This window comes from Paenibacillus motobuensis (genome assembly GCF_039521865.1).
GTDB classification, from domain to species: domain Bacteria; phylum Bacillota; class Bacilli; order Paenibacillales; family Paenibacillaceae; genus Fontibacillus; species Fontibacillus motobuensis.
Genome location: NZ_BAAACX010000006.1, coordinates 1 through 115,343, shown reverse-complemented (window position 1 = coordinate 115,343; position 115,343 = coordinate 1). Strand labels below are relative to the sequence as shown.

Genomic DNA, 115,343 nt, shown 5'->3' with positions numbered 1-115,343 from the left:
TGGCGGTGGGATCAAAGTCACCGTCTTTGCGATTCTGCTCGGGGCGGTATATTCCATGATCCGCGGCAAGCAGGACATCGTCTTCTTCAAAAAGCGATTGCCCCAAGAGTCTATTCTGCGTGCTATTACGCAGACGTTCATGGCCCTGTCTCTGGTCATTTCCGTATCGATGGTATTGTCTGCACTGGAGGATAGGGAACTTCTTCCCCTTCTATTCGAGACGACCTCCGCCTTCGCAACGACGGGCCTTAGTCTCGATCTGACGCCAAAGCTAACCATGATTAGCAAAATTATACTCTGCTTCGTTATGTTCATCGGACGGATTGGACCTTTGACACTAGCCTACGCGATAAGGCCGAAGCCTAAGAAAGATCTCTTGCGCTATCCGGAAGGGAAAATTACCATTGGTTAAATAAATTGCGTTTCTTGTTGGATAGTAACGGTAATTCGTAGTATGATAATAGAATAACCCTTTTTTAATTGGAGGAGTAACTATGGCTATTGAGAATTTTCAAGAGAAACTGCAGAAGTATGCCGAGCTAGCTGTAAAAATCGGTGTAAATGTGCAGAAGGGCCAGGCCCTGGTCGTCAATGCTACTATTGATTCTGCAGAACTTGTGCGTATTATCGTGAAACAGGCCTATGAAGCAGGGGCCAGAACAGTCAAAGTGAACTGGAGCGATGATACGATTACCCGCCTTCGTTACGACATGGCTGCTGAAGAATCGTTCCTGGACGAGCCTAAATGGTACGCCGGTGAAATGCTTGAACTCGTAGAGAACGGCGCTGCTGTGCTTCACGTCATCTCCTCTGATCCGGACCTTCTTAACGGCGTATCGACAACACGGATAACAAACCATCAGAAGACATACGGAGCTGCAATGAGCAAGTACCGTGCATTACAAATGGCGGATAAATTCAGCTGGTCCATCGTTGCTGTACCTTCCCAAGCTTGGGCCGCTAAGGTATTCCCGGACTTGCCTGAGGACAAGCAGGTTGAAGCGCTGTGGGAAGCCATCTTCCGTACGGTTCGCCTCGATCAGGCTGACCCTGTCGCAGCATGGCGCGAACATATCAAGACATTGTCAGAGAAAGCTGACTATTTGAACAACAAGAAATACAAGAAATTGCATTATATCGCACCAGGGACCGATCTGACGATCGAACTGCCAAAAGGACATCTATGGGTTGCTGCCGAGAGCATCAATGCTCAGGGCAATACGTTCCTGGCCAATATGCCAACGGAGGAAGTGTTCACCGCTCCGCAAAGAGATGGTGTTAACGGCATCGTATCAAGTACGAAGCCGCTAAGCTACAATGGCAACATTATCGACGGCTTCAAATTAACATTTGAGAACGGCCGGATCATCGACAGCTCTGCTGAGGTTGGCGAATCCGTTCTGAAGCATCTGATTGAACTGGACGAAGGCTCCCACTATCTGGGTGAAGTGGCGCTGGTCCCTCATGGTTCGCCGATCTCCCAATCGGGTATCCTGTTCTACAACACGCTGTTCGACGAGAACGCCTCGAACCATCTGGCGATCGGCAACGCTTATGCCTTCAACCTGGAAGGCGGCAAAGCAATGAGCAAGGATGAGCTATTTGAAGCCGGATTGAATTCCAGCTTCGCCCATGAAGACTTCATGGTCGGCTCCGGCGAGATGGACATCTTCGGAGTAACCGAAGACGGCCAAGAGGAACCGATCTTCAAGCAAGGCGCTTGGGCGTTTTAATAGTGATCCTTAGCCGTGTACATCACATGGTGCGCAGCAGAAAGGGGTTGTCTCCAAAGTCGATTGTCCGACTTGGAGACAACCCCTTTTTCGCGTCAAAGGCGGGGACAAAACGGGGACATCCCCGTGTTACGCCGGATCACCCGGACATTTTTGACCGCTTGGTACGCTTGATAGGTGCGATAAGTCCGATGAGTGCGATGGGTGTGATGGGTGCGATAAGTCGGTAAGTGCGGTAACTGCGGTAACGGTAATTCCAAGTTTCCTACGCATAAACTTGCTTAATTTCATTATGCTGCTGCAGAAATCACAACCCTTATTTCGGATAAATAAGGCCATTTGATTTCTAACGGAACTAAATTCTAAATTCTGATAGAAACTTCTAGTTTTTTGTTGTACACGTTTTCTATAAACGAAGGACACGATGAAATGATCACCGTGCCCTTCATTTATCTATGGTCTAAGCGCCTGCTTCTTCCAATGGAATAAATTCCTGCTTCAGCAATTTGACGCGTGAAATTCTCTTGTTGTCAGTTTCCTCTACGATGTATATACAACCATCATATTCCACAGTTTGACCGACCTGAGGCGGCAATACTTCAATTCTTGAATAGAGCCATCCACCAATCGTATCATAATCATCAGAGTCCAGTTCTAATCCGAAGCGATCATTTATGGAATCGATCAGCATCAGACCGTCAATGGAGAACACATCCTCCTCGATTTGTTCAATACCTGGTCGCTCCTCATCAAATTCATCCTGGATTTCCCCAATGATCTCCTCAATGATGTCTTCCAGTGTCACAAGACCGGAGGTTCCGCCGTATTCATCAATCAGAATCGCAATCTGACATTTGCCGCGCTGCATCTGCTTCATCAAATTGCTAATCGGCATGGACTCAGGAACAGCCATAATCGGACGAATCAAATGATGATAGTCATCCGAACTAGAGCGTATCAGATCTTTAATATGAATGAAACCAATAATATGGTCTTTATCTTGATTACATACAGGATAACGAGTGCGAGTACCCTCCAGAGCAATCTGTAAATTCTCATCCATCGAATTTTGGGTGTAGAGACAGATCATCTCGGTACGTGGAATCATAATCTCTCTTGCCGTTGTATCGGCAAATTCAAAAATATTGTCAACCAGCGACATTTCCGTGCTATCAATCAGTCCACTCTCGCTGCTCTCCTTCATCATTACACGGATCTCCTCCTCCGTATGCAATGATTCCTGTCCGGAGACTGGCGTAATACCGAATAGTCTCAGCAGACCCGCGGACATCGAGTTAAGCAACCACACGGCCGGATACATAATTTTATAAAATATCTTCATCGGCGGAGCAGACAATAAAGTTACTGCTTCGGCCTTGCGCACCGCGATTGTCTTCGGAGCAAGCTCCCCGAGCACAATATGAAATATAGCGATAAGCACAAAAGCCAGCGTTAATGAAGCCGCATGAACCGAGCTCTCGCCCATTCCTGCCCATACGAATACGGGCGTTAGAATCCGGGCCACAACCGGTTCACCAAGGAATCCAAGCCCCAGTGAGCATAATGTAATTCCGAGCTGGCAGGCAGATAAATAGCCTTCCAGATGATTTAACAAGTGCTTGGCAGTTATAGCACTCTTGCGTCCTTCTTCGACCAAAGCGTCAATCCGGCCGCTCCTAATTTTGACGATCGCAAATTCGGCCGACACGAAAAAACCGTTAAGCAAGACCAATAACAACATTAGTCCTAATGAAAAAAGACTCGGTAAAGGGTCAGTCAAGACGTATCCTATTCCCGCTTATTACGGAGAATAGGTGCACCTCCTTCGCGGTATAAAATAATATTGTTGTTTATTACGGTTATATATCGTCAACTCCCCAATGAACTCATCTCCTTTTAAGTCGTTACATCAATTAAATGAGTGTTCAAAAAGGTCGGTTTTCAGCACCGAGAAGGTTGGATAAAGCTAGGGACGAAAGGAGCGGAGCGTAGGCAAAACCTACGTGAGCACCTGCGATGTTTCCGGAGGAAACATAACTTCGTAAGCATCCGCTTAGGCCCAGCTGAATTCAAGATTCGATGTCGAGTAAGCTCTTATTGATACATCGTATCAAAAGTGAACTTTTTGAACTACATCTATAATTATATTATTATACACTACACAGTCAAACCATAGTGTATGACTGGAGTACAGGCGTTTTTTATGAAAAATATCCACCCTATTCTCACGATTCCACAATGTGTAACTCCATAGGAAAAAGGAGCATATCAAAGTCGATTTACCGACTTAGAGATGCCCCTTTCATGTTTAAGCTGATCACTCGGACATTATTGACCGTTAGCGTTAATGCTTTGGTACTCTCCCCTTGTAACGGACGATTATGTCCATTACAAGAGTGAAATGTGGCGAAAATCCACATTTTGTGCTTCTAATGGTCAAAAGTGTCCGTTAGAAGAACGCAGTTGTTCTTTCTTGCTCTAACGGTCATTTTTGACCGTTTGATAAGTGCGTTCACGCTGGTTTTCTAGACAGCTCCTTGCATATTTCACTTATTGCCTCTAGCAGCAGCCTCTTGTAGGAGGTACACTGCCTGAAGCATATGGATATGAATATTTCAGCGGCTCGTCAAAGGTAGCATAATCGAAGTTCACCATCAGGAGCATCGTTCTTACGCCAGTTTGCGGATCGCTAATAATAATATGGTCTCGACCGGCTGCTTCGAGCACGCCCTTGAAGATTTTGGCGTTCCATTCCGAGTTGTTCTCATAAGTCATATAGAATGTGCCGACCTTCCCTAGATTAAGGCGCAATATATTTTCGATAAAGGACTGCTCGAAGGCTGGCGTCTGGGTAGGCACAACGGTTCCCGTTGAAGTCATCGGACTGCCTACTGGAACCTGCGGCGGCATTGTAGAAGTCTGGGTAGTTCCTGTAGACATCGACGAATAGTTCCCTCCTGACGAATAACTACGAGGAACCGCATATCCGGCATTATAACCGGCTGGGCGATAAGGTTGTGTGAACATGAATCATTTTCCTCCTTAAAATGAAATTACAGCAAAGCACTAATATACACTTGGACAATCTTCGCCAGAAGGAGCAAAGAAGCAGTGGGCTTTGAATCTTCCGGTATTCTGCTGGTTATACCAGGTAGCCGGACAATCTCCGGCTGGTCTGAAGAACCATAATGCGTTGCTGGCTGGCCAAGTCCTCTCACCGTTAATCGCCCTCTGGGCCAGACGGATATCGCGATCGCGTGCTCTTTGATAGAAGTAGCCTTTTTGCGTTGCTTCGAAGCCGCCAGGAGACTGAAACACCATATCATCCATACTGCGGATATTCTTGAAATCAAGGCAATCGCCAAGAATCCGATTCACGCCTACGTTCCCTACCATGAGCATTCCGAGCTCGCCTTCGCCTTCAGCCTCAGCGCGCATCAACCTTGCCAGCGTTCTGACATCTGAGGAGTTCGTTTTTATAACCGCCACGTACCGCTCCCCTTTCCTCACTTCTCAACGCTATATCGTATGTGCAATCGCCTATATTGGTGCAACAATAACGAAGAATAATATAATGGTGAAGACATAGATCGGCCAAAAACCTCATCAGTTCTGTATCCGATTTCAATTTTGAATATTTAGTGTCTATTTCTATGGACGCGCTTACATGAATAGCATATACTGTAAATGAATATGGATAAAATACAGCACTTCATATGCGTACTCACCCAGAGCTCCTTCCATAACACCTTTTAGGAGGTTCTCACATGAAAATCGCGATCATTGGCGGTGGACTTGCCGGCTTAACTGCCGCCGCTTACTTATCCAACAGTCCAGACACCGAAGGTACGGTGTTCGAACGCAGCCCGCAAATCGGCGGACGAGCGTTCACTTATGAGAAATCGGGTTTTACATTGAATTTTGGGGCACATGCGGTTTACGGAATCGACAGACACACGCTGCATAATATGGAGAACGAGCTGGGTCTTCAGTTCCAGAGCAAACAGGTCGATAAGCGCAAAGTAGTGTATGCCAAGCATGAGGCTCTCACGCCGGCTCCACTCGACTTTGTTAATATTATGAAGACTGATGTACTCAGCAAGAGGGAAAAGGTCAGATTCATTACTGAAATTGCTGCCGTAATCGGGCATCTCCATCAACTGAAGAACCACCGCACATTGGGAGAGTATCTGGATCATACGAACGCATCCCAGGACGTCAAGGAACTATGGGAGCATCTAGTCTGCTCCAACTTCTTCATCAGTCCAGAGGATGCCCGCCAAGTATCCGGCGAAGTCATCGCTGATTATTATCACAATTTGTTCCTCTCCGGCAGGCCGGTAAGCTATATCCTCGGCAGTTGGTCCACCATCACTAATCAGCTTCGCGGTAAAGTTGAAGCGAATGAGAAGTGGGATATCGCTCTCAAGGAGCCTGTTGAATCCATTCGGATGGAGAATGGCAAGTACATTCTGAACACCAAGAGCCGCGAAGCACTTGAGTTCGACCGAGTCGTCATGGCGATGCCGGTTCAGCAAATAGCCAAGCTGCTCGAAACAACGTCCTGGAATCAGGCGTTCGAGCCGTATAAGAACAATACAGCAAATGAGGTACTCGTATATGATATAGGCCTCTCCAAAGTGGTATCGCGACCGTTCCATTATATAAGTGATATGGACAACAAGCTGTTCATCAGTGATGTGTCGGCTACAGACCATACCGTGGCTCCATCCGGTGGACAGTTGCTGCAGGGCATTGCTTATCTAAATGACGATTCCTTAAGCGAGGACGAGAAGAAGCAGTACCTGGATAACAAGGTTCAGCAGATGGAGAAGTTGTTCGATACGTATTATCCGGGCTGGCGTGAAGTCACCGAAGTCAAACGGATGTCGAAGAAAGCCATGGTATCGAGCGTCAAGAATATCGTTACGAATCGAATGCTACCGCTTCAGCTTCCGGATGTTCCTTTCTTCTTCTGCGGCGACGGTTGCGAGGGCAAGGGAGAATTGGCGGAACGTGCCTTCTCCAGCGGCAGGACGGTAGCCAAGCTGCTCTTATCCCGAACCGAATCTTTAGCGCACTAATCAACTCACATCTATTTTATATAAGTATACAAAAAAGAGCTGTCCGCCCTGGACAGCTCTTAATTTTCTTGTACTATGGAGCCTTAATACTCATGCAGTCCGCGATAAGTTCGACTAAGACGTTCAAATCCATAGTAACGGCTGCCTTGGAACGTCAGCTTCCCTTCGTCTCCCTCTGAGCATTGACCATATTCCTGCCCGCTTACTACAAATTCAAGGCGGTCCCCGCTCTCAACCTCAAAAGTAACGAAGTATTTCGTATCCGAGCGATTCACGGACGTCTCAGTATCATGCCTGTGCGATACCTCGGTCCGCTTGCCTACGATCACTGAAGTCACACTTAGTACAGGCTGTCGGTTATTAGCAAAATAACGTCTAATTCCACTCGCCGAAGTCAGGAGAATCACCCCAAAGATGACGACGAGAAAGATCGGAAAAGCGGTATTCATTACCCCTAGCATTTCAGCCCATGATTCCATTCTTCTCCCTCCTAAGATCAACTCGAGCGGTGCGTTCGCGAGCCCATTGAAGCCCTGTCTTTTCTTATGTATATGCCGTCTTATTTAAAACTTGATATTCGCAAATGTAGGAAAATATGAGATCTTGTCCTAAAATAACAGTAAAAGCCCCCGATCCCTTATTGGAATCGAAGGCTATATTTCTATCGTTCGGCTTATTGAGTTATGCATAGTACATTTGCAGTAATTGACGTGTTTCTTCGGCACCGTCATGTTCTGCTTCCAACATCCCTTTCTGAGCCCAGCAATCTTGGCAAGCTTCTTCAGTAGTACACAGATGAGCGTCTTCACAAGTATAACAGAATTGCAGATATTTACGGGTAGTTTGCTCTTGGTTCATTGTTTTCATGATTACTCACTCCTAAGTTTAATTTTCGTTAGATTCTCTCTTGTTATTTCTTTTCCTCTTTACAAGTTAAATATATCACAAAGCTTTGCACATACATGTGATTATTTTCACAATATTAGATATATCACAAATTTTTTTTATTAAATTTCTTTTCTACTCTACTAACCTCTCTTCCATATAAAAAAGCCAGCACGTACTATAGCACGCGCCAGCTTCTTCCTCCATCCGTCGTCTGCATGAGCAGAGAGCGTTTTCCGTCACTCTTAGCCACAAGCAGCCAGCCGAACTTCGCTGTGAAAAATTGCAACTTTACCACTTGATTGTAAGCTAAATCCGTCATCACATCATGCAGCTTCCCGTTGACCGGTAATGCTGTCCATGTCTTCCCTTGGTTCGTTGTGTGGTATACCGCACCGTTACGGATATTCCAGCCTTCCAAGCTATTGATGAAGAATGGGGCAGCTCCCTTGTTCGTCTCAGTAATCCAATCGATATCAAATGGAGCGTAGGCCCAGGTCTTCCCTCCATCATGTGTAAAATATCCATTATACTTCACAGCATCATCCCGCGAGCATCCAACCGGAATCCAGCCGATATCCGAATTATTGAAGAAAGTAGGTGTCCCCGTTAAAAAGCTGGAACAATTCTTATATTTACTCATATCGAAGAATTGATCGCTCTTATTCCAGGATACCCCCCCGTTCCTCGTCACATAGAACTCTGGGTGTCCGAACTCAATCGCACTAATATATCCCAACTTCTCGCTTGAGAATGTCATGGATACTGAATTGCTCTGAATTGGTGTTGCATTTGTTGCCTCGGGTCCTGTCGGGAATAATGGAGAACTCATCACCTTTATCCAGCTGGCTCCGCCATTATTTGTTAAATACAGCGTTTTCGTTGTATCGTTCTTTTGACTGTTATCAATCGTTAAGATCCAGCCCCGGTCCTCATTAATAAAGAATACAGAAGCAACCTCATTTGCCTTCGGCAAAGAGGTCATCTTCCAGGTAACTCCTCCATCGATCGTCCGAAGTACAATGGCCTCGCCGGACTCGCTAAAATTACGAATAATCCAGCCGTGGGTCGGACTCACAAAATAAATGTCTTTCCCATATTGAGGATTGCTGGAGAATAGTACCGATGTCGCTGGAGATATGTTGGCCCAAGTCTCGCCACTGTCATTCGTCATATACAGACGAAGCTCACTGCGGGTCGTTCCCCAGGCAAGACCTGTGGAATCCCCCAGCAGTTGAAAATCCGTCAACCTAGTCTGAATCTCATATTTTTGTGTCTCATTAGCTGGACTATTCGCAGCTGGTTTACTTCCCACGGAATCCGGGTTAATAACAGTCAAGGTTTGTCCTTCTTCAGAAAGCTCACCCGCTTGATCCTTAGGATCAACTGCAGGCGAATTTGAAGAACAGGCAGTCAGCAGCATACCCGCTACTGTCACAATCACGATTAACGTATACCACCTTCTCAAGAACTAAAACCTCGCTTTCAAATACTCGTCCATTCCTATCATTCTACTACATGATGTCTCTCTATGACTCTTCTATTTCTCACAAAAGCTATATTAAAGAGCTGTCACGGCTTTACAATCTATCATCTTTGGCAAAGTTCAACGAGAAATGTTGGTCAGGCTTGTAGACGGCAAAGGTATAACCTTTACTCTTTAAATAGGAGATCACATCCGGCAAAATCTTGACGGTCTGAGATCTTTCATGCATGAGAATTACTTCTCTATCGCGATGAACCTGCTTCTTCACCTGTTGCAGAATTTTCTCAGGATGCTTCGAATAACTCCAGTCCATTGAGTCAACCGTCCAGTCCCACATCTTGAAGCCAGCATCAACGATATCATCACGGAATTTCTTATCAATCATTGGGGCACTCCCATACGGAGCACGGATTAGCCATGGCGGTGTTCCAATGATATCCTCCATCATTCCTTGTTCCTTCTGGAACTCCTTAATGAATGGACCGCTACCATGATCATACAACTTCTCCTTATCATGAGTCATACTGTGCATACCAATATAGTTGCCTGCCTCATACGCCTTCTTTACTGCCTTCTCGTTGCCCGACAAATTACCGCCAACCATGAAGAAAGTAGCATGGATCCCGTTATCATTAAGTATTTTGACAATCTGTGATGTAAACTTGCCGGGACCATCATCAAATGTTAGATAGACCACTTTCTTGGCGTTATTTTGATCATCTTTCTGGACAGGCTTCTTTGAGGGATCGTTGTTCTTATCCACTGGAGCCTGGTTCTTATCCTTATCTACCTGAGAGTTGTCCTTATCGGAATCTTTAGGGTCTTGGGCCTCTTGATCTTGTTCCGCTTGCTTATCTTTATCATCAGAATTTGTGTCAGAGGAAGGTTTGTCAGAATTTCCATCCATATTTGAAGAATCATCAGGAGGGTTATTACCTTCTTGAACGGCTTCAGGTCCTGAGGAAGTAGAATTGTCCTTCTGACTTTCCAATTGAGGAGATACGACCGTAGCCGATGAACCTGTCTTATCATTCATTAAACTCTTCGATGCAACTACAGATAAAATAATTGCAGCCGACGCCAAAATTATCGCGATAGTAACAATGGGCTTAATTCGACGTTTTCTTTTGTTTCTCGATTTTCTTGATCTCATGATGACTGGATCTTCCGTGTTTCTTGATTTAGACATTCATATCACCGCTGTTCCTATCTTAATTTATATTTATATTAATAGAATAATATATTTAGACTACGCCGTCCTTACAGAATGGTTACAATCTATTACGGCTAAGTAAGTATATCTAAATCACTAGTGAGTAGCCCGCATAAAAAGAGTCGTAATATGACATAATTAAACCATCACCAAGGGTAACGAATCCATGCCGACATCATTTCATTCGACAATATATATTAAAATTTTGTAGTTTAAATCATAACTTTTTGCTTCAAATTTAATCCATTTCATGTACAATGAATGAAGTACGATTTACCGGGTACATACATATATGTACTACTTTTCGAGCCAATAAGGAGTGAAGCAAATGGAACCTAAAGTTTCTTCAAGTAAAGTCGTAATTATCGGTACCGGTGCCGTTGGAGCAACCACTGCCTATACTTTATTGCTTCGGGAACGAGTATCTGAGCTGGTTCTGATCGACGCGAACAAAGAGAGAGCATTAGGTGAAGCTCTTGATATGAACCACGGTCTGCCATTTACAGGCGGTATGAAAATCTGGGCGGGCGATTACAGTGATTGCGCTGGCGCCGACATTATCGTTATCGCAGCCGGAGCGTCTCAGCAACCTGGTGAGACAAGAATCGATCTGCTGAAGCGCAATGCCCGTATTTTTGACAGCATCATCCAGAACATTGTGAAGTACAATACCCATGGTATCATCCTTGTCGCTACGAACCCAGTGGATATTTTATCCTATGTATCCTTGAAGAAGAGCGGTTTCCCTTCCAACCGGGTCATTGGCTCTGGTACTCTGCTTGACAGCGCACGCTTCCGCTATCTGATCGGTGAAGCGAAGGAGATTAATCCGCGCAGTATCCATGCTCATATTATCGGGGAGCACGGAGATTCCGAAGTGCCGTTATGGAGCCTGGCTAATGTGGCCGGAATCGATGTGGAGTTCACAGATGAAGAGCGCGAGCGTATTTTCGAGAGCACCAAGAATGCTGCTTATGAGATCATTAATGCAAAAGGTGCAACCTTCTATGCAATTGCTTTGGCACTCGACCGTATCATCGTCTCCATTCTGAAGAATGAAGCTTCCGTCTTGAATGTCTCTACCCTGTTGAGCGACTACAATGGAGTATCGGATGTATATCTTGGAGTACCTTGTATTGTAGACAGTACAGGCGTACGTGAAGTGCTCAATCTTGAGCTTAACGATGAAGAACTCGCGAAATTTCAAGCTTCTGCGAACAAGCTGAAGGCCGCTATTGCCGAACTCGAACTGTAAATTAAGAAAAGCAGCCAACATGCGGGTTAACCTGCGAATTGGCTGCTTTTATTAATAAAATCTCATAATTTAATTTTTGGTTGCTTCGACGGATCGAAGATACATCTTCTGCGATTCACCATAGCTCTGGACCCAGGCGCGGTAATCCTCTTCCGCTCTGGCCCGGTCCTGCTCTGAGATATAACCATCCTGGGTCATCTGCTTGCCTTTGAAATCGGCGACTTCAGCCCAGATCAGTACTTTATGGATGAATCCCGGCTCTTGGCGTTGAGTGATTTCAAGCTGAGGCAGAGATACGATATCGGCCAGTTCCCCCGTCTTCTCCATCAGTTCTGCCAAATGGTCGGCTATTTCATTATTCATTCCGGCATCAGAGCGCCACCTTAGGAACGCATCGTAGAAGCCTTGCATCGACGGTGGAATAGGTGGACTCCATTCTATTCTATGATGGTTATAATCAAGTATGAGCAATTTCCCTCCGATTCTAACCCTTTTGACCATCTGTTCAATTGCCGTGTAGGGCCGACTCAACCATTGTAATACCCTGGCAGAAGTCACGATATCGAATTGCTGTTCAAGCTTAAGATCATAGATGTCCCCGACTTCAAAGGAGATCCCCGGGATTCCTTGCGTCTCTGCCCTCGCTTTGGCAATCCAGTCTGGATTGTTATCAATTCCGATGACCCAACCTTCCGGGCCCGTAATCTCTGCGATTCCTCGCGTAATTGCTCCGGTTCCACAACCTACATCCAGTACATGCATCCCAGGTTTGATCAGCTCGGCCAGCCGCCTGTGTGAATCCGCTAGCGTGCGTGCGTCAATCACACCGGAATGATTCAGTACCGCTCTTCTCTTTGCCGCTTCATCACTCATGCATTCACCCCAATTTTTAGTAAATCACAATATTTCCTTCACGACGCTTTTCACGGTCCTGACGGCTGATGAGACGGTTCATCGCTTCAAGATAAGCCTTCGCACTCGCCTCTATGACATCTGTGCTCACGCCGCGACCGCTAGCAGATGTCTCTCCCTGCCTCAGCACCACATGAACCTCGCCCTGCGCATCCGTTCCATGTGTCACCGAATGAATCGTGTAGTCTTCCAGTTCGGCAATGATGCCGGTGGCCTTAGCAATCGCTTGATATACAGCATCCACCGAGCCGTTGCCCACTGCGGCCTCTTCCACCATATCCCCGTTCTCTTTCATAATACGAACTGCTGCAGTAGGCATCGTCTTGTTCCCATAAGACACTTGAATATTGTCCAGCGTAAGCGGCTTAGGTCCTTCTGCCATATTCTCGTCCAGCAAGGCCCGGATATCTTCGGACAGAATATTCTTCTTACGATCAGCTAATACCTTGAATTTGGCAAAAGCGATATTAAGCTGTTCCTCGTTAAGCTCATAGCCCAGATCAATTAATTTCTCCTTGAACGCATGGCGGCCTGAATGTTTGCCGAGCACGAGCTTGCTCGAGCTTGCGCCAATCGTCTCCGGCGTAATGATCTCATAAGTGCTGCGATTCTTCAGCATACCGTCCTGATGGATGCCTGACTCATGAGCAAATGCGTTCGCACCTACAATCGCCTTATTGCCAGGCACGCTCATCCCGGTCAATTTGCTAACCATACGGCTGGTGCGGTAGATCTCGCTCAAGTTCAAGGATGTTTTCGCTCCGTAAAAATCACTTCTAGTCTCCAGTGCCAGGGCGACTTCCTCCACGCATGTATTGCCCGCTCTCTCGCCAATACCGTTAATGGTTCCCTCGAACTGATCAACACCGTTCGCGATCGCGGCCAGTGTATTGGCCGTTGCCATTCCCAGATCATCATGGCAGTGCGTGCTTAACTGAATCTTCTCAATACCCGGTACACTGGATTTGATCGTCTTGAACATATTGCCGAACTGCTCGGGAGTTGCGAAGCCCACGGTATCCGGCAGATTAACAACGCATGCCCCTGCATCAATCGCCATCTTGGTTACTTCGCACAGGAAGTCGATCTCCGTCCGGCTGGCATCCTCTGCGGAGAATTCAACCTTGCTGAAGAACTTCCGGCCGTAGCGAATTGCTGATGCAGCCGTCTCCAGAATTTTCGCCTTATCCATATGAAGCTTATGCTCCCGGTGGATCGGGGATGTGGCCAGCACAAGATGAAGGCAAGGATCCTCGGCTTCACGAAGTGCTTCTACAACCGCATCAATATCCTTCATATGACAACGGGCCAGACTCAGCAGCGTTGCATTCTTGACTTGTCTCGAGACAGCGCGAATGCTCTCGATTTCCCCCGGAGAGGCTGCTGCGAAGCCCGCTTCAATCCGGTCGATCCCCAGCTTCTGAAGCTGAATCGCAATCTCCACCTTTTCCTCCGTCGTCAGGCTTACTCCCGGTGATTGTTCCCCGTCACGCAGTGTCGTATCAAACACATAAATTTTTCTCATCTTCCATTCCATCCCTTCAAAAATGATATTAAAAAAACCTCTCACGCCTCTGCTACAGGTCAAAGAACCTGTGCAGGGGCGAAAGAGGTTCACTTCCGCGGTACCACCCTTGTTTTGCCGTCCGCTTCGGGCAGGATTCCAGGGATACCCTGAAACTGCCAAATTGCAATGTACGGCCTCAGAAGAATCATAACCACTTAATGGTCAGATCCTAATGCAATAACGGGCAAAACCCGGCATCTCTTAATGACTTTCATCTGCTATATGCAGCAGCGTTCGGAGATACGGCTCCAAGGCGAGTTGATACGCTGATTAAGGCGGCGATTTCAGCTTGCTCGCCGTTCTCTGGGCATAATCCGTCGTATCTGATCCTTATCTTAGCCATTCCATATATTCAATATGAACCAAAAAAACCCTCTCATCCCGCGCATGAAATGCGCCATGGGACGAAAGGGGTTAACTTCCGTGGTACCACCCAGCTTCACTGCACATCTCTCAATGTACAGTCTTAGGCAGAGCGAAAAATATTCGCTATCTGCGCACGTTAACGGGTGCAGACCGGCCATCCCTATCGCTGATCAGCGGTTCAAGACAGCAGCTCAGAGGCGAGTCGGTACTCGGGATTATGACGGTGATTTCAGCAACTACACCGCTCTCTGGACATAAGCGCCCGTATGACCTGCTCCTCTTCATAGCCAATCTTTTCAAAAACTTGATCATATTATATTCACAAATTTAAATTTTAGTCAACCATTATTTTATTTTTTTATTTCATCTGTCCCTACTTTATAGAAAATTATTTGACGGAAGAGCCTGTATCTTCAATAATCAAATCTACGGTATACGTCACTTCTGACTTACTAAAGACATTGTCCCAATCCTGTTCAACCTTCCTCCAAACCTTGGGATGCTGGATACGAAGATGATCCCCGAACTTTCCAACATCGACCTGATATACATCACGCATTTTATGGATCAGTTCCGATATCATTTTGTTCAGCTCCTGCTCGAAGTAACCTTCCGCTTCTTTAATGAATTCTTCATTACCGGCTGGCTCCTTCGTATCCCAGTTCTCAATAAGTCTTCCTTTCGTCCTGATATTTACATGGAAAGAGATGTCGTCCCCGTTAACCCTGGACTTAACACTTGACTTGGCGGAGATGACTTCGTAAGTAAGAACATTCCCATGCTTATCATAGGTTTTAATCACCCCGCCTTTAACCGTTCCTCGAATCCAGGACAATGCTAGAACCTCTCGAATGGATAAGGACCCGATCCATTTCTTGCTCTTCCCCTTAATGATGGATGCCCCGGCAACAGCTACCTCATCGCTTGAGCTGGAGAGATTTTGCAGGGTGAAGCTATGCCCGGAATTAATAATTCCGTCCAGCTTGGTGAGACTTTTAGGAGGCAGTACATTGCTGGCTTTGCTCGCATTCTCAGCCAGGCCCGTAAGCTCCAAGGACGGGATTTCTCCAGAGTTGTTACTGACGAGGGTGTCGCTCGCTTTGCTCTCACTCATTAATACAAGGCAGCTCGGTCTAATATCGTTATCCCTAAGTACGAACTTCAACAGCTTGTCAATTTCAACACGCTTTGCAAGCTCTTGTGATATGACAATCACTTTGACATGATGGCCCATTATCGGCTTGGATCTCCGGGTTGCCATCTTACGAAGCATCTGGAACATGGAGTCTCCGGTTTCCTGAATGTTCGAATACAGCTCACTACTTGATTTATCCCCTTTTCCAGAACTTTGCCTCATTTCAAAAGGGATGATTTGAAATGTAAGTGTAACCCGATTCTTCTTTGGATAGTAATTTCCATTTTCAGCCAGTTGTTTCTCCTCACTTGATGGATTGCCCACATCCATTCCAATCCCCACAAGCACCGTCTGGTCCTCGATTTCTTTGATTCCCCAGCAACCAGTGAGGTTCAACAGCATCAGAATCAAGAAAATAACCAATACACACCGCTTCATTCGACTCATATTACCTTACACCGCCCTTTTTGAAGATAACGGCATACAACAGCATTATAGGAGGCAGAATCATGAACAATGAAACCCCGATATCTCCAAACAGATGACTAAAACTGAAGAGCTCATTCACGTCTCGGGGAACCGAAGCGATAATAAATATAAGAGGCATCGAGAAGTATAGGATCGGCTTATTACTGATTCTAAACGTCTGCGCAAACCCGAGAGAAGATGTATATTGCATAATAGAGAAGGTTGTTAGAATTTGCATGATCCAGATCACAAGCAGAAAAAAATCAAATCTCTCAAAGAAAAGCCCCTTAATCTCGAAGCTACGTAGTAAATCCACGGTTGGCCAGGTACTGCTGGTAGCCCCATACACACTCATTCCACCGATCACCATAATAAACGCGATCAGATTCAGGAATAAAGGGACCGTGATCCCCATAACAACCGCCTTCCCAGCCTTCTCAGGTTGCTGCATTGCTGGTGTAAGGATGAACATGAGCTCATGTCCTAGGAAGACGAGCACGGTTGAACCCACGCCCTTCAGTACTGGGAAAACTCCGTCACCTAGCACAGGGAGCAAATTATCTATTTCAAAAATTTTACTGCTCAGCAGCAAAGAAAAAACAAATACCACGATCGTAATGGGTAATATAATCTCGAACAATCGGGCTATCGCCCCAAGCCCTCCCAGGACTAAGTATAATCCAACCCAAATAAAAGCCATCAGGATCGTCCACCTGGGAACCTCCTCAAGCAGATAGAGTGTCGTCACTTCAAACATCACTCTCAATTCAAATGCTGCTATGAAGATATAAAAAACGGCAATTACAACATTGAACACGCTCCCCAGCCACTTCCCCAAAAGATCAACAGAAAATTGGAAGATTGTCCTTCCGGGAAATCGTCGGCATAATTTAACAATAGACAATCCGGCCAGCGTAACCAAAAAACTACCTATAATCAATGACATCCAGCCATCAGAATTTTTCATACTATCAGCAAGTACTCTAGGTAAGGTGAGAATTCCAGAGCCAAGCATGCAATTGCTGATGATAACTGCAGTCTGTGAAGTCGTGATTTTCTTATCTTCGGTTAACATAGAATCCTCCTCGATCACGCCCTCATTTATTTCTACGGCTGGAATCCTTCGTCTTCATCAGAATGGGGCGCCGGTTCATCAGCTTGAATGGCACGCGGACAATGAAGTCCTTCCAATCATTCCATCGGTAAGGAGACAACGGACTAATAAATGCTACGCCGAAGCTCTTCAGCTTCGCCAGATGGCTGCAGACCAGTATGAAGAACATTACAGTTCCAAATAGACCAAGGATAGCAGCGAAGAACATCGCAAGAAACCGCAGCATCCGTAATGTAATTCCCGCACTGTAGGACGGTATAGCGAATGATGAAATGGCAGTTACCGCCACAACAATAACCAGGAAAGGACTGATAATTCCTGCATTTACCGCAGCATCACCGATAATCAGACCTCCAACGATGCCCATAGCGGGACCGATAGGCTTAGGAAGACGAATACCGGCTTCTCTAAGAATTTCAATCGAGATTTCCATAAGAAGCGCTTCGATAATCGAAGGGAACGGAACGCTCAGTCTGGACTCTATAATTGTAACCACTAATTCGGTAGGAATTAGCCCCTGATTAAATGAAATGAACGAGATGTATATAGCAGGAGTAAATACAGCCAAAAAGGCGGTAAAGAACCGCAGTATCCGCAGCAATGAAGCCGGTATCCATCGCTCATAATAATCTTCCGGAGACTGGAGCAGCATACTGAAGGTAACAGGGACAATAAGCACAAATGGGGTCCCGTCAAGTAAAATGGCCACTCGACCCTCCATTAAAGCACCGATGACCCGGTCCGGACGTTCGGTACTCTGGACTTGTTGGAACGGGCTCATGCTATTGTCCTCGATCAATTGCTCCACATAACCTGACTCCGCCAAATAATCCATGTCAATTGCTTCAATACGGCGGATAACCTCATTGACCAGCTCGGGATTAGCGATATCTCTCATATAGGCGATGATCAGGTCCTTTTGGGCACGTGCTCCAACCTTGAACTTGGTCATCTGCAGGCTCTCGTCTCTGCCGTGACGCCTCAGCAAGGCAGTATTCTCACTTAGGGTTTCTGTAAATCCAGTGCGCGGACCACGTAATAGACCTTCGGATACCGGTTCCTCAATAGCCCTGCTTTTTCCAGCAGATCCGTTCATAAACACAACATCCTTCATGCCTTCAACCAATAGCGCCACAGAACCGGTTAATATACTTGGAATGATTTGATTCAGCTGTTGGGTATTGCTGACTTGGCTGATCGAAAGGATCTGGTTCAACAGAATATCCTTCGTAATAGGGACATGGTTTCCATCGACAAGATCATTCATCAAAATCTCCAGTACCTGTTTATCCACTAGATCTTTATCATAAAGACCATCTACATATAGAAGAGCGGCCTTATTCTTTTCTCTGAAGGTGAACTCTCTGATATGAATATCGCAATGATTGGCGGATTGCTGCTTAAGCACCGAGAGATCATGGTCATAGTTCCCCGTCATCGGCTGTTCGTCGGCAAACTCTTCATCGTCGCTGTTACTCATGGCTCCCGACGTACTAGCCCCCCTGCTCTTTGCAGAGCTCCGACTGCTCAATCTGGATTTCACCCAATTAGACAGAAAATAGAAGACCACAGGCAGAACTAATAATATGATCGCTTGAAAAATAACGTCCCAGCCCGGAAAATGAGATACTATAAATTTCCACATATTCATCATCCTAACGGCTCCAAAGCCATGAGATTACCGAAATCCGACGTAACATTCGCAACATGTAGTCTTTCCAGAACTGTCCAAATCATGCAAAAGGGCTATCCATAAGAAAAAGCGCTTATCTGGCGGGTAAATATCCGCAGCAAATAAGCGCTTGTTGTATTACCATGAACTTCATGTATATAGACCATATAGACCAGGATCTTGTGTCGAGAAGGTGCTGTGCTATAAAATGAAAATACCCTGGAACGGATCCAGTCGGTGATCCATCGTTCCAGAGTATTGATTAGATAGGATGCAAAATTTAATCCCGCAGAAGCAGCTATATCTATTAATGTCCGCTTGGAGCATCATCTACATGCTTAACATGGTGCTGATTCATGAATACGAACAAGACAGCAATGAGTACAAATGCAGCTCCCACGAAAAATGGCACATGCGAATTGAAGTTCTCGCCTAATTTCCCCGCCAAATATGGAGCAATCGCGCCGCCGATAAAACGCAGGAAGCTATAAGCAGCCGAAGCTGTAGAGCGCTCAACCGGAGCTGCATTCATTACAGCAGCTGTAATCAGTGTGTTATTGTTCCCCAACAACGCACCAGCAACAACTACGGAGATAATGATAGCTAGCTTGGAATCTGTCCATATCCCCATTGCAAGCAGGCAGAGAGAGAACAAGAACAGCATCGCACTCATCGACTTAACGGTACCGAATTTTTCCTTCAAAATGGGGGCCACGAACACGGATGTGATCGCCAGCAGAATTCCCCAGCCTAGAAAGATATAGCCGAGGCCATGCTCATCAACTCCCATCTCACCTAGCACTAGAGGCGCATAAGCCATAAGTGTGAAAAATCCAAAATTGTAGAAGCAGGCAGTCAAGCCGAGGACAAGCAAAGATCGATGCTTCAAAGCACGGAAGGGTGCTGAAATTGAGGTTTTAGACGGTGTTCCAGACTTTCCGGCTTCAGAAGCGGGAGCCTTAGACCGAGGCATAAGTACACTAAGGCCGATAAACGCTACAACCATTAGTGAAGCTACGCCGAAGAAAGGTCCTTTCCAACTGATCGCTCCCAGCCATCCGCCCAGCAGTGGACCGACAGAAATCCCTAATCCGACCGCAGCTTCATACAAAATGACCGCTTGCGTTGTTCCGCTGCCGGAGAGAGTAACAATCGCTGACAATGCGGTAGCTACGAACAGCGCGTTACCGAGGCCCCAGCCTCCACGCATACCGATAATCACCCATATATTATCGAAATAGCCGCCTAAAAATGAGAATATCGCAATAATAACGATGCCGAGCAACAAAGTTCTTTTAATTCCTAGTCTTGAAGAAATTACACCGGTAATCAGCATGGCAATCGCCATTACCGCGTTATAGCTAGTGAACAGCAAGGATACCTCACTGCTGCTGGCATGTAAATTTCTTGCAATCGCAGGCAGAATCGGATCGACCAGACCCAGACCCATGAAGGCAACGATACTGGCGAAGAATACGGCCCATACCGCTCTCGGCTGCTTAAGCAAACTCGTTGCTGTCTGTTCCGGCTCCAATAGACTTGATTCGGCAGGTAGTGCCGCTGGTTTTGAAGACATGCATCATTTCCCTCCTACTGTTTCCCATAAAATATAATTGCATTATACAACTACATCATTGTATTATACAACTACCTGGGTTGTTGTCAATACAATTTCGATCAACTTGCTTTGAATTTATATTGCACTGCTCAATGTGTTAGTATTAATTGGTGGACATACTACAGCTTGTATAATTATTTGAGGTGAGTCGAAGTGAACAATCATAATCTCGATAAGATTGAGCTTGAGCTTGCAATCCTATATCGCAGAATTACTAACCGTAAGCACGAGGTGCTTGACCGTTCAGCCTATATCTTAATTCATCAAATTATGGCCCATGGCAAGGCCGGGGTGAAGACTTTGGCAGATGAGTTCCATCTCGATATATCGACCGTCAGCAGACAGGTATCTTCGTTAGAGGAAAAAGGCTATGTATTACGCACTCCTGATCCGTCAGATGGTAGAGCTTATTTTCTGGAGGTCACCGAATTAGGGCAGCAGAAATTTCAAGAAGCAAGAACTGCGCGGCAGGAACGGATCGGTAATCTACTGAAGGATTGGAGCAATGAAGAAGCAGAGCAATTCGGCGCTCTTTTGCAAAAGCTCAACCGAACCTTTAATTGAAAGAGCTTTTTCTCTTCTGGATTTGCAACTGCATTTTTTTACGATTGGTATTAGAGCTAAACTTATATAAAATTTGCATTATTGCTAGAAGGAACAAGGTTCGTTTTTAGGTCTTTCTATTATGAATTTTTCATATAATGTAATTTTATAATAAATGAGATTTGTTGATATTTTCGAGCCGCAATCGTGTACAATAGTATATAGGCTCTAAAGAGCTATAACGGCTGATTCTGATCACCATCACCATACTTTTTAGCAAAGGAGATGCGCTCTTATGAACTATAGCGACTATCCTGCGGAGATTATCGAGCGGGCCATGACACCCCGAGGCGAAATCCAGCTTCAACGTAGGGGAAATGATTACGAAATCATCAGCAATGGCACATTTCTCATGGCAACCTACAATGGAGAATCAGAACGCCTGCTTGTGCGCAGTGCTTTACAATATGTCTCACAGCCTCATCATGTATTGATTGGCGGACTTGGCGTCGGGTTCTCCCTACAGGAGGCCCTGCTTGACCCTCGTGTAGAACAAGTTACCGTCGTAGAAATCGAGCAGAAGATTATTGCGTGGAATGAGATGGAACTGGCGAATGTGTCTGATCGGGCATTGGAGCACCCCAAGACCAGAATCATTCACACAGACCTCATCGAGTGGATTGAAGCGATAGATGAGCAATTCGATCTGATCTGTCTAGACATTGACAACGGCCCGGATTGGAAAGTGTTCGAGCAGAATCATTCCCTTTACCACGAGAATAGCTTCTGTAAACTGCATAAGCTGCTTCAGCCCGGTGGCTGCATCACCTTCTGGAGCGCCACTGCTTCTCCTGAATTTGCGGAGCGAATGAAGCAATATTTTGGCAATGTCGAGGTGCTTCCGGTTGAGCAGTCCCGCGGGGAACCGGATTACATATTTCTCTCACGCAAGCTGGAGGTGTAATTACAAATGAATGTACAAAAAGTGATCGATCGCAAGAAGTTGGACGAACGGGTAGTTTACATGCCTTGGTTCGTACAGCAATTCATCGATTATAAGCTGCCGGATCTCTCCCCCTCCACTCTGCTGGAGTATATAAGAGATTACGAACAATTTTTTGGCTGGCTTCGTGCCGAAGGATTATCTGCAGCTGAAAATAACGCCGGGGTCACTCTGCTGGAGCTAGAAACCTTGCGAATGGAGAGCGTCGTTGGGTATCGTCTTCATTTAACGACTCGAACAGAGGGTACGAACTCCAAGATCACAGTCTCGCGCAAAATGTCCTCCCTCCGCTCTCTATTTCATTATCTAAGTCAAATCGCCGAGGATGAGGACTTCTACCCGTTACTAAAGCGTAATATTATGGCCAAGGTAGAGATAAAACGAATCCATAAACCGAAGGATACCGCTGCCAAGCTGAAGGGTAAAATTCTTGAAGAGGATGAGCTCATCGAATTCATTAGCTACATTGCGGAAGGATATGGACATGACATCGAAAATAATAAACAGGCGCTCTATGCCCATGAGCATAATAAAGAACGTGATGCCTGTATTGCCAGCCTCATTCTAAATTCCGGACTTCGGGTGTCCGAGGTCGTTAATCTGAATGTGAATGATCTTGATCTGAACAATAAATTGCTCTATGTATACCGCAAAGGGAATAATGACGAGACCTTCAAGACCCCGGTCTATTTCCGTGAGCAGTCTAAAGACGACCTCGTCCATTACTTGACGTTACGAGAGACAAGATATCGGACCCCGAAACGGGAAAAAGCCCTCTTCGTCGCTCTGCCCAACGGTCAAACCGAAGGCAAGCGAATGACGAAGAGAGCCATTCAAGCGATGATTATCAAGTATGCCAAACGCTTTGGCAAGCCTTATCTGACTGTACATAAGCTTCGCCATTCGTTTGCTACCGATTACTATTTGCAAAATGACATATATAAGACGAAGGAGCAGCTTGGCCACGCCTCGACCGAGACGACCGAGGTATATGCACACTTGACCGACAAGACGATGTCCGAGGCGATCGAGCGACGTGCAGAGTAGTTCACCGTCTTATTTAGCAAGGGGCGATAGCCCCGCTTCGCTTAGAATCCAGGCAGCTATCTTCTCGATCTCATCTGCTCTAAAATGAACGACAGGTGCGGCGGTGAAATCTCCTTCTAACAAGGCTTGTCCAGCCCCTGCCGATTGCGCAGGACTGTGCTCCGCTCTTTCGGTCTGGAGGATTTCATTCGCCGCTTTTCCATTCTCTACCGTCTCTGTTTCCCTCACAACACAGGCCTTCACCTGATTCAGTTCCTGCAGCAGTATCCGATCCTCTCCGCTGCGAAGCATCACAATCTTAGGATATGCTTCTTGCTTATACCCCTCCACCAGGATTAGATCGTAACCACCGAAGCGCTCGATTAATTCCTTTAATGGTGTCTCCTGTTCTTCTATCAACGCCGTCCGGTAAGGAGAAGTGATCGCGATTGCCACTGCACCATGTTGGCGATAAGCGTACGTATCCGTCCCGCTATGATCGATCTCAAAGCCATGAGCATCATGCTTAATCATCGCTACTCGCAAATTCATACCGCTGAACAAGGGCAGCAGTCTGCCGATCAGCGTCGTCTTCCCACTGTCCTTATAACCGACGATTTGGATGACGGGCGGCTTATTCATGCTTCACCATCCCCCGCCAGGCAGCTTCAGTACCTTAACCGGCTGTCCAGCCTGAATCCCGGTTGTCGTTGGCGGTATAACAATCAGCACATCGCTGTCCTTGATCGTGACCATTACAGACGATTCATCAAGTACGGCCGGATAAGCGATAACCTTCCCGTTGGAAAGATCCAACCGTCCTCTTACGAACCGAGTGAAGTTGTTAATTTTCATATAATCGCTACCCAGCTCAGCGCGGATCTCCGCAAGAAATGGCTTCTCTCGGCCAAGCATCCCGCCAAGTAACGGGCGTACAAATAGCTCAAAGCCGACGAAGCAAGCGCCTGGATTACCAGAAAGCGCGAATAGCAGCTTCCCGTTCTTAACTGCCGCTGTCGTCACACTGCCCGGACGCATCGTCACTTTGTTGAACAGCATTTCTACATCCGGCCCTTTAACCAGATCAGCCATAATGTCATAATCGCCGACGGACACTCCACCGGTCGTTATCACAACATCATAGTCGGTCAAAGCCTGCTCGATGATCCACCGGGCCTTGTCCAAATGATCGGGAATCGCTTCAAGCAGATGAGGGTCCCCTCCCGCTTCAATGATCTGACTCGCCAGCATATAGGTATTGCTATTGCGGATCTTGCCATCCTGTAGCGGCTCATCCACCTCTAGCAGCTCAGAACCGGTAGAGAGAACAGCAACCCGTGGACGCTTCATCACAGGAACCGAGGCCAGACCGAAGGTAGCTAGTACAGAGATCTCCCCAGCCGAGAGCTTGCGTCCTTTTTCTAGAAGCCTGTCCCCTGCGGAAATTTCGTAGCCGACCGGAGTAATATTTAGACCTGACGAAATCGGCCGTTTTAGCTTAATATAAGTTCGTCCATCCTGAATCTCAGGCTCTGTCATCTCTAGCATAACAACCGCATCAGCTTCATCAGGTACCTTCGCACCAGTCATAATCCGCGCCGCTGTGCCAGGAACAATCGGAACGGAAGGGAGACTGCCGCAAGGGATGTTATCCACCACTTGCAGCAGAACTGGCTCTTCCGCATGACAATACTCTGTGTCGCTGCTCTTGACCGCATAGCCGTCCATGCCTGAACGGCGGAAGAACGGATATGGATGCGGTGCAACTACATCCTCTGCCAGAATCCTTCCCATCGATTCAGCAAGCTTCACTTGCTCTGTTCCGCTCGGAACGACGAATGGCATAATACGGGCTTGGGCCGCTTCGACGGCTACGGCCTGGCGACGGAATTTATCTTCGTTTGTTAATGCTGTGTTATTCATGTCTCTTCTCCCCTTCCTTCCTATTCGGAACAGGAGCTGAGATATTCGCCCAACACAGCTTCCGTGCGATCCGACACTTCGGCAATTTCAGCCTTGCTTAAGTGATCATAATGAATGCCCATGACGACGGTCACGGTACATTTCAGTCTCCGGGCTGCCTCTCGGGCCATATTGACAGTCAAGACATGTTCCTTATGCCCCGGCACTGCGGAGGTCTCAACCTCTATATTTTCACCATTCCAATAAGCCGTTGAAGCAGCCCCTATATGTTCGACTCCACCGGTAACCAAGATCGCTAAATCCCGCCCCATGGGAACAGCCTGCAATTTAATATCTTCAAACGCCATTCTTCCAGCCTCCTATGAACATCCTTCCCCCATTTTATAGGATGCCGCGGATTTCGTCCAAGGTGGAAATGTTCTCAGCGATCATGAATTGCTCCACTTGATCAAGCAAATCCTCTCCAGCCCGCAAATTCATGAAGTTATAGGTTCCAACCTGCGTAACCGCCGCACCGGCCATAATAAATTCGATAATATCTGTTCCGTTGCAAATTCCGCCCATTCCCATCACTGGGATCGATACAGCCTTGCTCACCTGATGCACCATGCGCAGAGCGATCGGCTTGATCGCAGGACCGGATAAGCCGGCATAGAGATTGTTGAACACGCTGCGGCGTTTGTATATATCGATCTTCATCGCCGAGAAAGTATTCACGAGTGATACACCATCGGCCCCTTCCTGCTCACACATGACTGCCATGCCGACAATGTCCTCCGCGTTCGGGGACAATTTGATGACGAGCGGCAGCGAGGTCGCAGCACGTACCTTCCTGACAACCTCACGTGCCGTCTCTGTCTGGATGCCATAAGCCATCCCACCCGCTTTAACATTTGGACAGGAAATGTTGAGTTCGATCATGTCGACAGCCGGATTACCCGCAAACTCCCTTCGCTTCGCATCCGCTTCGATCAGTTCAGCTCCCTCCACATAATCCTGGATCGTATTCCCGCCCAGATTCACGATGCGGACCAGATCGAGCTGCTCCCAGCGCTGACACTCTTCACGTAGGAAGGCTTCGACTCCCGGATTCTCCAGGCCGACACTGTTCAACAATCCGGACGGTGTCTCATAGACTCTTATTCCGTCATTGCCGGCCTTCGGATGCAGAGTCAGCCCTTTCCCGGAAATTCCCCCAAGGCGATTAATATCATAAATAGCTCCATATTCCTGTCCAAATCCGAAAGTACCGGAGGCCATGACAATGGGATTCTTAAAAGTAAGCTTACCGAAAGAACATGACAAATCGATCATTCGAATACGACCTCCTCTGCCGGAAATACAGGACCATCCGTACATGCCTTCTTCCGTTTGTCTTTACATTTCACACTGCATACCAGACAGGCGCCAACCCCGCAAGCCATCCGGTTCTCAAGCGATACATATACTTTAGCGCGTCCGGATGATGCTTGTTGCTTGCGCTGTACAGCGTGCAGCATCGGATGCGGTCCGCAGGCAATGATCGTATCATAGTCTTCAAAATCGAGATCATCGAGAATCACACCGCCCACATTGACATGTGTCTGTCCAGCCGAAGCCGCGCGGAATTCTTCTACCATGTAAGGCTCGCGGCTAAAGCCGAGATACACATCGGCATTCGGAACCTGGCGCAGGGCATAATAAAACGGGGCAATCCCGATTCCCCCGCCAACAAATGCCGTCTTGCCTTCCGGAGCTTCAAATCCATTTCCGAATGGACCTTCCAGCTTCACTTGATCTCCTTGCTTCAACTTTGAGAACACGGTCGTTCCCTCACCGACGACTAAATAAAGAAATTCAATCCGTTCAGGCGTAATATCGAAAATACTCAGCGGCCTGGACAGCAGCGGATAATTGTCCCATGCGCGTATCATATAGAACTGGCCCATTATCCCGGCGAATTGACCGGCAACGGCCAGACGAAAAACTCCTGGTGCTACTTCCTCATTGGATATGACTTCCGTCAAATTGTTCAGTCCCCTTTCTTATAGACGCCTGCTTGATTTTATGCACTTCATCTAAAGATGCAATTTTTCTTATCAATCAGTCTGTGACAAACATCACTTCAATGCTCTTTGTAACCTGAGTGAAGCGCTTACCCTGAAAATTAACCATTTCCTCATATTTTTCAATGATTATGGGCATACCAGATCATGACATATATTTTGGAGAAGAGGTAATGCTATGTCCACAAAACTCAAACACTTGATGATCGTCTGTACCATCCTGCTCATGTTGTTTCCAAGCTCTGGGAGCATTGAAGCCAAACGGTCGTCACCGGGTGCACCGGGTACGGAGGACACGGCACCTACATCTACTGAGTCCAGTGAAAAGCCGCTTAATCTAGCCGAGCTGCAGCGTAAGTATTCCGAGACTTTTGTATTCCGTGGTCCCCGGGTGAAGCAGGTCGCCCTTACGTTCGACGATGTGCCAGACCCCCGATTCACGCCACAAGTGCTGAAAATCCTGAAGCGTGAAGGTATCAAAGCTACATTTTTCGTCGTTGGCAGCCGGGCCAAGAAACATCCTGATCTCGTGCGGCAAATTCACCTTGATGGCCACATCATCGGCAACCATTCCTATACTCACAATCAATTCAAGAAGCACTCCATGCAAGAATTCCAGTCCGAAATATTGCGGACCGAGAAGGTGATTCAGAATATCGTCGGCTATCGTCCGAAGCTGATTCGGCCTCCATACGGTGATATTAATGAAGCCCAGGTTCGTTGGGCAAAGCGGCATAGCTATAGAGTCGTGAATTGGAACGTTGATTCTCTTGATTGGAAGGGTCTCGACAAAGACAAGGTCAAGAAGAATGTGCTTGAGACGGTTGGTCCCGGATCGATCGTTCTCCAGCATGCCGGAGGCGGCTCGGGCTCCAACCTGAGCGGTACGATTGAAGCTCTTCCCGAGATAATCGAGCAACTTAAATCCAAAGGCTATCAATTCGTCAATGTAGCCGATATGCTTCAAACTAAGAAAAATAAAATGTAAATCGTAACAGGGCCGCACCGGAACAACTTCTGTCCGGTACGGCCCTATACAATTCGTGAACTATTCATCTATTTGTCTACTATTTCAGTACAAATAACTTAACATCCTGATAACCAAATTGATTCACAAAGGAAGTGCTGCCCGGGATGAAAATATCAATCCGGTTACCCTTGATCGCGCCACCGATATCCGTCGCTGTCGCTACAAATGCTTTCTTAGGTAGACCTCCATGATCATGTCCAGTTACAAGCACCTTGGTACCAAGAGGAATGACTTTCGGGTCAACTGCAATCGTTCCAAGTTTAAGTGGGTCGCCATAATAATCTACCGCTCCATATCCACCATTCTCGCTTGGAGCTGAAGAATAAGCTGTCGCTTTGACATTAATCGTCTTGGAGTAATTAAAGCTCTTGCCCCAAGCTTCTACCACCTTTTGATCGGCAAATACGCTAAGCCTTGGCAAAATAGCAGCGTTGCCCGTAGAAGAAGCCTTAACTTCCGGAGCAGACATCGTATTGCTCTTATTATCAGGGATTGTGATGCTAAGACCTTCATATATATTTAATGCTTTGATGGTCGGATTCGCTGTCATCAGCTTGTCCATCGGCACTCCATACTGTTTCGAAAGTGTATAGAATGTATCTCCTTCCTTCGCTGTATGTAACGAGTCAGCCAGCGCAGGAACGGATTGCATCGCTCCAAATAATCCAGCGGTAATAAATGCCGTCTTCATAATACGCTTGAATGTCCAAGTATGTTGTTTCTTCATGTTGTCCTCCTTTTATTGCGCCTGCGGAGTTAGTTGTCGGATTCGGGAAAAGGAAGTTTCCCTATGCGAGAATCGTAACAATTGATAGATTAATGTTTTGTTACTTTTCGAGTCGCGCTTCACCCCAAGATAGCCAATCTGCTAAGACTCAATTTCAAATTGGCCTTTCGTTAATTCGTCCCCCGCACTTGTTCTAGTAAGTTTCGGCTCATTGAATATATCACAACTTTGTAACCAATAGCTCATGCAATTGTTACCATTTACGTACAAAGCCTGATATAACACAGTTTTTTTGAGATTAATAATGACAAATCGAGTAATGTATTTGCGATAAAGGTTGAGTTGGTGGCACCTTAAAGTAACAATTTTCACGAAAAAGACAAAGAAAATAGGGCCGCCCTATAAGTAGTAATTACTACTCGGAAAAGCCCCTTTATATTCTCGGCATGTCCTGTTTATTTGTCCTCCTCGTCAGCTGATGGTCCGTACATACCCGGAACCATAATATCAAGCAGTCGCAAATATACCGTGAGTTGTGCGCGGTGGTGGATCATATGGCTTAATCCGAAGGTGCGGAGTGCACTTGCTCGTGGCTGGCGCAGAATAATCTTGTCACCGCTACGAAGTGTCCATTCCTCGCTTAGCATGTTCTCATCGCACTCATCTAACAACTTTTCAAGCTTGGCAACATTCGCATCGAATTCTTCCAGCAGGTCAGTACGGTTGGTCATTGCCTCGCGCCGATTCGGCACAGTCGATAGATCGAATTCCGGGTAAAGAAAAATCGCTACTTGCCAGTTCAGCAGATTGATCATATGTGTAGCAAGACCGCCTAATGTCATTGATTTTACATGTGGCTTCCATGTCATATGTTCCTCAGGCAAGCACGCCAGGATACGGCGTGTAGAGGCCAGCTCATGCAGGGCGTCTCCGATAATCAGTTGTTTCACTAATGCCACTCCCCTCCCTATTATATGGAAATCATACTATAAATAATATCGCATGGAAAGCTTGTCTCACCTCAACAATTCGGCTTAAATGATGAAAAATAACGAAAATGGTTCATAGCAAAAACACCGCGCGCTGGAAACAGCGTGCGGTGTTCAAACAAATCGATATGGTTATAAGAAAGTTAGAGTACTTTGCTCAGGAACTCCTTCGTCCGCGGCTCCTTTGGCGAACCAAATACCTGCTGTGGTGAGCCTTGCTCCAGTACTTGACCTTGATCCATGAAGATGATGCGATCGCCGACTTCACGGGCAAAGCCCATTTCATGCGTAACGATCACCATCGTCATTCCTTTGTCGGCCAGCTTCTTCATGACATCGAGCACCTCTCCGACCATTTCGGGGTCAAGCGCGGAGGTCGGTTCATCGAACAGCATCACATGCGGCTCCATGGCCAACGCTCTGGCAATCGCAATCCGCTGCTTCTGCCCGCCAGACAATTGAGAAGGATAGGCATCCCGCTTATCCTGCAGACCGACCGTCTGCAACAGATCCATCCCCACGGCTTCTGCCTTGTTCTTCTCCATCTTCTTCACGCGTATAGGCGCAAGTGTGATGTTGTCGAGTACCGTCTTATGCGGAAACAGGTTGAACTGCTGGAACACCATCCCCATTTTCTGACGAGTCAAATTAATGTTATGCCCACGTGCGGTAATCGATTCGCCTTCGAACAGAATCTCTCCTTCAGATGGGGTCTCCAGCATGTTAAGACAACGGAGGAACGTACTTTTCCCCGATCCGCTCGGACCGATTACAACGACAACCTCCCCTTGCGAGATTTCAAGGTCAATCCCCTTCAAAATGTGGAGATGGCCGAATTTTTTATGCAAATTTTTAACAGTTATCACTGGCCTTCAACTTCCTTTCGAACACACCTAAAACCCGAGATAGTGTGAATGTCAGAATAAAGTAAATCACTGCGACGATCAGATAAGGTGTCATCCCGTTATACGTAATGCCAACGACAGAGCCGGATTGGAAGATCAGCTCGGTCACACCGATAATGGAGACAATAGAGGACTCTTTTATAATCGTTATGAATTCATTGCCGATTGCCGGAAGCACTGATTTAATGGCCTGCGGAATAATGATGAAGCGCAGCGACATTCCCTGCGACATCCCGAGTGATCGCGCCGCCTCCCCTTGTCCGCGGTCTACGCCTTGAATACCTGCACGGAAGATTTCCGCCAAATAAGCCGAGCTATTGATGGACAATGTAATCGCACCCGATTGAATCGGAGTAAAGTTAACGCCGAATAATTGCGAGAAGCCATAATGAATAATCAACAGTTGTACCATCATTGGCGTTCCGCGCAGGAACTCCACCCAAGCGTGGCCGATAAACCGGACGATTTTCAAGGGCGACATTCTCACCAAGGCTACCACAAGCCCGAGAATAAAGCCGCAAATGACACCGATCGCAGCCAATAAGAGCGTATACTGCACACCGGTGAAGAAGTAATCGCGGTACTCCCAAAACATCGTAAAAAACTTCATAACCAGATCATTCCTCCCAATTTCATCAGAAAACTTGCTAAAAAGCAGAAAATAGCGAAGCTTCTCCGCTATTTTCTAGAGCAATTCCTTAAAGATACAACGCCTATTTCTCAGCCAATTCACTGGCCTCAACAATAAACTTATCGATACTTCCATCTTCCATAAGACGAGTCAAAGTAGCATTAACCTTATCAAGAAGCTCCTTGTTGCCCTTCTTTACAGCGACGATGTATCCGTCATCCTCTGCCTCCGGCTGAGCTTCAGCTATGGTCAGACCATCGATATTACTTACATATGCTTCAGCCACAGGTCCTTCGATAATAGCTACGTCTATACGACCTGTTTTTAACTGCATCATAATATCTTGTGTTTTCGCTAGAGAAGTAATCTTGGCATCCTCGATCGTCCGGGCGATCCCCTCCTGAATCGATCCCTTCTGCACACCAATCTTCTTGCCTACTAATGTATCCAGTGTCTTGTAGCTGCCTTCTTCTCCGGCACGAGTGACAACAGCCTGCGTAGCCGTAAAGTAAATCTTCGACATATCTACTTCCTTCTGACGATCAGCGGTTGGACTCAAACCGGAAATAGCGAAATCAATCCGTCCACTATTCAATTCATTCATCAGAGAATCGAATTGTAAATCCTTGATTTGCAACTCAGCGCCCAGATCCTTGGCAATTTCCTTAGCGATTTCAATGTCAAAGCCAACGATTTCATCCTGTCCTTGATCATTCTTAATATGGAACTCATATGGAGCGAAGTCTGCGCTAGTGCCGAGTGTTATTACCTTCTTGCCAGAATTTCCGGCATTGCTCCCTGCCCCTTGCGCGCTCCCGTCATTGTTTTTATTTTGTCCGCATGCTGCAAGCAAGCTGGTTACCATCAATAAAGCTATAACTAATGTTCCCCACTTTTTCATTTCTCTCTCTCCTGTCATGTGCTTTCTTTGATTCTTGGCCAATTATAAAACAAAATGCATATATATGCAAAGGTAAAATATGATACTTCATCATTTATTCACAGATTCTTATCTAAGTTTTGATATTAATCTATCTATAGTTAATTAAATTGAGCTTATAATGTTAACAATATCACAATAATTCGCCTTGATTATTCCAGAAAAGCGATTTCTAAGTGTATAAAATCACATTCATATGCTGTGCCGCGTTAAAACGTTAATGAATATTTATAAGTCAACTTAATTTTGTTGCATCCCTATTATACAATTCCAAGGAGCTTGGACATAATAGGACAAAGGAGTTGAACCTTATGCTGCTGGAAGCTCTATATCATGTTCCAAGAGACAAATGGGCCTATGCCTACGATAATTCAACGATTCATCTGCGGATTAGAACGAAGCGTGATGACCTCGAACAGGTCATTGCCATGACCGGGGATAAATATAATTGGGCCGGTACTTATCAGGAATATAAGATGGAGAAAGCGGCTCATGACCGTATGTTCGACTACTGGGAGATCGATGTCCGCCCCCGCTATAGGCGCTTATCCTATGCCTTCAAGCTCGTCGCTGGAACGGAGACGATTTATATGCTTGATTCGGGTTTGCAGCATGAACCCCCATCCCCGCCGGGAGAATGCTTCGAGTTCCCCTATATTCATGAGATCGACGTATTCAAGGTCCCGGAATGGGCCAAGGAAGCCGTTTTCTATCAGATTATGCCGGAACGGTACGCTAACGGGAATCCAGATAATGACCCGAAGCCTGTGGAGAACTGGGGAAGCCCCCCGAAATTCGATAATTTCTTCGGAGGGGATTTACAAGGGGTGCTGGATCATTTGGATCATCTCGTCGATTTAGGGATCAATGCCATTTATTTCACGCCCTTATTTACTTCGCCATCCTATCATAAGTACGATACGACTGACTATCGGCAGGTCGACCCTCATTTCGGCGATAACGCTCTGCTTAAGAAAGTCGTCGAAGCCTGTCACGAGCGCGGTATTCGTGTTGTACTCGATGCCGTCTTCAATCATAGTGGCGAGCATTTCCCGCCGTTCCAGGATGTCCTGAAGCATGGGCAGAACTCCAAATATACAGGCTGGTTCCATATCAACGAGTTCCCGGTGAAGATCAAGGATGGAGTTCCCACCTATGATACCTTCGGGTTCTACGGGAATATGCCTAAATTCAATACGGCCAATCCCGAAGTGAAGGAATATCTGCTCGGTGTAGCTGAATATTGGATCAGAGAGATCAAGCTGGATGGTTGGCGGCTCGATGTCGCTAATGAGATCGATCACCATTTCTGGCGAGATTTCCGCAACGTCGTGAAGAGGGTGAATCCGGAGGCATATATTATCGGGGAAGTATGGAGCGATTCATTGAACTGGCTGCTGGGAGATCAATTTGATTCCGTCATGAACTATCCTTTTGCCGACAAGGTGCTTGAGTTTTTCTGCGGTGAAATGGATGGCTATAACTTCTCGAATGAGATGGGTTCGCTTATTATGCGTTATCCGCAGCAGACGAACGAAGTGATCTTCAATATGCTCTGTACGCATGATACACCGCGGTTGTTGACCCGGGTCGGCAGTGACAAAAGAAAGCTTAAGCTCTGCGTCGTCTTCTTGTTTACTTATATCGGCACACCTTGCATCTTCTATGGTGATGAGATCGGCTTGACGGGGAATTCGGACCCTGATTGCCGGAAATGTATGGAATGGGACCCTCTGAAGCAAGACCGTGAGCTGCTCGATTTCTATAAAATAATGATTGCCTTGCGCAAGAAGCATGTGGTGCTTAGACAGGGGCGCTTCCGCTTTCTGCAGGCCAATAGCGGTAATCCCTGCATCATTTATGAGCGACTGGATCAGAGTATGCACTTCACAGTCTGGATGAATAATACGGATAAAGCATGCGTGCTATCGCATCCGATTCAGACAAGCGATTGGCAGGATGCCCTAACTGGCGAGAGAGTTGCTCCCGACTCGGGTACAATGAACATCAGCCTGGACCCATATGGCTTCCGTATTCTGTACCGACACATCAAATGAACATTAACTAGCCGGGAATCTGGTAGACCGATCCATATCGAACGGTCACCAGTCCCGGCTTTTCTTTATACAGTCTTAAGCCTGTCGTAAATTTCACTATACTGTCTTGCCGATTGCTGCCAGCTATAGTCTCCGGACATTGCTGTCTTGACGAGATTCTCCCAAATTTCCGGTTGTTCATAGAAGGAGACAGCTCTGCGAAGCGTATATAACAGATCATGAGCATTGAAGTCGTGAAAAGTAAATCCGTTCCCCTCCCCCGTATATTCGTTATAGGCATGTACTGTATCATTGAGCCCCCCCGTCTTCCGCACAACGGGAATGCTTCCATAGCGCAAGGCCAACAGCTGGCTGATTCCGCATGGCTCAAAGCGTGAAGGCATCAGGAACAGATCGCTGCCAGCATAAATCCGGCGGGACAGCCGATCGCTGAACAGAATCTGTGCTGATAGCTTCTGGGGATGGCGCCGGACCGCCTCCCTGAACCATTCCTCATAGCCGTTATCCCCGGTACCGAGCAATACGAACTGAACATCGTCCTGGCTAAGCCATTCATCCAAAATACGCGTCAGCAAATCGAGGCCCTTCGGCTCAACCAGCCGAGTCACCATACCGATCAGCGGGACAGATGCTTGCTCAGGAAGTCCCAATTCCTGCTGCAGCTCCAGCTTATTTTGCCTTTTCTTCGCCAGGCTGCTGCGGTATTTGACGTATATATTCTCATCCGTCAACGGATTATACAGCTTCGCATCAATACCATTTACAATCCCTGATAAGCGATCCCCAAGCGAACGCAGCAATCCGTCCATTCCGTAGCCATAGTAAGGGGTGCGGATTTCTGCAGCATAGGTGGGACTCACCGTCGTGACGTGATCGGCGAATACTAGCCCTGCTTTCATAAAGCTCACATTGCCATAATATTCGACCGCGTCCGCCGTGAAATAATAATCCGGCAAACCGAGCAGATCGTTTAGTACTTCCCATGGAAAGATGCCCTGGTACAACAAATTGTGGATTGTATATACGGTACGGATGTGGCCATAGGCCTTATTGGTCCGATAATGCTCCTTAAGAAGCAGCGGAATCATCGCTGTATGCCAATCATGGCAATGGAGAATATCCGGCAAAAATTCAATCAGCGGCAGCATATCAAGCACTGCCCGGTTCAGAAAGGCGAAGCGTTCTCCATCATCCGGGTAGCCGTAGACACCATCCCGGCCAAAGTAATATTCATTATCGATAAAATATACTGGCATCCCTTCATGAATTAAATACTCGATGCCTCCATACTGCTTGCGCCATCCGACAGGCACTTCCATCGCACCCAGATGCGTCATCTGATCTGTGAAGCAGGACGGGATGTCCTTATATTTAGGCAGCACAACTCGGACATCATGACCGGCCTCTTGCAGCGCCTTTGGGAGTGCGCCGATCACATCAGCCAATCCGCCTATCTTAATGAAAGGGACGACCTCGGCAGCAGCGAACAATATTTTCATATATGCTTCCTCCTTGGTGATTTTGTGCCTGGTTTAATCTTCTTTGATAAGCAGAGCTTCACCCTCCGCCCGGATCTAATCGCTGGCTTCAGAACGATGAAGCTAAGCGGCGGAAGGGCCAACTCTAAGCTATACGGACAATCATGCCAATGCTTTGGCTCACTATGCAGCGGGGCGATGCATAAATGTTCTGCGCCGCCATAAGCCTCCAAATTGCTGTTGAACATCTCTACGTATGCTCCATACTGTGGTACACCGATTCGGTAATGCTGCCGTTCAACAGGTTGAAAATTAATAACGATCAGCAGCGTGTCCTCGATCCGCTGGCCTTTGCGCAAGTAGCAGATAACGCTTTGCATACTATCATGCGGATTAATCCACTGATAACCGCTGCCGTTATGATCGTTCTCCCACAAGGCAGGCTCTCTTAAATAGAAATGATTCAGCGAGCGGGTATATTCCAGCATTTTGCGATGCATTTCGTAATCCAGCAGCAGCCAGTCCAGCTCTGCCTGATCTCTCCATTCAATGAACTGGCCAAATTCCGCGCCCATGAACAGCAGCTTCTTCCCTGGCGATGTCATCAGATAACCGAGCAATATTCGTAACCCGGCGAACTTCTGCTCATAGCTTCCAGGCATTTTACTAAGCAAGGACTTCTTGCCATGCACCACTTCATCATGCGATAAAGGCAGTGTGTAATTATCCGTAAAGGCATACCAGATCGGAAAAGTAAGCAAATGATGACTCTTCGGCCGCTCATCAAAGTCAGTCTCCATATAACCGAGCGTATCGTTCATCCAGCCCATATTCCATTTGTAATTGAAACCGAGCCCGCCTTTATCCACAGGAGCAGTAACCCCAGGCCAGGAGCTGGATTCCTCCGCCATCATCAAAGCATACGGGTAATACTTGAAGATGACCTGGTTCAACTGCTTCAGGAAATCTATCGCCTCCAGGTTCTCCACACTTCCGAACTCATTTAGAGGATGCTGACCCAGCGGCTTCTCAAAATCAAGACGCAGCATGCTGGTTACAGCATCGACCCGCAGACCGTCAAAGTGATACATATCCAGCCAGAACAAGGCATTCGATATAAGAAAGGATCTGACCTCTGGCTTGCCGAAATCGAAGCTCAGCGTCCCCCACCCTGTCTTCTCGGCTTTCGCCTCGTCCTCGTATTCGAACAGAGCCGTACCATCGAACCGCCGCAGACCATGGGCATCCTTAGTGAAATGACCCGGCACCCAATCGAGCAAGACACCGATCCCTGCCTGATGGCAGCGATCCACGAAGTACATCAAATCCTCAGGCTTGCCATAACGGCTTGTCGGTGCATAATAGCCAGTTATCTGATACCCCCAAGATAGATCATAAGGATACTCGGCCAGTGGCATTAACTCGATATGCGTATACCCCATTTTTACAACGTAAGGAATTAGGATGTCTGCCATCTCACGATATGTATAGAAACTACCGTCCTTCCTTTGGCGCCATGTTCCGAAATGCAGTTCATATATGTTCAGCGGCCTGTGGTACAACGCTCTGCGGCTATGTTGCCAGTTCTCGTCATGCCATATGTAGCCTGTTATCGATTTGACGATGGACGCCGTAGCCGGGCGAACCTCCGCATAGGTTGCATACGGGTCGGCCTTCAAGCTTTTGACACTATCTTGGCCGGTAATTTCATACTTGTAAAAAATTCCTTCCTCTACACCCGGAAAAAAACGAGTCCAAAATCCCGATTCGGGTATCTTATATAATAAATCATTCTCCCCGCTCCACTGGTTCCAATCCGAGGCAATGGATACTTGCCTCGCGTGGGGCGCCCATACGGTAAATCGAACACCGGACTGACCGTCCTCTACTGCCAGATGCGAACCTAGTATTAAATAGCTCCGGTACAGTGTTCCTTCATGAAACAAATAAATATCATCCTTAGAAATCATATCTGTTCGTTCGGACAATGTATAATCACCTGCTTCTCCAAATAATTTTATAAAGGCTAATGAACAGCCTGAACCGCTTGAACCACCTATTTATCCATAATTTGCGTTAACTCCCGATATTGAAAGTTAAAATGCTCTTTTACAAATTTCTTTGTAATAATTTCTGATAATTTCCATACCTTTAATTTCAACAACATCATTCATATCTAGTGTATGTAAGAACAACACAGTCCAAACCACACGGGAGGGAAAAAACGAAGTGAATAAAAAAAATTGTATTGCAATGCTGCTGGCTGGAGGTGAAGGTCGCAGATTATCCCCGCTCACTTCCAAACTTGCTAAACCCGCCGTACCGTTCGGCGGCCATTACCGGATCATCGATTTTCCTCTCAGCAACTGCGTTAACTCAGGGATCGATACCATTGGCGTACTTACTCAATACGAGGCAGAATCGCTTCACAAACATATTGGCGAGGGTAAGGCATGGAACCTCCCGAAGCATGAGCATGGCGGTATTTCCCTGCTGCCATCTTACAACGCCGGTGTGCAGGAGTATGCCGGCACAGCAGATGCAATTTTCAAAAATATCGAGTATGTGGATCGATTCAAGCCGGATCAGGTTCTGATTCTGTCAGGCGACCATATTTATCATATGGATTACCGCAAGCTGCTTGATTATCACTTGTCTGTGAACGCAACCGCGACCATTTCCGTCATGCCCGTTCCATGGGAGGAAGCACATCGCTTCGGGGTAATGTGCACCGACCAACAGAATAGAATTACGGAGTTCGCGGAGAAGCCAAAGCATCCGACCAGCAATCTAGCCTCTATGGGGATTTATTTATTCAATTGGGACTTTCTGAAGCAACATTTGATCGAAGATGCAGAGGATGTAGGAAGTAGCCATGACTTTGGCAAGGATTTGATTCCGAAAATGCTGGCTGGCAAAGAACCGCTTCATGTCTATGAATTTAAGGGGTACTGGCGTGATGTAGGGACTGTTCAAAGTCTGTGGGAAGCACATATGGACTTACTGGCCGAGAACGCGGATTGGAAGCTAACCAATAATGAAGCCTGGCCGATGTTCACCCAAGGATTGCCTGGCGCTCCATCCTTTCTATCCCGTAATGCACAGATCAGCAACTCGATGGTACATCAGAATTGCGAGCTGGAGGGTCAAATTGAACAATCCGTTGTGTTTGGAAAAGCAAGTATCGGCCGATATACAAAGGTTAAAGACAGCGTCATTATGCCTGGCGCCAAGATCGGCCGCAATGTCTGGATCGAGAAGGCCATTATTGGTGAAGGTGCGGTCATTAAGGATGGCGCGATGATCAAAGGAGCCTTAGGCGATATTATGGTTGTCAGTCCCGGCGAGACTGTTACTGCCAAGCCTGCGCTCATTCCACAGCCAACAAGACTGCTTATGGAGGTCTATGAGAAGACGCCGCGGCTTCGAGCAGAAGGCATGCCTTCTTAATATTATAGAGGTAGTCCGCTTTTGATCCCGAAGTGAACCCTAGCTTCATCCCTTGAAGCGTTTTGAAAAAACGGACATCGGAAGCATAAGCCTCGGTGCTGAAAACCGGACTTTTTGAACCTGCACAAAGGGACTCTCTAAAGTACAGCATCCCTTAGAGAGTCCCTTCATGATGTAACTGCATATTTAATTCTGATCCTCACTGTTCATTTGCTCTACGTCTTCGTCCCGGTTCTCAGGATCATGAATAGGCATCGGCAAAGTGACAGATACAGTGGTACCAGTACCAAGCTCACTGCGGATATCCATTTTACCCTGGTGCAGTTCAACGAGCTGCTGGCTGATCGCCAATCCAAGCCCGGTTCCGCCGCCTTGGTGATTTACCTGGAAGAAGCGGTCGCGGACTCTGCTCAGATTTTCCTCGCTGATCCCTATCCCGCTATCGACAACTTCGATCTGAACTTGCTCGGCTGAGATTGGATTGATGACGAGATGAATCCAGCTATTCTCATGCGAGAACTTAATCGCATTATCAACCAGGTTCAGGAAGACTTGCTTCAATCGATTGGCATCGCCGATAACCGTAATCGGTTTATCCATTTTATCATCAAGCTTGATCTGGATCTGCTTCTTCTCTGCCTTTGCCCATACGTTCAGCATAATCTCCTTCAGCAATTCCTGCAGCTTGACACGACCGATCACAAGCTTCATCTCGTTCTGCTGCAGCTTGGAGAAGTCCAGCATCTCCTCAACCAGTCCGATCAGCCGATCGGTCTCCTTGGAGATAATATTCATCCCGATCTTCGTCTCATCCGGATCGAAGCCGCCTGAGGTTAGTGTCTCGCTCCAGCCCTTGATGCCCGTTAATGGAGTACGTAGTTCATGGGAGATGGACGAGATGAAATCATCCTTGATCTGGTTGCTGCGAACGATCTCCTGAGCCATATAGTTCAGCGTTGAAGCCAACTCGCCTAATTCATATCTATACTCGCCCTCAATACGCGTATCGAATTTCCCCTTCGCTAACTGGGCGGATACAGCCCTTATGTTATTGATCGGCTTCACGATCGAATTAGCGAGCCCGATACTAAACAAGGTAACGAGTGCCAGTACGGCAACGCATACCGCTGAGGATAGCAGGGTCAGATTCATCATTTTGGAATTAACCGCCTCAAGTGAAGTGACATAACGGACGATGTAGGCATTCTCCCCTCGTACCTGAAGCGGTGAGGATACGGCCATGACCATTTCCCCCGTTGACGGCTGCCTGCCGATCCATTTACCGACACTACCCGAAGCTGCCTGGAGCACGTCACTCGTCTGGATCGCCTTCTCATCCTGGAACGGATTGCTGCTCGCCTTGACATTGCCTTTCCGGTTCAGAATCAGAAGCTCAGTATCCTTCAATTCAAAGGCATCGAGCATTTCCGTAAAATAATGCGGATCATTATCTGCATTCAGCTTTACGAATTTCTGAAAATAATCGGACGCCCATGTCGTATGGTTCGACATATGGTTATAGATCGTATCGTAATAGTACATGCGAATGGCCAAAGAGAAGATCAGTTCGACCATGAACAGAGTTACGAATACGACGATAAAATAATGCATTACGATTTGTCGTCCGATACCCTTCTTGATCATTGTCCCTCGCCCTTCCATTTATAGCCAAACCCCCACACAGTCTGGAGGAACATCGGCTCGGAAGGATTATTCTCGATCTTCTGGCGAAGCCGACGGATATTGACGTCAACAATTTTCGGATCGCCCATATATTCTTTGCCCCACACATGATCAAGCAATTGATCGCGGCTTAGTGGGGAGTTCTCGTTCTCCAGGAAATATTGTACCAGTGAAAATTCAGTTGGTGTTAGTTCTATCAATTGGCCACCACGCTTGAACTGCTTAGAGATCAGATCCAGCGTGAATGGACCGGAAGTAAATGTAACTTTGGTGCTGCTCTCCCGGTATACGTTAACTCTTCGCAGCAGGGAATGGATACGAGCGATCAGTTCTGTCGGACTGAACGGCTTGCTTACATGATCATCTGCTCCGACGGACAGTGCATAGACCTTATCCTGCTCTTGTACTTTTGCTGTCAGAAAAATAATCCCGATCCGCTCGTTCGTCTCACGGATTCTGCGGCACACCTCAAAGCCATCGATACCTGGAACCATCACATCTAGCAATGCAATATCGATATCCGGCACGCTCTGCAGCTTCGCAAGCGCCTCGTGCCCGTCTCCAGCCTCCAACACTTCGAAGCCGTTCCGCTTCAAGTTAATCACGATAAAACTGCGAATCGATTCTTCATCTTCCAATATCAAAACTTTGCTCACTTCGCGTCTCCTCCCTCTATCATAAACAGCCTCTATCGCTTAATTTCCTGTTCACCCTTATTCACCTTCATATTCGACTTACTATAGAAACCGATAACCTTGTCATAATCCCAGGCCAGCAGCTCCCATTGATCCTTATAGTTCTCCCACTCAGATAGTGAGAAGAAGCGTATTTCCGCCACAGTCTCCCCGCTATCCACCTTGACGAACCATAAATGTTCATCCGGATTGGACTTCGGATCGATCGTTACGTTATTGGTCCATTCCTTCGGGAAGTTGAAGTAGAATCGACCTGAAGGGTCCATATACTGCTGCTTGACAAACTTCCAGCCGACGCCCTCATCCCATTGATAGTAAGAGAAGAGCGGCATGTCATATGGGGGTTCCTCCCAGCCAATCGGCTTCTCCGACCGTGCTACTTCTAGAATGCCATCACCATCCACGTCGCCACTGTATACCGGATAGTTCTTGAAAGTGAAATCCTGGGATGGCACCAGATCCTCAAATTTGCCATTCTTCATCACAAGCATATGAGAGTATGCATAATGGGCCCCGAATGAAGCGTCCAGAATAATTCCCCTCAGCTTCGGTGTAATGTTGCCACTCACCGTGTTGTAATATTCCTCAACTGCGTCATCCAATTGGATTTGATCCAGTTCCTTGAACGATGTTCCATCAAGTTGATAAGTAGTTACAGTTGCATTCTGCTCCCGCTTCAAGTTGACGACTGTAATATCCAGTTGCCCATCCTGATTAAGATCATCAATTAGGAAATTGCTGTACGGCAGGGTCAGCAGATTGTCCACCTTCTCGCCATCATACGAATAGATGGTCAGACCTTTCTGTACATCTTCTCCCCCACCGGAAAAGCCTGCGATAATATTCAGGCGACCATCGCCGGCCAGATCCTTCAAATCGAAAGTTTCAAGATTCTGCCCCTCGCCATCAAAGCGAACCTGAACGCTCCAACTATCCCCTTGCTGTTTGAGAATCATGCCGTGGATACGTACTGTCTCGTCAGGGGTCTCATAGAAGACGATCGCTTCCTTCACGCCGTCATTGTCCAGATCAGCGGTTCGAATCGAGCTCTTCACATCCTTTGGTGCTATAATCGAGCCTTTCGTCTCGACATTAATGACGTTGAACAGCGATTCCCGGTCCGAGGACAGCTGCGGCGTGCGCATTAATGCTTTTGGATCATCAATGATGCTGCAGCCGCTAAGCAAGAGCAGCAGCAAGCATCCAGAGCATAACGTCAGCCAGCGTCTTATATTACCTCTCAAACTCATCACTCTTTTCATGCTAAATCAATTAATCGTTTCTCCCCAGCAGTCAGCCGTCTCCCAACGATGTCTATCTTAAGTTCCCCAGATTGAATACCCCAAATTCGCGTACAATATTTCTCGGCCAATTCAAGCGGGAGTGCAGTCACTACGGTCGTTCCCTGGGTTTTGCACAGTTGGCTGAACGTCTCGATGACTCTCTCAGCTGATTTGGGATCCAGTCCGATCGTAGGCTCGTCCGCAGCGATAAATTTAGCACCATGGACAAGTGCTCGGCAAATGGCCACCCGCTGCTTCTCTCCACCGCTAAGTTTGCCAGCCTTTACATGGGCCTTATCGAGCAAACCGAATTTCTCCAGCTCGTCCATTGCTCCCATATAATCATCCGACCGAACCATGCCGGTAAAGCGGCGGATCGCCGATACTTGACCGACTTGTCCGATCAGAACATTCTTGAGCGCCGTTCTCTCCGGATAAAGAGAAGGATTCTGTTCCAGATAAGCAAATCTGGAGCGCATTTTATGCGACCCCTTACCGCCGCCCTCGATCAGCTTGTCCTCATTCCATGTATAGTCTCCGCTGTTCCATGAATCACGAAGCGCTAGACAGCGGAGCAGCGTACTCTTTCCGCTGCCGCTTGCACCGACAATACCGACTAGTTCCCCTTGAGCGAATTCCGTGCTGATATCACACAGTACTTGCTTCTTATTCCCTTCCACCGATTTTTTTAAGTGGCTAACCTTGATCATGTCCGATTCTCCTTTGGTGTACCTATATCTATAAAAGTGCGTGTTTAAAAGTTCAAAAGTCACTCTACTCTATAGTGTATTGGAAATAGCCGTGAAAATCCATTACAGCCTGTTCATATTTTCATTTTTTTCGAGAGTTTGTTTTCTAAAGCCGAATCCAGCCAAAGTAAATAGTACATACAAACTGCCCAGAAGGATGAATAGCGTACCCGGACTTATAAATTCCATCGCAGCTCCACCTACATTCGGCCCGAGAATGCTACCGAGGCTGAAATGGAAAGAAGCTATCACATTCGCAGCCGGTAACAGTGCTGCTGGCAACAGATCGGCGGCATAAGCAAGTCCGAGCGAGAAGAAGGAACCAACCAGGCCACCAGCACCTAGGAACAGCAGCAGTAAGCCCCAGAAGCTATTCCCTGCCAGCGGTGCGATTAAGAACAACCCCCCTCCGCCGAGGCCCGCGATCATTAATACGACCTTGCGGCTATAACGGTCGCTCAGCATTCCTAGCGGAAGCTGCAGAATCAGACCGCCAATTCCGAAGAAAGGCAGCAGAGTTGCGATTTGCTCTGCACTTAACCCAATCCGCAGGCCATAAATTGGGAAATTGCTGTTCATCGTCGATTCCATATATCCATATAATAATGGCGTGAACAGAGCAAACCAGGCCAGCCTGTAAATTCGTCCGTATTTACGAGTTTCCTTCACACTACCCGCTGCTCTCTCTGGATACATATTAGGCATACGAAGTATGACGAGGAGTACCCCCACAGCGGTAAGAATAGACAATAGTAGAAATGGAAGAAGCTGACCATAGCTCAACAATCGGATCCCGAAGGGGCCGAAGCTGAAGCCAAGCCCGTAGGACATACCATAGAGTGAAAGGTTCCGTCCGCGACGTTCTTTGGGCGACAGCAGGAGCAGCCAAAGCTGTGAGGTAAAATGGATCGCGCTGTCTCCGATTCCGACAATCAGACGCAGTACAAACCATATAGACAAGTTCGAGACTAGCGGAAAGATCGGCAAAGCAACCATAACCGCTATCATGCCACCGATCAGCAGCTTCTTGAAGCCAGTACGTCCAAGCACGCGCTCGGCGACCAGTGTCATTGCAAATGAGCCGACATAGAGTGCAGCGGCATGCATCCCGTTGACGGAGGAAGGGATTCCCCGCTCCTCCATGAAGATAGCAAGAACCGGTAAGAGCAGTCCTTGGCTTAAACCCGATATAATAATGACCAATGTCAATAAGAAAAAAGGCGATACCCTTATCGGAAATTTACTAGAATTTGATGTTATTGTCATGATGCCTTCCCCCTGCATAACAAAAGAAAACCGTCATGACAATATGACGATTTCCCCTTTAAGTGTGTGGTTCAACTTCCTGAACAACCTCTAAGTCATATGTGAAAGTGTGTTAACCGGTAAAACAACCTCTAAACATTATAGTAGACAAGCCCTATTCTCACAAGCATAATTAAGAGGTATGCATTATAGTTCTGGGAGGACTGACGGATGGCTTATGATGTAAAAGTCGATGTGTCACCGATTTATGAGTTGCTCAGCAGCTTCATGTTATATACTACACGAAAATGGATTAACAATCTGGACATCGGACGCGAATGGATTCACGACATTCAACAGAACCTTAGTGAGGAAGCCCGGCAAGCCTTCGCTGAGGCGGCTGATTATCCGTTCAGCGATTATGATCTGCTCTACGCCCTGGCGCTGGAACGGGACTCATCCATACAAATCCTTGGCTATCTAGAGGAGTTATCTCACGGTAATACCGGTTCCCTGCTCGCCCGGATTACTCCCTATGTACCTGGTGCGACCCTGGAAGATGTGGAACGGCTTCAGACTAACTATGCACCGCTCCTGAATATCTGGCATGACAATTACTTTCAAGGTATCGAGGTGCAGTACACGGGAATGATGGAAGAGGACGCCATGGAGAAGAAGGATCTGCTTGAGAAAATGGATCCCGAACCGCTCATCGAATTTGCCTCGGGCGGGCTTGTGCTCGATCAGGAGCTTCCGGTGAAGCATATTATTCTCGTTCCCTCGATCCACTTCAGACCGATAAATACGTACTGCTTCTTCGAGGAAGAACTGCTTATCCAATATCCGATCGATATTCCAGAAGCTGATGAGGAAGAGCCGCCAATCTGCCTGCTCCGACTAACCCAAGCGTTATCCAAGCCGGAACGCCTGCAACTGCTCCGCTATTTGGCGAATGAACCGAAGTCGATGCAGGAGATGATCCGGGACACTAATGAATCGAGGGCCCAACTGCACCATGAGCTGATGATTCTCAGATCTGCGGGTATGCTTCGCGTTCATCTTACAGACCGCAGTACGGAGAAATTCAGCATCCGGCCAGACGGCGCGTCCGAGCTGCAGATGTTCCTAGAATCCTATATTCGCATTTAATGATTGGCCTAGCATGAGGAACGATATTTGCATTTCTGCTGCTGCCTCTGATAAGTTAGGAGAAACAGGATATAGAGCAAGTGCAAGAAGGAGTGTTAGAGATGAAACAGACTGTGCAGCAACAAATTATTTTCGATCTTGATGATACTTTGATCTACTGCAACAAATATTTCGAACTGATTCTCGGCCAATTTGCCGACCTCGTATCGGAATGGTTCAGCGGATACCAGCTATCAATCAAGGAAATCCGTGATAAACAGATCGAAATCGATGTGGCCGGAGTACAGCAAATTGGATTCGCCAGTCAGCATTTCCCGGAATCGCTGATCGACACCTACCGCTACTTCTGCCAGCAATTCGGCGAGCGCCGCGAGGAACTTAAAGAGAAGCAGCTTATGCGGCTTGGCCTCAGCGTATATGAACAATCCGTCGAGCCTTATCCAGGTATGGTAGACACGCTCGATTTCCTGCAACGGCAGCAGCATGAGCTGTACCTTTACACCGGCGGCGAGACCGTAATTCAACAACGGAAAATTGAGCAAATGAAGCTGGCCGATTATTTTCAGGACCGTATCTTCATCCGCCAGCATAAAAATATTGATGCATTGGAAGAGATTCTGGGCTCTCGCCCGTTCCATCGTCAAAATACATGGATGATCGGGAATAGTCTGCGGACCGACATCTCGCCAGCTCTAACGGCAGGTATCCATGCCATCTATATCAAGCATCCCGATGAATGGTCCTACAATCTCATAGAGCTGGCGCCGCGTAATGATTCCTATTTATATACGGTAGCCTCGCTCGAAGAGATCCCGTCCATTATATCCGGCTCCGGGCAAGCCCGCAGCCCTAAGAAATTGTCACATAGATCCAGATAATGCTATGCAATGAACTATAAATAGATATACAAAAAAACTGGGTTAATGGATTTTTCCATCGGCCCAGTTTTTTGTACATTAACCCTCTGTCCGTTCCACATTTAACTTCCCGCTCTCGTGATCAAGCAGCGTGATTCGGCCTTTATAATCTACTTCTGAATGCTTGAAGGATAAAATTTGAGTATGGCCTTTCTCAAGTAAGGATTGCAGCATCGTGCGCGAAATTTTCTTGCCGGCATACTCTTTCCAAATGACAAAGCCGCAGCCCTGCTTGTAATGAGTACAGCCATAACCTTTGCGGCCTTCGATCAGCTGACCGCCACACCCGCTGCGCGGACACGGCGCCAACGCTTCGAAGCTATTAGACGCGACAGCCGAACCCCCGGTGCCAGCGGCTTTTCCAGCTGCCGCCACCCCGATAGTCTGCCCGCTGCCAGATGAGCCGCTTCCCCGCCTTGAAGCGTTCGCGGATTCGCCTCCTTTGGAGCGGGAGCCTGTGCGGCTGCCGCGCTTGCCCTTCTCCTCAGGGCCACCGGCAAACAACGAAGCGTCCGCTTTCTTCTGTACGCGCACCTTCTCAACGATCGATACCGTAAATTTCTTCACGTTCTCCATAAATTTCTCGCTGGTCGCCTCTCCTTTGGAGATTTGGTACAGTCGGCGTTCCCATTGCCCTGTCATCTCGGGAGAAGTTAACAGCTCTACTCCAGCATGCCTGATTAATTCGATGGCGGTGCGCCCCTTCTGCGTTACAGTGATCCGCTTGCCCTGCATCGTTATATATCCGACGCTCTTCAAGCGTTCGATCGTTGCTGCCCGGGTCGCCGGCGTTCCAAGACCCGCATCCTTCATCGCTTCACGGAGCTCGTCATTCTCAAGCTGCTTGCCAGCGCTCTCCATAGCCTTGAGCAGCGTGCCTTCGGTATAAGGCTTCGGGGGCTGAGTGGCTTTCTCCTTCGCCTCAGCTTCCTTGCATAGCACCGGCTTATCGCGGTCAACAGAGAACGGCTCACTGACCTCTTCCTCTTGGTCTTCCTCTTCTTCCTTCTTCTTGCCGCGCTTTGAAGCTTTGCTGTCATCACCAGGCAAGCACACTTTCCAGCCCAAGGACAGCAGTTCCTTAACATTCGTCTTGAACAATTCCTTCTCAACTTCCGTCATCACCGTGTGCTGCTTATATTCAGCCGCCGGATAGAAATGCGACAAAAAGCGGCGGACGACGAGATCATAAATATTCCCCTCTTCCTTGCTAAGCGTTCCCGGCCGTCTTAAGGTCGGCAAAATTGCATGGTGATCTTCCACACGGGAAGGATTGCAAACCGATTTGTTATTCACATGCACCCGCTTCTGATTCCCACCCTCGGCTAGTTCCTTATAATCTGTAGATTTCAGCATATGCAACGTTTTGTGCATGCCTTCGATATTTTGTTCAGTTACATAATTGGAGTTCGTACGCGGATATGTAATCAGCTTATGGCGTTCGTATAAAGCCTGGGCCAAATCAAGCGTCTTCTTGGCTGAGTAGCCAAACTTCGCGTTCGCATCGCGTTGAAGCAGCGTCAGGTCGTACAGCTTATAAGGATATTCCTTTGTCTCCTTAACCTCATATTCCACGATCTGGCCTTGCTTGCCGCGTACTTTATCCGCTAAAGACCGAGCCTTCTCTGCATCTGTCAATCGATCCCCTTGCCAGGTTCCAATATAAGACCGCTCGTCCTGTTCAAATTCAGCTTTGATCTCGTAATAAGTCAAGGAATCAAAGCTCTCGATTTCCTTCTGACGGTCATAAATCAGCGCGAGTACAGGCGTCTGCACCCGGCCGACCGAGAGCAGCGTATTATGCTTTGTTGTAAAGGCACGTGAGGCATTCATGCCGATAAGCCAGTCAGCCTCACTTCTCGCCCGCGCTGCCTTCGTCAGATTTGCGAACTCTTCGCTGCTCCGCAGCTCGGCGAAGCCTTTGGCGATACTCTCCGAGGTCAAGTCAGAGATCCAAAGCCGCTTGACCGGCTGCATAAGCTTAAGCCGCTGCTGAATCAAAGCGAAGATATATTGTCCTTCGCGTCCGGCGTCGCAGGCATTCACCACCGCATTACAACGCTTGGCCAGCTCGCCGATCGTCTTCAATTGATCCTTCGTCTTCGGATTCGGCACAATCTTAAATTGCTCCGGCATGATCGGCAGATCATAGAAATTCCATTTTTTATACTTGTCATCATAGGCGTCAGGCTCAGCCAAACCGAGCAGATGTCCGATCGCCCAGGTAATAATATATTGCTCTCCTTCCAGATAAGAGCGATTATTCTTCGCCCGCGGTTCAATCACCGCAGCGATCGTTCGTCCCATGTCGGGTTTCTCGGCAATTACGAGCGTTTTCATTGTTTCAAGCGCCCCTCTTTCCTAGCATTCCAGTTCCACAGATAAAAAAGGGCCGCGCTCCGCGCAGCCCTGTAGCTAACATTTATTATAACATATTTTCACATAGTTGGCTCCACGTTTTCGTCTAACGAAACTACAGACCGTTATTTCCTCAAAAATAGTGGTAACTTAAATCTAACGAAACACCATATCGTTATTTGGAAGAAATTCATTCATTAAGCCCATAATTCGCTTCAATAACGATACCCAGTTTCGTTAAAATTTCTAGCAGACCGTTTAAATTGAAATAGCGATACCACGTTTCGTTAGAGGTCCAACCTCCTCATTACGCTAGGATTCCGTCCCCTGTCAGGAACTTATTGACTTCCCGTGCCGCCTCGCGGCCTTCCTGGATGGCCCACACGACCAGACTCTGCCCTCGGCGCATATCACCGGCGGCGAACACCTTGTCAACATTCGTGTTATATTTGCCGTAGCGCGCTTTGACATTGCTTTGGCGGTCTGTCTCAAGACCCAGCTCATCGATCATCGTTGTCTCCGGCCCATCAAATCCAATGGCAATGAGTGCCAGTTGGGCCGGGAATATCCGCTCCGTCCCGGGAACAGGCTCATAGGTTTTGCGGCCTTCCCCATCGACCGTACGTTTGATTTGAACCGTGTGCAGCTCCTTCAAGCGCCCCTGCTCGTCGCCGACGAAGCGGGTGGTCATGATGGAGAATTCCCTTGGGTCCTCCCCGTACAGCGCTTTGGCCTCTTCCTGGGCATAATCGAGCGTGTAGACATTCGGGAATTGCGGCCACGGATTGGCAAGTGGATCCCGCTTCAGCGGTGCCTTGCCGTGAGTGCCAAATTGCGTAATGCTGCGGCATCCATGGCGCAGAGCTGTAGCGACACAGTCTGAGCCAGTATCTCCGCCGCCAATTACGATTACATCCTTCCCTGCTGCCGAAGTATATTGCCCATCCTGCAGCCCGGAATCGAGGTAGCTCTTAATCGTGCCGTTCAGGAAAGGCATCGCATAATGTACGCCCTGTAAATGGCTGCCTTCAATCTCGAACTTGCGAGGCTTCGTCGCCCCGCCACATAGCACAACCGCATCATATTGATCTATCAGCTGCTGTGTCATGATATCCTTACCAATCTCCGTATTCGTGACGAACTTTACGCCTTCGGCAGCGAGGAGATTGACGCGGCGCTGTACAATCTTCTTATCCAGCTTCATTGCGGGTATGCCGTACATCAATAGACCGCCGATCCGGTCCGCACGTTCATACACAGTCACTTCATGTCCAGCCTTGTTCAATTGCGCTGCACAGGCCAGCCCTGCCGGACCGGAGCCAACGACCGCAACCTTGTGACCCGTACGATGCGCAGGCGGCTCTGCTACAATCCAGCTTTCCTCAAAGCCCCTATCGACAATCGCTTGTTCAATCGTCTTGATCGTTACTGGCTGGCCAATGAGTCCTACTGTACAAGAACCTTCACAAGGAGCAGGACACACCCTGCCTGTAAACTCCGGAAAATTATTCGTCTTGTGCAGGCGCTCCAGCGCATCTCTCCACATGCCGCGGTAGACGAGATGATTCCATTCCGGAATCAGATTGTGCAGCGGACAGCCCGAAGTGCCCCCAATCATCTCGATTCCTGTATGACAATACGGAGTTCCGCAATCCATGCAGCGTGCTCCCTGTGTCTGCAATTCCTGTTCAGTCAGATGCTTGTGAAATTCCTGCCAATCATTTACCCGTTCCAGCGGACTGCGGTCCCCCGGTAGGTGACGGGTAAACTCCATAAATCCAGTTGGTGTAGACAACTTATTTCCCCCCTCCGTTGCCAACGAGAGCAGACAAGCCGGATCGACTGATCCGGCTTGTCTATGCAGCGCATTACGGAAATGCAACCACTAGTGAACCCTCCCGTTATCATGTAACTTGATGTTAGCACCCCAGGGGAACGTTATTAATGGACTAATAAATTGATATTTTGTACTATTATGCAGACGGATGTCGCCTTACATAGGTCAAAAACCGGTAATTATAAGGGTTCTTCTCATCACGAATTCCTGCGCTCTCCTGCTCCAGCTGGAACTCGGACCAATCGATCGACGGGAAGAAAGTATCTCCGGCAATGTCCTCATCAATCTTCGTGACCAGCAGGCGATTCGCATAAGGAATCAACATTTGGAAAATCCCGGCCCCGCCAATCACCATTAATTCCTCGCCATCCGCCAGAGCTAACGCCTCTTCAACCGTATGTACGATCTCCGCGCCCTCAGCATGATACGAGCGATCATTCGTCATGACGACATTGCGACGGTTCGGCAGTGGGCGGCTGCGCATCGACTCCCAGGTTTTGCGACCCATAAGTACGGTCTTCCCTGTCGTTTGTGCTTTGAAGAAGGCCATATCCGCGGGCAAACGCCAAGGCAAATCATTATCCCGACCAATAACTCCGTCCCTGGTCATAGCCCAAATAAATGTTATTCCCATATTTTCTCATCCACCTTCCTGGAATCCGTTCATTCAAATAGCCGCTCTACAGGCAGACCTATCATTGGCTAGCTTCTATACCGCAACAGGGGCTTTAATGCCAGGATGATGCTGGTAGCCGACAAATTCGAAATCTTCATAGACATAATCAAAAATAGAATCCGGCTTGCGCTTAATCACAAGCTGCGGCAAAGGATAAGGTTCCCGCTCCAATTGGGTCTTCACCTGTTCAAGATGGTTCTTATAAATATGCACGTCTCCACCCGACCAAATGAATTCACCGACTTCCAAGCCACATTGCTGTGCAACCATATGCGTGAGCAGCGCATAGCTGGCGATATTAAACGGCAAACCGAGGAAAGTATCGACAGATCGCATCGTCAGCATACAAGACAGCTTCCCATCAGCCACATAGAACTGATACACGAAGTGACAAGGCGGCAGCTTCATCTCGTCGATTTCAGCTACGTTCCAAGCACTGACCAAGTGACGGCGCGAATCCGGATTGTTCTTGATCGATTCGATCACACCAGCAATCTGGTCGATTCTTCTTCCGTCCGGTGTCGGCCAGGAACGCCATTGCGAGCCATATACAGGGCCCAGATCTCCGTTCTCATCCGCCCATTCATCCCAAATGCTGACCCCGTTCTCTTTCAAGTATCTAATATTGGTGTCTCCGCTGAGGAACCAGAGCAGTTCGTGTACAACCGACTTCAAGTGAATCCGCTTCGTCGTCATTAGCGGGAACCCCTTGCTGAGATCAAAGCGTAATTGTCTGCCGAATACCGAATAAGTACCCGTGCCTGTCCGATCCTCTTTTTCCGTTCCGTGATCCATTACATCCTGTAGTAAATCCAAATAATTCTTCATCTATCGCACACCCCAAATACTCGTTTTATAACATATCTTATTCATTATAACAGACTGTAATTTTACAATGTAGTAGAATATGACCCTGCCCTGACATTAAAATATGAGTTCAAAAAGTTCAATCGGACTTTCAGAATACCTCTAAAAGCGAATATGCCGGATCGTAATCAGCTTGCGATCGAGCGCCTTCCGGAATCTGCCTCTCGTATCGGGAAGCAGCGTAACACCGCTGAGCGAAGCAATTCGTTCGACAACTTCTTCCGCTGTCAACTCATCGGTATAGACATGTTCGGCGAATACCTCTGTACCAAGACTGGCTAGACAGCGGTCTATCTGCTGGATCGGCCAAGAGTTCGACCTCTCCCCCCGCCCTTTAAGGCGCTTTAGCAAAGTTTCCCTGGAAGCAAGCAAAGTCACATGACAAATGTCTGCCCCGACACCTCGCAACCGTCCAACGATCTCGGCAAAATAGTCCGGATTCGTGATTGTCATAGGTACAATAACGGTCCCGCTATACTCCTCACTCAAATGCTTCAGCATAGCATAATTCATTTCCCGCCACATCGGATAATCTTGAAAATCCCCTTTATGTATAGACTTCGGCAATTGCTTTCTAATGAAGAAGCCAACATGCTCAGGATCATACACGACAGAATCAGGAATCCGCCTTTGTAACTCGAACGCTGCGGTCGTCTTGCCCGAGCCAAAGGCTCCATTAATCCAAATTATCACATTCTCACCCACCCGTCTGACTTGAACCTCTATAAAAAAAGACGAAGCCTGAGCGATAAAGGTTACTCCCTCATGCCCAGGCATCATGACTTCAATCAACTATTATATTAGTGGAAAATCCCCGCTATCCCTGCTACCAGTACGATAATTGCAAAGATCATACGATAAATCGCGAATACCTTCATCGGCTTCTTCTGCAAGTAAGAGATGAACTTCCGAATAACGGCCAATGCAACAATGAAAGATACGACAAAGCCGATAATAAGTGAAATAATCTCTGTGCTAGTCAGGCTTGTCAACCCGCCGATTTTCAAAATTTTCAACAAGCTCATGCCGACCATAACCGGAATCGCCAGGAAGAACGAGAATTCCGCAGCTGCCACCGTCGACAATCCAGCGACCCAGCCCCCAATAATCGTGGAAGCGGAACGAGACATCCCCGGAATGATAGCCAAACACTGGAAGGCACCGATAATAATCGCTTGCTTGACCGTCACGTTCAGTTCATCGCCACCTATTCCCGGAGCTCTGTTGTTCCGGAATCTAGATTCGGCATACATCATCCAAATCCCGCCGAAGAATAGCGTAATAGCTACGACAACCGGTGTGAATAGATACTCATCAGATAGGTCGTTCAGCAAAACGCCGAATACGCCGCCAGGAATACATGCGATCGCCAGCATAAGCCAGAACCTGAACCCGGAACGCTCAAACCCAACCTTCCCCGGGAAGAAGTTCACGAGCGTGTCCTTGATTTTGGCCCAATACAGGACGACAACCGCCAGAATGGCGCCAAGCTGAATCACATAAGTATACATCTCTACAAAGGAAGGGGTTGTACCCTCAAAACCTAACAGGTTCTCGAAGATTACGAGATGGCCTGTGGAGGAAACCGGCAAGAACTCGGTAATCCCTTCTACGATACCTAGAATAATCGATTTCAAAAAGTCCAAAATATTGTCCATTTCCTGCCTAATCTCCTTTTCAAAGCGTTCGTTCTTATCTCATTAAAATTTGGCCCGTTTCAACTTTACCAGTTCATTATATAAGAAATCAAGCACAGCTTGTTAACTTTCAATTCGCTAGACCGAGCTAAACCTTTCATTATTACTCCCTATTTATATGCACGCTTGTACGAAAAATGTGGATTTGACTTCTATATCACTATATCGTAATATTGCGATATAACGAAATAGTTCGAGGTGAATTCCCTGTGGACAACAATTTTAAAGCCTATAACCAGGCAGCGGAAATATTGAAAGCCTTGGCCCATCCTGTGCGGCTCTGTATAATTCGGGGACTCATGGAGAAGAAGCAGTGCAATGTTTCTTATATGCAGGAATGCCTTGATCTGCCGCAATCGACAGTATCGCAGCATTTGCAGAAATTGCGCAGTGCCGGGATTGTAGAGGCCGAGCGTAATGGGCTGGAGATCAATTATCGGATTGTGGATGAGAAAATTCGAAAGCTGGTAACAGCATTATTTGAGGAGGAACAAGCATGAGTAAAAAAGTATTAATCGTAGGCGGTGTCGCCGGGGGTGCGACCGCGGCAGCACGGTTGCGGAGACTGGATGAAGATGCTCATATTGTCATGTTCGAAAGGGATGCCTACATCTCCTTCGCCAACTGCGGACTTCCCTATTATATAGGAGACTCTATCAAGGAGCGTTCCAAGCTGCTTGTACAGACGCCAGAAGCGATGTACAGACGCTTTAATATCGATATTCGTACCGAGAGCGAAGTCATGGAGCTTCGTCCGGACAGCAAGACCGTACTTGTACGCAGCAAGGAGCGCGGCGATTATGAGGAGAGCTATGATGCAGTGATCCTCTCCCCAGGTGCAAGACCGATCCGCCCGAACCTGCCTGGAATCGAGAGTGCACGAATCCATACACTGCGCAATATCCCAGATACGGATCGCATCAAAGCGCGTGTCGTCGAAGAGAAGGTGCAATCGGCAATCGTCATCGGGGGTGGATTCATCGGTGTAGAGATGGCTGAAAATCTGCGCGATATCGGTCTTGATGTTACCTTGATTGAAGGCGGACCGCAAATTTTAGCTCCCTTCGATCCGGAAATGGCTGCTGTCCTGGCCAAAGAGCTGGAAGAGCGTGGTGTGAATCTGCTTATGTCGCAGACGGTAGCCTCATTCCAGGAGACAGACAACCGCATTCAAGTACAGACCGCTGACGGAAGCTCGTTAACTAGCGAAATTGTCATTCTTGCCATTGGTGTTACCCCGGATACCGGCTTCCTGAAGAACAGCGGTTTGGAATTCGGGCCGCGCGGCCATATCATCGTGAACGATCGTCTAGAGACCAATCTGGATCAAGTGTATGCGGTAGGTGATGCGGTTGAAGTTGTGGATTTCGTAAATGGAAACAAGACGGCGATTCCACTGGCAGGACCGGCCAACAAGCAAGGACGGATCGCTGCGGACAATGTATATGGTCTTGAGACGACCTATAAAGGCTCGCAAGGCACTTCTATCATCAAAGTATTCGGATTAACGGGCGCAGCAACGGGTAATAACGAGAAAACTTTACAGCGTTTGGGATTACCCTACCACGTATCCTATGTTCATCCGAATTCTCATGCCGCTTACTATCCGGGAGCAACTCCGCTATCGTTGAAGCTGCTGTTTGATGATCAAGGTATTGTGCTTGGCGCTCAGGCCGTTGGTTATGACGGTGTCGACAAGCGCATCGACGATATTGCTACCGTGATCCGCTTCCGCGGTAATGTTACGGATCTGACAGAGTTGGAGTTGGCTTATGCACCGCCGTACTCTTCCGCGAAGGACCCGGTAAATATGGCTGGCTACACCGCTGAAAATATATTGAGCGGAAGAACACAAGTATTCACGGCACAGCAGCTTACACAGCGAGATCCGGTCAATACAATATTGGTCGACGTTCGTTCCGAGCTTGAGCATGCGAATGGCCATATTCCTGACTCCTTGAACATCCCTGTCGATGAAATGCGCAGCCGACTTGATGAGTTGGATGCATCCAAGGAGATTTGGGTGTACTGCCAAGTAGGATTAAGAGGATACACGGCATCCCGTATTTTGCAGCAAAAAGGCTTTAAGGTGCGCAACCTGACCGGCGGCTACAAGACTTATCAAATGGCAAACTATAAGCCAGGCGGAGTAACTACACCCCCTGCGGGAGAGCAGGCTAATAAAGTAAAATTGCAGCAAGAACGCATTGCTGCCGAGGGACAGATTGCCTCGACGGCTGAGCCCATGATTCAAGCAACAGCTGAGCTGGACGCATGCGGGTTATGCTGCCCAGGACCGCTGGTTCAGCTAAGGATGAAGATGGATGAGCTGAGTAGTGGCGAGATCCTGCATGTTACGGCAACAGATGCCGGTTTCTACGAGGATGTTCAGGCTTGGGTCAAAATGTCCGGCAACCAGCTTAGACAAGTTAGCAAAAATCCGAACGGAACGATTGAAGCATATGTAGAAAAAGGAGCTCCCTTGACCGAAGCAGTTTCCACTGCTCCGGCACAAGCAACTGCTGATGGAAGCTCAATGATCGTCTTCAGCGGCGATCTAGATAAGGCTATCGCTTCTTTTATCATCGCTAATGGCGCAGCAGCTAGCGGCAAGAAAGTCACGATGTTCTTCACCTTCTGGGGACTGAACATCATCCGCAAACCAGAGAAGGTTGCTGTCTCCAAGAATATGATTGGACGCATGTTCGGAGCGATGATGCCGCGTGGCAGCAAGAAGCTGTCCTTATCCAGAATGAACATGATGGGGATGGGTGCAAAAATGATCCGCTCCGTGATGAACAACAACAATGTCTCCTCCCTGGAAGAGCTGATTCAATCGGCGATCCAGCAAGGAGTTGAGATCGTCGCTTGCCAAATGTCAATGGACGTAATGGGCATCAAGCACGAGGAACTGATCGACGGCGTTAAGGTTGCAGGAGTCGGCTACTATCTCGGCAAAGCCGATCAATCAGGCATCAATTTATTCATATAAAATGAAGCAGAGGCTATCCTTATCGTCATTGGTGACGAGGGATGGCCTCTGCTATTTTATCCGAAGACAATAATATATCCGTCAGGATCCTGCACATATATGTTCTTGAAGGTCATACCATTGCTATGTGTTGCTTCAATCGGACCATGTATAATATTGGCCCCGTTCGAGCGCAATTGCTGCTCCAGAAGATCGAATTGCTCATAGTCGACATGAACAAATGTATCCCAAGCCAGATCAGGTCCCTCCCAATCCGTTGGGTAATTACTTCGCTTCGCTGATGCTTGATTCGGAACGACATCGCTGGGCTGCTTCGCCTGCTGAAGGATCAGACGCATTCCCCCACGAACAGCATGGCCCCAGTTATCCACATCACAGCCAAGCACATCACGATAATATGCTTGGGCAGCAGCCAAATCCGATACTAAGCGGACCTGATAGGCTTCATTGAATACAACCACAGATAAAGCTTCTTTCGCTTCGATAGTAAACGCCACCTTCCAACGTTCATTTTTTAATAAACTCTAATCCCTTGCTTCCCAGGTCAATTACATTTGCAGATCATCAGCATATTTCCGTCCGGATCTTTAAGATTGAACCAATGACCGTGTTCAATAGGTGTCACGAGCTCAGCGCCTAATTGCTGTACGTATTGATAGGCCTGCTCAATGTCATCGGTGTTAAAATGAAACATCGGCGTCCGCGCGTAAGAATCTTCTGTATAAACCTTACTGTCCAATATCACATTGAGTCCGTTGTTATCCATAGGAATGCAGCAAAGATGCCCGGAAATAATCTCGAAGTCCGGTTCAAGGCCTAATAATGAACAATACCAATCGCGGGCGGCTATAATGTCTTTGACCGGTATAAAAATACCGCTGATCTTACGAGTTACAATACTCATCTTGCATCCTCCTTTCCCTAGAGTTACATACAAGACATGGCTTTCATTTTACCAAAACATTATTTCTTCTCACTCGTAATTATTCCAGAAGGCGTTGAATCTGATGAATTTTCTAGTGGGGATTATATGCATCATTATCGGTGTATTAAATTTAGCGAAACCAGAGTTCGCCTGGTTTTCGTGGGTATCCTCGTCTTTTTCGTTGGAATAAGCTAGTGATCTGATTTGGCTCAGCTATTTCTCATCAGGATGGGCGAATGTCGTGAGCAATCTAGGTTATAATCCATAGACTATGGTTGAAAACCATTCCTATAAGGAGGTTAGCTATGGATTATCAACAAGTATGCTGGAGCTGTATGAATAAATATGTCGGCATAACTACGACTGATGGTCAGAGGTATGACGGATTTATTGCCCACGTAGATAGTGACGGTGTCACCCTCGCTATTCCAACCGACGAGATGATGGCCGGGATGTCGGCAGACAAACGCCAGTTCGGATTCCATCCCGGATTCTTCCCGCGGCGCCGCTTCTTCCGTAGGCGGATACCGTTCTTAGCTATTAGTGATCTATTTCTGCTTCCCTTCTTCCTATAGGCCCGGATGGCTCTGCTTAAGGGGTATGGAATTTTCCATATCCCTCTTGTTATGTTAACTGCCATGCATCACAGGTGTAGGCGGAAGCCTCCTCAGTGGAAGCCTTTCTTCCCTTCTCGCTCCCGATTAACGCAATGGCTTCTTCAAGGAGTATAATTCCTCCTCGATCGATACTAGCTTCTGCTCTACGGCCTGCCGGGCTTCTTCAATCGCTTTGTTATACACATAGGGCGCAAGCTCTTTGAGCATGAAATCGAGCAACTGCTCCGCAGCGATATCGCCGATGCTCTCGGAACGCTCCATTTCAAAATATTCCTTCACACTCTCCACAATCTCTTGCTTCTGTTCCTTCGGCAGCTTAATAGGTATCATGGTAACTTGTCCTCCATACTTGGTTTCATCTTGATGTTCTAAACTGAATTTATGCCTGCATATCCCCAGCGAGTTTACAACTCAAATCTCTCTTTAATGAGCTTAGCCGCTTCATTCGCACTGATATTCGTATTGTTAATGCGCAAATAATTGTTTTTTTGGATTTCTCCAGCATGAGAATTCAATCTGTATTTCTCCATCGTACTTATTAAGTCCTGCTCCGAGCGCGTAATATTTCTCTTCGTCCTCCTCCACATTATTCCAAAGAATATACCAAGATCGGAAGTCTCGGTCAACCATTGTTGCAGCTTTAGCATAATAAAAAAAAGACAGGTCCTTGTGAACAAGAACCCGCCATAGTCTATGTCTAATAGATTAATACTTTACATCGGCATATTCCGACTTCGTCTCCAACTGTCTCTTGGCGAATGGACAAAGCCCGAATAACTTGATCTGATGGCGTCTGGCATAATCAGCGACGTTGGACATCAAATCCTCCGCCAACCCTTGTCCGCGATACTTATCATCCACATACGTATGATCGATAATATAGAGAGTCTCGCTAGATACGCTATAAGTCATTTCAGCAATGATCTCCCCATGATCTTCGATATAAAATTGATGATCCTGCGGATGATGTTGAACCTTACTCATTCATCTCACTCCTTCTCTGTCTCGTTATCTGATGGTTTAGTATGCCACTTGTAGGTCAGCGCTCCACTAGGACAAGTTCAATATGAGCAGTGATCTTATCCGCCGATGCGCCTACTGTATTGACCCATGGCCGCTTCTTCAGATCAAATACCTCCGGCATCCCCTTCACACATATTCCGGAATGAATGCATTTCTCCGCATCAAAATATACTTCGATTTCTTCCCCTTTGTACACTTTCTTACTCATGATGAACACAACCTTCCTATAGAAAAATACCAAACTGCGTGCGCATTATAGTTCATAATAAAATAACTCGCAAAACAAATATAGTTACTTAATAAAGTATAGCTGCACGAATTAAGTTTGTCTATGATTTACAATATGCATCAGCTCGGCCCCGTCACCTTGCTACATCTCTTGAGAACTTGCTTTCCCCTCCGTCTTCTCAGCCATGGCACGGTTCATCACAACAATACCTATAATAACGAGCACAATCGCGGAAATTTTCAGTAGGTTAATATGTTCTCCGAAGACGGCGATCCCAATCACTACCGACAAAGCCGTTCCTACTCCGCTCCAGGTCGCATATGCGGTCGAGAGGGAAATATACTTCAAGGAGAAGTTAAGCGAAGTGAAGGAGATTAAATAACCTACAGCAACTCCGATACTAGGTCCGAGCAAAGTGAACCCTTCCGATAGCTTCAGCATCGTCGTGGCGAAACCTTCGAAGATGATTGCCAACGTTAAATATAAGACTCCAGACATACTAATGACCTCCTTCTACTTCGCTGCATTCAACAAGACAATGCCGGCAATCAGAATGCCCATACCGACCCAGGCTTGACGGTTCATTTTCTCTTTAAATAGCCACATTCCGGCTAGAACGGTTAGGACCGTTCCGACGCCGCTCCAGGTTGCATATACGAATCCTAGCGGCAGAAACTTCAACGCTTGTGACATAAGCCAAAATGCCAGCCCGTACCCCACAATGACGCCGATCATCGGAGCCCATTTGGCAAAGCCATTCGACAGCTTCAACATGGTTGCAGCGAAAACTTCCATCACAATCGCTAGGCCTAACATCAAGTAGCTCATTTATCTGTCTCCTTATCGATGAATTCTAACAAAAATTGAATAACTCTCCGCCCTTCCTCCTGACTGGGCGGATCACTATTGAACAGCCGGGAATAGAGTAAACCGTCGGCAACCAATCGAATGACCATACCAGCCTCGAATGAGAGCCCCTCCTTCACCATCTCAGTACGGAATCTCTGATAGTCTTCATCCCAGAGCTGGATCATCTCCATATTCGTGGCAATCGCCGCCAGCATGCTGGAGCTTGCATTGTAACGACCGCAGCCTTCCAATTGTCGCAGCGTGGCCAATAAATAAGACTTCGTATAGCTGCCTGTCTCCTCCAGCTCCTGCTGCAGCAATTCGCGGAATTCCCGAATGGTCTCCTCATTTAATCCTTTGATCAGCTCATCCTTGCTTGCAAAATGATATAGCAAGCCGCCCTTGCTTACTCCCGCCCGGGCTGCAACCTCATCCAGAGTTAAGTGGCTGATGCCCTGCTCCACTATAATTGTAGAAGCAGCTTCAAGAAGAAGCGAACGCTTCGATTTCGCCATGATCGTAACCTCCATATTTGCAAGTGACGCACAAATTTACTGTACCGTCCAGACGGTTTTATTTTAGCAAAAAGAATTTGTCTGTTCAATGCCATATCCGAACCCTATCTAAAATAAAAGAAGAGCGAGCCTTACGGCCCGCCCTTAACCAGTCTCCTCTCTATCCGCATCGCTATCTTCCTCATCTTCTACACTCTCGCTGCGCACTCCGCCCGGGGGTTCAAGCACAAGCTTCACCTGTTTGTTCATGCTGTCTTCTAAGACCGACTGGGAGACGACAAAGCCTTCGCCCTCAAAGGTAACATAAATATTCAGCACGGATAGTAACTCAAGCGCATCGCGAAGAGATTGTCCCTTGAGATCCGGGATTTCGATATGGTCTACTGCTTCTGTTAGAAGATATACTTGCTGACCTTTCATCAGTGAACTTCCTGGTTTCGGAAATTGCGATACAAGCTCCTTGCCGTTCCCCAGCAATGCATAAGGGATGTCCGTATTGCGAAGCTCTGTTAATGCCTGCTGTAAAGACAGCTTGCTTAAATCGGGAGTCCGCAGCATTGCTGTATTCTGAGCAAGATCACTGTCCCCAGACGCTACAATGGTCTTCCGCACCCCCATATACTGAAGTATCTGGTTCATAATTTTCTTGAATACCGGGGCTGCTGCCTTGCCCCCGCCCAGATCCGAGTCCTTCGGTTCATCGATCAGAACCAGCATCACGACCTTAGGATCATCGACCGGCGCATATCCGATAAAAGACACGACCTGCTTGGTGTAATCATATTTGCCCTTGAAAGGCTTAACGGCAGTACCGGTCTTACCGGCGACCCGGTAGCCTTCAATATAAGCTCTACGCCCGGTTCCGTATTCACTGTTTGATACAACCTGCTCCAGGTATTCTCCAACCTCTTTGGCCTTGTCCGCGGATATCACTTGACGTACAGGCTCCGGCTGCGTCTTAATGACTTCTCCAGATTGTGGATCTGTGATTGATTTAATAATATGAGGCTTAAGCAGCATTCCCCCGTTAGCCACAGCGCCTACTGCTGCCAGCTGTTGTAGAGGCGTAACCATCAGTTTGCCGTGCCCATATGACATGGTGGCATATTCGGAGGGCTGTTCCGGACTTACCACTCCCGCCGCTTCACCAGGCAGTTCGATGCCTGTCTTTTGCCCGAATCCGAAGTTATCCACGTACTGCTTCAATCGCTCTGGTCCGAGCATTTCGTAGCCGAGCTTAACGAAGGCCACATTACTGGAGCGCATGACTCCTTCCAGATAGTCGATCTTCCCCCAGCCTGAACGCTTAATATCATGCAATGTCTGGCCCGGCACCCGAATACTTCCCGACATATATTTGGCCTTCGGATTAAATAAATCCTCTTGTACCGCCCCAGCTAACGTTACGATCTTGAAGGTCGAACCTGGCTCATACACCGACTTGATCGCATGATTGTAGAAATTGCCCAGATCATTCTCCAGCCAGTATTCATTCGGATTATAGGTAGGCAAATTAGCCATGCCCAATATTTCCATCGTCTTCGGATCCGCGGCAATCACGGTCATGCTAATCGGCTTCAGCTCATCAAAGGCTTCCTTCATCGCTTCTTCAATATAATATTGAATCGTATGATCAATCGTTAGCTCGATATTCTTACCGTTCTTGGCTGGATTGTAGATCTCATCCGCCTTTGTAACCGCAATTCCCCGGCCGTCACTTTTATACTCAAAAGAGCCGTCCTGCCCCTTCAATTCCTCATCGTATAATGACTCAAGACCAGATATGGCAATCCCGTCACGATCTACATAGCCAAGAACATGCGCAGCCAGACTCTTCCATGGATAGAAGCGTTTCTGCTCCTTGGTCAGATAGATGCCCACATCGTCAAGCTCATGCTTGTCCTTCAGCTTTCGAGTGAAGATCTCGACTTGATCCCTCAGATCCTGATCGATCCTGTAGCCCTCATAACGCACCTCGCGCTGCACATAGAAATTCCCGTCTTTATTCTTCGCATTTACTAGTTTGATTAAGTCTGCTTTATTCTTGCCAAGCACTTCGCCAAGACCTTCGGCTACTTCTTCCTGTAAGCCCAGACTATTAATCAGCTTCGGATTCACCGATACCGTATAAGCGTGAGCCATCATCGCCAGAACCTCGCCGTTACGATCCGTGATCGTCCCCCGTGTCGCGTACAGGGGCTGCTTTCTAGACCACTGCTGCTCCGCATACGCTGTCCAGAATTCCGTCTCCATCACCTGCAGCCAGAATACCCTTATCATCAATACGACAAAGAAAAAGGTGATACATCCGCCTATTACTAATGTTCGTAATCGTAATCTTCTAATCATGGAATAACCTCTTGATTTTAGATTAATAGAGAGAATACTATGATGAATAGATTATATTTCATAGCATTCCATATTCAAACAAATAGTTCAAGTGAAACATTCCATTTCGTAGTAAAATTTCATAATAAACAAGAGATCGAGCGCCGCCGATAATTATGTATCATTATTGCTGCTCATTCTTAGCAAAAAAAAGGCAAGACCATAACGGTCTTGCCTTAACAATAAGCTTAGGAGAAATCCTGCTAGAGGATTTGAGTTGATGAAAAGTTAAACCTCGAATTAACGAGAAATCATGTGGATTGGATGGCCTTCAACGAGTTCAGCCGTTTCCATTACGATCTCACCAAGTGTTGGGTGAGCATGGACTGTCAAAGAGATATCCTCAAGCGTTGCACCCATCTCAATAGCAAGACCAAGCTCAGCAATGAGGTTGGAAGCTTCGATACCGACGATTTGTGCGCCGATTACAACTTCGTTGTCTGCATTAGCTACGATTTTAACGAAGCCTTCAGTAGCATTCACGGAAGTTGCACGTCCGTTAGCCGCAAATGGGAACTTGCCTGCTTTAACCTTGATGCCTTTTTCCTTAGCTTCTTTCTCAGTCAAGCCAACGCTTGCGCATTCAGGATCTGAGAATACTACAGCTGGCATACCTTTGTAGTCAACTACGGATGGCAAACCAGAGATGGCTTCTGCCGCAACCTTACCTTCGTAAGAAGCTTTATGAGCCAGCGCAAGACCTGGAACGATGTCACCGATAGCGAATACTTTAGGGTTACTTACACTGCGTCCTTGATGGTCTACTTTAACCATACCGCGATCTGTCAATTCGATGTTAGCCAGATCAAGACCAAGATCACCATCTGTATTAGGACGACGTCCTACTGTTACAAGCAGGTAATCCGCAGTAACTTCTTTGGATTCACCGTTAACAGAGTATTTAACTGTAACATTCTTATCCGTTTGCTCAGCACTTTCAGCCTTAGCATTCGTTACAATTTCAATACCTGTCTTCTCCATGCCCTTCGCAACGAGACGAGTCATATCCTTATCAAGGCCAGGCAGGATTGCATCCGTGCCCTCGATAATCGTAACCTTCGTACCGAATTTCGAGAACATTTGGCCAAGCTCGGCACCGATAACGCCGCCACCGATAACAACAAGGCTTCCTGGGATTCCTTGAAGATTCAAAGCTTCTGTCGAGGACATGATACGTCCACCGAATGGGAATGGCTTCAATTCAACTGGACGGGAACCTGTTGCCAGGATACAGTGCTTGAAGCGATAACGCAGGGATTCATGCTCATTGAAAGCACGTGCTTCCGAATCATTGATGAACATGATTTCGCCTTTGAATACTTCAACTTTGTTGCCTTTAAGCAATCCTGTAACACCTTGAGTCATTTGCTTAACAACGCCGTTCTTGAACTCTTGTGTCTTGGCAAAGTCTACAGTCACATTCTCAGCAGTAACACCAAAAACGTCACCATGCTTAGCATTCTCATAGGAATGAGCAGCCGCGATCAACGCTTTGGAAGGAATACATCCACGGTTCAAGCATACGCCGCCGAGTTCCGATTTATCAGCGATGATAACCTTTTGGCCGAGCTGAGCGGCACGAATTGCCGCTACATATCCACCAGGACCAGCACCTACAACTAGTGTATCGATATCGATTGAAGCGTCTCCTACTACCATGTTGTTACACCTCCATAACAAGCAGCTCAGGGTTGCCAAGCAGTTGTTTAATGTAGTTCATAAAGTTTTGAGCTGTTGCACCGTCGATCAGACGATGGTCGAAGCTAAGTGACAGAGCCATTACCGGAGCAACGACAATTTCGCCATCTTTTGCAACTGGTTTTTCAGTAATACGGCCAGTACCCAGAATAGCTACTTCAGGGTAGTTAATGATCGGAGTAAAGAACATACCGCCCGCAGATCCGATGTTCGAGATCGAAATCGTACTTCCCTTCATTTCAGCAGCAGACAATTTGCCTTCGCGACCGCGAAGTGCCAAATCCGAAATAGCTTCAGCAATCATCCAGATGCTCTTACGATCTGCTTCCTTGATTACAGGAACGATCAAACCGTTATCTGTATCTGTAGCAATACCGATGTCATAGTGCTTCTTATATACTATTTCATTATTTACTTCATCAATGGATGCGTTAAGAGCTGGGAATTTACGGGAAGCAGCAACGAGTGCCTTCACGATAAATGGCAAGTAAGTTACTTTGATGCCTTTCTTCTCAGCTACAGGCTTCATGCGTTTACGGAAAGCTACAAGCTCTGTTACGTCAACTTCGTCCATGATCGTAACGTGTGGAGCTGTGTAAGCCGATTTAACCATCGCATTGGAAATGGCTTTACGGATACCCTTGAACGGAACGCGTTCTTCTTCACCAGCTGCAGTAGATACTGCTGTTGGTGCTGCAACTGCTGCTGGAGCTGCGTCAGCGGAAGCCGGTGCTGCTGCTGGAGCTGCGCCACCATTCTTGAATGCTTCAACATCTTCACGAGTGATCTTACCAGCTTTGCCTGTGCCAGCTACTTGCGCAATGTCGATACCTTGCTCACGAGCAAATTTGCGAACGCTTGGAGTAGCCAATACTTCACGGTCTGGTGCGGCTGGTGCTTCTGCCGCAGCTGCTGGTGCTGCAGCCGGTGATGCTGCTTCTGCTGCTGCTGGAGCTTCTTCTTCAGCAGGTGCATCTTGCTCAGGAATGTCGCCAGTTGCGTCGATGACAGCAACGACTTGACCCACGCGGAAAATAGCGCCGTCCGTACCGAACACTTCTAGTACTGTACCTTCTACCGGACATGGAACTTCAACGACAGCCTTGTCGTTTTGTACTTCCATGATGATATCTTCGTCAGTTACTTTGTCGCCTGCTTTGATGTGCATTTTAATAATTTCGCCTTCATGCAAACCTTCACCAAGCTCTGGAAAACGATATTCAAACTTTGCCACTTGGAGGACCTCCTATAAACTTACGTTTTATTAAAATTCGAGTACTTTATTAACACCGTCGATAATACGAGCTGTTGTTGGGAGCCATTGATCTTCAATTTGCGCGAACGGATAAACGGTATCCGGGGCAGCAATGCGAAGTACTGGAGCTTCCAAATGCAGAATGGCATGCTCATTAATTTGAGCGATAACTTCTGCAGCAATACCAGCAGATTTTTGAGCTTCTTGAACGATAATTACACGGTTCGTCTTCTTAACAGAAGCCAGAATTGTATCCAAGTCAAGCGGTACCAAAGTACGCAAATCGATAACTTCAGCTTTGACGCCATTCTTCTCAAGTTCTTCGGCAGCTTTCACTGCAGTATGAACCATCAAGCCATAGGAAAGGATCGTAACATCGGAACCTTCACGGACAACGTTAGCCTTACCAAGCTCTACAGTATATTCACCTTCAGGTACTTCATCACGGAAAGCATGGTACAAGTTCAAATGCTCCATGAAGAAGACAGGGTCGTTGTCACGGATCGCCGAGATCAACAAACCTTTTGCATCATAAGGATTCGAAGGAATTACCAATTTAATACCAGGAGTTTGTGCGATCAAGCCTTCAAGAGAGTCAGTATGCAACTCAGCTGCTTTTACGCCGCCACCAAATGGTGTACGGAATACAACTGGCGAATTATAACGGCCGCCGGAACGGTAACGCATACGTGCTGCTTGAACCAGGATTTGATCGAGTGCTTCAAAAATAAAACCAACGAATTGGATTTCAGCGATTGGACGGAAGCCTTGAATTCCAAGACCTACTGCCATACCACCGATAGCTGATTCAGCCAGCGGAGTATCAATTACACGTTGTTCTCCAAATTCTTTTTGCAAACCTTCAGTTACACGGAATACGCCGCCGACATTACCTACGTCCTCACCGAAGATAAGTACATTCGGATCCCGCTTCATCTCTACGCGCATCGCATCGCGAATTGCTTCTTTCATATTCATTTGTGCCATTGCTTCATTTCCTCCTCATTAGAACTAGAACAACCAATCAGCATTTAAATTTATTATTGAAAATCAGCCTTTTGAGCTTCCAAATGTTTAGGAGTGGTTTCGAACATGCTGTCGATCAAACCAGGAACAGTCATCTTCTCAGTTTGTTCTGCTTTTTTGATTTGCTCATTTACTTTAGCCTTGGCTTCTTCTTTTACGCGAGCCGTATCTTCTTCAGTCCAAAGGCCTTTCTTTTCCAAGTATTTAGCCAAACGAGCGATTGGATCCTTCTCGTTCCATTGTCCTTCTTCTTCTTTAGTCCGGTATTTCGAAGTATCATCGGACAAGGAGTGTGGACGGAAACGGTAAGTAACTGCTTCGATCAAAGTCGCTCCTTCTCCGTTGCGAGCAAGTTCTGCAGCTTCACGTACAGCACTGATTACAGCAAATACGTCCATACCGTCAACTTTCACGCCGCGGATGCCGGCAGCAACTGCTTTATGTGCAATCGACTTAGCTGCGGTTTGTTTAGAGAATGGAGTTGTAATGGCATAGCCATTATTTTGCACAAAGAAAATAACCGGAAGTTTAAATACTCCAGCATAGTTCAATGCTTCATAGAAATCACCTTCAGAGGAACCACCGTCGCCTGTGTAGGTAATAGCTACATGCTTTTGTTGTTTCAATTTGAAGCCCATTGCAATCCCCATAGCATGAAGGACTTGAGCGCCAATGATGATTTGCGGCATCAATACGTTAACACCCTCTGGAATCTCTCCGCCATGTTGATGTCCACGGGAGTACAGGAATGCTTGATAAAGCGGAAGACCATGCCATACTAGCTGTGGCATATCGCGGTAGCCAGGGCAAACGAAGTCTTCTTTATCCAGAGCAAATTCACTACCTACCATTGTAGCTTCTTGTCCAGACACGGGAGCATAGAAACCGAGACGTCCTTGACGGCCCAGGTTAACAGCACGGTCGTCCCATGTACGGGTAAATACCATGCGATACATAAGTTCTTTTAATTGATCATCGGTTAAGTCAGGAGCTTTCTCTTTGTTCACGATTTCACCGTCTGGCGACAGCACGGACAAAGCTTCGACGTCCTCCGTATATACTTCATAAGGAATCTTGCTCATTTTTTTCACCTCGACGAAATATTTGAATATCATGGATCTCTGTTATAGAATTATTATACAACTGTTTTAGTCGTTAAGTCAAAGGAAATGCGCTTAAACAACAAAAAAAGTATTTTTGTTTGTATAACAGATGTATCAAATTTATGTAACAGAGTTCGCGGTTCAAGGTAAATATGCTACCCTTGTCCCTATGGTTATGTTAACTTAAATACATCAGCAAAGCAAAACAATCGAGAAGGAGATACACGCAAAATGACAGATTCGCGCTATCTAAAACGAACCATTATTAAAGAAGAAATCGATAGTAAGCATCTGGGAGAGAAACGGTCCCTACGCATTTATTTACCCCCAGGATATAATGAAGTTATCAGCTATCCGGTGGTTTACTGCCAGGACGGCGAGGAATTTTTCAACTTCGGACGCATTGCTACGACAGCAAATCAGCTGATTCTCGATGAAGACATAGATCCATTTATCATTGTCGGCGTAGAAGTGGACACCTCCGTTCGTACCGCTGAATATTCTCCAGAAGGAGACCGTTTTGACGCCTATACGTCCTGCTTCACTGAAGAAATTATTCCCTTTGTAGAGCGCAATTATCCGGTCCGCCGTACGGCGCAGGAACGCATTCTTGCCGGAGACTCACTCGGTGGTTCTGTCTCCTTGCATATCGCTATGAAAAACCGCACACTGTTTTCCAAAATCATCAGCTTGTCCGGTGCATACTATGAACCATCCTTGAAATTGATCGCTGCTGAACAGGATTTATCCAATCTCTCCCTATATATGATTATCGGTTTGCAGGAAGACAAGTTTACTAATTCATTTGGAACCTACAATTTCGTTGAGTTGAACCGCGAAGCGAAGAAGCTACTTGAGGAGCGAGGCGCTAAAGTGAAGTATTTGGAGAAGGATGGCCAGCATCTATGGGGATTTTGGCAGAAAGAACTGCCTGAAGCATTGATGTATTTTTTAAAATAATAGTTGATAAAAAAGAGCGGGCCACGAGGTGATTAAACACTGCAGCTCGCTCTGTCTTTATTGGGTTTCATTTCCGTACTATATAATAGTACACATGCTACATTTGCACCTTCGTCTGATCATTCGTGTTATCTTGATTCACTGGAGGATTATTCGCCACGGTTCCGAACTTCAGTGAACGGCGCGGCAGCTTCCATTTATAATATACGGACAGCATCCGGAAGGAAACCACCAGGACGAATAGCACCAGCAAGCTTACGGTCGACTTGGCAACGCCAAGCCCGATCACAAGTCCAGCGACAATAGACCAGACCGCATAAATCTCCTCTCGCAGCACGAGTGGCTTACGTCCTGCCAATAGATCGCGGATAATCCCGCCTCCGATCCCTGTTAGCATCGCGGCAACAACCACGGCCAGAATCGGATGCTTCATGCCCGTCGCGTAGAGCGCTCCTTGAATTGCGAATGCCGCCAGTCCGATGGCATCGAACCAGGCCTCTGTCTTCTTCCAGTGGTGAATCCACGATAAAGGCAGGATAAATGCGATAACAATCGATATAATTGCCAGTAGAAGAAGTCCCCCCTGGGACCATAACATGGTAACCGGGACACCAATGACGATATTGCGGACGATCCCTCCGCCGAATGCCGTCACTAATCCTAATACAAGTACTCCAAGAATGTCGTACTCCTCTTCCATCGCCACGTAAGCGCCAGACAACGCGAAGGCAACCGTTCCTATGACGCTAAAAATCTCAAATAGTTCCATGCCCCGTACTTCACTGCCCTTTCTTCACGTCTCATCTCATTGCTTAATACATTGTAGACTCGCTTCCATTAATTGTGCAAGGGATAAATTTAAATTATACTGAACAAAGGCGCAAAGCGTGATATAAGAAAGGAAGAGTAAGGATGGCAGCACAACGTGTACTTATTTTTGCCGGAGGATCGATCGATCCCTCTTTTATAGAAGAAATACATTCAGATGATCTGATTATTGGTGCGGACCGGGGAGCTTTATTCCTTGTTGAACACGGTGTCAGGCCACACTTCTCAGTCGGCGACTTCGATTCTGTAAGTCCCATTGAATTAGAGAACATCACTAAGCACAGTGAACAAATGCTGGCTTGCGACGCAATTAACAAAGATCTGACCGATACGGAGCTCGCCTTCGATATCGCTATTAAGCAGCGGCCAGAACAAATTGTCATGTTCGGTGTTACCGGTTCGAGACTCGACCATACACTGGCTAACATTCACCTGTTAGTTAAAAGCCTGGAGCAGCATATTCCATGCGCTATCCAGGATCATAACAATTATGTAACCTTAACCGATTCAAGTATTACGATTCAAGACCAGGGCTACACCTATGTCTCTTTATTGCCCGTCACAACCGAGGTAACAGGCATTGATCTGACAGGCTTTCAATATCCATTACATAACGCCACATTAATAATGGGTCAATCACTTGCTGTAAGCAACCGCCTGGAAGGCAAGGCGGGAACGATCTCCATTCGCAGCGGTCTCCTATTGATTATTCAAAGTAAAGATTGAGGTGTAAATAATACAAAATTGTAACCGTTGATAATCTTATATGGTATCGGATAAAAACCCTGGAGAACCAAGGTTTTTTCATTGTTTTCACGACTATGAAACTGTCAAGAAATTAATATTTTGTAACTTTAATCATATTTTAATAGTGGCCCTCAAATCCTTGGTATATCCAGTTTAAGCAACTCCATTCCAATTATTAGGATATTAAAGTTCTGTTATAGTTTATCTCGAGCCGGTTAACTTGATTCTGTTAACCAAAACTACTAATTCTATTTCTAGTCACTTTGGAGGTAACTACAACATGAAAATGAACAACATATCCAAGAAATTATTAGCTGTCGGCCTTGCATCAACAATCGGATTTGGCGGATTCATGGTCACTGGCGTTGATGCGGCTTCGGCATCCGCTTCGAAGACAACTGCTGAAGCGACAGCAGTATCCAAGGGAACGCAAGTCGTCAACTATGGTAAGAAATTTATGGGAACCCCTTATAAATTCGGCGCTTCCACTTCTACTACAAAAGTATTTGACTGCTCTTCCTTCATGAAGCATATTTTCAAAAAATATGGCGTAACTCTGCCACGTACCTCTGCTGCTCAAGCCAAGGTCGGCAAAGCCGTATCCAAGAGCAATCTGAAGGCCGGAGACCTTGTATTCTTCTCCAGCGGAAGCCGCGCTAACGGTAAGAACGTAACTCATGTCGCAGTTTATATGGGCAACGGCAAAATTCTGCACACTTACGGTAAGCCAGGTGTTACAATCTCCAACCTTAACTCCGGCAACTGGAAGAAGACTTACCTGAAAGCACGTCGTGTGCTGTAGTACTCAATAATAATTTTGAAATTTCGATAGTGCCTTATAAACCTTGTAATATCCTTACAACTGATCACCCAAACCTTGCATAAAACACCCTAACAATAACCGAGGGCTGCTCCCGCTGTGCCATATGGCCAGGGATCAGCCCTCATTGTATCATATAACCCGTTCCTCTTACGGTATGAATCAATTTGCGAGGCCGACCCTTGTCGATCTTCTTACGCAAATGTCTTATATACACGTCAACTACATTTGTACCGGTAGCAAAATCATAGCCCCATACCTCCTGCAAGATCGCATCTCGCTGACAAACCTCGCCTACTCTTTTGAGCAAATGCCTCAGCAGTTCATATTCCTTCGGAGTTAGACGGATCAATTCACCTGCGCGGAACACTTTACGACTCTTCAACTCCATTCGCAAATCCTCGAAGGACAGTTCATCCGAATGACCATCCATAATGCGGCGAAATAATCTAATCAAGCTGACTATCCGCGCATTAAGCTCTTCGATGGCTATATTTTCGCTCACAACCTCATTCGCGCCATATTGAAATGCCATCACGGTATCCGCTGTCTTTGGTGAGCGCTGCAATACGATAACGGGAAATGCCGGTTCGTCACCTAGTCTAGTCATCATCTCGAGGACAAAAGGCAATTCGCCCGCAATTAAAATAACTTCTGGCGCCTCTCCGACGATTTCCCGATCCAGTTGCTCAGAATCAAGGACTAAATGAACCTTGAATCCTGCTCCTTTTAGACCATTCTGCCACTTCACTCCCCAATTATTATCCTCTGAGATTAGTAACAAGCTAGCCTTCATGTTGTCCCCCACCTTCTGTACCATCAACAAATTGAATAAGAGGCTGTTCTGTTCGTCTTGAAATCATAATGTATTATTAAAGTGGTCAAAAAATAAACAAACCATTCCCGTATAAGTCAGGAATGGCCATAAAATAAAAATTTATGTTATCAGTCGTTAACCGAAATAACGGTCATATATGGCTTTGGCTTCAGCAATTTCTTTTGTCCCGTGAATGAGCGCCCTTCCATCTGCAAACAGGACGATTCTTTGATCCCCGATAGAAAAGGACAGCAGATATGGATTCAGTTCAATCTGTCCTTCATCTAGTCTTCCCAATTTCTGTGCCAGCTCCGGCAAGTCCACTTTCCTTGACTGCGCAGGTCGGATCTGAACAGTATCCCTGCCGCACAGCACCTCTGTCTTTCTTGTGCCAGCAGCAGATAAATACGGATAATCCGCCGCTTCTCCGCAAGAGGCACAGTCGCTGCGCCGGGCCGAATCAACCTTGATCGCTAACTGCTCATTCTTCCACAGATCAAACGTCAGCAACGTCCTGCGTAAAGCGTCCACATGACCCGTCAGTAGCTTGATAGCTTCTGTAGCCTGATGTGCAACGACGGAATGTACCGCCGAGGGGATAACACCAACCGTGTCGCACGTATCCCCTCCGATTGGTACCATCCCAAGCAGGCAATTCAAACATGGAGTTACACCCGGGAGGATCGTATAGGTCATTCCATAGCTGCCGACACAGGCGCCGTAAATCCACGGAATACGGTATTTCTGGGAGATATCATTGATCAGCAGCCGGGTATCGAAATTATCCGTCGCATCAAGAATGAGCTGGACACCGGGAAGCAGTCCCTCCAGCTCTTCCTTAGTAACATCAAGCACATGCGCTTCAATGTTCACTTCCGAATTGATAGCGGCAAGCCGCTCCTTAACCGCTACGGCCTTCGGTCTGCGAGAAGCAGCGTCTTCCTCTGTGAACAGCTGCTGGCGCTGGAGATTGCTCCATTCTACATAATCGCGATCCGCTATCACCAGATGACCTATCCCGGAACGGGCCAGGGACTCAGCCAGGCCAGTCCCTAGTGCTCCCGCTCCAATAATGAGCACCTTGGCATCAAGGAGCTTCTGCTGACCCGTTGTCCCTATAGGCCGGAACAGCTTCTGCCTCGAATACCGATCCTGCACAGGAACCCCCCCTTTTTCCCAGACTGCGATTCCACTTCTATCATGATCTTCTAACGAAACTACCGATCGTTATTTCCGCAAAAACAGCGGTGCAAGAAATCTAACGAAACACCATATCGTTATTCGAGCAAAATCACGGCTTTATCTTTAAACTTGCCGCAATAACGATACCCAGTTTCGTTACAATTTTTATCAGCCCATTTTGGCCTAAATAACGATACCACGTTTCGTTAGAGAAATTTTGTTTTTGCTATTGTTAAAAAGTCCAGTTTTCAGCACCAAGAAGGTTGGATGAAGCTAGGGACCGAGGAGCGGAGCGTACGTAGTTTCTACGTGAGCACCGGAAGGCCCGGGTGAATTCAAGATTCGATGCCGAATCCACTTCTTGCTTGACTTCGTGATCAAAAGTGGACTTATTTGTTGGACCATGCTTCGACGTCCCATACTTTCGTAACCCAATCTTCGTAGAAATCAGGTTCGTGGGAGACGAGCAGAACGGTACCCTTGAATTCCTTAAGCGCGCGCTTCAATTCTTCCTTAGCTACGACATCCAGGTGGTTCGTCGGTTCGTCGAACAGAATCCAGTTCGTCTCGCGCATCATCAGCTTGCAGAGCCGTACCTTGGCTTGCTCGCCACCACTCAGCGCCCGGAGTTGTCTCGTAATGTGATCATTCTTCAGGCCGCAGCGAGCCAGATGAGCACGCACCTCATGCTGATTCAAATGTGGGAACTCGTTCCACACATCATCAATTGGCGTTGAATTGCCAGGACGGACTTCTTGTTCAAAATAAGCCGGGAACAGGAAATCCCCTTGATAAGTCTTACCGCTAACTGGCGGAATCACGCCTAGAATCGTCTTCAGCAGGGTTGATTTACCAACCCCGTTACAGCCGACGATAGCGATCTTCTCACCGCGTTCAATCGTCATCGACATTTTCGGCAGCAGCGGATGCGTATATCCGATTTCAAAGTCTATGCCTTCAAATACCGTCTTCCCACTGGCCCTGGATTCTTTAAAACCAAAGGTAGGCTTAGCCGCCTCCTCCGGCTTGTCGATCCGTTCCAAACGATCAAGCTGCTTCTCACGGCTCTTGGCTCGTCCAGACGTCGAATATCTAGCTTTGTTGCGCTGGATGAAATCTTCCTGTTTCTTAATAAATTCCTGCTGCTTCTCATACGCATCGATATGTTGATTTTTGCTGATGTCCGCCATATCCAGAAACTTGTTATAGTTGGCGGTATAACGAGTCAGCTTGGCGAACTCCAGATGATAGATGACATTGACCACCTGGTTCATGAACTCGGTATCATGCGAGATCAGAATAAAGGCATATGGATAGTTCTGCAAATAATTAGTAAGCCACTGGATATGCTCTACGTCCAAATAGTTCGTAGGCTCGTCAAGCAGCAATACATTTGGTTTCTCCAGCAACAGCTTGGCAAGCAGCACCTTGGTACGCTGTCCCCCGCTAAGCGCAGCTACGTCGCGATCCAGCCCGATCGCCGATAGACCCAGCCCGTTAGCCATCTCTTCGACCTTCACATCGATCAAATAGAAATCACCGATTTCGAGCTGCTCCTGAATATCGCCCATCTGTATGAGAAGCTCTTCCAACTCCTCCGGAGTGGCCTCGCCCATCTTCTCCGTGATCTCCATCATTTCCTTCTCCAACTCAAGCAGCGGCAGGAACGCATCCTTCAGCACATCACGCACCGTCTTCCCTGGCGTCAATTTGGAATGCTGATCCAGGTAGCCGTAGCGAACCTTCGGCGTCCATTCCACCTTGCCGGAATCCCGGAGTTGCTGCCCGGTCAAGATGTTCATTAATGTAGATTTTCCAACCCCGTTCGCTCCTACCAGACCTACATGCTCTCCAGCCAGCAGGCGAAAGGATACATCCTTAAATAATGTGCGATCCCCAAAATTATGAGATACATTCTCGACTGTCAATAAGCTCATAGAAACTGAATAACCCCTTTATCATATAATTCATTATTATTTAATCCAATGTTGCCCGTAAAATATCATTCTTCATGGTGTCTGTCCGACTACCGAACATTCAAGAATTTATTGTAGCATAACAAGCCGTCGTTCGTAACTAGCAATTCATGCAATGTTATCGAAATAGCCCAACCGGAAATCGTTCTACATCAAGCATGCTTGAGCCGTTGGATGAATCGCTTAATAATCGGATTGGTCTGATTCTGAGTCGAGCTTACCCAGCCATAATATACCGGATAATGATTCTCCAGCTCAATCGGCACAATATTATCAGGCAGCTCTTGATGCTTGAACGAGTAATCCAGACCAACTGTAAGCGCCAGACCGCCTAATACGGCCTTCTGAATCGCCGGAACATTGTTAGAAATGAACAAAACATCAAGCTCCCCAAACTTGGCCACGAACTCCGTGATGTAAGATCTGATATATTCGTCGTCGTACAATACGAGCGTATATTTCAGCAATTCTCGCGGATGAATGGACTTGCGCAGAGCCAATGGAGAATCGGATCTAACTCCGACAACCATCTTGCCCGTAAAGGTTCGTTCGAAACGCAGCGTCTTGGTCTGATTGATCTGCTTCTCATTCAGCGCGATGAATCCGATATCGATCTGATTGTTGTGCAGCTCATCGAGAATATCCTTCGGCCCCTTCTCAATGATCTGTATCTTCACATCCGGATAATCGATCTTGAAATCCGCGATCAACTCCATCAGCAAGTGCATGGGTCCAGGAATGGTCCCGATGAACAATTCCCCGCTTAATCGCTCGCTATAATTGCCCGCTTCCTCTTTCAGACGCTTCACAAGATTCATGATTTCGCCCGCAATCTCTATCAGTGCCTGTCCCTCAGCCGTTGGAACCGCTCCGATTCCACGAGAACGATGGAACAGTACAACATCCAGTTCAGACTCAAGCATAGAAATCGATTGACTAACAGCAGACAAAGTAACATGCGCATGCTGTGCCGTCTTGGTCAGCGATTTCGTCTTAGCCACATCCACGATATATTCCAGCTGCTCCAGATTCATTTACAACCCGCCTTTCACAAGTAGTCAAAAAGTCCGCTTTTGATAATAAAATCAATCGAGGCCAATACATGGATGAGCGACCGCGATTCAAAGGTAGCTTTTCTTGCGATATAGAATTTCATCAGCTACGCTGATAACGAATAAATTCTATATCTAACACGTATTAAATCAAAGAAGTAACTCAAAAACGCACATCGGAAGCATAAGCTTCGGTGCTGAAAACCGAACTTTTTGAACAATTATAATTGTTAAGTATTATTTAATTGCAGATAAATATATATAAATTTTATTAAACAATGACATTTGTTACAATGGCCTCGAAGATAAATTACAACTTCAAGAAAGGTGGAGTTATCATATGGATACTAAGAGAGTTGCAGTTATTACAGGTAGTGCAAGTGGAATCGGCAAATCAACCGCATTGAAGTTCGCCGCTGAAGGAGATCGCGTTGTCGTTGCTGACTTTAATGAACAAGCCGGACAAGCCGTCGTCGATCAGATCAAAGCAAATGGCGGAGAAGCAATTTTCGTTAAAACCGATGTATCGAAATATGAAGATGTCGAAGCTCTAGTCGACCAAGCCGTTATAACCTATGGCCGGATTGACGTGATGTTCAATAACGCCGGAATCGGCCGTCTGACCCCCGTTCTGGATCAGAAGCTGGAAGACTACCATGCCGTTATTAACGTAAACCAGCATGGGGTAGCCCATGGGATTATCGCCGCTGGCAAGAAGATGAGAGAAATGGGAATCCACGGCGTCATTATCAATACCGCCTCTGTATTCGGATTTCTAGCTTCTCCAGGAACCTTCGCCTACCATGCCAGCAAGGGCGCTGTCATTATGATGACAAAATCAGCGGCTCTTGAACTTGCTCCTCATGGCATCCGCGTTGTTGCTGTAGCTCCAGGTGCCGTAGATACACCAATCATTCAAGGGTATAAGGATCAAGGCTTAGTTGATGCGATGAAGTCCAAAGTCATGGGCAATAAGCTGACTATGCCTGAACAAATCGCTGATACGGTATACCTTCTCTCCACACCGAATGCAAGCGCTATTAACGGCAGCGTCGTTATGGCCGATGAAGGATATGCTTCCTTTAAATAACATAGCATAGTACACAAACAGGCGCACACTCTTATCAGAGTAGCGCCTGTTCTATTATGGCCTGCAATTCGCTTCATAATAACCCCGTCTTGCTGCTTCCCGTTTACGCGCGAAAACTTCCTCGGTGTTGTAGGGAAGCTCGCAATTTGCGAAATAATAGTACCTGATACCCGTTGCCGGATCAACTCCGCCTTCAATCCTTTCCGCTTTTCGCAGCCTACCGCCACCGAGAGCAAAGTTATTATAGTAATGATTCCCTACGGGAATCCCCTGAAGAAAGGCAATAATTCCGACATCATCCAACGTATTATTCCACTCCTCCTGAGGGATCGTCGGTAACGTGAAGGTGTAAGCAAAGCCTAATCGGGCGGTAAATTCATTATGTACAGCGATCACTTGCTGCAAATCCTCTTCGATCTGGTGCACGATGGTGGAACGTCTTACTTGATCGAATACTTCCGCATCCTGCAGGAGCGGTACGGCAGTTACAGGAGCAAGATCTTCTAGCAATCCCCGCACCTCTTCACCAGTGGTTGAAGAAATAACCCGAAGATAAGAATCCAGTGTAAAACCGACGCTGTTCCCAGATCCATCCGTGTATACGTATGGCTTCTTTGGGTGCCAGCGATGTTCCAGTCTGGGCTCTCCATTTGCACTGCTGAATTCATTAAGCGCATAAATCCAATAGCCATCATAATCGATGACTACGATTGCGGGTATATATTTCATAAATGCTGCTTGAGCTAGCGAATCATCTGCTATACCAAAGTTGATCGCGAGCGACTGTAGAAAGACGGACAGGGCCAGTTCTTTATCTGCCCGCATATATTTGTTAGAGTCGTATCCCGTCTCAAATTGCTGAAGTTCATTGCGGTTCAACACGCTTCCCGCATCCTGTACCGCCGTGCGCAGCGATGTAGTATAGCGGATCTGCAGACGATTGACCTCTTGCAAATCCGTGGAATACAGAGATAGAGCCCAGAGAACTGGACCGACGATTAATACAAAGATGATGGCCCAATCAGTAATCTTCATTCAGAACCATCCCTCCATAATACAGCGTTTGTGGCCCTCTCCCAGCCGTCGAAGAGGCCTGCAGGAATCCAGCTAGCACTTGATATGGAGATACCGAACGCTTCGTCAGAGCAACCGAGAAGAAATCGCCTGTTTCCAGCTTGTACAACCTATCAGTATCGCCAATCGGCACCGTATCAGGAAACAATTGACCAAGCAGTTCCTCCGTATAGTATGAATCATAGATTACACTGAATTGTCCCTGAAACGTGCTACTATCAGCTGGATCATCATATTCAGGATGATACTTCTTATGTCTGTGCTCCAGCTCCACCTCATAGACCTGGCCAGAGACAGCCAGCTCACGCACGAAATCTTCGTACATGCCAGCAGACAAGTAACCTTTATTTCGCACGGCATCCGTAAACTGAACCATCGTATTGTACGTGGTCAATACTGCAATATTCTCCGCTCGCTCAGCGGACTGAACCGCCGGAAACAGTACGATGAGGCCGACTACCAGCAGCGCCGCAACTATTTTGGACAGCGGATTACTCATGGAGCAACGCCTCCTGTAACACTGTGAAAGGAAAGTTTGCGCAGTTGCCCAAATCCATCATATTCGGCATCATAGGAATAACTGCGGTCTAGCTTAATGACAGTCAGCAATAAAGAAGAGATGTCGTCCGTCTCTGAAATAGGGATGTCTTCGACCTGGAGGCCCACTCCATGATCCAGCCAATCTACCAGACCGTATAAAACCTGTGCTCCGGTGTACATGTCTTGCTTTCGTTTCGTTTGATTCGTCCAGATCTGTGTATTTACGCTGACCTTCTGATTCTGTATAAAGGGAACCACACCTTCCAATACCAGAGCTTGCCGCTCGCTGTGATCCAAAGTATATATAAGTGCACCCATGCACATTACAGTGGAACAGAGCAGCCACATCAAATCCTTGAGCGTACGGAACATTAAGGGGTCACTGTCGTCTGCGTGAAGATCAAGCCGCGCACGACATTGGAATTATCCTTGACAACCCGGGCCTTGAATTTCCCGCTCGGGTTTACATATTCATTTAATTTCTCATTCCATGAGTTGCTAATGTCCGCGCTGCTCCTATTAATAACAGAACCATAATCATCGGCGTTACCGGTAATATTTAGAGTATTGCCGTACCATTCCCCTTGGCGGTTCTTACCGGTAAGCACCTGAATCCCGAATTGGTCGCGTTCCTTAAATTTACGAAGCGCATTCGTTACCTGCGAACCGCTAACCGTCGTATCATCGTATACTGTAAAAGAAGCCTGCGACAGCTCTGTCTGAATGTCGGAGAAATTGTTCTGCGCCGAGACGAACAAGACAACAACAATCGTAATCAATGCGATCGTCAGGAAGATTCCTGCCGCTACTTTTAATGCGGATGAAGCGTTATTCATACTTTAATTCCTCCTAATAAGTAATGGATATAGGTTCAAAAAGTTCGATTTTCAGCACCGAAGCTTATGCTTCCGATGTGCGTTTTTTCAAAACGCTTCAGTTGGATGAAGCTACTGAGTCGCGGTCGCTCCTCATGTATGGCTTCGATTAGTTTTCTTATCAAAAGCGGACTTTTTGAACTACCTTTATAAATTTTGAATTTGTTGAAAATAGACATCCATCTGCTTGAAACTCATCCAAATTAGCGGAATGACTAAATAAGCAAAAATCAGAGAATACATCGGCGCAAAACCGATCATCCGGCCCATTTCGGCCTTCATATCCAAATCCTTCTCATAATCTAGCCGTCTTCGCTCAAACTGAAAGCCCATCTCGCTCTTTAGATCATCAAACGCTTTTTTAATTGGTATTTTCTCTTCCGCCTGAATCAAGTGCTCGATCAAACGCTGGAACTCCTCCAACGCAGTCTCATCCTTCAATCCCATAAGAGCCTCTTGGGCTCCAGCACTGTAATGAGCCAAGCATTTCTCAATCGGAGCTCTAAAAATAACGGCATAGCTGTACAGCCATTCCAATATCGCTTCCACCGAGATACGTTCGAACTCCCTTAAAATCATAATCATCGTCTGGAACTGGTACACCTCATGTCTCATATCTGTCAGCCTTAATCTGCGCTGGAATCGAAGCGTCCAGATCGGACTGTAATATCCGAGCATGGATAATACGAGGGTAAGCATGACCTCCCACCATTTCCAATATTCAGCTTGATATCGATCCAGCTTGTCCATGATGCGCTGCGTAATCGCAGTCGTCTTGCCTTCGTCCAGCTTCAAACCGACCTCCTTCGCTGCCGAAGTAACGATTTGGGCTATAGCTTCATCATCCGCCGCTACGGACATCCCTGGACTCCGCAGGACCTGCCGGTCCACCTCAACCATCTCTTTGGCATCCTTCGCTTCTTCTTTCGAGAGGGAGCCAAGAAATACATAGCTTGTCGGCGGCTCAGCGATAATCCATTCCTTACTCTTCCAATGCGTCCAGCTAATCGAGCACACTACGACGAACAGACATCCAACAAAAATAGCGATTCGTCTTACCTGCAGCAATTCAACACGCAGGGTCTGATTCGTATCCTTAAGCAATTCGGCGATGTGGTCATAACGAACCGAGCCAGGCGGTGGACAGAACCAGCCTACGATCACTCTTACTACCTTCCACCGATAGGCCTTCGCCTCCCAAGAGGAAATATCCGAGCCTGCGCGATAGGCTGTAGCCTCCTCACTTTTTAATTTCTGCAGAAGGATATAGCTGATCAGTATAATAATGAATAGACCGATATGAATAGAGATTCCGAGCTTGCTCAAATAAAACTGATCCATCAGCGGAAAATTCCGCCGTGCCCAAAGCTCGATCGGCTTCGTGAAGAAAATAGGAGCTAATGCAATTAGGCTGAGCCCTTTTAGTAAATAATCAAGCTTATTCCTACGCATCAGTTCAAGTTGAATCTCCCCGGTCAGGCTGGAGATCCCTCGCAAATATAGCGACCCCTGCTGTTCATCCTTGCGGTCCCCGTATTCCATGATCAGCCGGGAGATCGAAGCAAATCCCTTCAGGAAGCGATTCGGCGCCGTCTCATAATAGCGGTCAAGCTCTTTATCCGGTTCAGCTGAAGTCAGAGCTTCATAGATCCTCTCCCCATGCCTGACGATTTCCTCACTCGAGCTCTCATTCGCCTCATCGATCGCATCCGCAACCATTTCATGAGCATGATAGGCATGTCTAACTGCAGCGAACCACTGCAGCATTTGCAGCAGCAACTTCTTCTCCAGCCTTCCGACATAACCTTCGAGCATGAGCCCATGAATAACGGCAACGGTAATGATGACAGTGAGAAAGAACAGCACGTTCGGATGCATCAAAGTCAACAAGACAATCGCCATCCCGGATATACCCAGTAGCATATATACGAGCTTCATCGTCTGTCGCCTTAATTCGAATTCATCCGAAGTCTGCAGCAGCGAAATACGGCCGCGAACCTTAAGCGCATATAACCGCAAAGGCGGCACTTTCATCGATATGGCATAGGATCGTAACAGCAGATTCGCCACGACTGACTTCAATCTGGACAAGAATCCTGGCGTTGCGGCCGCTGTATCCACTGCTATTCCGAGCTCTCCTGCCTTCTTCTCTTCACGCCTTCGAATCTCTAAAGCGATCAAGTATACTCCGCCAAATAATAGAAATGATATAAATGCGATCCACAACAAGACCGATTTAAGCTCCAATCTGCTCCCCCCAATACTGAGACAGAAATTGCTCGAAACGGAGGGCATCTTCCGGAAGCATCTCACGCCGCATTTCATTACGGCAACGATCTGTTATCGGTTGAACGATCCGGTATTCACCATCGATATATTCGACAATCGTCCTTGCCTGATAGGTTCGCTCCCCGGTAAATATATCGGCTTCACCATCGCTCTGGCGGCTGCACTCTGTAATCCGTTCGATATAGCGATTGCCATGAATATCTCTGCGCAAATGGATGTCAAAGTCAATCACCCCGGCGACCTGTAGTTCAGCAACCCGTTCATCCCGGAAAACTCCCGTCTTCAATAATGAGTTCCGTAATGAATCGACCAGATCAGGGAAAGTCTTGGCATGATGCGTGAATACGGTAAAGAGACTAGCTACCTGTGCCATTTGAATCATCCAGGAAGCGACCTCATCCGTAGCCACCTCACCGAGAATATGCACCGTCCCATCTGTCTTCTTCTGCAAGTCAAGGCCAGCCTGTCCACTTACATATTCCGTCTCCCGGAAGCTGAGTATATTTCTAGCACTATACAGCTTCCGCAGATTCAACTCGAAGGACATCTCCTGAACACGCAGTGTGTAAGATGCATAGATGTGTTTAACCAGCGCCATTAATAGCGTCGTTTTGCCTGAGCCTTGTGACCCCGTAATTGAAGTGATTCGACTACCCTTCATTAAATATTTCAGAAGCTGAATAGGAATTTCTGCGCCATGCCCTTGTATTAATTGTTCGAGCGCCGCTCCTTGGGTATCGAATTTACGGACGAAGAAGGCCCACGTCTCTGTAAACGGAGGCCGGACAACGACAACCCGGGAACCATCCTTCATATCGTTCACCTTAAATCCACTGGCCTCTGACAATTGACCTGGCAAATTGTATTTATATATATTTTGGCAGATCCTCCTGAGCTCGAACTCGCTGCCGAAGGATAAGAAAGGAAGCCTAATGCTCTTGCCTTTATAAAATATCCACACGCTCTCCCATACCCGGGAGACTTCTCGCCCATCTTCGTCCAATGGGGTACTAGGAACAGTTCCAAACCCGGCTCCGTTAACATCGGTCTGTTCATTACCCAGCTGACCAGATTCAGATATTCCACTTACTCCGCCGCTTACTCCATCGATTCGCTGCTCCAGAATACTGTCGACTACAGAGAAACCCTTATACGACTGATAAACGCGCTGAACGACGATATCCAGCTTCTCTTCGAAACTTAGCTGTCTGTATTCCCTACCGAAGCAGTAATCAATATCCTCGCCGCTAATTTCGTACATATATCCCTCCTCTTCTTCGTTCGTCTGCTTCGGTGCGTCGAGTTCGTATTCCTCAATCAGAACCGACAGCGCATCGTCACCATATCTTTGGCGATAAAGATAGAAAATGATCTCGAACCGATCCTGGTGAGTCAGCCTGACAGGCTGATGAAAAGGGATAATATGTTCGATGCTCTCCTCCGTGACCCCGTATCCTTCAAACAGCAAATCGCGGATATAGGATTGAACGAATCGCTTGTCGCTTCGGTCCCCATAAGTACATCCCCGCAGCGCCTGGCGCAATTCTGTTCTCGCTTTCACTTTGCGGGCCCAAGTCTCCTCTCCCATCCCCCACTGATTGATCTTGTTGCGGCTTAATTCATGCAGCTGAAACTTCACATAGGCGATAAGATCGGGCAAGCTATAGCGTTCATGGGTCACCTTGCTCGTAAATTTATGTTCAGACACCGCTCTGGCCCTAAGCCAGACAAGAAGGAGCGCCAGAAGGATAATCAAGGCAATTCCAATCCCGTTCGTAAGTCGATCCATTGCTAGGCCCCCTTGTCATCAGATAGGGATGACGAAGGTATATATCTGTCTGACATAGCGGACATTGCGCCACCCATCTGTTGAAGAACTTCCAGCAACGTCCCACGCTTTGCTCCCATGCGGCCAGGCAGTTGTATTCGACGAAAATACCGGAGCAGGTCATGTTCATTCCAAGCATCAGCGAAACCTGTATCATAAGCGATGCCATACAGAGGAATCTCACAGCCATAATACCGTCTGATATTCGCAATATTCCATTTGGCCTGGCGATCGTAATGGCGGAGGATGATGCCTTTTACCTTGTTCTTTGCTACCTCAGAGCAGGAACAGTAATATGCAAAAAATGGGTCCAGTTCGGTTCGATTTTGTTGCAGTACAGGTAGCAGCAGCGCCTCCTCTGTTTCGGCAACAGGCATCGTCAAGCCTCTCCGATGAAGGAATACAAGCTCATACACATCCTCTGCAACCGCATATAACTGCTGCAGCGCAACGTCTACCTGATTGCCCAACCCTCCCCTTGCACCAGGGATGAGGTCAAGACGACTATTAATCAGCGGTCTTGTATAGTCCGCAAAGTTATACCGTGATAGGCGCCGATTTATAAGAAGCCGCAGCAGGGCTTCCGTTCCGGTCTCTGTAATCTTTGAACCATCTCTAACAGCTATTTCGTCATATACAGGAAAACCCTGCTCGACTCCCTGCCCTGCATCGTCTTCATTAATCAACAGTATGCGCCGCCTCTGATAGAGCGAAGTAACAATGGCTATGGCGGCTGCAATATCTGGAGCACCGTTATAACCGTAATCCCAAACAACAATTCGACTCATATGACCCTCCTTCTTGCGCTGCGCATTGCCCTTTTTGCATCCCTTCTTGTCCATCCGGTTAACTGTACGGTTAGAGATATCAGGGCTCTTCTAAAAGAGCGGGTGATTCTATGAATATGCAGCATATGCTCATGCCCGTTCTCATAATGGATTGCCGCATTAAACTCATTCCAGGGAATGCACGCAACATACGTATCCCACTCTATTGGTAAATCCTCTGCCAAACTCATCATGTAATTTGCGGTCAAATAACTCTCCACCGTCCTTATTAGAACAGGATGAACACGGACTCCCGTAAGTTCAGGATCCGAACGAAGCCATTGTCTGAACCAGTCCGCACTTCGTTCCACCTCATAATGATCAAAGGTGGTCACCCATATGATCTGATCCAATTGCGAGCAGAGTCCTACTGTCTCTGGCTGATCCAGTTCATAATCATACAATACATAATCATAGCTCTCGTCCCTAATATGGATGGATTCCAGCAATCCTGTTCCTTTTTCCGAAGCTTCTAGCTCTCCATTTGTGATATCGAAGCCACAGAACTCAATTAGCGGTAAAGCGCCCTCTCTATTACGGGCAAGATATTGATATTTGCTCTCGACCGTTCGATCTACAAGCAACACACGTTGTCCGGCCGCAGTGAGCAGCTTGCATAGGTAGAGAATAAGCTCCCGCTTATCACTCACACCGGCAAATAACCAACGTTTCATTCGATCCCCTCCTATAGACCTGGACATCCCATCAATTCGCCCGATTACTGGTTCTATTACTTCCCAGCATCGAGTACAAATGAATCGTTCTCCTCTTGCGAGGTGCGGACGAATGTAGAAGAAGATTTCTGACTCATAAATTCAGCCGCACGCTGCGACGTCACCGATGCCAAATCTCCTTCCAGACCCGCTCTTATTGATGCAGTTAGCGCGTGCTCCGCCATATCTATGATGTTCGGATCCTTGCGGATCACCTGAAGCACAGCCTCGCTCGGCGGATACGTTGGTATCGCTTCCCGCTGCAGATACGGCTCCACATACTTAAGTGCATAAATAGAGGCCTTATGTAAATAAGCGTCGACGATCCCGCTGGACAATAACAGAATCTCCTCTTCATTGAGGGTCGACGTCACTATGCCTGGAGCGAGTGATTCAACCCGCTTCTTGGACAGCAGGATATAATCCTGTCCGGTTGGGAACTGAATCCGAATGTCGACGACATCCTTCTGCTTCAGTTCACTTGGCAGCTGGATGAAACCCATCTCACGATAACGAAGATCGTCAGAGACTGCCCCCTCCTCAAATAACAAGGAGCCGGTAAGCAGCGTATTGGGTGCGACCGTAATTTTGGCGGCCTTGCCGATGATATCTTCAGAGGTCTTTAACCAATCACCCGGAACGCTGTTCACGGGCAGGTCAATCGAAGCCAGATCCTGTCTTGTAATGCGTTCTCCAGCGGGGATTTCCCGTGATAAAGTCCAGCCGGTGACAACATCACTGGAAGCCTGCTTCAAGGCAGATATCTCGCCCTCATACTGCTTCGTAATAGACGTCCGCATCTGCTCCATTTGGCTAGAGGAATGGAGGGCATACCCTACGAAGGCAACTCCGACCATTCCCGCACCGACAATGCCAGCATAAATAAATTGCCTTGTTCGTTTTCTAATCATCTATTCTCACTTCCCCTTGATTACTTTTTACTCGACAGCCAGAATCCACGTTTGACCGGGCGTATGCCTTGAGGCAGTACTTCACCGCATGCCTGTAGCAGTGCCATCTCCATGGCCTGTCCAGGAACGAACGGATTACTGTCAGCTGGCAGTGTAAAGACCTGCTTCGTATCCAATGATTTCTGCAGCCTGTTAACGTCTGTTCCCGCCGCAAGCGGAAGACAGTATATCGGCGATCGCTTGATCTGTCCCGGAGCATTAGTGGAGAACAGTTCCAATTCATCGACCCTCCACGCAACAGCTGAGCCTACCAAAATCGCCAGATCCGCCCTAACAAATTCCTCAAGCAAATCCTTGCGCCTGCTGGAACCAAGATCACAGATGAGGAAGGTATAATCCTCCGCGAATAGATCAAGCATCTCAACGCGTGAGTTGGTTCTTATATAATCAACTCCTTCAATACGGGCACGTCGATTGGGTAGCTGTCTGGAATGCCTCCCCTCCGCCCCCAGTCTGTGGAGAATCCGTTCGAACGCCGTTGCCCGGGGATCAAGCTCCAGTACAGCGACTCTTCGGGAATATCTGGCCAACGAATGTGCTAGTGAAACCGCTGTATGCGTCGCCCCGACTCCCGGACCTGCCCCCATCACGGCGATAACGATAGAACGGCCAGGGGCAACTCCCCCTGCTTCCTCAGCCCGCACTCCGCCTCTGACTCTAGCACCATCAGCTTGTGGACGCTCGAGCAGCTTGGATAACGTAGCACCTGCTTCCTGTGCCGTCTGGAAACGCTCCTCTGGGAGGCTATGCAGCAATTTCTCAATAGTAGGAGCAAGCCGAGAAAACCCATTCTTAGCAAGCAGAGCCATGGCCTCTGACGTGCATTCTGTATACTTGCAATGAGTTCCCAAATATAGCAATACCGCACCCAAAGAATACAAATCCGCCCTTCCATCACTCTGACGACCACCATATTGCTCTGGGGCTGCAAATCCAATCGTCCCCAGTTTGATCGTATCCTCAAGTCCATCGGGCCTAAATTTGCGGGCAATGCCGAAATCAACAAAACGGATCTCGCCCTTACCGTCGATCAACAGATTCGAGGGCTTCAGATCGCGATGAATAATCGGCGGTTTGCGACTGTGCAGATAATGCAACCCTTCGCAAATCTGCACTCCAATCCCGATCAGCATTTCCGGCTTGAAGCTTCGGCCTAGCCTTCGCACATGCTGGTCAAGATGAACCCCTTCGATGTAGTCCATGACAAGATAAGAACGGCCTTCCGAATCACTGGACCAGAAATCGACGATCCGCGGCAGGCGATGGTGATTCATCGCAATCAGTAGCGCTGCTTCTTCTTCCAATTGCAGCTCTCTCGGCAGACGAGCCGTCATCTCCTTGATCGCCCACAGCTTCCCTGGAAGCTTCAAATCCGCAGCTAGATACACATGGCTCATGCCGCCCTGTCCGATCAAGCGCTCGATCCGGTATCGTCCCGCTATAACATCTCCTTCAGCAAGCATCGCGATATGCGGCAAGCGATAACCTCCTTTGCACACAAAAAGGGAAAGCAATCACGTTCATCTCGGAATAACCGAGACTAAACGGGATGCTTTCCCTTTTGTTATTAATGTATAATTTTGGAATCAGTATATCATAAACTCACAAGAAGTAAAGCTCTTTTTTTAGAGGAACTTTAAAAAGAATTAATTCATTGCATTAATATTTAATCATATATAACGTGATTTCATCACGGTTGTGGAACAGCTGTTTTGCACGCTGAACCTGCATTTGCGCCGCCTCAAATAGTGATATGACTTCCTGAATAAGCGCCATTGGCTTCTTGCTCATCAGCTTGACTGTAACTACTGCCGTTCCACCCGGAACGAGTGCATACAGCAAATCGATGACCATTTTGGCCGTCTGCTTCGGATTCCAACTCATGTCGCATACGAGCAAATCGAACTCTCCATCGCGGAATTTAACGCTGTCTGCATTTTTACGGATATGAGTCAGCTGCGGTGAAGCCAATATCGATGGATGCATTTTCGCCGGATCAACCGCCGTTACCTTAAGACCTCGCTCCAACAGGAACGAAGACCAACCTCCCGGGGCAGCCCCGATATCAAGCGCCTCATGAAAAGCCGAAAAGTTAATATCAAAAACCGATTCTGCTTCCAGCAGCTTGAACTTCGCCCGCGAAATCTGCCCATCCTCACGCTGGAATCGAATCGCTCCGCCATTCCAGTCTGATAAATTCTGCTGCGGGGTAGAGATTCCCGCCAGAACTTGATCTTTACCAATGAATACAGATATGATCCAATCGGCATCTCTCACCACAAACTCAGCTCCGAGTTCATCCAGCCGCGTCTGAAGCATGTCTTTGAGCGACACGGCACTCTCCTGCCATAATGCACTCTCGGATTTCCGTGGCTGAATAGCGACCTTTGCTCCTTTTAATCGCGCATCATCCAAAAGGTATTGAACAAGTTCATTCACCCAGGCTTGGCCTGAATTCTCTTCGTTAATCGTCCACTGCCAGCCTACCTGAAACATATGACGCAAAAATAGCGGCTGCACCTCAGCAAGCTGTCTCTCAATTTCTTGTGAATCTTGTGGTAGAGTCACCAGTAGAACCTCTCCAGGCACAAGTACGGTACTCTTAACCGAGCCAAATAATCTACGCAGTTCCTCTTGAGCGTAGGGAGCAAATCCATGATTCGATGTGCACACATATCGTGCCGATGTAATGATCTGCCCCCCATCTGCATTATCTTGTATGTGAATATTCAAGTTGTGTAACCTCTCTTACTTTCCAGCACGCTGTTCTTCCTGATGCGCAATAGCATCCAGACGCTCGAACGGAATCGGGCAGTTATGCAGCACGACGTGCTCCGGTTTATTTTGATACAAAATTTCGTACATGCTCTTCTTGCCGCACATACTTGAAGTGTGTAAATAGATTTCACGGGGATACAAACCCTCTCTAGCGATAGCAACGGCCACCTCGGTACCGGTTTTCTCATCTGGGCCCATATCATGATCCAGCGATAAAATATCAACTTCAGTCAATCGCAGCAGCTCAATGCATTCTTCCACCGAGCGTGCTAATGTAAACCCTTTTGGACATCGTCGAAAGTCGTCCATATATACATGAATCACGTTATTCTTCCTTTCCGCTGTTATTCCAGCACTAGCTCTCGGCCCATCGCTTTATCAGCTCCATATCCTCTCTATACGTTCCATCCGCTCCAGCAGCGGTCTCTAAAATAAACGGTACATGCCTGATGGCATCCATCTGCAGTAACCGTCTGAAACCTGATTCTCCTATATAGCCTTGCCCGACCCTGGCATGGCGGTCCTTGCGAGAATGAAGCGGGTACCTGGAATCATTCAGATGAACGACCGAGAGAGCTTCCCAGTACCCAAGCCGCTGTGCCTTAGCCGCAAATTCATCATCTTCCTCCCCCATCCACATTCCCGCAGCAAAGGCGTGACAGGTATCAAGGCAGAACCCAATCTGCTGCGGAGAATCGCATAGCTTGCGAATCTGAACCATCTCTTCAAGCGTCATTCCCATGTCTCCATGATCCCCCGCCTGGTTCTCGATAAGCAGCTTGGCCTGGCCTTGCCAATTTGCAAGCACTTTATTTATACATTGTATAATATTTTGATAACTTTGTAAGGGGTTTCCAGCCTTATTTGTGCCAAAATGAACTACTATTCCGACAGAACCGCATGCTTCGGCGATTTCTAGATCGTTCCGCAGCGATTCTACCACCCTTTGGAATAGTCCATCCCCGTTACCTGGATCAGCGGCCAAATTGCTCGGATAGGGCGTATGTGCCACTGACACGATATGATTTGTGAGACAAAGCTGGCGGCAAGTCTCAGCATCTCGTGCATCAAAAGACTTTACCGACAGACCTCTTGGATTTTTGGGAAAATACTGAAAAGCCCCTGCTCCCATCTGCAGCGCCGTCTTCGCGGCACCGGAATATCCGTAACGAATGCTGAAATGTCCGCCGACTTTAATCTCATCGATCATGCTGACAACCCGGGCTGTAGAATACTTTACGCCCGCCCATTTCTGTCTTTACGATCTGATCTCCACAGCGGGAACAAGTCTCCCCGCCCCGATCGTATACCTCACAAATATCATTGGAACCGCCCGTCAAGGTATCCCCTTTAATAACAGGCATCTCCATATAACCTCCGGCTTCAGTCGCCTTAACCAGTACTTCACACATCGCATGGTACAGACGCGAGAAGTCTGCTGCATCGAAGTTCTGCAGCTTGGCTGATGGCCGCAGTCCAGCGGCAAAAGCGATTTCATCCGCATAACAGTTACCGATCCCTGCGATAATATCCTGATTAACCAAAGCTGACTTCAGACTGCTGCGCCGATTCTGTAGAAGGCTGATAAATCTCTCTTCGTTCATTCTCCGTCCGAGCGGCTCCGGTCCCAGATGCGCCAGCACTTCTTCCGCTTCCTTGGCACTGAGGATATGTAGATATCCAAGTCTTAATCCCATGAAATATAGCACAAGGTCAGAACCGAAGGTAATCTCAATCTGAGTAGTCCGCTCCGGACGATCCTCGGATGAGCCCAGATACAATAGTCCGCCCAGCATCAGATGCAGCAACAGACGACGTCCATTATCTAAATGGAACAAGAGATGTTTCCCACGTCGCTCTACAAACACGACTTGTCTGCTCAGCAGCTCGGAACTGAAAGCTTCCGCCTCTACGTTAATTGATTTCTCACGGTTAACCGTCACGGAAGTGATCGGTAAATCTAAGATATGCTGTGATAGTTGTACTTTATAATTTTCCATTTCCGGTAGTTCCGGCATGGCTCATCTTCCCTTCATTCTCATGTTAGAGGTCCCATTATTTAATTCATCTCTCCGCATACCAGCTTGTGCACCTCATCCAGATCCCTACAGATCACATCAGGCTGAATTCCTGTGCTGGTAACATACTTCTCCAGATTGTGCTCGGTAGTCACGCCAGTTAGGGTCAGAATCGTGCCACATCCCGCATTGACCCCTGCCGACATATCTGTCAACATATTATCTCCAATTACTGCGACCTCTTCATTGCGAAGGCCCAGCCTGTCGATTGCAAATTTCATCAAGATCCCCGACGGCTTACCGATCACTACCGGTTCAACGCCCGATGCCGCTTTAATCGCCGCAGCGATAGTACCTGCCCCAGGCATTAGTCCTTCCTGGGAAGGCAGCTGCAGATCGGGGTTAGTCAAAACATAGCGCGCACCGCTCGCAATCATCCGAGCCGCCTTCGTTAATTTCTCATATGTAAAAGAACGGTCAATCCCCTGAACCACCACATCAGGATGCTGCACATCACACTCTATTCCCGCTTCACGTAAAGCCTCTAGCAGTCCGTTCTCTCCAATCGGAGCCACTTTGCTGCCCGGATATTGCTCAGCGATGTACTGCGCCGCAGCTACGGCCGAAGTGCATACATGTTCTTCATCAGCAGGGATCCCCATCTTCTGTAAATGAGCAGCAACTTCTGCTGGTGTCCGTGAAGAATTGTTCGTAACGAACAGATAAGGAATGCCAGCAGCCTGGAGATCTGATATCAATCGGTCCGCTCCAAGTATCATACGGCTTCCGTGATATAAAGTTCCATCTAAATCTATAAGATAAGCCTTCCAGTCGGCTGTTAATTTGCTCATCGTTTTATCCTCCTCTGTATCAAATATCATTGTACATGGAAAACAAAAGGACAAGCAAATTCCCGAACAATTCGCTGTCAAAATAAACAGTAAATGGGCTGTGATCCTGTCAAACTATCGTGTTATCTCGTCTGGCCGCGTCGAACAAAATCGAAGTCGATCTAACCCATTTCTTAGATTTAGCAAACCTTGCAATCGCCTGTCAGATCCTGCGCTTTCCCGGAAAATAATTCATCAGAGCGATATTTCCCGCCCTATTCTTCCCCATCAGCACGTACTACCGGGTAAATCACATGCTCACTTGCCAGCTCAGCATTCGCGAAGGTTTGCTTCGCTTCAACAAGCAATCGGTGAAGCTGTTCCTCGGATTTATATCTTGAACTGAAATGCGTTAGATAGAGCTGCTTCGCACCTGCAGCCTTTGCCGCTTCGGCAGCCTGCTTCGCGGTGCTATGATGATAATCATAGGCCGTCTGTGCCAATTCATCGAGAAAAGTGGATTCATGAACCATAACATCGGCTCCCTTTGACAGACTGATCGCAGCCTGACATGGACGCGTATCCCCAAGGATCGTGACGATTCTGCCTTGCTTCGGACGACCCAGCACTTCATCCGGCGTTATTGTTACACCATCTGGAGCCTCCACGCTCTCCCCCCGTTTCAGCTTGCCATATAGCGGACCTGGCTTAATGCCGTGACTGGCAAGTATAACAGAATCAAGCTTACCCGGGAGGTCCTTCTCGATGACTCGATAGCCATAGCTCGCGATCCGGTGGTCCAGCAGTTCGGATTCGACGCAAAAGGTCTCATCCTCGAACAATTCCCCACCTTCATGTTCGACGATATCAAGTCGATAATCAATTCTTGATTCACTAATATTCAGTGAGGTCGTTATATATTGCTTTAACCCCGGTGGGCCATAGAGGGTCAACGGTGTATTTCCTCCCTGATAGGCCCTACTCGAGATAAGCCCTGGCAGTCCAAACAGATGATCACCGTGAAGATGCGTAATGAAAATCTTCTCCAGCTTACTAAGCTTGAGGGGCGAGCGAAGTATTTGATGCTGGGTACCCTCTCCGCAATCAAATAACCAGAAGCTGCGCCGTTCATCAAACAGGCGGAGTGCTAGCGATGTTACATTTCGCTCCAATGACGGAACCCCAGCATTTGTGCCCATGAAATATAATTCCATGACTCTAACCTCCTTAAGGCTTATAGCCCTTCAAATTGCCCGAGAACCCTCCGTAGACCGGAGGGTTCTCGCTATTTTATCCTAGGCTTTATCTACATTAAAGTATTGAGCCTGAGGATGAGCAAATACCATGGCAGAGACGGAAGCCTCCGGCTCCATCATAAATCCTTCAGTCAGCTCAACACCAATATCCTCCGGCTTCATTAGCTCGAATAACGGGCCTTGATCCTCCAGATTCGGACATGCCGGATATCCGAAGGAGACTCGAATGCCTTGATATCTGGCTCCATGACGTTGCTTCATCGTCATATCCTGCGGGTCTGGGAAGCCCCAAATATCTCGCATAATATGATGCACCCGTTCCGCAAGTCCTTCTGCCGTCTCCAGAGCAACAGCTTGAAGCGCATGCGACCGCAAGTAATCTCCACTGTCCTTCCAGTTCTCAGACAATTCACGTACACCTTGTCCAGCCGTAACGACGAGGAAACCTACATAATCCATAATACCACTGTCCACAGGCTTCAGAAAATCCGCCAGACATAAATACGGTTCAACCTGTTGTCTCGGGAAGCTAAAAGTTTTGAGGACTTTGCTGTGATCTTCCGGATCATACACGATAATATCATTGCCTGACGATTGAGCCGGGAAGAACCGATACATTGCATTTGCCCGAATAATACCATCACGGGCAGCATGCGCTAGAATCTCGTCCACCGTCTCCTTCAATTGTACGGCCTTTGGATCGCCCTTGGCGAGCAGTTGCTCTACCGAGCCTCGTAATCCCAAATGATGTCCTAACAGCATTTGCATATTAATATATGGAATAATGTGCTGAATCGGATAATCTCTTAAAATGTGACGATCCAAATCTGGTGGCTGATATACTGGCACATCTAGCGATACTTTTGAGCGTTCAACCCGGGTTAGCTGTGGCAGTGGAGCCTTCTCGGCGACCTTGGAATCCGCTTCTTTCTCCACTTCCATCTCCAGCCTCATCTTCTCACGCTGTTCCTTATCCATAAGCTTGTTGGCCAGATCGAGCCCATCCATCGCATCCTTGGCATAGACGACAAGCCCATTATACTCGGGACGAATCCGTGTCCGCGTGAATTTGCGTGTCAGCGCCGCTCCGCCGACCATGATCGGCACATCGATTCCCGCTCCTCGCAAGTCTTGTGCCGTAGCAACCATCTGCTGAGCCGACTTGACGAGCAGACCGGATAGTCCGATCGCATCGGCTTTCTCCTCCCGGTAAGCTTCAATAATACGCTCCGGTGGTACTTTTATGCCCAAATTCACGATCTTGTAACCGTTATTGGAGAGAATGATCTCTACCAGGTTTTTACCGATATCATGGACGTCGCCCTTGACGGTAGCCAGCAGAATCTTGCCTTTGACAGATGTCTCATTCTTCTCCATGAAGTTCTCCAGGAAGGCTACTGATGCCTTCATGACCTCAGCGCTCTGCAGCACCTCCGCCACGATAAGCTCATTGTTGTTAAACAGGCGTCCGACCTCTTCCATTCCGGCCATCAGGGGACCGTTGATGACCTCAAGCGCGCTGTAGCGATTCAACGCTTCCTCCAGATCGGGAATCAGACCTTCCTTCGTACCCTCCACAACGTAAGAAGCTAGCCGTTCCTCAAGCGACAGATTCACTGCCTTTTCCTTCTTCTCTACCTTCTTGTTGCGGAAAGCAGCGACAAATGCAGCCAAAGTCTTGTCATTCGTATTATAGATCAGCTCTTCAGCTAATTTACGTTCCTCCTCAGGAATCGAAGCATAACGTTCCAACTTCTCGGTATTTACAATCGCATAATCTAGCCCTGCCTTCGTACATTCATACAAGAAGACAGAATTCAGTACCTCGCGTCCCGCTTCCGGCAAGCCGAAGGAGACGTTACTGATTCCAAGTACTGTATGACAAGCAGGCAGTTCCTGCTTAATTAGACGAATACCTTCGATCGTCTCCTTAGCCGAGCCGATATATTGCTCATCCCCCGTCCCGACCGGGAAGACCAATGGGTCAAAAATGATATCCTCCGCAGAAAGGCCGTACTTATTCACAAGCAAATCATGTGAACGCTTGGCAACTTCTAGTTTGTTCTCTCGCGAGATCGCTTGCCCTTGCTCATCAATCGTGCCAACGACAACCGCTGCCCCATATTTGTGAATAAGCGGGGTTACGTTCTCGAATTTTTCTTCACCATCTTCAAGATTAATGGAGTTAATTATCGACTTGCCCTGACAGTATGACAGAGCGAGGTCCAGCACCTTGGGATCCGTCGTATCGATCATTAGCGGTACCTTCACCTTCTTGGCTACAAGCTCCAAGAATAGCTTCATATCCTGGGCTTCGTCGCGATCCGGATCTTGGACACAAACATCAATTACCTGAGCTCCATTCTTCACTTGAGCACGGGCGATCTCCGACGCCTCCTCATATTTCCCCTCTACAATAAGGCGTTTGAACTTGCGCGATCCAAGTACGTTCGTTCTCTCACCAATCATATACGGACGGTTGTCAGCTTCAACATAGACTGGATCTATACCGGATAATGCCGGCGGATGCTCGCCGCTAATCGTTCTCGGTTCGAAGCGGCTCATCTTATCTGCCATAGCAGCAATATGAGCAGGGGTCGTCCCACAGCAGCCACCTGCGATGTTCAGCCAGCCTTGCTCAGCGAAGCCTGCCAGCTTCTGGGCCAGCGAATCCGGAGATTCGTGATAATTACCATTCTCATCGGGCAGCCCGGCATTTGGATAGCAGCTTATAGCTGTTCTGGCCATATCGGACAAGGTTCTGATATGATCACGCATGAATTCTGGTCCGGTAGCACAGTTGAGTCCAATCGAGATCGGCTTCAAATGCTCCAGCGAGATATAGAATGCTTCGATATTCTGTCCAGCCAGTGTCGTTCCCATCGGCTCGATGGTACCGGATATCATGAGAGGCAGTCTTATTCCGGACTTCTCATAAGCTCGGGTAAGTCCGATACTCCCCGCCTTCACATTTAGCGTATCCTGCGATGTCTCAAGTAGCAGTACATCGACACCAGCCTCGATTAATGCCAGCGCTTGTTCCTCATAGCTATCTATAAGCTCGTCAAAAGTGACTCCACCTGTAACCGATAATGTCTTCGTCGTGGGGCCAAGAGCACCAACGACGTAGCGCGGATGTTCCGGCGTGCTATATTTATCAGCCGCAGCAATCGCCAGACGCGCAGCTGCCAAGTTAATCTCGCGCGCTTGGTCCTGCAACCCGTATTCAGCAAGGACTATGGAGGTGGCGCCGAATGTATTCGTCTCGATTAGATCGGCTCCCGCTTCCAGGTATTGCTCATGAATATTCTGAATTACATCCGGACGGGTGAGCACAAGCATTTCATTACAACCATCCAGGTCTTCCCCGCCGAAATCGGCCGGAGACAGGTCCTTCTGCTGAATCATGGTGCCCATAGCCCCATCGAGGATTAATATTCGTTCTTTCATTCTGGACTCTAGACTTGGTTTACTCATGTTCAATCCCTCCCGCAAAACGTTAAGTTTTAGTGTATCAGAAGTCAGCCATTAAGAAAAGATGCAAATACAAATCAGAAAGTACGCGCCATGACTGATCTTAGCACTGAATTTCAAGCGTCGATCCAAACGCGGCTATCACATAGCAGGATGTATTTAACTCTATAAAAAATTAATTAATGAACAGGTAATCGCATCAAGGTAATGAGAATTAAAAACACGAATAAATTTTATGAATATATAAAAAATGTTCGTGATTATTTCGTTCTGATTAATAAGTAAAAAGCCAACTCTACACTTCGATCCGTCGAGCAGAACTAACGTTAGGCCTCTGTTCCCATTTGTAGTTCTGGACTTCGCAGTGACAAATATGCAAATCAGAGAAGGACATAAAAAAACTGCCCTTCGTAATGAAGAGCAGCTCTCTTGACATAACATTTGCATCCTAGGCCTTACTCAAAAACTGTAAATTTCTCTGATGGCATCGAATGCTGATCTCTGGCCGTAACATGGGAGATGACTTGATAGTTGCCTGCCTCTTTAAAGGTCTTCTCCAGTACGTAGGTCCCCTCTCCAGCACTCTTGACGGTTAACTTACTATGCTGATCTTCGGCATCCCCGTCCTTCCAAATCTCAAACATGACCTCTTTGGCGTCATCCACCGTCTCCCCTTGTTGCGTTACCTTGGCCTCAAAACGAACCTTCTCGCCTACTTGAATCTCAGTTGGATTCACTTGAAGCCCCACCTGAATAGGTTCCATAGCCATGTTGTCTGCATGATTGCCGGATTTCTTATCTCCGCAACCACTGATCACGATGAGAACAAGCGCGAATATCAGAACACTCCAGCTTCTTCTTCGCATGCTATCTTCCTTTCTCATGAATCTTAACGGCGATATCTATTCAGCTAATTCCGCAATAATCTGGTGCAATTGGGACAGATGAGTAATTTCATAATCCGGCACGATCTCATCATTGCGGGTCTTCTCATCCCGATTGATCCATACGGCGTTAATGCCTACACTAAGCGCTCCGCGAATATCGGTCGTAAGCTTGTCCCCAACCATTAAAGTCTCTTCGGGCTCTGTTCCTAATTGCTCAAGCGCATGCTTGAAGATCATGGAATCCGGTTTGCCTTTGCCGAAGCTGCCGGAGATAATGATCTTATCGAAGTAACCAGATAGCTCTGGCACTCCATCCAGCTTCTCTTGTTGCAGGGCAGGGCAGCCATTCGTTAGTAGAAGCAGCTTAACCTTCCCCTTCAACTCCTGCAAGATTTGGAATGTCTCTTCATATACATAAGCACGTTCCCGTCGTTCTGCAGCAAAACCTTCTGCAAGCTCGGCGGCTAATTCATCGTTAGCAATACCGAGGGCAAGCAAGCCGCGTCGCCAAGACTCCTTGCGGTAGATCGGTGCCAGTTCTTCAAGCTGACGGAACTCCGGCTGTTCCCCAGCTGAGAAGTTAGCCCATAGCCCTTCAAATGGATTAATCCCGATCATTTTCGTAAATGAAAATGTCTCATAGGATTCATACAATTCCCTAGCTTCTCTGCGGACAGCTGCTTCCAGTTCTATCGGGTTGCAGCCCGTTACCGCCTCTGCCTTGCGACATGTCTCCTCGAAAGCCTCTTTTACGCTCCGATCATCCCAGAGCAATGTATCATCCAAATCAAAGCATACCGCTTTTATGGTCACTTCGACCACTCCTCCCTCTCCCATGCCAAAATGCATCATTTGCTATGCGCTCTCCAGAAATTCCCTACTCTCTCTCAAACGGAACATGATGAGTATGCGCGAACTGCTCCAGACGGTCTCCCATAGCTGCCGTATCAAACTGATTACGAGTACGATAGAATACCCAATTCGCATCCTTAATCTTAGGCACGATCATAATCTTCTTGCGGCTGACTTTGATTTTGCTAATGTTGCCTGCTTCCAGAATTCGGTCGCGGTTGTACTTGGTTGTATATACCCAGTTCTTGTTAATGCGTAGATAGGGTCTTCTCATGAACAAGGTGAAGGCGAGCAGTAAGTACAGCCCAATCGTCAGCCAATAGAGCCAGGTACTCATATCCGCTGAATTACCGATCATTCCAACGGTTGAATACAATAGGGCGATGAACACTAACACTCCTGGCAGGATGATATTGCGCCCCCGGAAAATGTCGCCCTCCCCTCTTGGGCCAAGCGATTTCCGCGGGTTGGATGCCGCGCCTGTCGTGATCGTAGGCCCTTTCCCTTTCTGGTTCAGTCTTTTTTGATTGCGTTCTACTTTTCTGTCAAATGAACCCATACTCTGTCCTCCTCATATTAATAGCGCTATCAACAGTATAAGCCTACGACTTGTCCAGCCAATCAAGCCCCACACATGTTCGTAAGCCGCATGTTATGTATAGCCAGGCCCAAAAGGGCCGGCTTACTCATCGACGATTTCGATTTGTTCTAATCTTTGACGGAAATTCGCCCGGAAATTCTCGAGATATCTCTCGCGCAGCTTAGCTCTCTCCAGAATCTCTTCTTCGGTTAACCCCACAGATTTATGTTTGCGGGCCAATTCATTGATCCGCGCAACAACAGATTCTATATCCATAAGTCCCTCCCCAAGTCATTAGTCTTTTATGTTACAGCTCTCATCCTCATATATAGAAGAGATTCAAGCCGTATTTACCACTCATGCAAAGCAGCAATTATTCATACTCTGACATGAGAAAAAGAGCTTGTCAAGGCAGTGCCGCCTTTAGTGCAAGCTCTCTTCATTATATAGTAATTTCTGTTCATCGTAAAACAATATCGACATTCATTCAGCAGACCACTAGAAACGAACTTGCAACTGATTAGTTAGGGAGAACCAACACTTCCCCAGCTTGTATCGAACTCACATGCTTTCCATTAACACGCTTGATTGAATCTATATATTTTCTTATGTCTTTGCCCTGGGGTTTATGCTCAGAAGCAATCTCCCATAACGTATCACCCGGCATAACAATAACTGTCTCCAACGGTTTCTTATTAGCGTTATCATTCGATGAGGCAAAAGCCGAGACCACCCCTGTACAGGTTAACAATAGTAGTACCAGCACCAACATCGTTCTCTTAGCTGTTCTAGAAAGATGGGTGCTCCGTCTCCCTGACGATATAGAAGGTTTCTGAACCGGCTCCGTATAAATACTCTTATATGTGCTATATTTAAGCATTATCCTCACTCCAAACAAGTGTTCTTATTACTGAAAATAATATAACACGAACATTTGTTTGATTCAATACTTTTTTTCGAACATTCGTTCTCCATTTTTTATACAGCATTCGCCGGCTTATATTCGGTATATATGTATGAAATAGGCTCAAAAACCTATATAGTTAGAACTTATGTTTGTACGAACGGTAGTTCTATGTTATAATTTTTCCAAACGTTACTAAGTGGAGTTGATTGGTTATGTCTAAGGTGTCCAGCCGCCAGCAAGCAATCTTGGAATTTATTCGCAGCGAAGTACGAACGAAAGGATATCCCCCCTCCGTCCGTGAAATTGGAGAAGCCGTTGGACTAGCCTCCAGCTCTACGGTACACGGACATCTGGATCGTCTGGAGAAGAAGGGATTCATTCGACGTGACCCTACCAAACCGAGAGCTATTGAGCTACTTGGCGAGGAATCCGAAAGCGCCGGTCTGTTCGCCCATTCGGTAGCACGCGTTCCTGTCGTCGGGAAAGTAACAGCAGGCGTGCCGATTACAGCAACCGAGAATATAGAGGATTACTTTCCATTGCCTAATCATTATGCGAACGATGGCGAGATTTTCATGTTATCCGTTGTCGGCGACAGCATGATTGAAGCCGGAATCCATAATGGGGATTATGTTATCGTAAGGCAACAGCAGACCGCGAACAACGGCGATATCGTCGTAGCAATGACTGAGGAAGATGAAGCAACGGTCAAGACCTTCTATAAAGAGAAGGATCATATCCGCCTTCAGCCGGAGAATCCAACCATGGAGCCCCTTCGCTTGAAGCACGTAAGCATCCTCGGCAAAGTCATTGGCCTCTTCCGGGATTTTCATTAATCTTGATTTTATACAATGGATTGTGTGTTCAGACGAATCCCATTTAACGGGAAAATAGATGCAATCCGAAATTGGCTAAAGTGTGACTACCCATTATTAATTGACAACTTAATACTGTAAGAAGCAAGAGGCATCCCTCGTGGGATGCCTTTTAATTTACAATTATAAATACTTCCTTCTCTTCTTCCCAATTTCAAACGCTTTATCAAATCTCTCTTCTCAACGTTGACTTGAAAAACTTGTATTAATCCCAAAAATGGGCCTTTGATTATTTTATTTCTGAATTCTAGGCAACCGCCCAGTTGTTTTATAGGCAAATGCATAGAATGTCGTATAAAATTTTTGGGAGGTAATTTTTTGAACAGTTATCCAATGATGAATCAAATGTCCAACATGCCTAACGTTTCTAATATGGCTAACATGCCCTATAAGCATCACATGCATCACATGCATCATCAAGCTATCATTAACCATCCTGTAGATAAATGCGTTGTCGAGTGTTTAATGTCCCTTATGGGCAGAATTGTCATTCTTGAGACTACTCGCGGCAGACTCGACGGATGCATCATCGATGTCAAACAAGACCACGTCGTGCTTGAAGAAAGACATAAGAAGTTTATTGTTCGCATTTGCGAAATTGTTTGGATCATGCCTGAATAATAGAACATAAGGGGGGCTAGTCCCCCTAGTAAAATTCTCAGTCCTTTGGCTTCCCGGCGGGAAGTTCTAAGGACATTATTATTGTTCCGGGAAAGGCTTAAAGTGTTACTTAGATTAATACCCGTACCTTGGTGCATCCGAGACTTGACCATCATATTTATTATGCTATCGTATTTAATGTACGAGTATATTACTGATTCTCGTATACCCGAAATACAAGGACTGGTACTTAGGGATGTTCGCAAAGGCTATAGGGATGCAGCATCTTTTTAATTTGGCTATGTAATATTCAGGGGTTTATATAAGTTAATGATTATACACTATACGATATGGGGTATGAAACGTGGAATTTCTAGTTTTTGCTTCCAGCCTGACCGCATTGATTTTTTCGATAGTTGCTTTTGTTCGTACAATAAAGCGAAGGTAATTAAATCTTATTTTGAATCTGATCTCCACCACAGTTCAAAAGTTCCGCCAGCATAAAGCCAGCGGAGCTATTGATCAGGTGTCATCAGATTGCGCTACGGGTGACGCTAAATTCATGTAACTAAAATTAATGAGTTAAATAAAGAAGGCTCTTGTAATGATAACAAGCAGAATGAAGAGTACTAAAATCGCTGCTGTAGATGTAAATAGTCCTCCTCCGTATCCACCGCCACAACCTACACCGCCAACTACTTCGCTCATTTGTGCTTTCCTCCTTGTATTTAAAGTACACACTATCCTATTCAACTTTTGATAAACAGATTGGACATATTCACCTGTGATTCGGTCTATTTACCAAGTACTTGTACCACTTTAGGATTAGCAGTAGTTATCGGCTACATAAGACGAGAAAGCTATGTACACCGTCCAAAAAAATGAATCAACAATTACGAGAAATTGCAGGATCTGTCAAAAACAACCCCCCACGCCATACGACACAAGGGGTTGCGCTGCGTTGTTACTACTAACGCTACTGTATCCCAATTTTTTGGTATTCCTCTAAGTTCATCACTTTTAAAATGTTCTTAGGACAATAACAAGGAGTATATAAAGAACCAAGATTACAGCAGTTGAGGTCCCAATTCCTCCGAATCCAGGACCGCAAAAACCTCCTCCACCAACTAATTCACCCATCTAATTACCTCCTTTGTTATATGGTACAGTGCATCTTATTCAAATGCCCGTTACAAAGATTAGGTATACATCCCTATACGCGGCCTATTTATTAGTTACTTGTATTACAAGTTAAATCCTCCGCTATCTGGATTTATCGGGGTTCAAGACGACCCCAAACAAAAATCCCCCACGCCTTAAGGCGCAAGGGATTCCTCGATTAATACAAAGTCATATATTGGTCACGTTCCCATTGGTGGACTTGCATTCTAAACATATCCCATTCGATGGCTTTCAACTCATAGAAATGGGTCATAGCATGATCGCCGAGAGCATCAGCCATGATATCGCTGCGCACCAATTCACCAATAGCTTCCTTGAGGTCTACAGGCAAGCTTGGAATACCTTCTTCGATACGCTCTTCGTCAGACATCACGTAGATGTTACGATCAACGGGTTGAACGAGCGGCAGCTTTCTCTTGATGCCATCAAGACCTGCCTTGAGCATTACAGCAAGTGCAAGGTATGGGTTAGCAGCCGGGTCAGGGTTGCGGACCTCAACGCGGGTACTAATACCACGGGAGGCCGGAATACGAATCATCGGGCTACGATTACTGGAGGACCAAGCTACATAGCATGGTGCTTCATAACCAGGCACGAGACGTTTATAAGAGTTCACAGTTGGGTTGGTTACAGCGGCGAAAGCGCGCGCATGGGTCAAAATACCGGCCATGTAGTGCCGAGCGTCTTGGCTCAGGCCAAGCTCATCCTTCTCATCATAGAAAGCATTTGTCTTACCCTTGAACAAGGACTGGTGACAGTGCATTCCGGAACCACTCACACCATACAATGGCTTCGGCATAAATGTAGCATGCAAGCCATGCTGACGAGCGATCGTCTTAACAACCAATTTGAAGGTTTGAATTTGGTCGGCCGCTTTAATTGCCTTCGCATATTTGAAGTCAATTTCGTGTTGGCCAGGAGCTACCTCATGGTGGGAAGCTTCGATTTCAAAGCCCATTTCTTCAAGTGTCAGCACGATCTCACGGCGGCAGTTCTCACCAAGGTCCGTCGGTGCAAGGTCGAAATAACCACCTTGGTCATTGAGCTCCATCGTAGGGTTACCCTTCTCATCCGTCTTGAACAGGAAGAATTCTGGCTCAGGTCCGACATTCATCGAAGTATAGCCCATCTCTTCGGCTTCCTTCAGCACACGCTTCAGGATATTGCGCGGGTCACCAGCGAATGGTGTGCCGTCAGGCATGTACACATCACAGATTAAGCGGGCAATACGATCCTCACTAATCCAAGGAAAGATAACCCAAGTTTCCAAATCCGGAACCAGATACATGTCAGATTCTTCGATCCGCACATAGCCTTCAATAGATGAACCGTCGAACATCATCTTGTTGTCCAGCGCTTTCTCCAACTGGCTTACCGGAATTTCTACGTTCTTAATCGTTCCGAGCAGATCAGTAAATTGCAGACGGATAAAGCGGACATTCTCTTCTTTGGCGATTCGCAGAATATCTTCCTTGCTGTAACTCACGCTAACATCTCCCAACAGTTATTTTAATTTAAAGTAGCGGGATAATTCCCCCTGGATTAATGAAACCTGACCAGGACGTTGCTTCGTGAACAATTCCTGCTTCAGCATACGATAGAGCTCAGAAGTCGGTATTTCCTTGCGTTTTTCTTCAGTGTCCCGCGTCATTACAGTTGCTTCCTCAGATTCGCCATTAGCCGGAGCAATCACCTGCTTAATACCAGCAATATTAACTCCCTTATCAATCAAGGCTTTAATCTCGAGCAGACGTTCCACATCATTAAAGGAAAACAGACGTTGGTTCCCGGATGTGCGCGCGGGTACAATCAACTCATGCTGTTCGTAATAACGAATTTGCCGAGCTGTTAAATCCGTAAGCTTCATCACGATACCAATCGGAAACAAGGCCATATTTCTGCGAATTTCGTCACTCATCGCTCTCAACCTTCCAGTTTAATTATCATAAAATAATGATATGTAAGTTATTCTGACATGTCAATAGTGATGTCAGGTTTACTTACAAGAAATTTATAGTAGCTGACGGTCCTTCATCGTCTGCAATGCGGTCAACAGTCCGAACTTAACGTGGGAGTAGGTAAGTCCGCCCTGCATATAAGCAATATAAGGTTCACGAATCGGCGCATCCGCGGATAGCTCGAGACTTCCCCCTTGAATAAAGGTTCCCGCTGCCATTATGACTGGATGCTCATACCCCGGCATATCCCATGGCTCAGGCACAACATGCCCGTCTACTGCTGCTGCACGTTGAATGCCTTGAACAAAAGCAATCAAATGCTCCGAGCTACTGAAGGAGATCGCCTGGATCAGATCTGTACGCCTATCATTCCAGCGCGGCTTGCTGTCAAATCCGACTCTCTCGAATAGGGCTGCAGCCAGAATACTTCCCTTAACGGCTTGTCCTACGATCGTTGGAGCCAAGAACAACCCCTGGTAAATCCCCCGAGTCGTACCCAGCATCGCACCAACTTCTCCACCGATACCCGGCGCAGTCAGGCGATTCGCTGCTAGCTCCACCAGCTCAGTTCGCCCGCAAATATATCCGCCGGTCTCGGCCAGCCCTCCGCCAGGATTTTTAATTAGCGAGCCTGCAATTAGATCGGCCCCTACTTCTGTCGGCTCCTGCTCCTCAGTAAATTCCCCATAGCAGTTATCGACAAAAACGATGCAGTTCGGGGACAATGACTTCACACGCTTCACCATCTCACCAATTTGCTCTACGGAAAAGGAATCTCTCCAATCATATCCGCGCGAGCGCTGGATGCCGATCACCTTCGTCTGGGGCGTTATTTTATCGGCCACCGTATCCCAATCGACCATTCCGTCAGCCAGTAATGCCACATCGTCATACGTGATTCCAAAATCCCGTAAAGAACCCGTTCCATCACCAGGCTTGCCGATGACCTTATGTAGCGTATCATATGGCTTACCTGTAATATAGAGCAGCCCGTCCCCTGGACGCAGCACGCCAAAAAGTGCTGTAGAGATAGTGTGCGTACCGGAAGCAAAATGCGGGCGCACCAGCGCCGCCTCTGCGCCGAACACATCTGCGTAGACGAGGTCAAGTACTTCGCGCCCTCGGTCATTATAAGCATAGCCGGTTGAACCTGCGAAATGAAAATCACTCACATGATGCTTCTGAAAAGCTTCAATCACTTTGAATTGATTCTTGTCCACAATACGATCGATTACACGGAACTGCTGTTCAGCTTGACATTCCGCCTCTTCCATCCTAGTTACTATGTCTTCTGAAAATACCGCCATCCAACTCTTCTCTCCCTTATTGCCTTACATTCTCGCTGTACATAATTTGAAAAGTTGAACCTCAAGGTGCAGTCGGTAGACCGTTCCAACAAGAATGCAGAAACAGCCGATCACTGCATTAACCTTAGGTTCAACTTCTTCTCTGCTTAGCACTGGAAATACCTAACTTCTATTATTATAACAACTACCCTCGGTATAAAAATTGCAGCTTGCACGAATGAACACTCAGCCGATTACTTATCAAGCTTCAAATCCTCGGTACGAATTGTCATTAACTCCAATTTACCGGGCGAACCACCGCTATATTGATTCAGAATACGCACGGCCTGATGCCGAATCGAACGCTCAATGACATTACGGACATGTCTGGCATTGCTGAACACATGTTCGCCTTCCATCTTTTCGCGCAGCAGATGCTGCTTCAATTTGACAATCGCCTGCGGCATCAGAATATAGTCGCGCTCCTTGGCCATTCCTTCCGCGATCTGGATCAACTGATCGATCGTATAGTCTGGAAACTCCATCACAATCGGGAAGCGTGAAGGCAAGCCAGGATTGGTGTTCAAGAAGAAATCCATCTCATCGCAATACCCTGCAAGGATCAAGATGAACTGGTTCTTCGAATCTTCCATTGCTTTTACCAACGTATCGATAGCTTCCTTACCAAAATCCTTCTCACCGCCGCGAGCCAGACTATAGGCTTCGTCCACAAACAGAATACCACCCATCGCCTTCTTGACCAAATCCCGAGTCTTCTGAGCCGTATGCCCAATATATTCTCCTACAAGGTCCGCCCGTTCGACCTCGATCAGATGACCTTTGCTGAGCACACCCATTTTCTGAAAAAATTTAGCCACTAATCGGGCGACAGTCGTCTTGCCGGTTCCCGGATTGCCTTTGAAGACCATATGGAAAACCTGCGCCCCGGACAGCAGTCCTGCTTCTGAGCGCATTGAGGCAATTTGCAGGAGTGCAAATATCTCATACATTAATTCTTTAATATGATCCAATCCGACCAGTCCGTCCAATTCCTTCTGCAAATCTGTAAACAGACTATTCTGCGGCATAACCTTGGCAGTTGGATGAGCTTCACTGTCCGGAACACTCTGCGAGACAACCGGCGGCTCCGAATTGCGCAGAACGATATTGATTTGTCTTGAAGGCCTCTCCTCAGGAGGGCCACTTCTGGCCATTACTCGCCCTGACATAGCGCAGATCACCTCTTTATAGGGTAGGGGCTTACACATTTAAATGTATTCTCTTTCCCCGTCCGATATTAGAAGTTTTGTTATTTCCAGCCAATAGCGAGCAATACAAAATCTATCTTCCATTTCGTATAAGCTAAAATTTCACGCAAGATGGTAGGAACACGCTTAAGTACATAAGTCTCCGTGAGCGATAGCTTGGGGCTGGAATAATCCAGCGCTTCAGCAATCTCATAAGACCGGTTGCCGTGAAAAGTATGGGTGATAATGACAGCCGATGTTAGCCCCTGCTCCTCCATAATCTCCTTGCTGAATTTTAAATTTTCATAGGTGCTGGTCGCTTTGTTCTCAAGCAGGATCGCTTCCTTTGGAACACCGTGCTGCTCGAGATAAATCGCCATTCCCTCCGCTTCTGTGTAACGATAGTCAGGCTTGTCCAGCCCGCCCGTCAGTATGAAGGTATGAAAGCGGCCTGCCTTATAATCCGCGAGCCCTTGCTCAAGCCGCTCTTGCAGCCCCGGACTAGGCTGATCGCCCCACATCGCTGCACCAAGTATAATACCTACATCTGCAGGCTCCGAAGCTGCAGTAGTCGCAGCCGTATTCCTGTATACGCTGCCGATCTGGGCCAGTACATAAACCGACCATAAAATGCCGATTAGAATGCATGTCAGCCCAATACGAAGAACCCAGACGAATTTGCGCTTGCTCCTTCTTCTGTTCCCAACATACGGCGAGCTTGTGCGGTATCGAGCCATGATTAACCTCCAGGATTGCTAGAATCAGATTGAACGTAGCCGGTCCGGTAATGCTCAAGCGACATCGCAAAATAAGGGAACGCTTGATTTTTAATCAATTTCATCACGTCACGGGCGGTCTCCTTCGCCAAATCATAGTCTCTGACACTGATAAGGCCGCGGCTCAGTGCATCATCCAGTTCATCTTCATCTAGCAAGAACACCTCGCCGTTCTTTAGAACAACAATATCTAAGTACAAATCATCAAACCATGGGACACCCTGATCCGTAACACCCTGGGTTTTACATACGTCGATATACCATTCCACAATGCTTCCACGATCATCAAACATCGCAGTTACTACATAGTGGGCTCCTTTAGGATAGTATTGAAGCCAGGTGTATCCCTTATCGGCAATGCGAAAGGTATGACCTCCATACGTCTTCCAAAGAGGGTCCCGCAGGGCGTTAATGCCATAAAACGTGGCATAACCTGTAAATGTGTCACCTTCAACATACTTCGATTTGAACTGGCGCTGGGTCACGCGGCGCCAGTTCGCACGATCTCCGAATTTTCGCTTCATGTTCAAAACCTCTCTGGCACAATGTACTTTCAGCTTACCACATTTGAAGAGTTCACTCAAAAACGAATCTGCAAAAAACGCAAAAAAATACGCAAAAGAACCCCGATGCTTCTTGAAGGAACATCGGGGTTCTATCGTAATCCTATTTCTAACCTTTTACATCTCAGTGTATCTATATCTTTGGTAAATCCTAAACCTGAAGATGTCTACATTCCACCGGTGCCGCTATTCTGGCCGCCAGCACCGTTCCCGGATTGGTCTGTACCTGAACCCGGTGGATTAGTGTCCCCAGGATCAGTTGGTGTAGTCCCACTCGGTTCACTTCCATCATTGCCTCCACTGCCGGACTCAGTTCCGCTACCGTTCCCTTGTCCTGTTCCTTCATCGGGAGGAGGCACCTGACTACCGCCATTGCCGGACTCACCTGATCCCCCACTAGATGGAGGTGTTACTTCACCGTTGCCGCCTTCACCAGGATTTGACGTATTACCGCCATCTGGAGGCGGAATGATTTCACCCTCTCCACCGTTATCGGCAGGTACCGAGACCTGAGCGATGTTCGACGGCTGACTCTCTGCGTCGCTCGACGGATCGTAGACTGTTACATAATACTCATAATCGGTTCCTGGCGTAACAGTCAAATCTTCGGCTGAAGTGGTGACCACATCCATATAACGTGTAAATTCCGCTGCCGTAGCCTCTCTCTTGTAAATCCGATAGTTTACGCCAGGCTGATCTACACCGGTCCAATTCAGAGTGACTGTTCCCGTACCCTCATCGTAAGAACCGCTCAAATCACCAGGTGCTGTAACCTGCACTTCTTCCGGTGGCGGCTCAGGAGTGCCCTTGAGGCTAGAAGGAACTGGGAAATCCTTCACCGCAACGCCCTTAAGTGCATCCTTCATGATAGTTGAGAACAACGATGCGGCTTGACCACTGCTGCCGTTCAGCAGATGGTTCTTATCTGGATTGTCATAACCCTCCCAGATCGCAGCTGTCCATTCTGGCGTGTATCCGACAAACCAAACGTCACGGTTCTTGCTGCTCTTCAGACCTGGAATACCATGCTGGGTCGTCCCTGTCTTACCAGCAAGCGGACGATCAATTTTAGCACGTCGACCTGTACCATCGTTAACAACGTTCTGCAGCATCTGCGTCATATAATAAGCGGTTGTCTCGCTAAATACCCGCTTTGGCTTCGGCGGATTGTATTTAAACAGATCCTTGCCGTCATGATCCTTAATCAGCTTGATGGAATATGGTTCGTTATACTCCCCGCCATTCGCATACACGCTGAAGGCTCCAGCCATTTCCAGTGTATTCGTACCGTATGTGAGACCACCAAGCGCAATCGCCAAGTTATTATCATTCTTATCCATCTTGATGCCCATTTCCTCGGCGTACTTCACACCTGTCTTAACCCCAACCTGATTTAACAACCATACAGCCGGGATATTCTCGGACTTCGTCAGTGCCGTGGTCATATCGATCGTCTTGGAATAACCATGCAAGTTGCGCGGACAATAGTCACCGAAGCACTGCTTCTCATTGCTGATCTGCGAGTTCACGTTGAATTTGCCTGACTCCAGCGCAGGACCATAGGATACGATCGGCTTAAAGGCCGAGCCAGGCTGCCTGCGGCTCTCGATACGGCTGAAGCCTTTGCGCTGATAGTCGCGTCCGCCCAGCAAAGCAACCAAGCTGCCATTCTGATGATTCATAATGACGATCGAAGCTTGAACCTGCTTATCATCCTTGCTCTTCTCGAAGAAATCATCGTTGTCGAATGCTTTTTCAACCGCTTTTTGCGCTTGAGCGTCCATCGTTGTATAAATCTTGTATCCGCCGCGGTTCAGATCGTCTTCTGTCAACCCGTATTTCTCCTCGGCTTCTTTAATGACATAATCCTTGAAAGCCAGGTAACTCTCATTCTTCACTGGTGGAGTATAGTCATAATCCACAGCCTTCGCTTCATCGCGTTCCTCGGCCGAAATATAGCCTTGCTCAAACATCAGATCAAGCACTACAGCCCGGCGCTGCTTGGATAGTTCCGGATTGGCTACCGGATTGTACTTGGACGGACCTTTTGGAATGGCCGCCAAAGAGGCAATTTGCCACAGCTTCAGATCTTCCAAGTTGCTAACTCCGAAATAACGCTCTGACGCGGCCTTGATTCCATACGCTTTCTGACCGAAGAAAATCCGGTTCAAATAGAGTGTAATGATCTCATCCTTCGTCTTGTGGTTCTCGAGTGCCATTGCAATCGACATTTCGGTTGCTTTACGGAAAAATGTCTTGTCTCGACTCAAGAACATGTTCTTGGCGAGCTGTTGCGTAATCGTACTGCCCCCTTCAACAAGTGAACGGGCCATGACGTCTTTTACAGCAGCGCGTCCGATAGACCATAGGTCAACGCCTTTATGTTCATAGAAGCGTCTATCTTCTGTAGCTATGAATGCTTTTTTAACAAGATCAGGGATTTTATCGGAATCTACAGGCTCGCTGCGGTCCACCGACAATTCACCCATCATATTTCCATTGCGATCATATACCTTCGAAGTTTCATAAATAAACAGCTTATCTTCATTCTCACTTAGGATTCTCTCACCGTTGACGGTAATATAGAGATATCCTGCAATCGCACATATAATTGCGATCGCTACGGTGAAAAATAACGTCCACATAATCCGTCTTGCCGTAAGTTTTCTCTTTTTTGTTCCCTTCGGCTTGGCCGGCTTGTGACTCGGCTTGCTGCTCCTTTCCAGTCTGGAAGGTCTCTTAGTAGACATTGATTTTCTCTGACTCCCTTCATACCAGTCTCACTTGACAGCAGATTCGATAGATGATCGTATTTCTCTAATGACCAGTATTCTTAGTCGGAAAGAAAAGAACAACCTTTGATCAGGTTGCTCCACTCTTAGTCCTATACCTTTAAACGTACTGAAGATCAAAAAGTTTCAAACTCCAAATTATACCTCTCCTGCAGACTCCTGCATCAGGGATACATTGCGCTGTGGTTGGAAGGTAGAAATGGCATGCTTGTACACCATTTGCTGGCGTCCATCGCTGTCGATGACAATCGTAAAGTTATCGAATGCTTTGATCGTTCCGCGAATTTGGAAGCCGTTCGTCAAAAATACGGTTACGGGTATATTTTCTTTGCGAAGCTGGTTCAAAAATGTATCTTGGATGTTGATGGATTTGTTCATTCGTCGTACCCCCAATAGGATCAATTAGTATTTAGATTTATATTCAAGATTTAATTGAAACTTTCCTGCTATTATAGCACGTACAGCCTCTAAATTCCCGGAAAAATTTTTATGATCGGTCACATCCACCCAGGAAATATCCTTCATATGCCGAAACCAGGAGAGCTGTCTCTTGGCGAATCGTCTCGTATCCCGCTTCAGCTTGGTCACAGCATCCTCTAGGGGAACCCCGTCTTCCAAGTGCTCGAGAATCTCCTTGTAGCCTAAACCCTGCATAGAAATAAGGTTCCGGGTGAAGCCCCGTCCGAGCAAACTTCTGACCTCATCTACAAGTCCAGCATCCATCATCTCATCGATTCGCTGCTCAATACGGTTATATAGCATTTGACGGTCCATTGTCAAACCGATGATGCATAAGTTGTACGGAGACTGCTTATTCTGTGACTCCAGTTGAGAGGATAAAGTCGTCCCGCTCATATGATAAATTTCCAGAGCCCGGATTACCCGGCGCACATCATTAGGATGCAGTCTCTCTGCAGATTGCGGATCGACAGCCGCCAATCTGGCGTGCAGTGCCTCATTCCCTTCCTCATCAGCTATATTCTGCATCTGTGACCGGAACCCTTCGTCTGCACCTATATCTGTGAATTGATACTCATAACAGACAGATTCCACATACAGGCCCGTTCCTCCGACAATGAACGGCAACTTGCCTCGCTCCCCAATCTCGGGGATCAACTGCCGGCAGCTATCCTGAAACTGCGCTACCGAGAACGGTTCATCCGGATTCAGCACATCGATCAAATGGTGGGGGATTCCTTCCATTTCGGAAGACTGTATTTTGGCAGTGCCGATGTCCATACCTCGATATACTTGCATCGAATCACCGGATATGATCTCACAGGAGAAGGCCTTGGCGATCTCAATGCTCAGCTTCGTCTTGCCGACCGCTGTCGGGCCGATCAGTACGAGCAAGTTCGGTTTGTCGTTAATCATCAAGTGAAATCACTCCGTAAACAATTTTGGTATGAGCACGCCGGGCCTCCTGGAAGCCAAGTCTTGCAAACTCTTCGCTCCCCTTCTTCTCTTTCAGCACGACGCTTCTGCGGGCAACCCGGGAAGCTTCCTGAACCGTCTCCTGACTCAGCCCTTCATTGTTGGCAAAAGTACGAAGCGGAGAGATGGCTGACGATTCCACAATCGGATCGCGGAACATTGGATCGAAATAGACAATATCCGCACTCTTGTCGGGCATCCCCCGAAGCGCCTGTAAGTGATGGACATGCCGGGTCTCGATCCTCCGTAGCGCTGCATTATATTCAGCTACGCCCGACTCGTAATAAGCGAGTCCTTCCGTTAACAGCGCCCAGAGAGATAAGGAATCTTCCAGGGCGACAACTTGCCCAGAAGGCCCAGTGCCCAGCGAGAATACCGAAGAATCAGCGCCCAGACCAGCCGTGCAATCGATAATCGTATCGCCTGGACGTACGCCAGCCACTTCGAGCATCGTGTCCGGCTCGCCGCGAAGCAGACGCTTCGCCCGGACGAAAGCCATGCTAGGATGGAAGGTAAGCGGCTCGGCCCCAGTCCGGTGCAGCCTTGCACCGCCCTCCAGAATAACGAGAATTTCGTCATCTCCGTAGCGTTTAGCCAATTTGGTCAGAGACGTCCGATTTCGCGGAACGAATCTGGCCCCTGATTTCTTGGAGAGGGCCATTGCACGCTGCACTGGCTCCGCAGCGCTATGGTCACCTGTTGTTATAATCAAAACTTAAATTCCTCCGTTCACATAACCCGCTTGAACAACTTCTCCAGATCATAATTCGAGAACGAAATAATGATCGGCCGTCCATGCGGACAAGTATAAGGCTGCTTGCAGGCGGCAAGCCGCTGCAATAAAGTATCTGCCTCTTCCACCGTAATCTTCTGATTCGCCTTAATCGACGCCTTGCAGGATACTAAGGTAGATGATTTCTCCCGCAGCTTGGAGAGGTCGATCGCTCGTTCGCTAAGCACCCATTCCGCCATCTCCTCGATGATCGAAGCTTCTTCACCGCTCGGGAACCAGTATGGGTGTGATACGACGCGGAAGGTGCCGCCGCCGAAATGCTCGAGAATGACGCCGACCCGCTCGAACCAGGACAATCTCTCCTTCAGCTTCTCACTGTCAGATGGCGTAAATTCGAGGGTTATCGGCAGCAGCAGCTCTTGAGAAGCGTCTGCAGGATGCCCAAATTTCTCATAGTAATATTCGTAATTCACGCGCTCATGCGCAGCATGTTGGTCGATCAGGTATAGGCCTTCCTGATTTTGTGCAATCAGGTATGTGCCGTGATGCTGACCGATCAGCTCCAGCTCAGGGAAGGCCGGCAATTCCGGCGCTTCCTGCGGAGCGTCGTACAGCGCCTGCGGCGCCGCGCCGCTTGCAGCTGGCGCGGCCTGCCCCCGGCCGCCCGGGGCATAGCTGCCCGGGCTGGCCGCTCC

110 protein-coding genes, 1 pseudogene and 1 riboswitch (1 of these 112 running past the window's edge) are annotated in these 115,343 nt (G+C 47.3%); of the genes and pseudogenes, 23 read left to right on the top strand and 88 right to left on the bottom strand.

Annotated elements, in window-relative coordinates; translation table 11 throughout:
• From ABD014_RS04360 to ABD014_RS04350, 3 genes are all read left to right on the top strand, one after another.
• On the top strand, positions 1-412 hold the 3' portion of the coding sequence (locus ABD014_RS04360; RefSeq protein WP_343857933.1) for a TrkH family potassium uptake protein. Its footprint begins 941 nt before the window's first position; the window shows 412 of its 1,353 coding nt (coding positions 942-1,353); its start codon lies beyond the left edge, outside the window; the stop codon is at positions 410-412.
• 88 nt (positions 413-500) lie between these two features.
• Complete coding sequence (locus ABD014_RS04355; RefSeq protein WP_343858326.1) at positions 501-1,733, top strand: aminopeptidase; 1,233 nt, start codon at positions 501-503, stop codon at positions 1,731-1,733.
• Positions 1,734-1,735: 2 nt separating this feature from the next.
• Positions 1,736-1,963, top strand: a complete 228-nt coding sequence (locus ABD014_RS04350; protein ID WP_343857931.1) for a hypothetical protein — start codon at positions 1,736-1,738, stop codon at positions 1,961-1,963.
• Between the two features lie 230 nt (positions 1,964-2,193).
• Here the strand turns inward: ABD014_RS04350 and ABD014_RS04345 are convergent, their stop codons facing one another.
• The 3 genes from ABD014_RS04345 to ABD014_RS04335 form a co-directional block, all read right to left on the bottom strand.
• Positions 2,194-3,474, bottom strand: a complete 1,281-nt coding sequence (locus ABD014_RS04345) for a hemolysin family protein (RefSeq protein WP_343858324.1) — start codon at positions 3,472-3,474, stop codon at positions 2,194-2,196.
• Between the two features lie 818 nt (positions 3,475-4,292).
• Entirely contained in the window at positions 4,293-4,760 is a 468-nt protein-coding gene (gene gerQ, locus ABD014_RS04340) for a spore coat protein GerQ (RefSeq protein WP_343857929.1), read from the bottom strand.
• A gap of 39 nt (positions 4,761-4,799) precedes the next feature.
• Positions 4,800-5,222 carry a cell wall hydrolase gene (locus tag ABD014_RS04335; protein WP_343857925.1) on the bottom strand — a complete coding sequence of 141 codons (423 nt, stop codon included), beginning with the start codon at positions 5,220-5,222 and terminating at the stop codon, positions 4,800-4,802.
• Between the two features lie 278 nt (positions 5,223-5,500).
• On the opposite strand from ABD014_RS04335, the gene ABD014_RS04330 reads away from it, so the two are divergent.
• On the top strand, positions 5,501-6,817 hold the full coding sequence (locus ABD014_RS04330; RefSeq protein ID WP_343857923.1) for an FAD-dependent oxidoreductase: 1,317 nt from the start codon (positions 5,501-5,503) through the stop codon (positions 6,815-6,817).
• Positions 6,818-6,900: 83 nt separating this feature from the next.
• Here the strand turns inward: ABD014_RS04330 and ABD014_RS04325 are convergent, their stop codons facing one another.
• The 4 genes from ABD014_RS04325 to ABD014_RS04310 form a co-directional block, all read right to left on the bottom strand.
• The gene (locus tag ABD014_RS04325; RefSeq protein ID WP_251409513.1) at positions 6,901-7,296 is read right to left on the bottom strand and encodes a DUF2500 domain-containing protein; all 396 of its coding nucleotides are present in this window, start codon (positions 7,294-7,296) and stop codon (positions 6,901-6,903) included.
• 202 nt (positions 7,297-7,498) lie between these two features.
• Positions 7,499-7,684: a hypothetical protein gene (locus ABD014_RS04320; protein WP_126998304.1), complete on the bottom strand. Its 186-nt coding sequence runs from the start codon at positions 7,682-7,684 to the stop codon at positions 7,499-7,501.
• A 196-nt stretch (positions 7,685-7,880) separates the two neighbouring features.
• Entirely contained in the window at positions 7,881-9,170 is a 1,290-nt protein-coding gene (locus ABD014_RS04315; protein ID WP_343857915.1) for a WD40/YVTN/BNR-like repeat-containing protein, read from the bottom strand.
• 112 nt (positions 9,171-9,282) lie between these two features.
• On the bottom strand, positions 9,283-10,224 hold the full coding sequence (locus ABD014_RS04310; RefSeq protein ID WP_343857913.1) for a polysaccharide deacetylase family protein: 942 nt from the start codon (positions 10,222-10,224) through the stop codon (positions 9,283-9,285).
• 505 nt (positions 10,225-10,729) lie between these two features.
• On the opposite strand from ABD014_RS04310, the gene ABD014_RS04305 reads away from it, so the two are divergent.
• Positions 10,730-11,656 (top strand): L-lactate dehydrogenase, encoded by a 927-nt coding sequence (locus tag ABD014_RS04305; RefSeq protein WP_343857911.1) that lies wholly within the window; start codon positions 10,730-10,732, stop codon positions 11,654-11,656.
• 69 nt (positions 11,657-11,725) lie between these two features.
• Here ABD014_RS04305 and ABD014_RS04300 read toward each other — a convergent pair whose 3' ends face one another.
• On the bottom strand, positions 11,726-12,529 hold the full coding sequence (locus ABD014_RS04300; RefSeq protein ID WP_343857908.1) for a class I SAM-dependent methyltransferase: 804 nt from the start codon (positions 12,527-12,529) through the stop codon (positions 11,726-11,728).
• Between the two features lie 16 nt (positions 12,530-12,545).
• Complete coding sequence (locus ABD014_RS04295) at positions 12,546-14,093, bottom strand: 2-isopropylmalate synthase (protein ID WP_343857906.1); 1,548 nt, start codon at positions 14,091-14,093, stop codon at positions 12,546-12,548.
• A gap of 465 nt (positions 14,094-14,558) precedes the next feature.
• Here ABD014_RS04295 and ABD014_RS04290 point away from each other — a divergent pair, with 465 nt between their 5' ends.
• Positions 14,559-14,759, top strand: a complete 201-nt coding sequence (locus ABD014_RS04290; RefSeq protein ID WP_343857903.1) for a hypothetical protein — start codon at positions 14,559-14,561, stop codon at positions 14,757-14,759.
• Positions 14,760-14,889: 130 nt separating this feature from the next.
• On the opposite strand, the gene ABD014_RS04285 is transcribed toward ABD014_RS04290, so the two are convergent.
• The 4 genes from ABD014_RS04285 to ABD014_RS04270 form a co-directional block, all read right to left on the bottom strand.
• Positions 14,890-16,083 (bottom strand): Ger(x)C family spore germination protein, encoded by a 1,194-nt coding sequence (locus tag ABD014_RS04285; protein ID WP_343857900.1) that lies wholly within the window; start codon positions 16,081-16,083, stop codon positions 14,890-14,892.
• Position 16,084: 1 nt separating this feature from the next.
• Positions 16,085-17,179, bottom strand: coding sequence for a GerAB/ArcD/ProY family transporter (locus tag ABD014_RS04280; protein ID WP_343857897.1), 1,095 nt, complete (start codon positions 17,177-17,179; stop codon positions 16,085-16,087).
• Between the two features lie 22 nt (positions 17,180-17,201).
• A complete protein-coding gene (locus ABD014_RS04275; protein WP_343857895.1) occupies positions 17,202-18,863 on the bottom strand; it encodes a spore germination protein in 1,662 nt (553 codons plus the stop codon).
• 334 nt (positions 18,864-19,197) lie between these two features.
• On the bottom strand, positions 19,198-20,466 hold the full coding sequence (locus tag ABD014_RS04270) for an MFS transporter (protein ID WP_343857893.1): 1,269 nt from the start codon (positions 20,464-20,466) through the stop codon (positions 19,198-19,200).
• Positions 20,467-20,661: 195 nt separating this feature from the next.
• On the opposite strand from ABD014_RS04270, the gene ABD014_RS04265 reads away from it, so the two are divergent.
• The 3 genes from ABD014_RS04265 (at position 20,662) to xerS (ending at position 23,101) form a co-directional block, all read left to right on the top strand.
• Positions 20,662-21,072 carry a MarR family winged helix-turn-helix transcriptional regulator gene (locus ABD014_RS04265; protein ID WP_126998282.1) on the top strand — a complete coding sequence of 137 codons (411 nt, stop codon included), beginning with the start codon at positions 20,662-20,664 and terminating at the stop codon, positions 21,070-21,072.
• 274 nt (positions 21,073-21,346) lie between these two features.
• Complete coding sequence (locus ABD014_RS04260; RefSeq protein WP_343857888.1) at positions 21,347-22,015, top strand: spermine/spermidine synthase domain-containing protein; 669 nt, start codon at positions 21,347-21,349, stop codon at positions 22,013-22,015.
• A gap of 6 nt (positions 22,016-22,021) precedes the next feature.
• Positions 22,022-23,101, top strand: a complete 1,080-nt coding sequence (gene xerS / locus ABD014_RS04255) for a tyrosine recombinase XerS (RefSeq protein WP_343857886.1) — start codon at positions 22,022-22,024, stop codon at positions 23,099-23,101.
• Positions 23,102-23,110: 9 nt separating this feature from the next.
• Here xerS and mobB read toward each other — a convergent pair whose 3' ends face one another.
• Genes mobB through ABD014_RS04230 form a run of 5 tightly spaced genes read right to left on the bottom strand, consistent with a single transcriptional unit; the run spans position 23,111 to position 27,009 of the window.
• Positions 23,111-23,722 carry a molybdopterin-guanine dinucleotide biosynthesis protein B gene (gene mobB / locus ABD014_RS04250; protein WP_343857883.1) on the bottom strand — a complete coding sequence of 204 codons (612 nt, stop codon included), beginning with the start codon at positions 23,720-23,722 and terminating at the stop codon, positions 23,111-23,113.
• A 3-nt stretch (positions 23,723-23,725) separates the two neighbouring features.
• Positions 23,726-25,003 carry a molybdopterin molybdotransferase MoeA gene (locus tag ABD014_RS04245; RefSeq protein ID WP_343857880.1) on the bottom strand — a complete coding sequence of 426 codons (1,278 nt, stop codon included), beginning with the start codon at positions 25,001-25,003 and terminating at the stop codon, positions 23,726-23,728.
• A 20-nt stretch (positions 25,004-25,023) separates the two neighbouring features.
• Positions 25,024-25,350 (bottom strand): prenylated flavin chaperone LpdD, encoded by a 327-nt coding sequence (gene lpdD / locus ABD014_RS04240; protein ID WP_343857877.1) that lies wholly within the window; start codon positions 25,348-25,350, stop codon positions 25,024-25,026.
• 34 nt (positions 25,351-25,384) lie between these two features.
• Positions 25,385-26,317: a dihydroorotate dehydrogenase gene (locus ABD014_RS04235; RefSeq protein ID WP_343857873.1), complete on the bottom strand. Its 933-nt coding sequence runs from the start codon at positions 26,315-26,317 to the stop codon at positions 25,385-25,387.
• Positions 26,314-27,009 carry a dihydroorotate dehydrogenase electron transfer subunit gene (locus ABD014_RS04230; protein WP_343857870.1) on the bottom strand — a complete coding sequence of 232 codons (696 nt, stop codon included), beginning with the start codon at positions 27,007-27,009 and terminating at the stop codon, positions 26,314-26,316. The genes ABD014_RS04235 and ABD014_RS04230 overlap by 4 nt, the downstream gene beginning before the upstream one ends.
• Positions 27,010-27,226: 217 nt before the next feature.
• Between ABD014_RS04230 and ABD014_RS04225 the strand changes: the two genes are divergently transcribed.
• The gene (locus ABD014_RS04225) at positions 27,227-28,036 is read left to right on the top strand and encodes a polysaccharide deacetylase family protein (protein ID WP_343857867.1); all 810 of its coding nucleotides are present in this window, start codon (positions 27,227-27,229) and stop codon (positions 28,034-28,036) included.
• Positions 28,037-28,115: 79 nt separating this feature from the next.
• Here the strand turns inward: ABD014_RS04225 and ABD014_RS04220 are convergent, their stop codons facing one another.
• From ABD014_RS04220 to ABD014_RS04200, 5 genes are all read right to left on the bottom strand, one after another.
• Complete coding sequence (locus ABD014_RS04220; protein ID WP_379341055.1) at positions 28,116-28,805, bottom strand: 3D domain-containing protein; 690 nt, start codon at positions 28,803-28,805, stop codon at positions 28,116-28,118.
• 4 nt (positions 28,806-28,809) lie between these two features.
• Positions 28,810-29,024: riboswitch (cyclic di-AMP (ydaO/yuaA leader) on the bottom strand.
• Positions 29,025-29,260: 236 nt separating this feature from the next.
• On the bottom strand, positions 29,261-29,764 hold the full coding sequence (locus ABD014_RS04215) for a DinB family protein (protein WP_343857864.1): 504 nt from the start codon (positions 29,762-29,764) through the stop codon (positions 29,261-29,263).
• A 173-nt stretch (positions 29,765-29,937) separates the two neighbouring features.
• Complete coding sequence (locus ABD014_RS04210) at positions 29,938-30,660, bottom strand: amino acid ABC transporter ATP-binding protein (RefSeq protein ID WP_343857860.1); 723 nt, start codon at positions 30,658-30,660, stop codon at positions 29,938-29,940.
• The gene (locus ABD014_RS04205) at positions 30,647-31,309 is read right to left on the bottom strand and encodes an amino acid ABC transporter permease (protein ID WP_343857857.1); all 663 of its coding nucleotides are present in this window, start codon (positions 31,307-31,309) and stop codon (positions 30,647-30,649) included. Before ABD014_RS04205 ends, ABD014_RS04210 begins: the two co-directional genes overlap by 14 nt.
• 103 nt (positions 31,310-31,412) lie before the next feature.
• On the bottom strand, positions 31,413-32,231 hold the full coding sequence (locus ABD014_RS04200; protein WP_343857854.1) for a transporter substrate-binding domain-containing protein: 819 nt from the start codon (positions 32,229-32,231) through the stop codon (positions 31,413-31,415).
• A 350-nt stretch (positions 32,232-32,581) separates the two neighbouring features.
• Here ABD014_RS04200 and ABD014_RS04195 point away from each other — a divergent pair, with 350 nt between their 5' ends.
• Complete coding sequence (locus ABD014_RS04195; RefSeq protein ID WP_343857851.1) at positions 32,582-34,327, top strand: alpha-glycosidase; 1,746 nt, start codon at positions 32,582-32,584, stop codon at positions 34,325-34,327.
• A 65-nt stretch (positions 34,328-34,392) separates the two neighbouring features.
• Here the strand turns inward: ABD014_RS04195 and glgA are convergent, their stop codons facing one another.
• Together glgA and glgB are read right to left on the bottom strand one after the other, a co-directional pair.
• Positions 34,393-35,826, bottom strand: a complete 1,434-nt coding sequence (glgA, locus tag ABD014_RS04190; RefSeq protein ID WP_343857848.1) for a glycogen synthase GlgA — start codon at positions 35,824-35,826, stop codon at positions 34,393-34,395.
• Positions 35,823-37,775, bottom strand: a complete 1,953-nt coding sequence (gene glgB / locus ABD014_RS04185) for a 1,4-alpha-glucan branching protein GlgB (RefSeq protein WP_343858319.1) — start codon at positions 37,773-37,775, stop codon at positions 35,823-35,825. Before glgB ends, glgA begins: the two co-directional genes overlap by 4 nt.
• A 259-nt stretch (positions 37,776-38,034) precedes the next feature.
• Between glgB and ABD014_RS04180 the strand changes: the two genes are divergently transcribed.
• Positions 38,035-39,255, top strand: a complete 1,221-nt coding sequence (locus ABD014_RS04180) for a glucose-1-phosphate adenylyltransferase (protein ID WP_343857845.1) — start codon at positions 38,035-38,037, stop codon at positions 39,253-39,255.
• 186 nt (positions 39,256-39,441) lie between these two features.
• Here ABD014_RS04180 and ABD014_RS04175 read toward each other — a convergent pair whose 3' ends face one another.
• From ABD014_RS04175 to ABD014_RS04155, 5 genes are all read right to left on the bottom strand, one after another.
• Positions 39,442-40,899: a sensor histidine kinase gene (locus tag ABD014_RS04175; protein ID WP_343857842.1), complete on the bottom strand. Its 1,458-nt coding sequence runs from the start codon at positions 40,897-40,899 to the stop codon at positions 39,442-39,444.
• Positions 40,896-41,594, bottom strand: coding sequence for a response regulator transcription factor (locus tag ABD014_RS04170; RefSeq protein WP_126998252.1), 699 nt, complete (start codon positions 41,592-41,594; stop codon positions 40,896-40,898). The genes ABD014_RS04175 and ABD014_RS04170 overlap by 4 nt, the downstream gene beginning before the upstream one ends.
• Before the next feature lie 32 nt (positions 41,595-41,626).
• On the bottom strand, positions 41,627-42,883 hold the full coding sequence (locus ABD014_RS04165; protein WP_343857833.1) for a hypothetical protein: 1,257 nt from the start codon (positions 42,881-42,883) through the stop codon (positions 41,627-41,629).
• An 8-nt stretch (positions 42,884-42,891) separates the two neighbouring features.
• Positions 42,892-43,626: a phosphonate ABC transporter ATP-binding protein gene (locus tag ABD014_RS04160; protein ID WP_343857830.1), complete on the bottom strand. Its 735-nt coding sequence runs from the start codon at positions 43,624-43,626 to the stop codon at positions 42,892-42,894.
• A 102-nt stretch (positions 43,627-43,728) separates the two neighbouring features.
• The gene (locus ABD014_RS04155; RefSeq protein ID WP_343857828.1) at positions 43,729-44,931 is read right to left on the bottom strand and encodes an MFS transporter; all 1,203 of its coding nucleotides are present in this window, start codon (positions 44,929-44,931) and stop codon (positions 43,729-43,731) included.
• A 210-nt stretch (positions 44,932-45,141) separates the two neighbouring features.
• On the opposite strand from ABD014_RS04155, the gene ABD014_RS04150 reads away from it, so the two are divergent.
• Both ABD014_RS04150 and ABD014_RS04145 read left to right on the top strand, forming a co-directional pair.
• Positions 45,142-46,059, top strand: a complete 918-nt coding sequence (locus ABD014_RS04150) for an ArsR family transcriptional regulator (protein ID WP_343857826.1) — start codon at positions 45,142-45,144, stop codon at positions 46,057-46,059.
• Positions 46,060-46,160: 101 nt separating this feature from the next.
• A complete protein-coding gene (locus ABD014_RS04145; protein WP_343857823.1) occupies positions 46,161-46,937 on the top strand; it encodes an HAD family hydrolase in 777 nt (258 codons plus the stop codon).
• A gap of 78 nt (positions 46,938-47,015) precedes the next feature.
• On the opposite strand, the gene ABD014_RS04140 is transcribed toward ABD014_RS04145, so the two are convergent.
• The 6 genes from ABD014_RS04140 to ABD014_RS04115 all read right to left on the bottom strand — a co-directional run bounded on the left by ABD014_RS04140 (position 47,016) and on the right by ABD014_RS04115 (position 54,372).
• Positions 47,016-49,316, bottom strand: coding sequence for a type IA DNA topoisomerase (locus ABD014_RS04140; RefSeq protein ID WP_343857820.1), 2,301 nt, complete (start codon positions 49,314-49,316; stop codon positions 47,016-47,018).
• 325 nt (positions 49,317-49,641) lie between these two features.
• Positions 49,642-51,129, bottom strand: coding sequence for a glutamate synthase subunit beta (locus tag ABD014_RS04135; protein ID WP_343858317.1), 1,488 nt, complete (start codon positions 51,127-51,129; stop codon positions 49,642-49,644).
• 178 nt (positions 51,130-51,307) lie between these two features.
• Complete coding sequence (locus tag ABD014_RS04130; RefSeq protein ID WP_343857817.1) at positions 51,308-51,805, bottom strand: dihydrofolate reductase; 498 nt, start codon at positions 51,803-51,805, stop codon at positions 51,308-51,310.
• A gap of 75 nt (positions 51,806-51,880) precedes the next feature.
• Positions 51,881-52,675 carry a thymidylate synthase gene (gene thyA, locus ABD014_RS04125; RefSeq protein ID WP_343857814.1) on the bottom strand — a complete coding sequence of 265 codons (795 nt, stop codon included), beginning with the start codon at positions 52,673-52,675 and terminating at the stop codon, positions 51,881-51,883.
• A 141-nt stretch (positions 52,676-52,816) separates the two neighbouring features.
• On the bottom strand, positions 52,817-53,407 hold the full coding sequence (locus ABD014_RS04120; protein WP_343857811.1) for an AAA family ATPase: 591 nt from the start codon (positions 53,405-53,407) through the stop codon (positions 52,817-52,819).
• A gap of 107 nt (positions 53,408-53,514) precedes the next feature.
• Positions 53,515-54,372: an undecaprenyl-diphosphate phosphatase gene (locus ABD014_RS04115; RefSeq protein WP_343857809.1), complete on the bottom strand. Its 858-nt coding sequence runs from the start codon at positions 54,370-54,372 to the stop codon at positions 53,515-53,517.
• Positions 54,373-54,620: 248 nt separating this feature from the next.
• On the opposite strand from ABD014_RS04115, the gene ABD014_RS04110 reads away from it, so the two are divergent.
• Complete coding sequence (locus ABD014_RS04110; protein ID WP_343857807.1) at positions 54,621-54,911, top strand: ArsR/SmtB family transcription factor; 291 nt, start codon at positions 54,621-54,623, stop codon at positions 54,909-54,911.
• On the top strand, positions 54,908-57,403 hold the full coding sequence (locus tag ABD014_RS04105; RefSeq protein WP_343857805.1) for a DsrE/DsrF/DrsH-like family protein: 2,496 nt from the start codon (positions 54,908-54,910) through the stop codon (positions 57,401-57,403). The genes ABD014_RS04110 and ABD014_RS04105 overlap by 4 nt, the downstream gene beginning before the upstream one ends.
• Before the next feature lie 56 nt (positions 57,404-57,459).
• On the opposite strand, the gene ABD014_RS04100 is transcribed toward ABD014_RS04105, so the two are convergent.
• The gene (locus ABD014_RS04100; protein WP_343857802.1) at positions 57,460-57,900 is read right to left on the bottom strand and encodes a VOC family protein; all 441 of its coding nucleotides are present in this window, start codon (positions 57,898-57,900) and stop codon (positions 57,460-57,462) included.
• Positions 57,901-57,947: 47 nt separating this feature from the next.
• Positions 57,948-58,307 (bottom strand): VOC family protein, encoded by a 360-nt coding sequence (locus ABD014_RS04095; RefSeq protein ID WP_343857798.1) that lies wholly within the window; start codon positions 58,305-58,307, stop codon positions 57,948-57,950.
• A gap of 326 nt (positions 58,308-58,633) precedes the next feature.
• On the opposite strand from ABD014_RS04095, the gene ABD014_RS04090 reads away from it, so the two are divergent.
• Positions 58,634-58,903, top strand: coding sequence for a phosphatidylinositol kinase (locus ABD014_RS04090; protein ID WP_343857795.1), 270 nt, complete (start codon positions 58,634-58,636; stop codon positions 58,901-58,903).
• A 126-nt stretch (positions 58,904-59,029) separates the two neighbouring features.
• Here the strand turns inward: ABD014_RS04090 and ABD014_RS04085 are convergent, their stop codons facing one another.
• The 12 genes and pseudogenes from ABD014_RS04085 to pdhA all read right to left on the bottom strand — a co-directional run bounded on the left by ABD014_RS04085 (position 59,030) and on the right by pdhA (position 69,010).
• On the bottom strand, positions 59,030-59,275 hold the full coding sequence (locus tag ABD014_RS04085; protein ID WP_343857793.1) for a DUF2164 domain-containing protein: 246 nt from the start codon (positions 59,273-59,275) through the stop codon (positions 59,030-59,032).
• A gap of 74 nt (positions 59,276-59,349) precedes the next feature.
• Positions 59,350-59,520, bottom strand: a pseudogene (locus tag ABD014_RS24810) (shikimate kinase); the annotation flags it as partial.
• Between the two features lie 130 nt (positions 59,521-59,650).
• Positions 59,651-59,929 carry a GNAT family N-acetyltransferase gene (locus ABD014_RS04080; RefSeq protein ID WP_343857791.1) on the bottom strand — a complete coding sequence of 93 codons (279 nt, stop codon included), beginning with the start codon at positions 59,927-59,929 and terminating at the stop codon, positions 59,651-59,653.
• Between the two features lie 55 nt (positions 59,930-59,984).
• On the bottom strand, positions 59,985-60,176 hold the full coding sequence (locus ABD014_RS04075; RefSeq protein WP_343857788.1) for a (4Fe-4S)-binding protein: 192 nt from the start codon (positions 60,174-60,176) through the stop codon (positions 59,985-59,987).
• A gap of 162 nt (positions 60,177-60,338) precedes the next feature.
• Positions 60,339-60,695, bottom strand: coding sequence for a DMT family transporter (locus ABD014_RS04070; protein WP_343857785.1), 357 nt, complete (start codon positions 60,693-60,695; stop codon positions 60,339-60,341).
• A gap of 15 nt (positions 60,696-60,710) precedes the next feature.
• Entirely contained in the window at positions 60,711-61,025 is a 315-nt protein-coding gene (locus tag ABD014_RS04065; RefSeq protein ID WP_343857783.1) for a DMT family transporter, read from the bottom strand.
• Positions 61,022-61,561: a TetR/AcrR family transcriptional regulator gene (locus tag ABD014_RS04060; RefSeq protein ID WP_343857780.1), complete on the bottom strand. Its 540-nt coding sequence runs from the start codon at positions 61,559-61,561 to the stop codon at positions 61,022-61,024. Before ABD014_RS04060 ends, ABD014_RS04065 begins: the two co-directional genes overlap by 4 nt.
• 144 nt (positions 61,562-61,705) lie before the next feature.
• Positions 61,706-63,910, bottom strand: a complete 2,205-nt coding sequence (locus tag ABD014_RS04055) for a penicillin-binding protein (protein WP_343857778.1) — start codon at positions 63,908-63,910, stop codon at positions 61,706-61,708.
• A 279-nt stretch (positions 63,911-64,189) separates the two neighbouring features.
• The gene (lpdA, locus tag ABD014_RS04050) at positions 64,190-65,608 is read right to left on the bottom strand and encodes a dihydrolipoyl dehydrogenase (RefSeq protein WP_343857775.1); all 1,419 of its coding nucleotides are present in this window, start codon (positions 65,606-65,608) and stop codon (positions 64,190-64,192) included.
• Between the two features lie 4 nt (positions 65,609-65,612).
• Positions 65,613-66,881 carry a dihydrolipoamide acetyltransferase family protein gene (locus tag ABD014_RS04045; RefSeq protein ID WP_343857772.1) on the bottom strand — a complete coding sequence of 423 codons (1,269 nt, stop codon included), beginning with the start codon at positions 66,879-66,881 and terminating at the stop codon, positions 65,613-65,615.
• Positions 66,882-66,911: 30 nt separating this feature from the next.
• Positions 66,912-67,889 carry an alpha-ketoacid dehydrogenase subunit beta gene (locus ABD014_RS04040; RefSeq protein ID WP_343857769.1) on the bottom strand — a complete coding sequence of 326 codons (978 nt, stop codon included), beginning with the start codon at positions 67,887-67,889 and terminating at the stop codon, positions 66,912-66,914.
• A 53-nt stretch (positions 67,890-67,942) separates the two neighbouring features.
• Entirely contained in the window at positions 67,943-69,010 is a 1,068-nt protein-coding gene (gene pdhA / locus ABD014_RS04035) for a pyruvate dehydrogenase (acetyl-transferring) E1 component subunit alpha (RefSeq protein WP_343857767.1), read from the bottom strand.
• A 252-nt stretch (positions 69,011-69,262) separates the two neighbouring features.
• On the opposite strand from pdhA, the gene ABD014_RS04030 reads away from it, so the two are divergent.
• On the top strand, positions 69,263-69,991 hold the full coding sequence (locus ABD014_RS04030) for an alpha/beta hydrolase (RefSeq protein WP_343857765.1): 729 nt from the start codon (positions 69,263-69,265) through the stop codon (positions 69,989-69,991).
• 97 nt (positions 69,992-70,088) lie between these two features.
• Here the strand turns inward: ABD014_RS04030 and ABD014_RS04025 are convergent, their stop codons facing one another.
• Complete coding sequence (locus ABD014_RS04025; RefSeq protein WP_343857763.1) at positions 70,089-70,760, bottom strand: trimeric intracellular cation channel family protein; 672 nt, start codon at positions 70,758-70,760, stop codon at positions 70,089-70,091.
• 143 nt (positions 70,761-70,903) lie between these two features.
• On the opposite strand from ABD014_RS04025, the gene ABD014_RS04020 reads away from it, so the two are divergent.
• Together ABD014_RS04020 and ABD014_RS04015 are read left to right on the top strand one after the other, a co-directional pair.
• Entirely contained in the window at positions 70,904-71,545 is a 642-nt protein-coding gene (locus ABD014_RS04020; RefSeq protein WP_343857761.1) for a thiamine diphosphokinase, read from the top strand.
• Positions 71,546-71,846: 301 nt separating this feature from the next.
• Complete coding sequence (locus ABD014_RS04015) at positions 71,847-72,368, top strand: C40 family peptidase (RefSeq protein WP_343857759.1); 522 nt, start codon at positions 71,847-71,849, stop codon at positions 72,366-72,368.
• Positions 72,369-72,510: 142 nt separating this feature from the next.
• Here ABD014_RS04015 and ABD014_RS04010 read toward each other — a convergent pair whose 3' ends face one another.
• From ABD014_RS04010 to ABD014_RS03995, 4 genes are all read right to left on the bottom strand, one after another.
• Entirely contained in the window at positions 72,511-73,182 is a 672-nt protein-coding gene (locus tag ABD014_RS04010) for a winged helix-turn-helix domain-containing protein (protein ID WP_343857757.1), read from the bottom strand.
• 156 nt (positions 73,183-73,338) lie between these two features.
• The gene (locus ABD014_RS04005; protein WP_343857755.1) at positions 73,339-74,361 is read right to left on the bottom strand and encodes a MoeB/ThiF family adenylyltransferase; all 1,023 of its coding nucleotides are present in this window, start codon (positions 74,359-74,361) and stop codon (positions 73,339-73,341) included.
• A 413-nt stretch (positions 74,362-74,774) separates the two neighbouring features.
• Positions 74,775-76,322, bottom strand: a complete 1,548-nt coding sequence (locus ABD014_RS04000; protein WP_343857753.1) for an ABC-F family ATP-binding cassette domain-containing protein — start codon at positions 76,320-76,322, stop codon at positions 74,775-74,777.
• A 191-nt stretch (positions 76,323-76,513) separates the two neighbouring features.
• The gene (locus tag ABD014_RS03995) at positions 76,514-77,395 is read right to left on the bottom strand and encodes a LysR family transcriptional regulator (RefSeq protein ID WP_343857751.1); all 882 of its coding nucleotides are present in this window, start codon (positions 77,393-77,395) and stop codon (positions 76,514-76,516) included.
• Positions 77,396-77,753: 358 nt separating this feature from the next.
• Between ABD014_RS03995 and ABD014_RS03990 the strand changes: the two genes are divergently transcribed.
• Entirely contained in the window at positions 77,754-78,503 is a 750-nt protein-coding gene (locus tag ABD014_RS03990; RefSeq protein ID WP_343857749.1) for an SDR family NAD(P)-dependent oxidoreductase, read from the top strand.
• A 54-nt stretch (positions 78,504-78,557) separates the two neighbouring features.
• Here ABD014_RS03990 and ABD014_RS03985 read toward each other — a convergent pair whose 3' ends face one another.
• The 21 genes from ABD014_RS03985 to ABD014_RS03885 form a co-directional block, all read right to left on the bottom strand.
• Positions 78,558-79,538, bottom strand: a complete 981-nt coding sequence (locus ABD014_RS03985; protein ID WP_343857747.1) for a hypothetical protein — start codon at positions 79,536-79,538, stop codon at positions 78,558-78,560.
• Positions 79,525-80,076 carry a hypothetical protein gene (locus tag ABD014_RS03980; protein ID WP_343857745.1) on the bottom strand — a complete coding sequence of 184 codons (552 nt, stop codon included), beginning with the start codon at positions 80,074-80,076 and terminating at the stop codon, positions 79,525-79,527. Before ABD014_RS03980 ends, ABD014_RS03985 begins: the two co-directional genes overlap by 14 nt.
• The gene (locus tag ABD014_RS03975) at positions 80,073-80,489 is read right to left on the bottom strand and encodes a hypothetical protein (RefSeq protein WP_343857743.1); all 417 of its coding nucleotides are present in this window, start codon (positions 80,487-80,489) and stop codon (positions 80,073-80,075) included. Before ABD014_RS03975 ends, ABD014_RS03980 begins: the two co-directional genes overlap by 4 nt.
• Positions 80,489-80,953 carry an ABC transporter permease gene (locus ABD014_RS03970; RefSeq protein ID WP_343857741.1) on the bottom strand — a complete coding sequence of 155 codons (465 nt, stop codon included), beginning with the start codon at positions 80,951-80,953 and terminating at the stop codon, positions 80,489-80,491. Before ABD014_RS03970 ends, ABD014_RS03975 begins: the two co-directional genes overlap by 1 nt.
• 186 nt (positions 80,954-81,139) lie before the next feature.
• Positions 81,140-83,239 (bottom strand): hypothetical protein, encoded by a 2,100-nt coding sequence (locus tag ABD014_RS03965; RefSeq protein ID WP_343857738.1) that lies wholly within the window; start codon positions 83,237-83,239, stop codon positions 81,140-81,142.
• Positions 83,229-85,070, bottom strand: a complete 1,842-nt coding sequence (locus ABD014_RS03960; RefSeq protein ID WP_343857735.1) for an ATPase, T2SS/T4P/T4SS family — start codon at positions 85,068-85,070, stop codon at positions 83,229-83,231. The genes ABD014_RS03965 and ABD014_RS03960 overlap by 11 nt, the downstream gene beginning before the upstream one ends.
• A 2-nt stretch (positions 85,071-85,072) precedes the next feature.
• Positions 85,073-85,897 carry a hypothetical protein gene (locus tag ABD014_RS03955; RefSeq protein ID WP_343857732.1) on the bottom strand — a complete coding sequence of 275 codons (825 nt, stop codon included), beginning with the start codon at positions 85,895-85,897 and terminating at the stop codon, positions 85,073-85,075.
• Positions 85,894-86,610, bottom strand: coding sequence for a hypothetical protein (locus ABD014_RS03950; protein ID WP_343857730.1), 717 nt, complete (start codon positions 86,608-86,610; stop codon positions 85,894-85,896). Before ABD014_RS03950 ends, ABD014_RS03955 begins: the two co-directional genes overlap by 4 nt.
• 56 nt (positions 86,611-86,666) lie before the next feature.
• Positions 86,667-87,560: an SAF domain-containing protein gene (locus ABD014_RS03945; RefSeq protein WP_343857728.1), complete on the bottom strand. Its 894-nt coding sequence runs from the start codon at positions 87,558-87,560 to the stop codon at positions 86,667-86,669.
• A gap of 20 nt (positions 87,561-87,580) precedes the next feature.
• The gene (locus ABD014_RS03940; RefSeq protein ID WP_343857726.1) at positions 87,581-89,098 is read right to left on the bottom strand and encodes a serine/threonine protein kinase; all 1,518 of its coding nucleotides are present in this window, start codon (positions 89,096-89,098) and stop codon (positions 87,581-87,583) included.
• 181 nt (positions 89,099-89,279) lie between these two features.
• Positions 89,280-90,353 (bottom strand): SAM-dependent methyltransferase, encoded by a 1,074-nt coding sequence (locus ABD014_RS03935; RefSeq protein WP_343857724.1) that lies wholly within the window; start codon positions 90,351-90,353, stop codon positions 89,280-89,282.
• A gap of 15 nt (positions 90,354-90,368) precedes the next feature.
• The gene (locus ABD014_RS03930) at positions 90,369-90,722 is read right to left on the bottom strand and encodes a cyclic-phosphate processing receiver domain-containing protein (protein WP_343857722.1); all 354 of its coding nucleotides are present in this window, start codon (positions 90,720-90,722) and stop codon (positions 90,369-90,371) included.
• Between the two features lie 31 nt (positions 90,723-90,753).
• Complete coding sequence (locus ABD014_RS03925; protein ID WP_343857720.1) at positions 90,754-91,608, bottom strand: deoxyribonuclease IV; 855 nt, start codon at positions 91,606-91,608, stop codon at positions 90,754-90,756.
• A complete protein-coding gene (locus ABD014_RS03920) occupies positions 91,598-92,416 on the bottom strand; it encodes an Fpg/Nei family DNA glycosylase (RefSeq protein ID WP_343857718.1) in 819 nt (272 codons plus the stop codon). The genes ABD014_RS03925 and ABD014_RS03920 overlap by 11 nt, the downstream gene beginning before the upstream one ends.
• Before the next feature lie 41 nt (positions 92,417-92,457).
• Positions 92,458-93,267: a TIGR01457 family HAD-type hydrolase gene (locus ABD014_RS03915; RefSeq protein ID WP_343857716.1), complete on the bottom strand. Its 810-nt coding sequence runs from the start codon at positions 93,265-93,267 to the stop codon at positions 92,458-92,460.
• Positions 93,268-93,521: 254 nt separating this feature from the next.
• A complete protein-coding gene (rnz, locus tag ABD014_RS03910) occupies positions 93,522-94,460 on the bottom strand; it encodes a ribonuclease Z (RefSeq protein ID WP_343857713.1) in 939 nt (312 codons plus the stop codon).
• Positions 94,461-94,541: 81 nt separating this feature from the next.
• Positions 94,542-97,979 carry a methionine synthase gene (metH, locus tag ABD014_RS03905; protein WP_343857709.1) on the bottom strand — a complete coding sequence of 1,146 codons (3,438 nt, stop codon included), beginning with the start codon at positions 97,977-97,979 and terminating at the stop codon, positions 94,542-94,544.
• A 452-nt stretch (positions 97,980-98,431) separates the two neighbouring features.
• The gene (locus ABD014_RS03900) at positions 98,432-98,842 is read right to left on the bottom strand and encodes a FixH family protein (protein WP_343857706.1); all 411 of its coding nucleotides are present in this window, start codon (positions 98,840-98,842) and stop codon (positions 98,432-98,434) included.
• A gap of 36 nt (positions 98,843-98,878) precedes the next feature.
• Positions 98,879-99,676, bottom strand: coding sequence for an HAD family hydrolase (locus ABD014_RS03895; RefSeq protein ID WP_343858315.1), 798 nt, complete (start codon positions 99,674-99,676; stop codon positions 98,879-98,881).
• A 64-nt stretch (positions 99,677-99,740) separates the two neighbouring features.
• Positions 99,741-100,274 (bottom strand): hypothetical protein, encoded by a 534-nt coding sequence (locus ABD014_RS03890; protein WP_343857704.1) that lies wholly within the window; start codon positions 100,272-100,274, stop codon positions 99,741-99,743.
• 123 nt (positions 100,275-100,397) lie between these two features.
• Positions 100,398-100,571 (bottom strand): DUF896 domain-containing protein, encoded by a 174-nt coding sequence (locus ABD014_RS03885; protein WP_082790141.1) that lies wholly within the window; start codon positions 100,569-100,571, stop codon positions 100,398-100,400.
• An 843-nt stretch (positions 100,572-101,414) separates the two neighbouring features.
• On the opposite strand from ABD014_RS03885, the gene lexA reads away from it, so the two are divergent.
• Together lexA and ABD014_RS03875 are read left to right on the top strand one after the other, a co-directional pair.
• Positions 101,415-102,038 (top strand): transcriptional repressor LexA, encoded by a 624-nt coding sequence (gene lexA, locus ABD014_RS03880; RefSeq protein ID WP_251409272.1) that lies wholly within the window; start codon positions 101,415-101,417, stop codon positions 102,036-102,038.
• A gap of 357 nt (positions 102,039-102,395) precedes the next feature.
• Positions 102,396-102,698: a DUF2642 domain-containing protein gene (locus ABD014_RS03875; protein ID WP_343857699.1), complete on the top strand. Its 303-nt coding sequence runs from the start codon at positions 102,396-102,398 to the stop codon at positions 102,696-102,698.
• A gap of 561 nt (positions 102,699-103,259) precedes the next feature.
• Here ABD014_RS03875 and ABD014_RS03870 read toward each other — a convergent pair.
• From ABD014_RS03870 to ABD014_RS03815, 12 genes are all read right to left on the bottom strand, one after another.
• The gene (locus ABD014_RS03870) at positions 103,260-103,385 is read right to left on the bottom strand and encodes a hypothetical protein (RefSeq protein ID WP_343857697.1); all 126 of its coding nucleotides are present in this window, start codon (positions 103,383-103,385) and stop codon (positions 103,260-103,262) included.
• Between the two features lie 631 nt (positions 103,386-104,016).
• Complete coding sequence (gene glnA, locus ABD014_RS03865; RefSeq protein WP_343857694.1) at positions 104,017-105,345, bottom strand: type I glutamate--ammonia ligase; 1,329 nt, start codon at positions 105,343-105,345, stop codon at positions 104,017-104,019.
• An 18-nt stretch (positions 105,346-105,363) separates the two neighbouring features.
• Positions 105,364-105,777 carry a MerR family transcriptional regulator gene (locus ABD014_RS03860; RefSeq protein WP_068781581.1) on the bottom strand — a complete coding sequence of 138 codons (414 nt, stop codon included), beginning with the start codon at positions 105,775-105,777 and terminating at the stop codon, positions 105,364-105,366.
• Positions 105,778-105,870: 93 nt separating this feature from the next.
• Positions 105,871-107,124 carry a methionine gamma-lyase family protein gene (locus ABD014_RS03855; RefSeq protein WP_343857692.1) on the bottom strand — a complete coding sequence of 418 codons (1,254 nt, stop codon included), beginning with the start codon at positions 107,122-107,124 and terminating at the stop codon, positions 105,871-105,873.
• 233 nt (positions 107,125-107,357) lie between these two features.
• Positions 107,358-108,332 carry an AAA family ATPase gene (locus ABD014_RS03850; protein WP_343857690.1) on the bottom strand — a complete coding sequence of 325 codons (975 nt, stop codon included), beginning with the start codon at positions 108,330-108,332 and terminating at the stop codon, positions 107,358-107,360.
• Positions 108,333-108,412: 80 nt separating this feature from the next.
• Positions 108,413-109,087: a YdcF family protein gene (locus ABD014_RS03845; RefSeq protein ID WP_343857687.1), complete on the bottom strand. Its 675-nt coding sequence runs from the start codon at positions 109,085-109,087 to the stop codon at positions 108,413-108,415.
• Between the two features lie 2 nt (positions 109,088-109,089).
• Complete coding sequence (locus tag ABD014_RS03840) at positions 109,090-109,650, bottom strand: ribonuclease FAU-1 family protein (protein ID WP_068781585.1); 561 nt, start codon at positions 109,648-109,650, stop codon at positions 109,090-109,092.
• A 206-nt stretch (positions 109,651-109,856) separates the two neighbouring features.
• Entirely contained in the window at positions 109,857-112,439 is a 2,583-nt protein-coding gene (locus ABD014_RS03835; RefSeq protein WP_343857681.1) for a PBP1A family penicillin-binding protein, read from the bottom strand.
• Positions 112,440-112,619: 180 nt separating this feature from the next.
• The gene (hfq, locus tag ABD014_RS03830) at positions 112,620-112,859 is read right to left on the bottom strand and encodes an RNA chaperone Hfq (RefSeq protein WP_193556449.1); all 240 of its coding nucleotides are present in this window, start codon (positions 112,857-112,859) and stop codon (positions 112,620-112,622) included.
• A 24-nt stretch (positions 112,860-112,883) separates the two neighbouring features.
• A complete protein-coding gene (gene miaA / locus ABD014_RS03825) occupies positions 112,884-113,855 on the bottom strand; it encodes a tRNA (adenosine(37)-N6)-dimethylallyltransferase MiaA (RefSeq protein ID WP_343857674.1) in 972 nt (323 codons plus the stop codon).
• The gene (locus tag ABD014_RS03820; RefSeq protein WP_343857672.1) at positions 113,848-114,627 is read right to left on the bottom strand and encodes a class I SAM-dependent methyltransferase; all 780 of its coding nucleotides are present in this window, start codon (positions 114,625-114,627) and stop codon (positions 113,848-113,850) included. The genes miaA and ABD014_RS03820 overlap by 8 nt, the downstream gene beginning before the upstream one ends.
• Before the next feature lie 17 nt (positions 114,628-114,644).
• On the bottom strand, positions 114,645-115,343 hold a 699-nt coding region (locus ABD014_RS03815), incomplete at its 5' end, for a DNA mismatch repair MutL family protein (RefSeq protein ID WP_486189246.1).

Bases quoted from the DNA above. Each gene is read 5' to 3' on its own strand.
- ABD014_RS04310 (WP_343857913.1), bottom strand. From the start codon at position 10,224: ATGAATGATAAGACAGGTTCATCGGCTACGGTCGTATCTCCTCAATTG.
- ABD014_RS03850 (WP_343857690.1), bottom strand. From the start codon at position 108,332: ATGTCAGGGCGAGTAATGGCCAGAAGTGGCCCTCCTGAGGAGAGGCCT.
- ABD014_RS04295 (WP_343857906.1), bottom strand. From the start codon at position 14,093: ATGAGAAAAATTTATGTGTTTGATACGACACTGCGTGACGGGGAACAA.
- ABD014_RS04275 (WP_343857895.1), bottom strand. From the start codon at position 18,863: ATGTGGAAATTTATAGTATCTCATTTTCCGGGCTGGGACGTTATTTTT.
- ABD014_RS04145 (WP_343857823.1), top strand. From the start codon at position 46,161: ATGAAACAGACTGTGCAGCAACAAATTATTTTCGATCTTGATGATACT.
- ABD014_RS03840 (WP_068781585.1), bottom strand. From the start codon at position 109,650: ATGAAGCGAAAATTCGGAGATCGTGCGAACTGGCGCCGCGTGACCCAG.
- ABD014_RS04030 (WP_343857765.1), top strand. From the start codon at position 69,263: ATGACAGATTCGCGCTATCTAAAACGAACCATTATTAAAGAAGAAATC.
- ABD014_RS04090 (WP_343857795.1), top strand. From the start codon at position 58,634: ATGGATTATCAACAAGTATGCTGGAGCTGTATGAATAAATATGTCGGC.
- ABD014_RS04245 (WP_343857880.1), bottom strand. From the start codon at position 25,003: ATGAATAACACAGCATTAACAAACGAAGATAAATTCCGTCGCCAGGCC.
- ABD014_RS04010 (WP_343857757.1), bottom strand. From the start codon at position 73,182: ATGAAGGCTAGCTTGTTACTAATCTCAGAGGATAATAATTGGGGAGTG.
- ABD014_RS04285 (WP_343857900.1), bottom strand. From the start codon at position 16,083: ATGAGTCGAATGAAGCGGTGTGTATTGGTTATTTTCTTGATTCTGATG.
- ABD014_RS04065 (WP_343857783.1), bottom strand. From the start codon at position 61,025: ATGAGCTACTTGATGTTAGGCCTAGCGATTGTGATGGAAGTTTTCGCT.
- ABD014_RS04020 (WP_343857761.1), top strand. From the start codon at position 70,904: ATGGCAGCACAACGTGTACTTATTTTTGCCGGAGGATCGATCGATCCC.
- ABD014_RS04330 (WP_343857923.1), top strand. From the start codon at position 5,501: ATGAAAATCGCGATCATTGGCGGTGGACTTGCCGGCTTAACTGCCGCC.
- ABD014_RS03920 (WP_343857718.1), bottom strand. From the start codon at position 92,416: ATGCCGGAACTACCGGAAATGGAAAATTATAAAGTACAACTATCACAG.
- ABD014_RS04205 (WP_343857857.1), bottom strand. From the start codon at position 31,309: ATGAAGTTTTTTACGATGTTTTGGGAGTACCGCGATTACTTCTTCACC.
- ABD014_RS04305 (WP_343857911.1), top strand. From the start codon at position 10,730: ATGGAACCTAAAGTTTCTTCAAGTAAAGTCGTAATTATCGGTACCGGT.
- ABD014_RS03985 (WP_343857747.1), bottom strand. From the start codon at position 79,538: ATGAAGATTACTGATTGGGCCATCATCTTTGTATTAATCGTCGGTCCA.
- rnz (WP_343857713.1), bottom strand. From the start codon at position 94,460: ATGGAATTATATTTCATGGGCACAAATGCTGGGGTTCCGTCATTGGAG.
- ABD014_RS03915 (WP_343857716.1), bottom strand. From the start codon at position 93,267: ATGAGCAAATTAACAGCCGACTGGAAGGCTTATCTTATAGATTTAGAT.
- ABD014_RS03885 (WP_082790141.1), bottom strand. From the start codon at position 100,571: ATGGATATAGAATCTGTTGTTGCGCGGATCAATGAATTGGCCCGCAAA.
- ABD014_RS04075 (WP_343857788.1), bottom strand. From the start codon at position 60,176: ATGAGTAAGAAAGTGTACAAAGGGGAAGAAATCGAAGTATATTTTGAT.
- ABD014_RS03870 (WP_343857697.1), bottom strand. From the start codon at position 103,385: ATGAGCGAAGTAGTTGGCGGTGTAGGTTGTGGCGGTGGATACGGAGGA.
- ABD014_RS04040 (WP_343857769.1), bottom strand. From the start codon at position 67,889: ATGGCACAAATGAATATGAAAGAAGCAATTCGCGATGCGATGCGCGTA.
- ABD014_RS03860 (WP_068781581.1), bottom strand. From the start codon at position 105,777: ATGAGTGACGAAATTCGCAGAAATATGGCCTTGTTTCCGATTGGTATC.
- glgB (WP_343858319.1), bottom strand. From the start codon at position 37,775: ATGATTTCTAAGGATGATATTTATTTGTTTCATGAAGGAACACTGTAC.
- ABD014_RS04220 (WP_379341055.1), bottom strand. From the start codon at position 28,805: ATGAAGAAACAACATACTTGGACATTCAAGCGTATTATGAAGACGGCA.
- ABD014_RS04300 (WP_343857908.1), bottom strand. From the start codon at position 12,529: ATGAGTGATGAAGCGGCAAAGAGAAGAGCGGTACTGAATCATTCCGGT.
- ABD014_RS04195 (WP_343857851.1), top strand. From the start codon at position 32,582: ATGCTGCTGGAAGCTCTATATCATGTTCCAAGAGACAAATGGGCCTAT.
- pdhA (WP_343857767.1), bottom strand. From the start codon at position 69,010: ATGAGCAAGATTCCTTATGAAGTATATACGGAGGACGTCGAAGCTTTG.
- ABD014_RS04260 (WP_343857888.1), top strand. From the start codon at position 21,347: ATGAACTATAGCGACTATCCTGCGGAGATTATCGAGCGGGCCATGACA.
- ABD014_RS04165 (WP_343857833.1), bottom strand. From the start codon at position 42,883: ATGAGTTTGAGAGGTAATATAAGACGCTGGCTGACGTTATGCTCTGGA.
- metH (WP_343857709.1), bottom strand. From the start codon at position 97,979: ATGAGTAAACCAAGTCTAGAGTCCAGAATGAAAGAACGAATATTAATC.
- ABD014_RS04000 (WP_343857753.1), bottom strand. From the start codon at position 76,322: ATGAGCTTATTGACAGTCGAGAATGTATCTCATAATTTTGGGGATCGC.
- ABD014_RS04320 (WP_126998304.1), bottom strand. From the start codon at position 7,684: ATGAAAACAATGAACCAAGAGCAAACTACCCGTAAATATCTGCAATTC.
- ABD014_RS04345 (WP_343858324.1), bottom strand. From the start codon at position 3,474: ATGTTGTTATTGGTCTTGCTTAACGGTTTTTTCGTGTCGGCCGAATTT.
- ABD014_RS03960 (WP_343857735.1), bottom strand. From the start codon at position 85,070: ATGGATCGACTTACGAACGGGATTGGAATTGCCTTGATTATCCTTCTG.
- ABD014_RS04060 (WP_343857780.1), bottom strand. From the start codon at position 61,561: ATGGCGAAATCGAAGCGTTCGCTTCTTCTTGAAGCTGCTTCTACAATT.
- ABD014_RS03955 (WP_343857732.1), bottom strand. From the start codon at position 85,897: ATGAGTCGAATTGTTGTTTGGGATTACGGTTATAACGGTGCTCCAGAT.
- xerS (WP_343857886.1), top strand. From the start codon at position 22,022: ATGAATGTACAAAAAGTGATCGATCGCAAGAAGTTGGACGAACGGGTA.
- ABD014_RS04235 (WP_343857873.1), bottom strand. From the start codon at position 26,317: ATGATCGATTTGTCATGTTCTTTCGGTAAGCTTACTTTTAAGAATCCC.
- glgA (WP_343857848.1), bottom strand. From the start codon at position 35,826: ATGAAAATATTGTTCGCTGCTGCCGAGGTCGTCCCTTTCATTAAGATA.
- ABD014_RS04115 (WP_343857809.1), bottom strand. From the start codon at position 54,372: ATGGACAATATTTTGGACTTTTTGAAATCGATTATTCTAGGTATCGTA.
- ABD014_RS03980 (WP_343857745.1), bottom strand. From the start codon at position 80,076: ATGAGTAATCCGCTGTCCAAAATAGTTGCGGCGCTGCTGGTAGTCGGC.
- ABD014_RS04160 (WP_343857830.1), bottom strand. From the start codon at position 43,626: ATGATCAAGGTTAGCCACTTAAAAAAATCGGTGGAAGGGAATAAGAAG.
- ABD014_RS03900 (WP_343857706.1), bottom strand. From the start codon at position 98,842: ATGCGAAGAAGAAGCTGGAGTGTTCTGATATTCGCGCTTGTTCTCATC.
- ABD014_RS04270 (WP_343857893.1), bottom strand. From the start codon at position 20,466: ATGTCTTCAAAACCAGCGGCACTACCTGCCGAATCAAGTCTATTGGAG.
- ABD014_RS04175 (WP_343857842.1), bottom strand. From the start codon at position 40,899: ATGATCAAGAAGGGTATCGGACGACAAATCGTAATGCATTATTTTATC.
- ABD014_RS04200 (WP_343857854.1), bottom strand. From the start codon at position 32,231: ATGAAAAAGTGGGGAACATTAGTTATAGCTTTATTGATGGTAACCAGC.
- mobB (WP_343857883.1), bottom strand. From the start codon at position 23,722: ATGAATAAGCCGCCCGTCATCCAAATCGTCGGTTATAAGGACAGTGGG.
- ABD014_RS04085 (WP_343857793.1), bottom strand. From the start codon at position 59,275: ATGATACCTATTAAGCTGCCGAAGGAACAGAAGCAAGAGATTGTGGAG.
- ABD014_RS04130 (WP_343857817.1), bottom strand. From the start codon at position 51,805: ATGGGAATAACATTTATTTGGGCTATGACCAGGGACGGAGTTATTGGT.
- lexA (WP_251409272.1), top strand. From the start codon at position 101,415: ATGTCTAAGGTGTCCAGCCGCCAGCAAGCAATCTTGGAATTTATTCGC.
- ABD014_RS03990 (WP_343857749.1), top strand. From the start codon at position 77,754: ATGGATACTAAGAGAGTTGCAGTTATTACAGGTAGTGCAAGTGGAATC.
- ABD014_RS03835 (WP_343857681.1), bottom strand. From the start codon at position 112,439: ATGTCTACTAAGAGACCTTCCAGACTGGAAAGGAGCAGCAAGCCGAGT.
- ABD014_RS04225 (WP_343857867.1), top strand. From the start codon at position 27,227: ATGTCCACAAAACTCAAACACTTGATGATCGTCTGTACCATCCTGCTC.
- ABD014_RS03970 (WP_343857741.1), bottom strand. From the start codon at position 80,953: ATGAATAACGCTTCATCCGCATTAAAAGTAGCGGCAGGAATCTTCCTG.
- miaA (WP_343857674.1), bottom strand. From the start codon at position 113,855: ATGATTAACGACAAACCGAACTTGCTCGTACTGATCGGCCCGACAGCG.
- ABD014_RS04140 (WP_343857820.1), bottom strand. From the start codon at position 49,316: ATGAAAACGCTCGTAATTGCCGAGAAACCCGACATGGGACGAACGATC.
- ABD014_RS04150 (WP_343857826.1), top strand. From the start codon at position 45,142: ATGGCTTATGATGTAAAAGTCGATGTGTCACCGATTTATGAGTTGCTC.
- lpdD (WP_343857877.1), bottom strand. From the start codon at position 25,350: ATGGCGTTTGAAGATATTAAATTGCAGGCTGTTCCCATGGGGCGGGAT.
- ABD014_RS03855 (WP_343857692.1), bottom strand. From the start codon at position 107,124: ATGGCGGTATTTTCAGAAGACATAGTAACTAGGATGGAAGAGGCGGAA.
- ABD014_RS04015 (WP_343857759.1), top strand. From the start codon at position 71,847: ATGAAAATGAACAACATATCCAAGAAATTATTAGCTGTCGGCCTTGCA.
- gerQ (WP_343857929.1), bottom strand. From the start codon at position 4,760: ATGTTCACACAACCTTATCGCCCAGCCGGTTATAATGCCGGATATGCG.
- ABD014_RS04095 (WP_343857798.1), bottom strand. From the start codon at position 58,307: ATGAGTATTGTAACTCGTAAGATCAGCGGTATTTTTATACCGGTCAAA.
- ABD014_RS04280 (WP_343857897.1), bottom strand. From the start codon at position 17,179: ATGTTAACCGAAGATAAGAAAATCACGACTTCACAGACTGCAGTTATC.
- ABD014_RS04080 (WP_343857791.1), bottom strand. From the start codon at position 59,929: ATGAGTAAGGTTCAACATCATCCGCAGGATCATCAATTTTATATCGAA.
- lpdA (WP_343857775.1), bottom strand. From the start codon at position 65,608: ATGGTAGTAGGAGACGCTTCAATCGATATCGATACACTAGTTGTAGGT.
- ABD014_RS04325 (WP_251409513.1), bottom strand. From the start codon at position 7,296: ATGGAATCATGGGCTGAAATGCTAGGGGTAATGAATACCGCTTTTCCG.
- ABD014_RS03995 (WP_343857751.1), bottom strand. From the start codon at position 77,395: ATGAATCTGGAGCAGCTGGAATATATCGTGGATGTGGCTAAGACGAAA.
- thyA (WP_343857814.1), bottom strand. From the start codon at position 52,675: ATGAAGAATTATTTGGATTTACTACAGGATGTAATGGATCACGGAACG.
- ABD014_RS04055 (WP_343857778.1), bottom strand. From the start codon at position 63,910: ATGATTAGAAGATTACGATTACGAACATTAGTAATAGGCGGATGTATC.
- ABD014_RS03950 (WP_343857730.1), bottom strand. From the start codon at position 86,610: ATGAAACGTTGGTTATTTGCCGGTGTGAGTGATAAGCGGGAGCTTATT.
- hfq (WP_193556449.1), bottom strand. From the start codon at position 112,859: ATGAACAAATCCATCAACATCCAAGATACATTTTTGAACCAGCTTCGC.
- ABD014_RS04105 (WP_343857805.1), top strand. From the start codon at position 54,908: ATGAGTAAAAAAGTATTAATCGTAGGCGGTGTCGCCGGGGGTGCGACC.
- ABD014_RS04155 (WP_343857828.1), bottom strand. From the start codon at position 44,931: ATGACAATAACATCAAATTCTAGTAAATTTCCGATAAGGGTATCGCCT.
- ABD014_RS03925 (WP_343857720.1), bottom strand. From the start codon at position 91,608: ATGATCGATGAGATTAAAGTCGGCGGACATTTCAGCATTCGTTACGGA.
- ABD014_RS03945 (WP_343857728.1), bottom strand. From the start codon at position 87,560: ATGATTAGAAAACGAACAAGGCAATTTATTTATGCTGGCATTGTCGGT.
- ABD014_RS04025 (WP_343857763.1), bottom strand. From the start codon at position 70,760: ATGGAACTATTTGAGATTTTTAGCGTCATAGGAACGGTTGCCTTCGCG.
- ABD014_RS03845 (WP_343857687.1), bottom strand. From the start codon at position 109,087: ATGGCTCGATACCGCACAAGCTCGCCGTATGTTGGGAACAGAAGAAGG.
- ABD014_RS03890 (WP_343857704.1), bottom strand. From the start codon at position 100,274: ATGGGTTCATTTGACAGAAAAGTAGAACGCAATCAAAAAAGACTGAAC.
- ABD014_RS04070 (WP_343857785.1), bottom strand. From the start codon at position 60,695: ATGTCTGGAGTCTTATATTTAACGTTGGCAATCATCTTCGAAGGTTTC.
- ABD014_RS03975 (WP_343857743.1), bottom strand. From the start codon at position 80,489: ATGTTCCGTACGCTCAAGGATTTGATGTGGCTGCTCTGTTCCACTGTA.